The organism is uncultured Psychroserpens sp. (assembly GCF_947501425.1).
In the GTDB taxonomy this organism is placed as follows: Bacteria; Bacteroidota; Bacteroidia; order Flavobacteriales; family Flavobacteriaceae; genus Psychroserpens.
Map to the genome: position 1 here is coordinate 1 of NZ_CANMVN010000001.1, position 115,343 is coordinate 115,343.

A 115,343-nucleotide genomic window follows, 5' to 3' on the forward strand; every position below is an offset into this window, starting at 1 on the left:
ATCTGATGCTAGAGATGGTCCTGTATCAGCAGAAGGAGTAGAGTTTCCATCGCCTTCTTCTGCTTTATTGGTCCAGTCAAAATCGTCGCCTGTATCATTGGTCCAAAGACCGAAAGAACCTGCAGTTTCAAAGCTTTCAGAGTAAGGAAAAGAACTAATTGAGCTTCCAGTACAAGGCACACTACTTGGAGTTGTGAATGTTTGTGACGTAGAATATGCAGATGCTGTTGTACTACATCTTGTCGCAACTTGTACTTCGTAGTTAGTGTTTTCTGAAAGACCAATAATGTTATATGAGTTTGTTGCAATATCAGTAACTACAGTCCAGGATCCAGATCCAACTTCTCGATATCTTACATCATAAGTTGCAGAAGGTATATTATCCCATGATACAGATGCTGATGTAGGAGTTACAAGAGTTACTGCCAGATTTGAAGGAGGTGTACTATTATCGCATGGTAAAGTGACACCAATAATTTTAAAGTCATCAATAAAGAACCCATCGTTTGTAGTTGTATAATTCTCATTTACATTGAGTGCATCCGTTCTAAAGACAAATCTGATTCTCACGTCGTTAGAATTGAGTAAAGATGCATAGGTGTTATCAATGGTTATTTCTTCCATCACCCAATTGTCCATTCGATCACCATCGTATATCTGACCAGAACTATTGGCCTGAAAGTTTGCATAAGCACTACTTTTGTTATCGTGACTAGTAGTAGAACTTGTTGCATTTGGCTTTGTGTAATTTCCACAAAGTGAAATCCAACTAGAACCACCATCTGGAGATCCTAAAATTTCTACAAAGTCATAATTTCTTTCGATATCCCATTTAGAATAGAATTGAATAATGACCTCATTTGAGCCTGTAAAATCAAAACTATTGGTTGTTGTTAGAGTTTTGTTTGCATTATTAGAGTAGGTTCCTGTGCTAATAGCGTTACTTCCAGAATAGGCATCTGAAGTCGTATTGATCCATCCACCAGATTGTGTCCAACCTGTTAATCCAGAGGCATCTGGATCATGATCGAATAATAAGGTTGTAGCTGGAGTGGGTTGATAGTATTTTTCATAATTAGCTTCGTAGATAACACCATCATCATTAGATAATTGTACTTTATATTCTATTTTTTCATCAGGAGTAATTGCTGGATTTAAGTTTAATGTTGCTGTTACAGTTCTTTGTGAGAGAACAGCCATTCCAGTTTCAGTAGCAGGTGATGTGATGCTATTAATATTTGATGAAATAGGAGTTACAGTAACTGTAAAATCACTAGCGGTTTGACCGATACGTTCAATTCCGAAGTCTAAATCAGCTGTAGTACTTGTGATGTTACTTTGAGTTAAGTCGTGTAATTTTGCATACTTACCACCATAATAGGCTGTTGCAAGAGAAATACGCATAGATTGCTTAGCAATGGGTACAATGGTAGATGGTGTTGGCCAAAATCCTTGTCCGCCATGCTCAGGTGTAGTAGCAATGATACCTTGACCTGAACCAGTAGAGCCATTGTTATCAGGTGCTCCACCCATCATCCAGTCATCTGGAAGTCCATTAGATTCATAAAATATTGTAGCGCCATACAGATATCTGTTATATCTGGTCATTTCTTCATGCCATCTGTAGTACTCATCTTCACGACCAGTACTTGCTGTTGGGATACCACCATAAGGGTGAGGGACAGAGTTTGCAAATGAGTGATTCCAGACACCAGACTTGATATTTCTGGTTGTAATGAAATCGACCATGATTTGAGTTTCAGGCTCAGATTCAGGAGCTGGTCCTCTATAATTGCTAGCAGTTTGTGTTCCAGAGGAACCAATATTATTATAACCCCAGAAATAATCAAAATTTCTATTTAAGTCAACCCCTCTGTTGGTTCCAGTTCCACCTGTATTTGGTCTAAGATTTTTACGTTGTAATGCTCCACCACTTGGACTTAAAGTTTCATTCCAGCGTAAACCGTCAGGGTTCACAACTGGTACAAAATATAATTCATTGTTGTCTACAAGTTCTGTTATTGCAGGATCACTACCATAGTTCTCTATGATATACCACATAAAGTAGATGTTATTCATTAATGCACTTACTTCCCTTGAGTGAATCATTGAGGTAAATAGCATTTGAGGTTTTGAACCTTCAGCAGTTGTACTTTCATTACCTGTTATTCTTACATACCATATCGTTTCCGGATCCCAACGTGTTGATCCCACACCTGAATACGTAGCTGGTCCATTATTTTGTTGGTTAACGAAATTATTGGTTGGGTTTCCCCATGTTTTTTGTCCTGTTGAAGAGGCATTGGCTTTTTGAGAAACAATATCGAGTCCATTTGTTTGAGAAAAAGTATACATATCATCCAGCTCATCTTTCATTTCTTGAAATGTCAAACATCCAGCCATAGAACCCAGATTGAAATTTTGTGGCTCAACAAAATCTATTTCATCACATTCAGCATATTGAATGATATTGTCCATAATAACATTAGAAATAGAGGATCTTTGAGCAGCGCTTGCTTTTGCAGCTGCCAATTGAGCTCTTGCCATTGGCAGATCTCTTGCAGCTCTTTTAGAGTAAAACCGTGTAAGGTCATCTATCTCTACTGTAAACGAAACATTGTTTGCTATTAAGCTGTTGATTTCAGTTTCTGATAATTCGATGATAAGGTCTTCGCCCTCGTGTTTAGAACCACAGCTTAAATCAATACCTTGAGAGGCTATGGTATTAATGGTACTTTGATTAGGATTTGAAATTTTAATTCTTGAATGTTTGTCTTGTGCAAAAGTATGTTGCGCCGTAAATAATAAAAGCAACAGTAGATAAGTAATTCTTTTCATGAGCTAGGGATATCAGCAATTTTTGCTCAAATATATTATTTATTTTGCATTTTATCCACAAAATGCAAAAAAATCCGACTAAGCGCAATTTTGTGTGAGTAACCTTATAACATACACTAATGGTTAAAAACATAAAAATATGAGCTTTAGGACTCAAATTATAACTGACACTCATACATTACTAACTAAATAATTATCAAGTAGTTTTGAGATAAAATTTCATTTTCTACCTAAAAATAGCTTAAAAGAGTAGACTTATTTTTCGTAAGAATGCTAAATAAAAAAAGCCCAATTTTAGAATTGGGCTTTTTTTATTTAAAAGGAATTATTTATTGTTTGACAAATCGTTTAATTAGTGTTTCTCCTTCAGCCGTAAATCGTATTTGATAGACAGCTCCATCCAAACTACTAATATCAATGATATCATTCTTAACTTGTCCTTTAGCGACGAGTTGGCCTACTAAATTATAGATTTCATAAGATACTTTTGAGTAAGTAGAGTTTACATTCAAAATATCTCCTTTAACTGGGTTTGGATATAATACAATATCTTTTAAATCCATAGCTTCAGGTTTAGATGTTTCGCCTTTTGAAGTTCCGGTAGATAAGTTAATATTATCAATAGCAATATCGGCTTGCCAGGTTCCACCTGTCAATCTATTGAAACGTAACTGAACACTACCACCTGTATAAGATGATAAATCTACATTTGCAGATTGCCAAGAGTTTCCTAGGTTACCAGAACTATTCCAAATTGACACCCAACTTGAACCATCATCATTACTAGCTTCTAAATTTAAAGTCCCCATATTATTTGAGCCATACTGATGATAATTAAAACTAAAATTAGCAGACGTTTCGCTACTGAGATCAAAACAAGGCGAATTGATAATCGCACGTTTGTTAGGATAACCTGTATTATTCCCTGAAGCTTCAACATAAATATAGAACGATCCTTGAATTGCACTTGATGGTCCAGTTCCATTAGATGGTGTACCGTTAGCATCTCTTGTCCAGTTCAAATCGTCTCCAGAGGCTTGAGTCCATGCTCCAAAAGAGCTTTCAAAACCTTCAGAGTATGGGTATGACGTAATTCCTCCTGAACATCCATTGACAACAACTTCTCCTTCTATTAAACTAATATCATCAATAGCAATATCGGCTTGCCATGTGCTTCCGGTAATTCTATTGAATCGTAATTGAACACTTCCTCCAACATAGGCATCTAAATTTACATTTGCTGTTAACCATTGATTCCCTTGGTTACCTGTACTATTCCAGATAGAGGTCCAACTTGCGCCATCATCATCACTAATCTCTAAATCGATGCTTCCCATATTACTTGATCCAAACTGATGGTATTTGAAGCTAAATGTTGCTTCAGTTAATCCAGATAAGTTAAAGCAAGGAGAGTTTAAAATTGCTCGCTTATTAGGGTAGCCTGTTCCATTTCCAGAGGCTTCAACATAAACGTAGAATGAACCTTGAGCTGCACTTGATGGTCCTGTACCATTGGATGGAGTTCCATTTGCGTCTACTGTCCAATTGATATCATCAGCAGAGGATTGTGACCATCCGCCCAAAGTATTTTCAAAACCTTCTGAATATGGGAATGTAGAAATCCCACCAGAACATCCTGAAGAAGGGTCTAACACATTAACTGTTCTTGTGACTTCTGCAGCAGCATTTCCTGCTGAGTCACTAACATTGTAAAACCTTGTATAGCTCCCTGCTATTGATGTATTGACTGTTCCTGAAATAACAATACTAGATGTTAAATCCCCATCCTGGTTATCTGTTGCTGTTGCACCTTGTTCGTTGTAGGTATCTCCCACAGTCAGGTTAACGGTAGATGCTCCAATTAAGCTAATTACAGGAGGTGTTGTATCTGCAGTAACATTAACTGTTCTTGTGACTTGAATTGCACTATTCCCAGAAGAATCACTTACATTATAATTAACAGCATACGTTCCAGCTGATGATGTGTTAACTGTTCCTGAAATGACTATACTCGACGTTAAATTCCCATCATAATTATCGGTTGCAGTAGCACCTAATTCATTGTAAGTGTCTCCAACATTCAAATTAATTGTTGCGGCTCCTACTAAAGTAATTATTGGCGCAGTGGTATCGGCAACAATAACTGTTCTGGTCACTTGTACAGCAGCATTACCAGCAGCATCACTAACATTATAACTTACAACATAAGTACCAAGTACATTGGTATTGACAGTATCTCCAGCTATGACAATATTTCCAGAAATATCACCATCAACATTATCAGTTGCAGTTGCTCCAAGTTCAGTATAAGTATCTCCAGGATTTAAATTAACTGTTGAAGCACCATTTAATGTAATTACAGGAGCTTCAGTATCTGGCCCTGAACCTTGAATAATGACTGTATAATCTTCTACTTCACCATAAGTAAATGTTTCACATGGCGATGGCAGTGCATTATACTTCATGGATACTCGCATTCTGGTAGAATTTTCAACTGCACCTGCTGGAATAGTAAAACTGCCACTAACAGGAGTGGCTTGTGTATTTCCTTGAGTCCATACCTGCTCACCAGCATCGGTAAAATCACCATCTCTATTGTAATCAATCCAAACAGAATATGCTTCGTTATAAACCGTTCCTGTCCAGGTCGGAGTTACAGTTATGGTGTATTGGGCGCCTTTTGTTAACGTTGTAGAAATATTGGTAAAATCTGAATAAAATTGAGGCCCAGACGAATTGTCAATAGTATTTAATTGTACTCTGCTTATATATTCGTCATTTGTATTTGTACTGGCAGAATTGCAATAGTTCAATTGTACATCTGTAGTTGTAAATGTTACTGATGAACTAAATGCTGAGTTGCTTCCTCCAGAACACTTACTCCTTACCTGAGCTTCATATTGTGTTAGAGTTGATAGTCCTGTGATATTTGATGAGATTCCCGTAACTGCTGTAGTCGTCCAGGAAGAGGTTCCTGTTTGTCGGTATCTCAAATCGTAAGTAGCACCAGGAACGGCATCCCAAGATAATGTGGCAGTTGTTGCGGCAACATTAGACGCAGATAAACCTGTTGGTACGTTAGCATTACATACAACCTGACCAGCAATGGTAAAGTTCGAATTCGAAATATCAAAGAATATATTATTAGACCCTTTAACCATTATTCTGTTCTGATTCCCTTGATTATTTGGAACTACTATATCATGAGATCCATCGTTTGGCACACCAGATGCTAAAGCAATGGGATAAGTGTCACCTCCGTCTATCGATAGAAAAATATCTACGTTAGCCGCGTTCACTCCGTTTCCAGTAGTACCAGCAACATTCCATGTTACAGTTTGTGTAGTTCCTGCATTCCAAGTGACATTTGAATTAGGTGAATTAACTACAAATGGTCCTGCTGTTCCATTAACTGTGACCACCATATCATCACTATTATTTGTTGCTCCGCCAGCTCTATTATCTCTAACTGTCAATCTAAAATTCAAGGTTCGAGCTACATTAGGAACGGCTTCCCATTGCCAAGACGTTGCACCCGTTTTAACTGTTGATAATCTTGGAAAATATCTTTTGGTATCTGTAGTAGGGTTATATGATCGAAAAGCAACTCCTGATGTAGCATTTACATTAGGATTGGTAGTTGCTGCATTATTTTCATCATATTGTTCCCAGCAGTAGGTCAATACATCTCCAGAATCTGCATCTGTTGCAGAACCATCTAACACGAAAGCTGTACCTCTTGGTATGGTGTAGTTAGAACCTGCATTTACTGATGGCACTGCATTACCAGTACTTGTATTTGTTTGGCAGCTTCTTGTTTTTATGTAATTAGTGATTTGTTCAATAGATCTTGCATGGAAATACGGATCACTGTTTGACTGTACATCTGTTGCTCCGGTAATACCAGCATACCCCATGATTGTTGAACCACTTCCTGGCTCCATTTGAGCATTAGTCCCCTCGTTTCCGTTGAAGGTCCATGTGTGGTTTCCTCCAAATTGGTGTCCTAATTCGTGAGCGACATAATCGACATCAAATGGGTCTCCTTCAGGAGTTGTTCTGGATGTAAAAGCACTACCTTTTTGACCATTTACACAAACACAACCTATACATCCTGCATTACCATTATTTGATGCTCTGGCAAATAAATGTCCAACATCGTAATTCGATTCTCCAATCACACTAGTTAATGTAGATTGCAGTTGGCCATTATAACTTCCATTACTATATGGATCTGAATTTGCATTAGTATAAATGACATCATCGTTGTTAGCAATAAGAACCATCGTAACATTGAAATCATTCTCAAAAATTCCATTTACACGAGTCATTGTAGTATTAATTGCCGCTAATGCTAATGCCTTAGTACCTCCATGATAAGCTGTGTATTCACCTGTTGTAGATACTGCTAATCGGTAAGTTCTCAAAATACCATCATCAGCATTTCTTAGCATGATATCTCCATTATCCATTGCTTTATTCACCTTATCTGTAACAGAGCATTCAAAATCGTCTGTATAACCAATTCGGTCTGCACGTTTATAAACCGTATAAAGACTTAAATCTTCTGTAATAGGTTCCATAAATGTGGCTGGTCTGTTAGCCGACAAGCGCATACTTTGGAATCCTAAAGGCGACACACTAAATCTTATAATAGAAGACGGATCGTCTATACCTTGACCAACATAAGATCTGATGTCAGGATATCTTTCCTGAAGTTCAGGACTTAAGACTGAAGCCTCTGCTATTTTAAACCTTTCAAACTTGCCTTCATCATTTGGGAATGATAGTACAACTCCAGAAGACACATTATACAACTGTTGCCGTTGTGGCACGTTTGCCAATATTTCTTTAAGAGCATCTATATTTAATGCGTAGGTTTGTGTTTTTGGCAAGTCCTGTTTGCTTGCTTTAATTTGTTTTGAATTGTCAATGCTTTGTTTTTGCCAAAGCGATTTGCTTTGTGACATTGCAAGACTTACACTCATTATAAAAACGAGTAATAGTAATTTCTTTTTCATTTGTTGAAGGATTTAAATGGTTAACTAATAGCTAAAGAATTTCTATAAATTCAATTGAAGTTAAAAAGATTTATTTATAACAACCTCAGCATTTCTACTAAATTTTTAAACAACGTGCAATATTTGTGGTTTTTCCGTAATTAATTTTCAGATTAATCTTACGCTTATTAAATTTTATAAAAAAAGTCCAGATTTAAAATCTGGACTTTTATATATAAGCAAATGGTTAGTGTTTATTGCTTAATGAACTTCTTAGTCATTGTTTCTTCTCCATCATTGACTTCAAGGAAATACATTCCAGATTTCAGATTAGAAACATTGATCTCTTTTACTGAGTCTCCTTTCATCATTGTCTGACCTAGCATATTAATTATTCTGAATGATGCTTTGGTATTACCTGGCATTTTCACAAATAACGTATTACCTTTTACAGGGTTAGGGAAGATAGTGAAATCTTCTTCAGATTCTAAGACGTTTTCAGTTCTTGTTGTTCCTCCTAGTGCTCTAATGGTATCAACTCTTCCTGAGCCATTAATTCCTCTAATAGTCACCTGATCGATATAAACCTGATCTGCATTAGCTGATGCATCACACTGGAATCTAAACCTTGAGTTTGATGCAAAATTCACTTGTGATGAATTTAACGTTACAGTTGCAGTATAGAACGTGTTATTATTGAAATTAGTTCCGCTAGCGTATGATGCCACAGTACTGTACGATGACCCGTTGTAATAACGTAACCAGAAGTCTTCACCACTTTCCATACTATTAGCGTAGAAATAGAATTCTACTTCAACCTGATCAAATCCAGTTAAATCAAATGCTGGAGAAGTCATCGCTGATCTTGTACCAGAGTTATCTCTTAGTCTAATGGAGTAGTTTCCTTCATAAGAATTAGAACCATTATATCTGAAGCAGTCTCCACCACCATCAGACCAACCATCCCATCCTGTCTCGAAGTATCCTTCATTTAAGACAGTTGTTCCTGGTGTTGAACAAGGTGCGCAAGAAGAGCCTCCACAATCAACTCCTGTTTCATCTCCATTCTGAATGCCATCTGTACATGTTGGTGCCGGACTTCCTCCTAAACAGAAATCTGTAGCTTGAGAGCTTGTAAATGACCCTCCCGAGGCTAACACTCCTGATGCATCTGTAAGACTGTAAGATCCATTTCCATAAGAGCAGCAGATACCATCTCCATAAGCATCAGTGATTGTAAATGTGTAACATCCATCAGGTAAACATAAATCTTCAGTATATGTAGAACCATCAGCTTGATTTCCATAGGTTCCTCCAGAGGCAACAGTTTGTCCACCACTATTGGTAAGTGTCCATGCTGTTTCTTCAGGGTAATTATCAAATGTAATTGATAAGTTCACTTCGTTATCAGAGCAAGCTGTCTGGCAAGGTGCACATGATGAACCGCCACAATCAACGCCTGTTTCATCTCCATTCTGAATGCCATCAGAGCATGTTGGTGATGGTGGTGTTCCTCCTCCACATTTATCAGATAACGCTAAGCTTCTTCTTACGCCTCCAGCTTCTAAAACAGCACGCATTCTATCTTTTTGTCCTTGTGTAAATAAGTTCATACACGAGTCATTTGTGTAGTCCATATAATTTTGTACCATATCTGTAGAACCACAAGAGACTTGTCCAATTGGGCACCCACCATTGGACGTTTGGTGAGTTGGTGTATCTGCTACAAAATCATTTCCACAATTAGAATCACCCCAAATATGACGCAAGTTAAAAAAGTGTCCTACTTCGTGAGTTGTTGTTCTTCCTAAGTCGAAAGGCGCAGATAAATAAAAACCAGATCCTTTTGCTGAGCTACCAAAATACTGCGGCCCCATAACTACTCCATCTGTAGCTGCACTACCTCCAGGAAATTGAGCATAACCCAAAATTCCTCCACCAATATTACAAACCCACATATTCAAATATTGGCTGGTATCCCAAGGGTCTACACCACCTTGAGCACTACTCTTCATGGCATCATTAGTTCCCCAGCTAGTTCTTGTTGTAGATTTTCTTGTAATACCTGTTGTAGCATTACCATTCTCATCTACAGAAGCAAGACAAAACTCAATCTCCATATCTGCAGCTTGAGACCAAGCGTTATCAGCATCTGCATTAGTACGTCTGAAATCTTCATTTAAAACATCTATTTGAGATTGTATTTGTGCATCACTAATATTCTCCTGACTGGTTCTGTATATAACATGAACTACTACTGGAATAGTAATAATATTACCATCAACTCTATTCATTTGCATCTCTTGAATCTTATTTTGAGTAAAAGCTTCAATGCGTTGCATTCGTTTTTCTAAGTCTGGGTCTTGTTGTTTTCTAAATTCTAAATTCTCCATCACTCCACAATTTCGGTCAAGTTGGTCTTGAGCAAAAACGGAAATCACTGAAAGAAAGCACAATAGTGTTAATGTAATTGTTTTTTTCATGTTAATTGTTTAATAAATTAGTAATAGTTTTGAATTTTCGATCGTGAAAGTATTAAAATTTTGTTAATATCAAAATTTTACTCAAACGTTTTCGTTGAAGTGCATTCATAAAAAAAATGGTTACGGTTTTTCCGTAATTCAATCACAGAAAATGACTACATTTACTCATGCAGAAGTCTAAATTACTCAACGTAAAAAACCTATCGATCTCATTTTTTTCAGAAGGTGTTGAAAATGAAATTATTCATGATATTTCTTTTCATTTATACCCAAATGAAATATTAGGTGTTGTGGGTGAATCTGGTTCAGGAAAGTCTGTATCCTCTTTAGCGCTTTTAGGTTTACTTCCGAAGCACATTTCAAAAATAACTAAAGGCTCTATTCTTTTTAATGAACATGATCTAACGACACTTAATCCTAAAGCCTTCCAAAATATAAGAGGAAAGGATATTGCCATGATTTTTCAGGAACCAATGAGTTCTTTAAATCCTTCAATGACCTGTGGAAATCAAGTCCTCGAAATTTTGCTACAACATACAAGCCTATCCAAATCTGAGGCTAAAACGGAAACCTTATCCTTATTTGATAAAGTCAAGCTTCCTCAGCCAGAACGTATTTATAAAGCTTATCCTCATGAAATTTCTGGCGGACAAAAACAACGTGTCATGATTGCTATGGCTATAGCTTGCAAACCAAAAATTTTAATTGCAGACGAACCTACAACAGCTTTAGACGTCACTGTTCAAAAGGAGATCATTGTATTGCTCAAACAACTCCAAAAGGAAGAACAAATGAGCATTATTTTTATTTCACATGATTTGTCTTTGGTTTCTGAAATAGCCAATCGTATTATAGTAATGTATAAAGGCGCTATTGTAGAGCAAGGTGATGCTTCACAAATTTTTAAATCTCCTGAGGAATTGTATACAAAAGCTTTGATTAATTCGAGACCTTCAATGGATACCAGATTAAAACAATTGCCAACCATTGACGACTTTATTAACAATACAGCAAAAACAGAAGTTATCACGAAAGCTGAACGTGAAGAAAAACACAAAACTATTTATGCTCAGGAACCGCTTCTGGAAGTTATTGATTTGGAAAAAGAATACGTTTCAAAATCGGGATGGTTATCCAAGCCAGAATCTTTTAAAGCTGTTGATCAAGTGTCTTTCAAATTATATCAAGGCGAAACCCTAGGTTTAGTAGGTGAGTCTGGATGTGGTAAATCAACATTATCAAATGCTATTTTACAATTAGACAAAGCCACAGCTGGAGCAATTTTATATAAAGGAAATGATATTACAAAGCTCTCCAATTCTAAAATAAGACAACTTAGAAAAGACATACAAATCATATTTCAAGATCCATATGCATCTTTAAACCCTAGGCTTACAGTTGGTAACGCGATTATGGAACCTATGAAAGTTCATGGTATTGGATCTTCAGATGAAGATAGAGCTTCCAAAGTTGCTGACTTGTTACTAAAAGTAGGATTAGACGACACTTATTTTAATCGTTATCCTCATGAATTTTCTGGTGGACAACGTCAACGCATTGGTATTGCCAGAGCAATTGCTTTAGAACCTCAACTTATTATATGTGATGAATCGGTTTCGGCATTGGACATTTCGGTTCAGGCTCAGGTTTTAAATCTATTGAATGCATTAAAAGAAAATTATGGGTTTACCTACATATTCATTTCACACGATCTGGCCGTAGTTAAATATATGTCTGATCAATTAATTGTTATGAATAAAGGTAAGATTGAAGAACTAGATGATGCAGATCGTATCTATAACAGTCCGCAAAGAGAATACACTAAAAAACTTATTCATGCCATTCCAAAAGGATTATAGCATGAATATTTTTTTAGTTAGAGTTAAGATATTTTTGAGCAATCTTAATGTGTTTTGAAAACCAGCGATAAGCTTGTTTTCTGTAGGTGTAGGTTTTGGTAGATTTGGGGCAAAAAAGTTCATTCGGTTAAAATTTATGATAGATTTGGGGCAAATCATAAATGTTAGTAAATAATAAATTTGGTTATTTCGATTTGGTTTCACGAATATGAAACTTATTTTTAATTTATCAGTTTAAATACACAATAAATCGATGAAATGCATATAATTTTAACATTTTAAGGGCTTAAATTAGAATTTTCTTACAAAATATTACTTCTTTTAATGTCCAGAAATAAAAAAAGCCACTCGTTAAAGTGGCATTATTTTTATCTATTAATTGAATTATAAATTCATTTCTGGGATATCACCATCAACAATTAAAGTGCCTTCAGTGGCGTTTTGAATATCTTCAACCGAAACACCAGGAGCACGCTCTAATAATTTAAACCCCTTCTTAGTAACTTCCATAACAGCAAGATTAGTGACTACTTTCTTAACACAACCAACACCTGTTAATGGCAATGAGCATCTCTTTAATAATTTAGAAGCTCCAGCTCGATTAGTATGCATCATAGCTACGATAATATTTTCGGCACTGGCAACAAGATCCATAGCGCCACCCATACCTTTAACCATCTTTCCTGGTATTTTCCAATTGGCAATATCTCCATTTTCAGAAACTTCCATCGCACCAAGAATTGTCAAATCAACGTGCTGTCCTCGAATCATAGAAAAACTGGTGGCTGAGTCAAAGAAACTAGCGCCTGGCAATGTCGTTATGGTTTGTTTTCCTGCATTAATAATATCTGCATCTTCTTCCCCTTCAAAAGGAAATGGTCCCATTCCAAGCACGCCATTTTCACTTTGAAACTCTACCTCGATATCGTCTCGTACATAGTTAGCTACTAAAGTAGGTATTCCAATACCAAGATTTACGTAGTAACCATCTCGAACTTCCTTGGCAATGCGTTTTGCAATTCCGTTTTTATCTAACATAATTAATCTCTTTGTCTCACTGTTCGTTGTTCTATTCTTTTTTCGTAGCGTTCTCCTTGAAAGATCCGCTTTACAAATATCCCTGGAATATGGATTTGATTTGGATCTAATGTCCCAACAGGCACCAACTCTTCCACTTCAGCAACTGTAATTTTCGCAGCCCCACACATATTAGGATTGAAATTACGAGCTGTACCTTTAAATATTAAGTTACCTGCCTCATCACCTTTCCACGCTTTTACAAAGGCAAAATCTGCTTTGAATGCGTATTCTAATACATACATTTTACCATCAAATTCTCGCGTTTCTTTACCTTCTGCAACTTCGGTACCATATCCAGCAGGTGTGTAGATTGCAGGAAAACCAGCTTGTGCAGCTCGGCATCGTTCGGCAAGTGTTCCTTGTGGGATTAACTCTACATCCAACTCACCAGATAACATCTGACGTTCAAATTCGTCGTTTTCACCAACGTAGGAAGAGGTCATCTTATCAATTTGCTTTCCTTGTAATAGTAAACCCAAACCAAAATCGTCTACACCTGCATTATTAGAAATACATTTAAGACCTTTAACGCCAAGGCGTACTAATTCTGCAATAGAATTTTCTGGTATTCCTGAAAGACCAAAACCACCAAACATAAAGGTCATATTATCTTTTACACCTTCTAGTGCGTCTTGAACATTAGCTACTTTTTTACTAATCATTTGTATTTATTTTAGCATTGGAAATTTACGAAATAAAAAAGCCATTCAAAAGTGAATGGCTTGAGATTTTTATACCTTTAAAGCACAGGCATGAGATTCCTCGTGCCTCGGAATGACAAACTCTTAAAAGTCGATAACGTCATCTAGCACATCGCTAGGACCTGTACCATCATCTCCATTGCCTTTCCATTTATCACAATCCACTTCTATAGATAGATTATTAGGTTTTTCAAAATTACCTTTAGAAACCCCTAGTTCTTCATCGGCATAACAGGCTTTCATATACAAGCCCCAAATTGGCAAGGCCATAGAAGCTCCTTGTCCATAATCTATGGTTTTAAAATGTGCTGCTCTATCTTCTGCACCAACCCAAACACCTGTAACTAAATTTGGCACCATTCCCATAAACCATCCATCCGATTGGTTTTGAGTGGTTCCAGTTTTTCCAGCTATAGGATTATTTAGCTCGTAAGGATAACCCGTAATAATTTCTTTATACAAGGTTTGACTTGCTCTCCAACTCCCTCTTAGTCGACTACCAGACCCAGACTCTACAACACCTTGCATTAAATTTACAGTAGTATAGGCCACCTCAGCACTCAAAACGTCTTTAGTTTCTGGTGTAAACTGGTATAATACTGTTCCGTTCTTATCTTCTATACGTGTCACCATTACTGGTTTATTATACACTCCTTTATTAGCAAATGTTGCATAGGCTGCAACCATTTCATATACACTAATATCAGGTGTACCTAATGCAATTGCTGGAACTGGAGGAATTTCAGATTCGATCCCTAAATTTTTAGCCATGTCAACGACAGGCTCTGGACCTACTTTATCCATTAATCTTGCTGTAGCTGTATTTACTGAATTTCCTAGTGCAGCCTTTAAAGTTAAGAATCCATCATAACGACCGGAAGAGTTTTTAGCCGTCCATGGTTCTGGATTCCCATACTTTCCTGCTTCGATTGTAATTTGTTGTCTAGGAATAGTATCGCAAGGCGATAAGTGTAATTGATCAATTGCTGTGGCATATACAAAAGGCTTGAATGTAGAACCTACCTGACGCTTTCCTTGCTTAACATGATCATACTGAAAGTGTCTGTAATTCATACCACCAACCCAGGCTTTTACATGTCCAGTTTGTGGATCCATAGACATCATACCAGGTTGTAAGAACGACTTATAATAACGCATAGAATCAATAGGTTTCATAACCGTATCGATTTCACTTGGTTGTCCATCTTTCCAAGCAAAAATGCGCATTTGTACTGGGTTATTAAATGATGCTCTTATTTCTTTTTCAGACTTGCCTGCAGCTTTCATCTTTCGCCAACGTTCAGAACGCGGCATACTTTTTTGCATTAAATCCTCAATCTCATCTTTATCTAATTCTAAAAATGGTGCTGTTGGATTTCGCTTAGGCGTGTTCTGATTATCAAATTCTGCTTGAAGTCGAGGCATATGAAGTGCTACAGCGTCTTCAGCATATTTTTGCATTCTAGAATCTATAGTTGTGTAAATCTTGAGTCCGTCATTATACAAGTTATATTTTGAACCATCTGGTTTTGGGTTGTTTTTAATCCACTGTTTCATAAACTTATCAAGATAGGCTCTAAAATAGGTTGCTGTACCTTCACGATGAGACTCTGGTGAAAAGTTTAAATCTAATTCTGTGTCTTGAAGACTATCTTTAGTGACTTCTGAAATGTACTCGTATTTGTACATTTGAGCCAAAACAACATTTCGTCTATTCTTTACTCCAACAGGGTTTCGGGATGGAATTGGGTTGTACAAAGAAGAGTTTTTAAACATCCCAACCAGCATGGCAGATTCTTTCAGATTGAGATCTTTTGGTTCTTTTCCGAAGTAGATACGAGATGCACTTCTAATCCCATCGGCATTATTTCCGAAGTCATAAATATTGAAGTACATGGCAATGATTTCCTCTTTTGTGTACTGACGTTCCAAACGAATAGCAATCACCCATTCTCTTACCTTTTGAAACAAACGTTGAAATTTATTTGAAGAGACCTGCTTTGTAAATAATTGTTTTGCCAATTGCTGAGAGATTGTACTGGCTCCTCCTCCTCTTCCAAATTTTGAAATGGCTCTCATAGTACCTCTGAAATCGATACCTGAGTGATCGTAATATCGGATATCTTCAGTAGCTACTAAGGCGTCTACCAATTGTTTTGGTAACTCTTCATAATCTACAGGAGTTCTATTATCATCTAGATAAAACTTTCCTAGGGTTTTATTATCTGAAGAGATGATCTCTGTTGCTAAAAACGTTTTTGGGTTTTCTAAAATGGTATGGTCAGGCATATCGCCTAAAAGACCCCATGATGCTAAAAGGAACAAAGAAAAGAAAGCGATAACGCCTCCTGCGAAGATCATCCAAAATCGTCTGATATATTTTGAGAAATCCTGAACTGATTTCTTTGGAGCAGGTTTCTTTTTTGCTACTGTTTTTTTTGCCATAATCAATTTGTTTGCGAATGCTCTATTCTAAAACCGACATCTGTGATGCCTTCTAATTTATCAATGCCATCAACACTCCCGTTCTGTCTCATAGCATGTTGTATGTTAACGGTATACTCTCCAGATTCATCAAAAACGAAAGGTTCATCGTAACCTTTATACCATAATTTATTTTCTTTTACATCGGTAAACCCTGTACCTAGGAATGTGCCGTCAGGATTTGCCATTTTGTATTCTAATGTATCTTTTAATGTCTTTCCGTTAGGATAGTTAAGCTCTACGATTAGAAACAAATTACTGTACTTATAATCTTCTGTATTTCTTAAGTTAACAAACAAACCATAAGCGTTTGTTGTGTCTGGAGGTGTTATCTTAAACTCAACTTTACTGTCTTTGTCCCATTGACCTGGTACCGACTTATATTCATCAAATACACGATTAGAATCACAAGAGATCATTGTGATCAGAAAAAGTAAACAAATGAACCAATACTTATTTCTTTGCATTGTTATTATTTTGTTTATGACGTCGTCTTTGTTTCCCTCTATTATTTTTACGTTTGTTTTTTCGTTTTGGATTATCAAAGCGTGTTAAACTATCTTGACCAACAACGTTTTCAAATTCAGTTTTAGTATCTTCAATGAGCTGAGATGCATATTCTTCGAGACTGGCTACTTTTTCTTTTCGCTTATTTTTTTCTATAATCTCATTGGCTTGGTCAGTGGTAAGTTTATGCCAATTCATCCATTCGCCTTCATAGGCATACCACATATGTCCTTTGAAAATATCAGTCTTTTGACACACCGCTTTACCCTTTTCGGTATATAATCTAGTTTCGGTTTTTGGAAATGCTTTAAGCGCATCTAGATAAGCATCTAACTCGTAGTTAAGACAACATTTAAGTTTACCACATTGACCTGCTAATTTTAAAGGGTTTAACGATAGTTGCTGATAACGCGCTGCAGAAGTACTTACCGATCTAAAATCGGTTAACCATGTAGAACAGCATAATTCTCTTCCACAGGAACCAATACCTCCAAGTCGTGCAGCTTCCTGACGAAATCCAACTTGTTTCATTTCGATACGTGTTCTGAACTCACGAGCAAAAACCTTGATCAATTCTCTAAAATCAACACGCTCCTCTGCAGTGTAATAAAACGTGGCTTTACTAGCATCGCCTTGATACTCTATATCTGAGATCTTCATTTTAAGCTTTAGGTCAATAGCAAACTGTCGTGCTTTAACCTTCATCGGCTCTTCTTTATCTCTTGCAGCAGACCAAATATCGATATCTTTCTGACTTGCCTTCCGATAGATCTTCATGACGGTTTCTTCATCATCAATGTTGATCTTTTTTCGTTTCATTTGAACTCTTACCAATTCACCAGTAAGGGTAACCATACCAATATCATGACCAGATTTGGCTTGGGTAGCGACGATGTCTCCTATACTTAATGTAAGATTTTCGGTGTTCTTATAATATTGTTTACGTCCGTTTTTAAAACGAACTTCAACACCTTTAAATGGTTCTTGTCCTTGTGGTAACGACATATTGGCCAACCAATCAAAAACAGTAAGTTTATTGCAGCTATCTGTACCGCAAGTCCCATTGTTTTTGCATCCTTTTGGTTGTCCATCCTTTCCGGTTGAGCAACTGTTACAACTCATGTATTTTATATATAATCCGATAACTCAATCAGTTACCGAATGACGATTAATATTATTTTCAAACGTAAAGATAACATTAATATAATGACTTAGAAAGACATTAACTAATTAAACTCTATCTCGTAGTTCAATCTATTGGATAGGGTTTTTAATTCTTTTTTAGACTTGAATATATTACTGAATAATTGTTTGCTCCATCCTATTTCAGTTGAATATTCATTAAACGTTTGTTCTCTCCATTTGAAACCTTCTTTCCAAAATTTATTTGGCGAAATGTAACAGAATGTATAATCGAAAATTAAACTCGACTGATTGTCGTTAGTGAGTTCAGACAAACTGTTTGGTGCTAACAATACAATACTATTTTGCTTGCATGTTTCTCTTATGGAGTGTATGAGCTGAGGATAATCATCAGTTAATATTGAAATATCAAAATCATTATACTCGGTATTACCAATTTTCTGAATTGGTCGTATTTGGAGAATATCAAAACTTTCAGCATTGAAGTGATTAAAGAAGTCTTTTAATTCGTAAAAATTATCCTTGTTGAAGGTATAATTGATCCTGACTTTAAAATCGTAGTGTTTCTTTAGTTTGGCAAAAGCTTTGAAAGCATTATGAAATTTCTCATAACTGGCTTTTTTCATGAAGCTTTCATAACTCTCCTTAGTAACGCCATGCAGTGATATGGTAAACTCATTAAGCCCAGCTTTTAGTAAGGCTTCAATCTTATCTTCGGCAAGAAGGTTTGCATTAGTTGTGATTGAAATATAAGGCACTTTATATTGCTTTCCTAATTCCACAACTTTAACCAGATTTTTATACAACGTAGGTTCTGTGCCACAGCCTATCTGAAGTTTTAAAGCTCTTTTAAAAATAGACTTTGCCACCAATTCCAAATCCTCGTCATTAAATTGCCCTTTTAAGGTTTTAACATAATCTGCGTCTGTAAAATAACACATTTTACAGCGCAGATTACATGCCATGACAGGATCTAAATTGACTGCCAGATAGCGTTTATTAAACTTATGCAACAGGTAAAGTCCGAGAAATTTAATTCTATGGCTTTTAATTTTTCTGTTAAGCTGCAAAAGTTTATATATGTTCATTTAGACTGTTTTGTGTAACGTCTCAAAAATATTTCTCAAATCCTTTTTATACGGTAAGTGATCTGCTCGTCCTTTTTTAAATATGTCATTGCTATTCCCTTGTCCTTTACGCAGAGCTTTTTGTTCTTCGTAAGGCAGTCTATTGATTTCCATGCAATTGGTAGAACAACAGTTTTCCATTAGTTCTTTACACTCGTCACACTGAATAAACAATAAGTGACATGCCTCATTTGCGCAATTGGTATGCATATCAGCAGGTTTACCACATTGATGACAATTAGCAATGATATCATCGCTTATACGTTCTGAACGACGCTGGTCAAAAACAAAGTTTTTTCCTAAGAACTTGTTTTCAAGTCCGTTAGCTTCAATCTGTCTAACATAATTAATGATTCCACCTTCTAATTGAAACACATTTTTAAAACCTTTATGCTTATAGTATGCACTTGCTTTCTCACAACGAATTCCACCAGTACAATACATCACTAAATTTTTATCTTCTTTGTGTTCTTTCAGGTCTTCTTCAATTAAATCTAAAGATTCTCTAAAGGTGTCAACATCCGGTGTTACTGCATTTTTAAAATGACCAATTTCACTTTCGTAGTGATTTCTCATATCTACAAGAACCGTATTAGGGTCTTCAATAAGTTCATTGAATCTTTCGGCACCAACATGAACGCCTTTATTAGTCACATCAAAGGTGTCGTCATTTAAACCATCTGCCACAATCTTATGACGCACTTTAACCTTCAACTTTAAAAAGGCATAATTATCATGCTCTACAGCAATGTTGAGTCTCACATTCTCTAAAAATGTAATCGTGTCTAAATGATTTTTAAATGACTCAAAGTTATCTGCAGGCACAGAGAGTTGCGCATTAATTCCTTCTTTGGCTACATAGATTCGACCTAAGACCTCTAATTCATCCCATGCTAAAAACATGTGGTTTCTAAAAATTTCGGTGTTACCAATTTTGGCGTACTTGTAGAAAGAGATTGTTAAGCGTTCTTTTCCCGCTTTTTTAATAAGTTCTGCTCTTTCCTTAGCACTTAAGTTATTGTACAGTTGCATGCTATACTAATTTTAAGGTTAAAGAATATTTTTACATCTAGGCCAATAAGCTGATGTATCTAGGTGCAAAGGTATTCTTTTTGGCAGAATATCAAACTGTTGCAATAAAAAAGCCCTTTAGTTTGACTAAAGGGCTTTTTTGAGGACTAACTCGTTATTAATATTTTTAAAATGTTTGTCTTAAAAATACATAGCGAGTTATCCACCATCGGCTTTACAGTTGCTGTTTACGTTTACAGCTCCTGAAACACCTAATACTTTGTTAAAAATAATTTTTCTAAAAAAACGCATTCCTCTGTAAGAATTTGAATTTTGGATAAGCCAGTTAAGGCTTGGTTATCATAGCAAGATTTCCCAATCTCAATTAGTAGATGCAAAAAGTTTAAAAAGGTTGCGTCATACTCCAAAAAAAATTAAAAGATGTTGTATTTTAGCTATCCGCTTCAAACAAATATTCAATTAAAATTATTCAGATCGATGAGCAGTGAAAAAGACGCAAAATTAAAAGCACTTAAATTAACTTTAGATAAACTAGACAAGGCCTACGGTAAGGGAACTGTTATGAAAATGAGCGACCAAGCAGTCGTGGATGTAGATGCTATTTCTTCAGGATCTTTAGGACTAGATATTGCCTTAGGCGTAGGCGGTTATCCAAGAGGTAGAGTTATAGAAATATACGGACCAGAATCTTCTGGTAAGACCACATTAACGCTTCATGCCATTGCTGAGGCTCAAAAAGCAGGAGGTATTGCTGCATTTATTGATGCTGAGCATGCTTTTGATCGTTTTTATGCTGAAAAATTAGGAGTAGATATTGACAACCTTATTATCTCACAACCTGACAATGGAGAACAAGCTTTAGAAATTGCAGATAATTTAATCCGTTCTGGAGCTATTGATATCGTGGTCATAGATTCAGTTGCTGCTTTAACTCCGAAAAGCGAAATTGAAGGAGAAATGGGTGACTCAAAAATGGGATTACATGCCAGATTAATGTCACAAGCCTTAAGAAAATTAACAGGATCTATCAGTAAAACCAATTGTACTGTAATCTTCATTAACCAGTTACGTGAAAAAATTGGAGTGATGTTTGGTAATCCAGAAACAACTACAGGAGGAAATGCTCTTAAATTTTATGCTTCTGTTCGATTAGATATCAGACGTTCTACACAAATTAAAGAGACCGATGGTACAGTAGCTGGAAATAAAACCAGAGTCAAGGTGGTTAAGAACAAAGTAGCTCCTCCTTTCAAAACTTGCGAATTTGATATCATGTATGGAGAAGGGATCTCTAAAGTTGGAGAAATCTTAGATGTTGCTGTAGAACATGAGATCATTAAGAAGAGTGGTTCCTGGTTCAGCTATGGAGACACGAAACTGGGTCAAGGTAGAGACGCTGTAAAATCATTAATAAAAGACAATCCAGAATTAATGGACGAACTTGAAGAAAAAGTTCGCGCAATTATCAATTCGGAGGACTAAAAATCAACACTTTAACTAAAAAATCCCAAGTTTTGGGATTTTTTTTGTTTTTAGACGCAACCTTTTTATATGTTGTGCATCTATTAATTGAAATATCTTGTATTTCTTAATTAAACATGAATATGAAGAAGATACTATTATTATGTTTTGTAATGTGTTCATTGCTATCATGCAATATTAGTGATGACAACCCAAATTACATTGTTGAAGCACTACCAATTGATAGTGTAGACCTACCAGACACTTTTGTTTTTGGACAGACGCATGAAATTACCTTAACCTACACAAAACCATCTGGTTGTTATCTGTTTAACAATTTATTGTATGAAATAGATGAAAATCAGCGTGATGTTGCTGTAATTGCTGCTTTTTTCCCTGATGAAGTTTGCGATCAAACACCAATTGTGGAAGAGTTTACTTTCAATTTTAAAGTAACATCAACAGAAAGCTACACTTTTAGATTTTGGACAGGAGGAGATGAAAATGGAGTAGACACCTATCTTATTGTAGAAGTGCCAGTAGAAGATTAAAAACTAAACTAACTAAATTAAAATCATGTGAGTTTAGAACAACTCATAGAGCGATGTAAAAAAAATGATGCTCAAGCACAAAGTCAACTATATAAGCTATATGCGAGTAAACTGTTTTCGATTTGCTTGAAGTATTCGCGTAATTATGCAGAAGCAGAAGATAATTTGCAAGACGCATATATTACCATTTTTAAAAAGATTGAACAATTTAAAAGTCAGGGATCGTTTGAAGGTTGGATGAAACGAATTACCATCAACACAGCGTTACAACGCTACAGAAGTGCTGGTATTTTTGACATTATTAATGAAGATCAAATTGAAGATGTCACTGTAGAAGTAGATGACGATAATTTAAGTATTGATTATTTACTTGGCATCATTCAAGAATTACCAGACCGTTACAGGTTGGTATTTAATTTATATGCCTTAGACGATTATTCGCATAAGGAAATTGCAAGTCTGTTGGACATTTCAACAGGTACATCAAAATCAAATTTAGCACGTGCTAGAATGATTTTGAAAGATAAAATAGAACAATACAAAGCGAGACCCAACTCGCAAAGTTTATAATGAGTGAAAAAAAACATATAGACAAGCTTTTTAAAGAGCAACTTAAAGATTTTGAAGTTGCTCCTAAAGATCATGTCTGGGAACATATAGAGCGTAAGCTTCACCAAGACAAGCGTAAGAAACGTCGAGTAATTCCTATCTGGTGGCAAATTGCTGGTGTTGCTGCAGTATTAGCCTTGCTCTTTACTGTAGGAAATACATTTTTTAATAATAATACTCAGAATTCAACAGATACCGAGATTGTTGATACTGAAAAGTCTGACACTAAAACTTCTAAAGATTTAGATTCAACAACTAAAACAAACATTTCTGATACTCACACTTCCAAAAATAAAAAGTCGTCAGTTGCAGAGCAAAACACTTCAGAAGATTCTACAGATAGTGTTTCTGAAAACGATTTGACAACCACTGAATCCTCTAACAAAAACAATACAGTAGTATCCTCTGATAATTCTGATAATAAGGATGATAATGGTCATCATGACAACAAGGAAGACCAGAAAAAACAATCGATAATCAGAAACAAATCGCAACAAAAAAATGCTGTCGTAAACAACGAGTCTAGTTTTCCGAAAGATAAAAAAGACACTCCCAATACTAACACAGCACAAAACAACGCTGTTGCTACACAAACCAATAAGGATAAATCAAACACCAATGATATCCAAAATGACATCAATAAGGAACAATCCGAAATTGACAAACTCATAAAAGACACGAAACAAGGAAACAACACAAAAATAGCTACATCTAATACTTCAGAAAAAGATAATGCTACTTCAGTTATAGACTCAACAAAAGCTAACAATCTTATAAAGGATAAAAATGCTATTGATGAAGCCATTGCTGAAGCTGAAAAAAACAAGGATTCTACCACTGATGAATCATTGAAAAAACGTTGGAGTCTTGCTCCAAATGTAGCGCCTGTTTATTTTAATACGCTAGGAAAAGGATCGTCTTTGGATAATCAGTTCGTAGATAATGAAAAAGAAGGAAGTGTGAACGTGAGCTATGGTATTAGAGGTAGTTATGCAATCAATAAAAAATTAAAAATCAGAGCAGGTGTCAATAAAGTTGATCTCGGATATTCAACCAATAATATTTTTGTATTTGATGGTACCTCTGGTTCTGGAGCCAGAATGCCAATGCAAAACGTGAAATTGCATGACACGCTTAATACAAACTCTTATGTAAGTGCTGATAATTTTAGTTTTACTACTGGTCCGCAATTTTTATTTACCAAAGAACAAGGATCCATTGATCAGCAACTAGGCTTTATTGAAGTCCCAATAGAACTTGAATACAGCTTAATAGATAAGAAGTTTGGTTTAAACCTTATTGGTGGTTTCAGCACGCTGTTTTTAAGTAACAACGAAATTTATTCTGTTCAAAGCAATGGTGACAGAACATTTTTAGGAGAAGCAACAAATATTAAAGATATGAGTTACAGTGCCAACTTTGGAATTGGTGTTAACTACAACATATCAAAACAATTACGATTTAATCTTGAACCAACGTTCAAGTATCAAATTAACACCTTTAGTGATACGTCTGGTGATTTTCAACCATTCTTCATTGGTGTTTATACAGGACTTAGTTTTAAGTTTTAGGTTTTTTAGTTGGTTAGATAGTTATTGCAAACTTAATATGCAATGATGACGAAAAGCTGCTCTGTGCCAAGAGCAGCTTTTTTTGTTTAACCATTATAGGCTTGTAACTGATTCAATATTAAAACATGAGCTTGATGGTTAACCTGCTTGGTGTCCTCAATTGATAACCCTTCAGTTGAAATGAATTTGTGAATTTTAGCTCGCATACGTCCTGGACCACCACTGAAAAAAGTATATGAAAAGCGTTTTTTATTGTCCCCAAATGTAATAGGTACAATTGGAATTTTATGATTGATAGCCATTCTGAAAGCACCATCTTTAAAATCATCTAATTCAATACTTTCATCTGGAACGCCGCCTTCAGGGAAAATACAAATACTCATCCCTTGTTTTAGTCGTCGTTGTGCTCTTAAAAACACCGCTTGTCTACTTTTAGGACTACTTCTGTCGACCAGAATACTTGTACGCTTGTAGAAAAATCCGAATAACGGAATCTTGGCCAACTCCTTCTTCCCAACAAATACAAACGGGTTTTTTACGGCTACTAACATGAGCATAATATCAGCCATTGAGGTATGATTGGCAATAAACATATAGCTCTTCTCAGGATCAGGTATTTGTTCACGAATAATACTTATGTTAAAACCCATTCCAATTAAAATGAAATGTGCCCAGAAACGAGCCAGTTTAAAAAAGAAAGGATACCAGGACTCTTTCAAAATAGAGAGTACCAGTACAGGTAATAGAACCAGTATAGGTAATGCTACTAAAATATAGAACCAAATACGGTAAAATAACCAAAAAGGATACTTAAATATCTTCATATGGGTCAAAAGTACATAATTGTTTTGAGCTATTTAATTAAAAAAAATACCTTTGCTGACGATATAAGTTTAATTTAATAAAATGGATTTCCGCTTTCGCGGAAAGTGATCATGGCAAGAATTTTAACAGGAATACAAAGTACAGGAACACCTCATTTAGGTAATATCTTAGGTGCAATTTTACCAGCAATAGAAATGGCTAACGATACTTCTACAGAATCGTATTTATTTATTGCTAATATGCATACCCTAACTCAGATAAAGGATGCCGATTTATTACGTCATAATACCTATTCGGTTGCAGCCACATGGTTAGCTTTTGGTTTAGACATTAACAAAACTGTATTTTACAGACAGAGTGATATTCCACAAGTGACGGAATTAGCTTGGTATTTAGATTGTTTTTTTCCGTATCAACGTTTAAAATTAGCACATGGTTTTAAAGACAAAGCCGATCGTTTAGATGATGTCAACTCAGGATTATTTATGTACCCTATGCTCATGGCTGCCGATATTTTATTATATGATGCTCACATTATTCCAGTAGGAAAAGACCAATTACAACACATAGAAATGACGCGTGATGTGGCCACCCGTTTTCATACTAAAATGGGTGAAACTTTTGTTTTACCTGAAGGAAAAGTGCAAGAAAACACAAAACTTATTCCTGGAACCGATGGTGAAAAAATGAGTAAAAGCCGTAATAATTTTATCAATATTTTTCTTCCGGAGAAAAAACTACGCAAGCAAATCATGTCTATAGAAACCGATAGTACACCTCTTGAAGCTCCTAAAGATTGGGCTACCTGTAACTGTTTTGCACTTTATAAGTTATTAGCTTCAGACACTGAAATTTCAACGATGAAAACCAATTACGAAAAAGGAGGTTATGGTTATGGCCATGCTAAGCAAGCCTTATTTGAATTGATACTCGAAACATTTGCAACACAGCGTGAACGCTACAATCACTATATGGAAAACCTCAATGAGATTGATGCCGCATTAGCTGTTGGTGCCGAAAAGGCCAAACTTGTAGCCAATGACGTTTTAAAACGTGTTCGAGAAAAGGTTGGGTATTAAACCAACTCAAACAATTTTCCAGGTAATGGTCTTGTAATGCCTTTTAATTCCATTGTGAGCAAAATACTCGCCACCTTAAAAATGGGCATATTGCAGTTTAGTGCAATCACATCTAACAGTTGCTTGTCGTTGTCTTTAAGGAAGTTATAGATTACTTTTTCTTCGGAAGTCAATTCTACAAACAACTGCTTTTGGATAACAGGCTTTTTAGCATCTTCCAATTGCCAATTTAACATATAAGCTACATCCAGAGGATTGGTTAGCATATGTGCCTGTTGCGTCTTTATCAAGTTATTACATCCAATACTTTGAGTATCATTGATACGACCAGGTACAGCAAACACATCACGATTGTAAGAATTCGCAATATCTGCAGTAACAAGACTTCCTCCTTTTTCAGCAGATTCAATAACTATAGTAGCCTCACTCACACCTGCAATAATCCTATTTCGTTTTAAAAAATTATTACGATCAAAGGTGTCCGTACTCCAAAAATCAGTTAGAAATCCGCCATTTTTTTCTACATCAGCCATATACTTTTTGTGAATTTTTGGGTAAATCTGATTTAACCCATGCGCCAAACAACCAACAGTTTGTAAATTGTTTTTAATAGCCGATTTATGAGCAGTAATATCTGTACCATAAGCAAACCCAGAAATAATTACAGGATCAAAAGGTGCCAATTGCTCGATTAACCTCTCGCAAAAACTAACGCCATAGCTTGTAATCTTTCGTGTGCCAACGATACTAATCAATCGTTGTTGTTTTAGATTAACATGGCCTGCTTGGAATAATAGCAAAGGGCTGTCAATACAATGTTTTAATTTTTCTGGGTAATCAGTATCGGTAAAATATAAACTGACGATATCATTGGCCTTTATGAATTTCAATTCATGCTCTGCGGCTTTTAAATGCTCGCTATCCAACAAACCTTTAATTATTGTTTGTCCGATACCATCAATTTTAAGAAGAAGAGCTTTCTTTTCCTTTAATACAGCTTCGGCAGAACCACAATGACTGATTAATTTCTTTGCAGTGACATCTCCTATTTTGGGAACGTGCTGTAAGGCTAAAACATAAATTAATTCTTGATCAGTCATTTAATATAGTATATTTTCTATACGCAAGAAACAAAATTTTACTTGTTAATAAATACTTATTAGGATGTTTTATTCGCATTTAAAAATTTTTAACTTTGTTTTTATGCAATTAGAGACTTACATCAGCGATTTACTATATAGATACGATTGTGTTATTGTTCCTCAGTTTGGCGCCTTTTTAACACATCGCGTTTCGGCTAAAGTGCACGAAACTACTCATTCATTTTATCCACCAAAAAAAGTATTGTCTTTTAATGAGCAATTACAAAACAATGATGGTTTGTTGGCTAATTATATTGCTGAAATTGAAAAAGTTCCATATCAGGTTGCTGTAGAAAAAGTGGCCAAGCAGGTTAAAGCCATTAAATCATATTTGATTGAAGGTGAAACGATAGCCTTTAATAATATTGGTGATCTTATTTTAAACACTGAAGGAAAAATCAATTTTGAACCGTCGCACCATATCAACTATCTTACTGATGCGTTTGGGTTGTCTCAGTTCACGTCTGCTGATATTACTCGAGAAGCACACAAAGTTGTTGTTGAAGAGATTGAAGAAACAATTCCGCTTTCCATTACTCCAGAAAAACGTAAGAGTAGACCATACCTCAAATATGCAGCTATCGCAATAATTGCCTTAACACTAGGTAGTTTTACTGCTTCTAATTATTATGTAGGTCAAATAGAGCGTCATAACGAAATGGCTCAAGAAGAGGCCAATCAGCAATTGGATGCTAAAGTACAGGAAGCTACCTTTTTCGTTGATAATCCTTTGCCTGCTGCAACACTTACTGTTGAAAAACCTTCAGGTAATTATCATATTGTGGCTGGTGCATTTAGAGTTGAAGCTAACTCTGATAAAAAAGTAGCGCAACTCAGGGATCAAGGATTCCAAGCTCGTAAAATTGGTGTCAATCGTTATGGGCTACATGAAGTTGTATACTCTAGTCATACCGATAGAATAGAAGCTTTAAAAACCTTACGAACTATTAAGCGTACTCACAATCGTGATGCTTGGTTATTGGTTAAAGCCTTAGACTGATTTTTGATAGGATCTTCCAAGTGTTGATTACTTGAACTTACGAATCACTTATACATTTATTATTTCTTTATAATTTCTTAAATCCCTTAGTTAAGATTTAAAATCGGCTTACCTTTGCATGAAATTAAATCAAAATTTAATGGAACCAAGAACAGCTTTTCAATCCAAAACAATCATGACCGATTTGGTGCTTCCAAGTGAGACCAATCCCATAAACAACTTATTTGGTGGAGAATTATTAGCTCGTATGGATCGTTGCGCTAGTATTGCTGCACGTCGTCATAGCAGACGAATTGTAGTAACTGCATCTGTGAATCATGTGGCTTTTAACAGGTCTATTCCTCTAGGTAGTGTTGTTACTGTTGAGGCTAAAGTATCTCGTGCATTTACGAGTTCTATGGAAGTGTTTTTGGATGTGTGGATTGAAGACAGAGAGTCTGGTGAATGTATTAAAGCTAACGAAGCTATTTATACATTTGTGGCTGTTGATGAAACTGGTCGCCCTATAAAAGTACCTCAACTTATTGCTGAAACAAAGCTTGAAAAAGAGCGTTATGCTGCTGCATTGCGACGCAAGCAATTGAGTCTGGTTGTGGCAGGTAAAATGAAGCCTGCTGATGCTACCGAACTAAAAGCCTTATTCATAGATTAATTAAACCTTTTAGAACCGTCAAGGTCTTATAGTAGAATCAAATCTATACTACTATGAGAACCTTTATCCTTATTTTTTCTGTTTGCTGTATGATGAGTTTAAACTCTTGTGCAACTCGTGTAGCAACTAGACCTGCAACTGTAACTGTTATAAAAACACCTCCTAAACACTATAAAATTGTTAGAGTAAATGGGAAGCGCTACTACTTCTGGAATGGAAAACACTACAAGAAAACCAGAAAAGGGTATGTAGTTGTGAGAGTTTAAAAACGTGTTTCAAAATGCTATCACATTTTGTAAATCCAACTCGCTGGATTCTGTGGTTTAGAATCCTTAAAAATTCCAAATCCTAACATCGTCTCGCCTTGTCGGTTAGTAAAGACTTCGCCAATTACTTGTTTTGCTGTAATCTTATCCCCTTTTTTAACATACACAGTAGACAGGTTTCTGTAAGCTGTAATATAATTACCATGCTGGATTAGAACTGTTGGATTAGAATATTTTTGTCCAGTAACTGCTAAGACCTCTCCTTTGAAAACAGCTCTTACTTTAGCATTCTTCTCCGTTGCAATTCTTACTCCATTGCTTTTAATTTCTAATGTAGGGTCAATAGGTGATTTTTGGGTACCATAACGCACTTTCACTACGCCTTTTTCAACTGGCCAAGGCAAATTACCTTTATTGGATACAAAGTTCTTAGCAATAAGTTTAGCTTCTGGCGTTAAAGCAAACCCTTTTGATTTAGTTGATTTTCCTGCTTTTTTATTTGACTCTGCAATTGCCTCTCTAATTAATCGGTTGATCTCTCTATCAATAGCATCAATCTCCTGCTGTTTCTTTTTTATTTTAGAGGCATACGTATTTCCGCTTTTTCTAATTGAGGCAATGAGTTTCTCTTGCTCTCTAAGTTCTTTTTCGAGTTCTTTTTTTGCTAACCTATTTTCAGCAATGAGTTTATCTTTATCCTTTTTTTGACGAAGTAACTCGGTATTTAATTCCTGAAGTTTTTGCGTTTTAGCTTTAATAAGTTCGCCTTGTTCTTTTTGATAATCTGCATATTGCTTAATATACTGAAGTCGCTTGTAGGCTTGTTTAAAATCATCTGAAGATAAAAGAAACATAACTCTGCTTTGTTCCGATTTACTTTTGTATGACTTCACTATCATCTCAGAGTACTCCTTTTTTAGTGTGGTCAATTGATCTCTTAAGCTGGATATTTCATTTTGATTGGCATTAATCTCTCTCGTTAACAGATTAGCTTGGTCATTAGTAACTTTGATTAGATTTCGTCTAACACTAACTTTATAAGTTAGATCTTCAACTAATGAGATGGCAGATTTTTCCTCTTTTTTATTTGAAAATAATAAGGCATTTAATTGTTTTAACTCCTTTGCATATTTCTGACGTTTCGCCTCTAGTGCCTTTTGTTTTGGGCTCTGTGCATGTGCTGAAACACTATTCAGAATTAGAAAAAGAAAAAGGATGTAGGTGGCTCTATTTAGCATCATCTAAAATTATTTCATCAAAACCTGAAGGGATTCTAAAAGGAAACCTTACGTCTTCATTTACTGAAACCGATTTATATTCTAAAGACACATTAAGCTCTTCGCTATTTTCCACAGCAATAATCTTGATGTTTTGAGGTAAAATTTCTTTATCTACTTCTTGATATCCAGTGTAGTCAATTTGTAAAAACCGTTTTTTAAGAGGTTGAAGTAATTGTTGCGAATCCATTTTAAAATGCGATGGATTAAACAATAAGAATAACTCTAGTAATGCACTTTGATTTTTAGGCTGAAGAATATAGGAGGCTTCGTTGGTAGAAATCTCATAATTACTATCCTTGAGCTCATAAAGCGGCTCTCCTATTAATAAACTCTGAACCTTATTATAATTTAATTCGACACCTAGCAAATTACTTAGCAACTGATAGTCACCGTCAAAATATTGATTATTGATTTTATCGTAAAACCTTACTTTATCTGGAGTGATCATAGCTCGAGCTAATCCTAATGTAGCGCTAATCCAAATCGTTTTATCTTTCTCCATTCTTAGATTCACAGTATAAGAGGATTCTTTAAGATCCTGAATGATATCTATTTTCACTTTCGCCTGAAGTGTCTTAAACTTGGCATCTCGCTTTCCGTTCTCCTTGATCAATTGCTTTGAAGATAATCTTGAATCTACTTTCCCTGAAGCCACTACACTTCGTGCAGATTTACAGGAAATACCCAAAATGACAAATGCAAAAATTAAACTGATTTTTATAATCCTCATATCCTATTGATCTTTCAATAAAGCCGCAGCCTTTTTAGCAAACGTTTCAGATTGACTAATATTATTAACCTGCTTGTAAGCTTCACTCAATTGTTTGTAAAAATCTGCTTCCATTTTAGGATTATCTACAACATAATCTAATCCCATTTCCAAGCTTTCAATGGCCTTTTCAGGTTGTTTAATTTTATTATTTGCAACACCATTTATAAGATATAAAATAGCTTGAGCAGGAAATACTTCAAGCGCTTCCATACTTTGTTTTGCGGCTTGAGCATCTTTATTTAAATCAATCTGTAGCAACAGTACATCTCTAATGATCTTGAACTCGTTAGGTTCTTGTTTTAAAGCTTCCTCGTAATAATTTAATGCTTTTTCTTTGTCATCAGACTTTAGATAATACGCACCAAGTTCTAAAAGTGTTTTTACACTTTTATCTTCACTAACTAATGAGGTAAGTTCAACTAAAGTGGATTCGTATTCTGGATTCTTAGCTACAAACTTTACAAAATCGTTTAGCACTTTTGCTTTCGCGTCAGGTTTGATTAAAGAACTAGTTAACACAACCTTTACTGAGTTAATCGCATTGGTAGTATCACCTTCGTCTAAATAAAATTTATACAATGCCAAGTGAACTAATTGCGATTCTGGGTTAATACGTTGCAAACGTTTTGCTGTATCAAAGGCTTTTTTAGTTGCTCCTGTTTCACTGTATCTGTAGATGAGTCTAAGATAAGACGATTCGTCTTCAGGATTGTTTTTTACGCGTTCTTCTAGGTTTTCAATACGATCGTCATCATTCCCTGTAATATTATAGATCTGATTTCTCATATAGTCTCGATCTTGACTATACCCTAACTGTTCATCCATCTCATCCAACAACTTCAACGCATCTTTGTATTTTTTAAGTTCGATGTACAGTGAGGCTAAATCTTGTTTGTAATCTGGATGAAACTTGACCAACTGCTTTACGGTTTTTAAGGCTTTGTTCATTTCACCTTGCTGAATATAAACATCGTAGAGTTCGTCAAGAAACCATTCGTTCTCTGGCGACTTTGATACCGCTTTTTTAAGAGCGTCTTCTGCAGCACCATAGTTTTTTAGTGCTTTATAGTTCTTTCCTAATTCGAAATATAGAACAGGGTCACTATCATTGATCTCTATGCATTTTAAAAAGGCATCTGCAGATTTCTGATAGTTTTCAATACCTTTCTGCTTCAAGGCTTCAAAGAAGTATTCCTGAAATTGATCTTCTACATTTCCTAAATCATCATCTGGACGCTTATTGAAATCAACTTGCGCGTGAAGATGCTTCGGAAAGATGAGTATTCCGAAGATAAGCAGTAAGATATATAGTTTAGTTTTCATTTTATAAAATGGGTCGCCTCCACAATTACTGTGTCAACAATTATTCCAAAGCTGAGTAATCACCAATGCTAATAGCCTTAAAGTTGCCATTATACTTTACGTGATTACCAATCATGGCTTGGTCTAAATTAGCATTTTTAATATTAGTATAGGTTTGAATTAAGCTATTTTTAACGCTAGAGTTATCAATTACACAATTATTCCCAATAGAAACATTTGGTCCTATAGTTGAATTTTGTAAGACAACATTTTCACCAATAAAACAAGGTTCAATGACTGTTGAGTTTATACTTTGAACAGAATCTGAAATCATTTTCTCTTCTCCATCAGCTTTCAAGAATCCTAACATCTTTGCATTAGTTTCTAATGTGACGTTTTTATTTCCACAGTCCATCCATTCGTCAACAGTACCTGTTTTAAACACCTTTCCTTCTACCATCATACGCTTAATACCATCGTTGATTTGGTATTCTCCACCATTCATAACGTTCTCATCAAGAACTTCTTGTAATTTATCTTTTAAAACAGCTACATCTTTAAAATAATAAATTCCGATAACAGCCTGATTACTAACAAATGTTTCTGGTTTTTCAACCAATTCTACAATATCATCATTTGTATTGAGCTTAACTACACCGTAAGCTTCTGGGTTATCCACTTTTTTAGTCCAGATCACACTATCGGCAGTTGGATCAAGATCAAATTCGGCACGAATCAAGGTATCTGCATAAGCTACTACAGCAGGACCAGATAATGATGGTTTTGCACACATAATAGCATGACCTGTCCCTAGAGGTTGATCTTGGCGATAAATAGATGGTTTAGCTCCCAAACTAGTAGCTAAATCCTTTAAACTATTCACAACATCATCTCCAAACCAAGCTGGATCACCAAGTACAAATGCTATTTCATCAATAGGTTGTTTTAATACTTTTGCAATATCCTTTACTAAACGATGCACTATAGGTTGTCCTGCAACTGGAATTAACGGTTTCGGAACAGTTAAGCTATGTGGTCTTAATCGAGAACCACGTCCTGCCATTGGTACTATTATTTTCATTCTTTATGTTAATTCGTTTTTTATTTTACTCCTGTACTTCCAAAACCACCTTCGCCACGAGAGGTGTCAGATAATAATTCAACTTCGTTCCATTCTGCACGTTCATGCTTTGCAATGACCAACTGAGCAATGCGTTCTCCGTTATTAATTACAAAATCTTCATTTGAAAGATTAACAAGAATAACGCCTATTTCACCTCTATAATCTGCATCAATTGTTCCTGGAGCATTGAGCACAGTAATGCCTTTTTTTGCTGCCAAGCCGCTTCTTGGTCTTACCTGAGCCTCAAATCCCACTGGTAATTCTATAAACAAACCTGTTCCTACTATACTTCGTTCTAAAGGTTTGAGAGTTCTTGATTCAGATAAATTAGCTCTTAAATCCATTCCTGCTGAAGCAATTGTTTCATAATGAGGTAATGGATGAGATGATTTATTTATAATTTTAATTTGCATGATTTTTACAATTTTAGATTAAAAAATCTAACTTCTTTTCAGTAATAATTTCAATTCTTTTCGCTCTAAAAAAGTGATTACAGCTATAAAGAATAACAAAAATACAGTTCCTATTAAAATATCTCTATCAAATTGATAATAAGTTACAAAACTTAGTCCAGCACTAAGGAGCAAGTATAGTGCTATTCGAGGCACGTTATAAGGTACTGGATAGAATTTTCGCCCAATTGCATAGGAAATAAGCATCATTAACCCATATGCCATTAGTGTTGCATAAGCGGAAGCCATAAAACCTATTCTAGGAATAAAAATGAGGTTGATCGCTATAGTAATAGCAGCTCCAATAATTGAAATATACATCCCAAACCTTGTGCGATCAGTTAGCTTGTACCAGATAGACAGATTGTGATAAATCCCTAAGCAAAGGTTAGCTAATAATACAATAGGCACAATATCTAATGCTAGTAAATAGCTTTCTTTCTTTATAAAAATTGGTCTCAACACATCGATATAAACCACAACAATCATGAGTCCTAAAGCACCTACAATCGTGAAATATTTAAGAATAGTGGCATAGGTTTCTTTTGCATTCTCTTTATCTGAATGATTAAAAAAGAATGGTTCTGCTCCCATTCGAAACGCCTGAATAAAAAGCGTCATAAACACAGCTAATTTATAACATGCGCTATACGCTCCGTTTATAAATTCTCCCTCCATATCTGGAAGTAGCCATTTGTCTAAATTTTCATTAATTACAAATGCCAGGCCTGCAACCATAATAGGCCAGCCATAAGTAAGTAATTGTTTTAAGATTTTAGTGTCAAACTGAAGTTCCGATTTAAAAAAATAAGGTGAAACCAACAGGAGAACAACGACACTTGCTATAAGATTAGCAATAAAGATATACTCTACATTATTTTCTACATGAAACACTTGTCTTAAACTATCTAATCCATAAGTTTTAGATAACAGAAGGACGTTTAGCGCTACAATAATAAGTACATTGATTAACTTGATAAAGGCAAACCTTATTGGTCTTCCTGTAACTCTCAAATAGGCAAACGGAATAACAATTAAGGTATCAATAAGTGTAATTCCTACAAGCAAGGTATAGAACTCTGTGTTAATTCGTAAGGCTTCTGAAATTGGAGTTCTAAACAAAAGCAGTATGGTACCAAAAACCAATGTGCTTAAAACAATAGTCACTATTGCTGTAGACAAAACCGCGTTTTTATCTTTATTCTTACTGAAAAATCTAAAAAAAGACGTCTCCATTCCGTAGGTAAGAATGACATTAAAAAATGCTGCAACTACGTAAAACTCTGTGTTTTCAGAATAGCCCTCATTTGGCAGTACATCAGTGTGTAATCGTACTAATAAAAAGTTAATGAGCCTAGGCAGCACAATTGCCAATCCATAAATAATGGTGTCTTTGAAAAAAGTTTTAAGTACGCTCAAAAGTGGTGTTTTATGCTGCTAAAAATACGTTTTTAGCAAACGCTAACAAAGCTATGTTATTGCTTATTTGGTGGACCATTTTCGTAATATACACCTTCGTTTTCAACTAAATTCGATATTTTAAAGTATTTGGTTTCTCCATTTTCCCTGTAACTAACCACACATTCTCTATTGGTTATTTTGAACGGGAACTCTGCTATGGTCATTAAAGTATGACCTTCGGAAATAGGCTTACGCTTTACTAATTGTGATACATACTTGCCTTTTTCCGGAATTAATCTTCCCTTTAGGTTTCTAAAGAAAACACTATCAACAACCACATTGTTATCTGGAGTTAAGTTAGCAATATGAAAGTTTATACCAGAGCTTCCAATCTTTATTGCTGACGTCCAGTATTGAAAGTAGGCGCGTGAATATTGAAATGGAGCACTTTTTTGAAGTTTATACGCATTAGAACAACCTATGGTCATAAATATGATAAGGGTGCTGCAAAGTAATCTGAATTTTGAGATCTTCATGATGGTTAAGTTTTATTTGGTCGAGCAACAGGATAGTTTAGTGACTCTCTTTGTATGATATTAGTTAGTTTATAGTACAATGTCTTGCCATCTTTCTTATAGCTAATCACACATTCATCATCCTTCAGTTCAAAAGGAAATCGCATAGGGTTTTCGGGTAATTGATTTCCGTATTCTTCTTTAGGATCACTGCTTAACACCATATCTTTTGGTTGATTGAGAGCGGTTTTAAAACTAGCAATGTAAAGAAGATTATTATTAAATTTCTTCTCCAATTTAGCAACTTTTCCTCTAAAATATACGCTATCTAGATCAACTAAAGTATTTTCAACAGGAATAAACAAATTTATTCCAGAGCTACCTCCTTTAACTCCAGCAACCCAGTTTTGACAATACACCTCACCAAATTGAACAGGTGCTTTTTTTTGTAATTTCTGAGCTGAAGAACATTGAGAAAAGCTAACCATAACAATTACAATCACGAATAAAGACAATGTGCGTTTCAATAATTTCATTCTGTTTTCTTAGCGTTATAAAGATACAATTTCAAAATTAATGCCATAAAAAAAGCCTTACTCAATAGTAAGGCGTTATTAAAATATTTGATTAAACTTTAAATCTAATTCCTTTTAATATTGCTAATTCTGCAAGTATTTGTTTTCTAATAAAAACTATTAAAATCAATAAGATAACTATTGATGAAAACACAATGTAATTATAGAATCCTTCGGATAAGTACTTTTTGAAATATGGCAACAATAGTATAAAACCTAAACTATAGCATATAATTATAATTGGAGTTAAAATATAATGTGTTCTGATTCTGCTCTTATAATACACTTTCATGCTTTCAACAAAGCTAGAGGTGTTTTTAGTTACATCAATTTGTTTTAGTTTCTTTATACTTAAATACTCAAATAAAACTCTCGTTAATAGTGAGCCTATCATTAATAATAATGCAAAGGTTACTAACAGTTCGTTATGCGCTTTAACATATATAAAAAAGCCTATGAGAATAATTACTGTTAAAATCAGAACGATATTAGCGATTCTTTGTTTTGTTTTAAGAGTATTGACTTTCTTGGCTATTATTTCAAAGCCGTTATCAGGTATACTATCTTGTGGTTGTTCTTCCCATTGGGATTTTAGGTCTTCAAATGTTGTCATTTTTTAACGCATTTAGTTAATTCTTGCTTTATTCTATGAATTCTTACTCTTACAGCCTCATGAGATAATCCAACAATCTCAGCAATCTCTTTTTGTGGTATGCCCTCCAACTCTAATAGAATGATACTTTTATTACTGGTTTCTAAACGAGCAATGCATTTATAAAGTTGATGAAGTTTTTCCTCTTTATTCGCTGGATCATCTTCTGAATCTACCGGCTGATCTTGAACGTCTAAAAATCTTATCGATTTCTTTTTTCTCAATTCAAGCAAGCACGTATTGACAGCAATTCTATAGATCCAGGTTGATACATTTGATTGATTTTTAAAGGCACTAAGATTTTGCCATACTTTAATAAATATGTCTTGTGTCAAATCTTTTGAGAGCATTATATCTCCATGTGTGTAACCTAAACATAAACGATTGACTCGAGCGTAGTGAGACTTATAAATAAGATTAAACTGTTCCTCTGAAAAATTCATTAATTATAGTAATTCATTAGTTATAGCCTCTAATAGCCATTGTGGTTGATCAAACATAATGAAATGAGCCGATTCCTTAGCGTAATGAATAGTGTAGTCTTTTAAATTTTTATATTGCTCCTCATATGTTTTTTTAACCATGACTTCGCCATAAGGCTGTGTAGCTGCTAGAATAGTAACTGGAACCTTGATTTCTCCAATGGCTTTCCTTAAATCTAATTTAAGCAAATCTGTATAGCCATAGACATACGTTTTACGATCTGTATTTATAATCCAGCTTTTAATTTGATTATGTTTCTCTTTGTTTAGAGACATTCCTGCTGCCATTTGATCAGCCATTTTTTCAAAGTTTTCTGCATCCATATCTAACAATCTTTGATTGTATGGGCTGTCATATGCTAAGGTTGCACTATCAAAATTAGGAATCATTAAAGCTCCTGTGGAAGGTAAAGCGTCTACTACAATAATTTTGTTAAATTCTGAATTTTCATCAGCTGCTAACCACAATCCGATGGTTCCTCCCAAACTATGACCAATGATTGTGGCTTCTTGAAGATCATTATTGTTTATGTAATGCACCATTTCCGATTTAATTGTAGAGAGCCAAGGGGTTTCAATTGCAGGCACATCTCCAAAGCCTGCTAGAGTAAAAATATGGCATTCATTTGTTTTTGATAATTCGTCAACAACATCTTTCCATACCTCACCTGTACAGGTAAATCCAGGAATTAACAGGATGGGATCTCCACTTCCTTTTACTTCTACACTAAATGTTTTGTTTTGGGTATAAGCCGAAAAGCTAAATACAGAAATAGTTATTAAAATAATCCAATTTTTATAAGTTTTCATAATGTAAATATGTATTGATTTTTCTCTTTAGATACAAAATCAAAAAAATGTTACAGGACAAAACGAAAAAACCCAACTCTTGCGAGTTGGGCTCTTTATATATTTGAAAACTTAAGTTTAGTTATTCAGTGCTTCGGCACCACCAACAATCTCTAAAATCTCGTTAGTAATTGCTGCTTGACGTGCTTTGTTGTAAGTTAATTTCAATTGATCTCTTAACTCAGTAGCGTTGTCTGTTGCTTTATGCATAGCTGTCATACGCGCACCATGTTCAGAAGCAAAACTATCTCTTACAGATTTGTATAATTGTGTTTTTAATGACTTCGGAATTAACTGCTCAACGATTTCTTCTTTTGAAGGCTCAAAGATATAGTCAATATTCGCATTAGAATCACCTTCCATAGGAACGATAGGTAAAAACTGCTCTGTCATTACGATTTGCGTTGCTGCATTTTTGAATTTGTTATAAACAATCTCGATTTTATCAAAATCACCTTCAACAAATTTATCCATTAACATTTGTGCAACCTCAGCGACATTGTCAAAGGTCAAATCATCAAAAACATCACTTTTATTAGCTATAACATTATTCGTCTTCTTAAATGCATCATTAGCTTTTTTACCAATCGCCAAATAAGATACATCTTGGTTAGCATAGGTCTCATTAGTAAGACGAGTAACCTCTTTAATAATGTTAGAGTTAAAAGCACCTGCAAGACCTCTATTTGAAGTAATAGCTACTAATAGTACTGTCTTTACTTCTCGTTGGTTTGCAAATTTGCTGCCCGAATCTCCTTCTAAAGTTGAACTCAAGCTTTGTAAAAGCTCAGTCAACTTATCAGAATAAGGACGCATAGCAGTAATAGCATCTTGAGCTTTCTTCAATTTGGCAGCAGACACCATTTTCATGGCACTAGTAATCTGCATCGTTGAAGATACTGAAGATATTCTGTTACGTATTTCTTTAAGATTAGCCATATTTAAAATATGAAAATATTCCTGAACTCAAAATTAAGTTCAGGAATGTTAATTATGCTCTATACTTTCCTGAAAGGTCTTTGCAAACAGTTGTTAACGTGTCTATAACCTCATCAGTTAATTTTCCAGATTTAAGAGTGTCTAACACATCTCTGTGTTTAGCATTTAAGAACTCTATGTAATCACGTTCAAATTCTTTTACTTTTTCAACAGGCACATCTCTTAATAAGTTTTTAGAACCAGCGTAAATAATTGCTACCTGATCTTCCACTGTGTAAGGGTCGTTTTGTGCTTGTTTTAAGATCTCAACATTACGTTTACCTTTTTCAATTACATTTAAAGTGGCGGCATCTAGATCTGAACCAAATTTCGCAAATGCTTCTAATTCACGGAACTGAGCTTGGTCTAATTTTAATGTACCTGCAACTTTCTTCATTGATTTAATTTGAGCCGATCCACCAACACGAGATACAGAGATACCTACGTTAATTGCTGGACGAACACCAGAGTTAAATAAATCAGACTCTAGGAATATTTGTCCGTCAGTAATCGAAATCACGTTAGTTGGGATATATGCAGAAACGTCACCTGCCTGAGTTTCAATAATAGGTAATGCTGTTAAAGATCCTCCTCCTTTTACCATAGGCTTAAGGGAGTCTGGTAAATCATTCATTTCTTTAGCAATAGCATCATCATTAATAACTTTTGCAGAACGCTCTAATAATCTTGAGTGTAAGTAAAAAACGTCACCAGGATACGCCTCACGCCCTGGAGGACGACGTAATAATAAAGATACCTCACGGTAGGCAACAGCTTGCTTAGATAAATCATCATAGATAATTAAAGCTGGTCTTCCAGTATCTCTAAAATACTCACCTATCGATGCTCCTGTAAAAGGCGCATATACTTGCATTGCAGCAGGGTCTGAAGCGTTTGCAGCTACGATAGTTGTGTAAGCTAAAGCACCTTTTTCTTCAAGTACTTTGGCAATATTTGCTACAGTAGATGCTTTTTGACCTACAGCAACATATATACAATAAACAGGATTTCCTGCATCGTAAAATTCTTTCTGATTTAAGATGGTATCGATACAAACTGTAGTTTTACCTGTTTGACGGTCACCAATCACCAGCTCACGTTGACCTCTACCTACTGGAATCATTGCATCAATAGACTTGATACCTGTTTGTAATGGTTCACTTACTGGCTGACGGTAGATTACACCTGGTGCTTTACGCTCTAAAGGCATCTCATAAGTCTCTCCAGAAATTGGTCCTTTACCATCTATTGGGTTACCTAAAGTATCAACCACACGTCCAACAATACCTTCACCTACGTTAACAGATGCGATACGTCCTGTACGTTTAACAGTAGATCCTTCTTTTACTCCAACTGCGGCACCTAATAATACAATACCTACATTATCTTCTTCCAGGTTTAGTACAATACCTTCTAATCCGCCATCAAATTCAACAAGCTCACCATATTGAGCGTTTGCTAATCCGTAGGCACGTACAATTCCATCACCTGCAGTTAATACTGTTCCAACCTCATCTAATGAAGCTCCTGCTTCAAAACCTGAAAGTTGTTGTTTTAAGATTGCTGATATTTCAGCTGGTTTTACTTCTGCCATCTTATTGCTTATTTAATTTTAAGGATTGACTCCCTGTATTCTTAATTTGTTATTATTAATGTTGGTCTGTTACCTGAAACGTTGCGGTGATATTTTCTAGCAAACTTTTCAGCGTTTTCCTTATTAACAGTACCGTCTTTGTTAAACACTTTAGATTTATATAAAGCTTTAATTAATTTCTTTTTTGTGAGTTGAACCTCACACTCTAACTCAATATCTAAAAACCTTAATTCAGCATAACTTTCTGTTACCATTGATTGGTAAGGTGCTTTTGATTTTGGGTTTCTAGCCACAGGATTAGGCTTTTCAAAACTATGATATTGTAAAATGATTACGTCTTCATCATCGAGGTTCATTACTGTGCATGAAGCTGAAAAGGTACCGCAATCATCAAATTTTAAATATTCAACTTTATCTACATATGCAACATCCTTTTTAATTTTTACTTTTTGTGCCTGAGCATTAAAAGCAAACATAAAAGTAAGGATCACTACTATTGTTCTAATAGATTTCATATGCTTTAGTTTTGTATAAATTCTCTTTTAAGCTTATTCAATTGGTTGGCAATACTTGCATTGTACTGAATGTCACCAACACGTAGTATGAATCCACCTAAAATACTCTCATCAATGGTATTATTGATTTCAATCTTATCAGCACTTGTAAGCTCTTTAACTTTTGTAAGTACTTTGTTTTTTAAGTCATCTGTAAGAGGTACTGCTGTTGTGACATCTGCAATCTCAATATTTTGAGATTTTTCATATAACTCAACATATTTTGTAGCAATATCTCCTAAGATATTAACACGCCTGTTCTTAACTAGGACATCCATTAGTCCAGAAAACATTGCATTTGCATCTGGAAATGCTTTTAATAAGGCCTCTTTCTTATCGCTAGACTTAATAACAGCGCTTTGTAGCATATCATTTAAGTCTTGATTATCACTAATAGATTTAGCGACTAACATCATATCCTTATTTACTGCTGGAGCTGTATTTTGAGTCTGTGCTAGATCTAAAACTGCTTTCGCATAGCGAATTGCTGCTCTTGTTCCTGCCATAATCTTAGTTTAATTTAGCGTCGTCTAGCATAGACTCCACTAATTTTAATTGCTTGTCTTTATTAGATAGCTCGTCTTTTACAACTTTCTCTGCTATTTCGACAGATAAATTAGCTACCTGAGCTTTTAGATCTGAAATTGCTGCTTGTTTTTCACTAGCAATTGCTGCTTGTGCTTGTTCAATGATCTTGTTAGCTTGAGAAGAAGCTTCATCTTTCGCATCTTCGATCATTTTGTTCTTTAATTCACGTGCTTCTTTGAGCATTGCTTCACGTTCTAAACGCGCATCTTGTAATAACTTTTGGTTATCTGCCTGAAGATTCTCCATCTCTCTTTTTGCATTTTCAGCAGAGTCAAGTGCAGTTTTAATTCCAGTTTCACGGTCTTCAACTGCCTTTAGAATTGGCTTCCAAGCAAATTTACGTAGAAGTAATAAAAGCAGTAAAAACAATACAATCTGCCAGATAAAAAGTCCGAATGAAAAGTCGTTTATTAATTTTTCCATATTACTGTTGAGCGTAATGCTCTATTTTAATTGTACTTTTTGTTTAATCTAAAGCGTGTCCCTGTAACCAACCGTTACAGGGAAACACTTAATAGTTTTGATTATCCCGCGAAAATCGCAGCGAAACCAATACCTTCAATAAGCGCTGCTGCAATCAACATCGCTGTTTGAATCTTTCCGTAGGCTTCTGGCTGGCGAGCGATAGCTTCCATCGCTTTACCACCAATCATACCGATACCTATACCAGCACCGATTACGGCTAAACCTGCACCTACTACACTTGGAATTGTCATAATATATATATTTAAAAATTAAACAATCAATTTAATGAGCTTCTACGTGCTCGTGGTCGTGGTCGTGCTCCTCTGAAGCAAATCCAAAATACAATGCTGACAACATTGTAAAGATATATGCCTGTAAGAGCGCCACAAAAACTTCAATTAATGAGATGGCAAAAGAAAGACCAAAACTTAATGGACCTCCAACCCAACTCTTGAAAATAAATATCAAACCAATTAAACTCATTAATACTACGTGACCAGCTGTCATATTCGCATACAAACGAATCATAAGCGCAAATGGTTTAATGAATAATCCTAAGATTTCTATAGGAATAAGAATGATGTATATAATCGCTTTTCCGAACCAAGGCATTCCATCGCCTAATGGATCAAAAATATGTTTCCAGTAATCTTTTGTTCCCGTAAAGTTTGTCAACAAAAACACAATAACTGCCAATGCCGCTGTTACCGCAATATTACCTGTAACATTAACTCCTAGCGGTGTTAAACCAAACATGTTTAGAAACCATACAAAAAAGAATACAGTTAATAAAAACGGCATATATCTTTTGTATTTCTTTTCTCCAATATTTGCAATAGCAATATCATCACGTATGTAAAGAACAATTGGCTCAAAGAAACGGCCAATTCCTTTAGGAATACTCCCATTCTTAGCATAGCTCTTTGCGAGGCTTCGGAACAACCAGATCAACAGTAATCCTGTTACAAGCATCATAACCACACTTTTGGTGATTGACAAGTCTAAAGGTCTAACATTCGATGGGTGTTTCGGATGCTCAGGATCATAGGTTAATGTCCCCTCGGCATCGGTTTTGTATATTTTCCCGTGGTATAACTTGTAGTAATTCCCGTTAGATTCAGCAATAGTTTCTCCATGGTGAAATTTTGAAGACATGAATACTTGTAAACCATCGTCTACTAAAATTACAGGTAACGGAAATCCGTAATGATGAACTTCACCTGTTTCTTCATCTGTAGATGCCATTAAATTAAAGTCATGAGAATCCTGTAAGTGATGTTCAATGTATTCTTTAATTTCGGTTTTCATATCCCCTTTTCCTTCTCCTTCGCTTGCAAAAGCAGTAAAGGTTAATAGAAGCATTAATAGGGTAATTGTCTTAACAGTTATTTTTCTATGCATATCACTTCAATAATAGTGGCTTAAAAATCGCTGCAAAGGTAGGGTTTTATATCAAAAACAAAAACTATTTTAAATTTTATTTATAGGCATAAATATCTTTGGTCAAAATGCAGATTTTATTCTAATTTATTTAACCATTTTGCCAAACTCATAGTTTCAATAATTAAACACAAAAGATACGGAACAAAAAATGCTGTGAACTCTAATCTTGATATGTTACCATCTGCTTTATAGGACGCGTAGAATAGGATGAAAAAGACAACAAATTTCAGAAGACTTCCTCCTATAAATAGAAATCCGATTTGTCTCTCCAACTTATCCTTCATTTTAAATAAAAACGCATAAATAAGTATAGCTAAAACGCCATTTATAAGATAAGCCATCACAATTTTATTTTCAAAAAGTGGGTGTTCCAAATAATGTAAGGCCAACAAATGAATTCCGAATGCTAATGTGAGAACAAATATTAATTTAATTGAGAAATTGAGTACAGATGGGCTCATTTATTTGTGAATTCGATTAAGTTGTTTTACCACCACAAAAAGTGATACTGCTACTCCAAAAAGTGTACAAAAGATAATGTACAGTTTATCTCCATCGTTATACGTTTTGTCAAGCCATTTGCCTAACATTACAAAACCATAGATGATCACTCCCATTTCTATACCAATTCCGGAAAGTATCGCTAGATGTTTAAGCGGATTGTCCTTTTTCTGGGTTTGGTCTTTGCGGTCTTTGTGGGATTGTTGTTTGTTGTCCTGGTCCATTCTTCAGTTCTTTGAGCGATCCTGCACCTTTCATTAAGCATGTTGCATTGAACGTTGCTCCTGGTTCTACTGCTAGTTTGCCAACCTCAACTTCACCTTCTACATGAGCAGATGATTTTAATGATAAGGTATCGGATAACATTAGTTTACCCGAAAACTTACCTTCAATGTCAGCATTTGCGCTTTTTAAAGTTCCGTTAATGATTCCTGTTTTACCAATGACGACCTTTCCTGGGGTTTTAATATTTCCCTGGATTGATCCTTCAATTCTGAAGTCACCCTCGCTAATAATATCACCTGTAATTACGGTGCCTTTAGCAATTGTGTTTTGTTGTGAAATTGTTTCTGAAGCCATACGTCCTGTTTTTTTTTCTGAAAACATAGGTCTAAATTTATTGAGATTCTAGGTATTCGTTTAAGTTTTTATGTCGTTGAACAATTTCGTAGTTTGGCGAAGAAATTGAATGGTAGTTTCGATCTATTTTATGTTTAGTTTCTTTCAGTATTTCTGCAAATCCAGAAGCTCCTTGTGCACTTGTTAATCCATGAACAACTACAAAAGTAGTGTTGGCATCATAAAAATCAACTGAAGTTGATAAATCAAAGTAATTTACTTTTGAAATGGCTTCATCTAATTCTTTTATAAAATCTTCTATCTGGTCTTTTTCAATATTGTCAAATGGATACAGCACATTAAAATGCTTAGCTGTGTCATTACTCACAAATTCTTTTTTTGCGAGAATAGGAATTACCGAAGTTAAGATTTCTTGTGCTTTTTTACCTTCTTCAGAATTAGGGTAAGTAAGTGCAATGTAATTAACTCCTTTTTTATAAGCTTCAAAACCGTTTAGCCTTCCATTAGCAGATGCTTTTAAAATTTCAAACTTAGGAACCAAAGGATCACCTTCAAACTGGGTAATGTATTCATCTGCTTTAGTGACGACTTCTACATACTCTTGATCACCAAACTTCTTAAATAATTGTTCGTATAAACTTTCTGGACTGTTTTCGTCTTTCGCAAATTCAGATTTAGGATTTAACAAGATTTGAGCATATCGAGAATCTGGATAACCACTTATAATCTCATCCTTTATGGCATTTGCTTTACTAGTAAGTCCTAACTCTGTATAAATCTTGAATAGATTATATTTTGACGGTAATATAAGTCGGTCTTCAGGATCATTTTGTAATAAAGTTTCTAGTTTAGATTTCGCCAATTCGTATTCTTTAAATTTTTCCTTATAAATCACACCTAACTGGTAGTAGGCATAATTTCGGTCTTTAGCTAAACTATCGATAACCTTTTGATCTGTTGGTATTTTAGACATGTAAAACTCCGGATTAAAACGCTCTTCGTCTGAAGCTGTTTCGGCAAGATCATTACTTCCTGCTTTAGGTCCTGAATTTATTGTAGTACTTGACAATCGCCAATTATCCTTGAGTGATCGGCTTCCCCAAACTTTCACGAATTCATTTTTTCCGTAAGATACCGTTGTTTGATTATAAAAGTAAAACTGCTGTTCTTCATTATCCCCTTTTCCTCCTGGATTTACTCTGACAGATTTTCCTGTTTTATCAACAATAGCTTGTTTTTGTCCAGTATTGGAGTTTCGACGTTCTTCAGCTTCAGCTCTCTCTTTTTCTGCTTCAGCTTCGGCCTTAAGTTCCTCTGTGTAAGATTTGAAATAAGTTAATCTATCTTCGTCATCCATGTGAACAAGGCGAAGTATGCTATCATTAACTTGAGCTATATCTTCGTAATAAATCACATCTTCTAAGTTTTCACGTTTTCGTTTAACAATGCGATAAGGCTTAGAGTTGAGCTTCATGTTTTGCATCGTACTATCATAATAAGCACCTGCTTTTTTGTATTCCGCCTTATCAAAACTCATATCGCCAAGTGTAACATAATCTCTGGATATCAATTCTTTATCGCCAAGGTTTGTACGTAACGACTTGTTGTAATAGGCTATTGCTAGTGAATCGCCTTTATTGGCTCTGTGAAATTCTGCTATGCGGTAGTATATTTTATCTAAGAAAGGACGGTTTTCTCTGTCTTCTTCTAAATCTGTCAGGTACTCTAAGAATTCAACCTGATCTCCATTGTCCATGTCAAAATTATACGATTTTGCCAAGTGAGCATTGATATAGTAAGGTCTAGGAATTTTTCGATGCATATCAATGACCTGGTCAAATGCAATGTTGGCACTATCTTTTTTTCCAAATTCATTGTAAAGTTGTCCGATGATATAATTGAAACGTGCCTTTTCTTTATTTTTCTTTGTAAATTCTGCCGCTATGGCCAATTGCGTTAAAGCGCTGTCTTTAGCTTTAATATTGATATAGGCTTGAGCTAACATGGATGTGGCATCAGCCAAATCCTGATCTTCAAGTTGCTCTTGATCTAAAAGGCGTTTTAGATTTTTTATAGCCAACTCATTGTTTTCAAGACGAATATTTGTTTTCTCTCTCCACACTTTAGCTGTATTGATCTTGTCACTAGCAGGATATTTGTATAGAATATAATTGAATGCCTCTAAAGCTGGGATAAAGCGCTGATCAAAGTAACGCGCCTCTCCTAATAATAAATAAGCTTCATCAATTTGCGGGTTGTATTCTTTGCCTTTGATGTTCATTCCATGCTTTTGGACAGCTTTAATCGCTTTTTCTTCAGCACGTTCAAAGTCTTGGTTTTTTGCTTGACCAGGTAACAAAACCTCATCAGAGATTTGCATACGTTCTATGGGTAGTAATTCCCAATAATTATCTGTGGAGGCATCATCAACCGTTGCTCTTCCTTTTTCAAGCGCAATATAGCCGTTATATAACACGTTATATTTTGTCCCTAAAGCGTGAAAGTTTCTATTGATAAACGTGTTTTTTTTACGAGAACAACTTGAAATTAAAATTGCAACGCAAAAGAGTGATATAAAGACTTTAAAAGATGTATTCAAAAGGTTTAGTTTTTTGTAAATACTATAACTAAAATCGATTACATATATTATGTAATGCTGTAAAAATAAACATCTTTTTGAATTATCGCCCAAAAATGGTAGGTTTTTAGACGTATAGTAAGGTCTTAAATTACCTCAGAGCCTGAAAAATGAGCTTCCAATTCTTTCAGTGTAGCTTCGTTAGTTTCAAGATCTTTTACGATCTCTCCTTTTTCTAAAACAACAATACGCTCACACACATCGGTGACATGTAATAAATCATGACTAGATACCAGAACAGTAACGCCTTGTTTTTCTGCCAAATTCTTAATAATCCCTTTCAATCGTATTTGTGTAGTTGGGTCTAAGTTTGCAAACGGTTCATCTAAGATAATCACATCTGGATTACCGATAAGTGCAGCAACAATTCCAGCCTTTTTTTGATTTCCTTTACTTAGATCTCTCAAATATTTTTTCTGACCTAATATTTCACCGTGGAAAAAATCTTCAAATTGAGCAACCAGATTGTCAACATCGGCTTTATTTTGTCCACGTAGTTCTCCAATAAAATAGAAGTATTCTTCAGGAGTTAGATAGCCTATTAAAAAACTTTCGTCAATAAATGCTGATGTAAATGGCTTCCAGTCTTCACTTTGATGCACTAAAATTTCATTGCTCTTTATATGACCAGTAGATGGTTTTATGAGATCTAGAAGTAAACTGAAGTAAGTTGTTTTACCTGCTCCATTATTACCTACAAGTCCAAAACTTTGTCCTTTTGGAATGCTTAAACTATCTATTTTTAAAACGGTTTTACTTCCGTATGATTTTGAGAGATTACTTGTTTCTATCATGGCTTTAATTTTAAGAGTCTTGACTAAATGCGTCAATCATTTTATATTTTGAATCTAAATATTTCTGTGTTATGAATTTCATTAATTTTTGGTGAAGTACAATTCCAGCAATCCCTAGAACTGTTAATACAACGCATCCTATTTCAAAACCAGCAATAGCGTATGTTATACCGAAGATCGCCAATGGTAGTAGCATTAATGGAATTCCGATAATCCATTGTACAGCCCCTGTTCCTTGATAATTGAAAGCTGCTCGCTGATTGAGATCTATCTTCTTTCTGTTAAATGAACCTCCATATAAAATAACATGTGTATTCACACCTATGTTGTAAACAGCTGCAGCAAAATGTGCAAGAAGAATTTTCCATCCAAAATAAACGTAGGGAATACTTAAAACAAATAAAATCACGACACTCATGGTCATTAACATCCATTTGGATTTCAAATATTGTTGATACTTAATATTTTGACTCATCAGCATTTTGTAATAACCACTGTCCCATGCTGGAATAAATTGCCCAAAATTGATAAGAAAAATTCCAGTAACAAAAACACCTACAAAAGCAAAAAACCAAGGCATATTAGCATAGGCTGGATTTGGATAAAAGAACAATCCGTATAACAAACCAATAATCAATATCCAAACTGACGACTTAGACCGTTTGTTTCTCCAAATTAGTTTTAGATCCAACTGCATAAATGGCGCAATATCACCAAAGCGCTTGGTCCACTCCATATTAGAGGCATTAACCTCTGTAACTTTTGTCTTTAAAGAACTATCGAGGTATAATTTAGATTTAAGCTGCTTGAAATTCACCAAATATAGACCTGTTAAAACCAGAATCGGTATCAAAATCAAAATAGGATTGTTATAGATTGCTGTAAACCCTTGGCTCACCAATTCTGCAAACGATATGATATTAAAATGATTTAGTGCAAAAACACCACCAGCCAGAACAATAATAGGAAGAAAAGACAGCTCTGTTTCCGAAGAAAAACTCTCAATAACAAAGTTTAAAAAGTTAATAATTAAGGTTACTAGAATTATTGCAAACAACCATGCTAACACTGATCCTGTTGGATACCCTTCTATTAACAGCTTAATACTAAATGGAATAAAAGCGAATAAGGGTAAAAAGTTAAAAAATGAAAATGCCGACTTGCGTAATACATAGTGAACCACTTTATTTCGCTTGACAGGCAAAGGCAATAACGGTTTTACAGACATTACTGGTAATTTCTGTAAAAAAAAACGCATTAAAACATCCACCAAAATGTAAAAAAACAAGAAACTATTTAGTGTTGTAAATGGATCTTGATCAGGAAACACTTTTTTTAGTCCAGGATATAGGAAAATACCCATAACTAAAAATGAGACCATAAAATAGAGTGCGAAGAATATCATTAAAATATTAAGTGCTACACTTTTACCAAAACTTGCTGAACGGAAAAATTGTTTCCACTCTAAATTCAAAAAATGTTTAAGTCTCATAATTTTTGGATGGTTTGAGTCTGCTTATTTTTATTAAGTACGAAAGGTTAGTGTTCTAAAACCTTTTTTTGTTACAACTAAAATACAAATCCTAGTTGGATTCCTTATTTTTGCAAAAAATAAATCTATGTCACAATTTCATCAACTCCATATAAATAGTATTACAAGAGAAACCCAAAAAGCAGTTTCCGTTGGTTTTGAGATTCCAGCCCATTTACGTTCTGAATATAACTTCAAAGCAGGTCAATACATTACTCTTAGATTGATTATAAATGGTGATGAAGTTAGGAGAGATTACTCTATTTGTACCTCTCCAAAAAGTAATGAGCTTAAGGTTGCAATTAAAGAGGTTGAACATGGTACTTTTTCTAAGTATGCCAATCAATCCCTTAAGATTGGTGATGCTATAGATGTTGCACCACCTAACGGTCGTTTTGTTTTTGAACCCAACCCTGCTGCTAATAGAACAATTGCTGCGTTTGCCGCTGGTAGTGGTATTACTCCAATAATGAGTATTGCAAAAACACTTTTAGAAGAAGAGCCAAACAGTACGTTTATTTTAATCTACGGAAATAAAACACCGGAAGACACTATTTTCTTTGATGAAATTTTAAGACTGAGTTCAGAATATGGTGATCGTTTTAAGGTAAAATTTGTGTTTAGTCAAAGCCAGGAAGAAGGTGCACTATTTGGACGTATAGAAAAAAGTACAGTGAATTTTATTATTAAAAATCAATACAAAGATCGTGATATCGATAGCTTCTATATCTGTGGACCAGAGCAAATGATCTATACTGTAAAAGATGTCTTAATAGATCATGGAATCCAAAAGACGCAAATTCTTTTTGAGTTATTTACAGTACCTGTTGCAGAAGATTCGTCTCTAGATGATACTGTTGTTCTAGAGGGACAAACAAAAGTAACTGTGCTAATAGATGATGAAGAAGCGTCATTTGTTATGGATCAGAAAAAAACTGTTCTTGAAGCTGCTCTTGCTGAAGACTTAGATGCTCCTTATTCCTGTCAAGGCGGAATATGTAGTAGTTGTATCGCTAAAATCACAGAAGGTAAGGCAACAATGAGACAAAACAATATCTTAACAGATGGAGAACTAGCTGAGGGATTAATCCTAACGTGCCAAGCACACCCAACAACCCCTACTCTTTTTGTTGATTATGATGATGTCTAAAAAGCAACTCACCTAAGAATTACACTTTTAGTCTTTGAAAACTAACACTTTATCGAAAATAACGAAGATATTCTTACAAATACTTGACGGCTAATGTTAATCAAAATAACTTAGTTCCCGATTAGAATTTAATCATAGGGATTATCTAAATAATTCTAAATCTTGCCTCATTCTTCTGGAATGAGGCTTTTTTTTAGTTTAAAGTAGCTGTTATTTTTGAAATAATTCGTTCTGGAGTAATTGAACTTATTGCATTTTCGTAGCCTTCAGGTAGTTTATTACCATACACCGAAGTTGGGATTTTTGGGAATTTATGTCTATCGGCAAGAATTGCAGAATCTATAGTGTGATTAAAAGGTAAAAAACCAGCATAAGGATGTGTTACTCCCCAAATTGTTAGTGTTTTTACACCTAACATTGCTGCCAAATGCGCGTTGCCAGAATCCATAGCAATCATAAGGTCTAAATTAGATATGATATCCAACTCTTCATCTAACGAAAACCGACCTGCAAGATTTGTGACATTGTCGTATTGATTAGCCATTGTATTCAACGCTTGAGCTTCTTCATTTCCAGCTCCAAATAGTAAAACCTTATACTCTTGAGATAAATATTCAACAACCTTATTCATTGAATCCAAGGGATACATTTTACCTTTAAAAGCTGCAAAAGGTGCAATTCCAATCCATGGTCTCGAGTCTTTTCCGATGACTTGTAAATACTTAGATCTTAGGTTTTCTTTCTTAGGAAAAGTAGAATGGTCTAAATCCACAGCATAACCAAGCTTTTCAAAAACCTCAGCATAACGTTGATGTGTTGTTGCAAGCTGTTTAAAATTTTGACCACTGACTAAGGCTTTTTTCTCTTGGCGACCTTTGTCAATTTGAATAACTTTTTTTCCGAAGAAAAAATATTTTAAAATCTTACTGCGTAACACATTATGTAAATCGGCTACAACATCAAACTCTAAGCGCCTTAACTCTCGAGAAAGCTTCCATAAACCAATAACACCTTTATGTTTTCCTTTAATATCGGCTTCAAAAACCGAGACATTGTTTAGGGTTTTAAAAAGTGGTTTAAAAAAAGGCTTTGTTAGAACAGTAACCTTTACTGTGGGATATTGAGAACTTAGTGCCCTAAGCACAGGAACGGTCATTGCCACGTCTCCCATTGCTGAGAGGCGAATGACTAGAATGTGTTTAGGTTGTTTTGACATAAATAAAAAGTCATGTCATATCAAGCATCATAAAATCATCTTATGAGGATGATTCTTAATTTGCTGTGAATGACACCTATTATTTTTGTGAGCGTAATACTGGGTTCAACTCGTCATCATTATACATCTTCATCTGCTTGTAGACCTTCATGTATTTATCGCCTTTACTAATATCATCTAAAAGCGTATCAATAGCTGTTGATAGATCTACGCGTTGCTCTAATAAAATATCTAATTTCTTTTGACATGCATCACGATGAGTATCTGAAGCATCAGAACGTGTTGCCTCTTCATTCATATGATAGATTTTAAGAGCTAAAATAGATAGTCTATCAATTCCCCAAGCTGGACTTTCAGTATTAATAGTGGCATTTGTTTTAGGGGTTACATTTTTATACTTTTCAAGAAAGTAACTGTCTATATACTCCACCATATCTGTTCTGTCCTGATTAGAAGCATCAATTTGACGTTTCAGCTTTAACGCTGCAACAGGCTCTATTTGTGGATCACGAATAATGTCTTCATAGTGCCATTGTACTGTGTCTATCCAGCATTTTCTATATAGCAAATGCTCAATTAAGTTTGTGTTTTTATCATAAGCATTAGTAAATGGCTGATCAACCGTATTAATAACATGATATTTTTCAATTACAGCTTGAAATATTTTATTTGCATTCTCTGAGAACATAATGTGTGATTTTAAAGTGCAAATATATAGGTATTTATTAACTTTAGCATTCTTAAATTCAAGTTCAAAACATGCACATTCACAATCTATCTCAACAAAATTCTATTTTAAATTCGTTTATTTCTGAAATTAGAGATGTAGACATTCAAAAAGATCGAATGCGTTTTAGACGAAATATTGAACGCATTGGAGAAATTTTGTGTTATGAGATGAGTAAAACACTAGACTACAAGTCAGAAATAATCACGACACCTTTAGGTAAAAAAAACACAGAATTATTTAATGATGATATTGTATTGTGTTCTATTTTGAGAGCTGGTGTTCCTTTACATAGTGGATTACTTAATTATTTTGACGATGCTGAAAACGCATTTATTTCTGCCTACAGGCATCATAAAGATAATCCAGAAACTTTTGAAATTATTGTTGAGTATCTGGCTTGTCCATGTCTGGAAGGAAAGACACTTGTTTTGGCTGATCCTATGCTTGCAACCGGACAGTCTATGGTGGCAACTTTTGAAGCATTGAAACCTTTTGGTAAGCCAAAAAACATCCATTTAGTTAGTGTAATTGGTGCTCAGGATGGAGTGGATTATGTCAATGAGCACTTCGGAAAAGATACACACCTATGGATTGCTGCAATTGACGAAACCTTGAGTGATAAAGGCTATATTGTACCTGGTTTGGGTGATGCTGGAGATTTGGCCTTTGGAGAAAAATTACAACAATAATATTGCTACTGGAGTTAAAATAAACACCCAAAGTATGGTTTCTCTAAACCATTTTTCAGAAATAACTTCAAGATAATTTGTAATAATAATAGATAGAGGAGCAAAAAGGAAAATAAACTCACTTCCGTTCTTCGAAGGCGCAAAACCGATGATAAGAAGTCCCAGAAGCGCAGCTATCAATACCAAACTAAAAGATGGTCTGTAGCTTTTCATTTGAGATTTAATGTTTTTTATATAGTAGAACAAAGACCATAAGCCAAAGGACAATAATAGCGTAGATCCAATTATGATTTGTTTCGAATTTAAAACACTGAAATCTAAGCTAAAATCAATCAATTGGGAGGCATAATTGACAATGTCTTCATTCATGACGGTCAAATAGGAAATGCTAATTACGGCTACTGTTGCTATTCCTACTATAGGAATAATATAATTTTTTAAATCTGTAATTGCATATACCAGAAGCGCAGCAAAAACCAAAATAAAAAATACTGACGCCCAAAAATATAATAGTGTTGCTAGTGAGATCCAAAACGAGGCGTCAAACAATTTCTTTTTAATGTCTTTTTTTGATCTTAAACTAATTAAACGACGTAATGCTAAAAGTATAAATAGGTTAGCAAACAAAGCATTAGTATTGAGTAACACTTGTGGTAAAATAGCAATGAATAAGACAAACAATACAATGTTATAACTGTTTTTTTTGGTAAGGCTATTTCGGGAAACTAAAAAATCAAATACAAAAATAGAGAGCAGACACGTTAAGAACAGTCCTGTTTGTTTTGTGAAAATCATCACATCAAAATGCTTGGGTAAAAATTTAAATTTAGTCAGTACAAAAACCAACAATAGCATCACACTAACTACAATATAGTTAATGGGTTTAGATTTACTAAAAAAATTTGAAATCATTGCTGTGGTTTAAAATGAAAAAAATACGTAATTTTGCACTGTAAATATATGATTATACCCTTGAAGCTCGATAAGAGATTCTAAAAATATCAATATAATGAAAGACTTTTTTTACGCTATACAAGATTTATTCGTCAATGTCTTATTTGCTCCATTTGATGCATTAAGAGCCTTAGAGCTAGAAAACTGGTGGAGTGCAAACATCATCTCATGGATGTTTATCATCATTGGTATTGTTGCCATGGTGTATTGGATGTTACAACTAAAAAAATACAATGATAACAATGAAGAGGATAAAAGTATTACCTCTCATTCTTATCTATAAATCGAATCCAATATCTTTTCGATAATTCATCTTATCAAAGTGTAGTTTATCTATATTTTGATAAGATTTTTTTATGGCCTCCTGATAGGTATTACCATAGGATGTTATTGCCATTACACGACCTCCAGAAGTTACTACTTTTCCGTCTTTAATTGTTGCTCCAGCATGAAATGGAATAGAACCTTCTATGGCATCTAAACCTGTAATCTCTTTTCCTTTTTCGTAAGCTTCAGGATAACCTCCAGACACCAACATTACTGTTGTAGCAGCTCGCTCATCTATTTCAATATCAATCTCATTGAGACGCTCTTCAGAAATGGCTTTAAAAATTTCAACCAAATCAGTTTTAAGTCGAGGTAAAACAACTTCGGTTTCTGGGTCTCCCATTCTCACGTTGTACTCGATAACTTTTGGGTCGTCTCCTACTTTAATCAGACCAATAAACACAAAGCCCTTATAAGGTAGATTATCTTTAACCAATCCATTAATAGTTGGTTTAACTATACGCTCCTCTATCTTATTTAAAAACGCTTCCGTAGCAAAAGGAACTGGAGATATGGCTCCCATTCCACCTGTATTTAATCCAGTATCACCTTCTCCAATACGTTTGTAATCTTTAGCTGTTGGCAGAATCTTATAGTTTTTACCGTCAGTTAAGACAAAACAACTTAACTCTATACCATCTAAAAATTCTTCAATAACAACTTTAGAGCTCGCTTCTCCAAACTTAGCCTCAACAAGCATATTCTTAAGTTCGGTTTTGGCCTCATCTAAATTGTTTAAAATCAAAACACCCTTACCAGCCGCTAAACCGTCTGCTTTTAAAACATAAGGTGGGTTTAAAGTTTCTAAAAACCGACACCCTTCTTCTACTGTACTGGAATCAAAGCTTTGATAAGCCGCTGTTGGAATATGATGTCTAAACAAAAATTCTTTGGCAAATTCTTTACTTCCCTCAAGTTCTGCAGCCGCTTTCTGAGGTCCAATAACTGCAATGTTTTTGAGTTGATCATCATTTAAAAAGAAGTCATGCACACCTTGAACCAATGGATCTTCTGGTCCGACAACCACCATGTCAATATCGTGTTCTAAAACCAAAGCTTTAATCGCTTCAAAATCGGTTACTTTAATATTGACATTTGTAGCTATTTGCGCTGTACCAGAGTTTCCTGGAGCCACAAAAAGCTTATCGCACAAGGGACTTTGAGCTGTTTTCCAAGCAAATGTGTGTTCTCTACCTCCAGAACCAAGAATTAAGATTGTCATGTTTTCAATTTGTTTGTGTAAAAATAATCGTTTTTAGCTTTTAAGTAAACTTCGCAACAAGACTTTTTTTTCTTTACTTTACAACAAATACAAACACTCTGCTTTTTTGAACCTTTTCGATTTTTCTTTACAACTCAATGGTTTTCCTTTAAAAAAGGCTAAAGCTGAATTGGTTCAAATTCAAAATATAACAAATACAGACTTTAAGTCTTTTCTCGATCAGAAATTACAAGCTATTATTAATTATCATTTAGAGCATAATTCCTTTTATAGGTCAATGGCTGCCTCTATTGATCCTAAAGTCTGGCATACCGTTCCTGTAATGACCAAGCGAGATCTTCAAAAACCTCTTGAAGAACGGCTGTCAGACGGATTTACAACAAAACGTGTTTATGTTAATAAAACCTCTGGTTCATCTGGAGACCCTTTTGTGTTTGCTAAAGATAAATTCTGTCATGCATTGACTTGGGCAGTTATTCAAAATCGGTTTGGATGGTACGGCTTAGATTTCAATACGTCTAAACAAGCTAGGTTTTATGGTATTCCTTTAGATAAAAAAGGCTATTATAAAGAAAGAGTTAAGGATAGTTTAAGCAATCGTCATAGGTTCTCTGTTTTTGATCTTAGCGATGCTGCATTTGAAAAGCTCTTAAAAAAGTTCAAGTCCACAGCGTTTGATTATATCAATGGATATACAAGTCCTATTGTTCAATTTGCTAAGTTTTTAAATCGAAAAGAAATGAATTTAAAAACAATATGTCCAACATTAAAGGCTTGTGTAGTAACTTCGGAAATGTTATTTGAAGACGACAAGGTGCTTATGGAGGAACAATTTAGCGTGCCTGTAATTAACGAATATGGTGCTTCTGAATTAGATCTTATTGCGTTTCAGAATCCTAATAGCGATTGGCAAGTGAATAGTGAGACTCTTTATGTGGAAATATTGGATGATAATGACAATGTATTGCCATACGGAGAGGAAGGGCGAGTTGTTATCACATCCCTTTACAATAAAGCTCACCCGTTCATTAGATATGATATTGGTGATATAGGTGTGCTTTCTGAACAAAGTACCTTAAAACTGCCGATTCTAAAAACACTTATTGGTAGAACTAATGATATTGCTATTTTACCTAGCGGAAAAAAAGCTGCTGGATTAACATTTTATTACATTACCAAGAGTATCATTGAAGACGATGGAAATGTTAAAGAATTTATTATTGAACAATTAGACAAACACCTTTTCAATATCAAATATGTAAGTACTTTTGTGCTTTCTGAGGAGAAAACAAATATAATCACTGAGGAAATGGAGCGCTATCTTGAGAACGGATTGACCATTACTTTCGAGAGACATGAAGAATTAGAACGTTCTGTAAGCGGAAAATTAAAACAGTTTACATCCTTTGTAACCTCAACATCATGAGTAAAGATTTATTGATCATAACCAGTTATTTTCCACCAGAAATTGGTGCTGCATCCAATAGAATCTACCAAATGGCAAATGGATTGCAACAACATGATTTTAATGTAAAAGTTCTCACTCCCTTACCAAACTATCCAACAGGGAAAATATTTGAAGGGTATAAGGGCAAATTCAAACATACATCAGTTGAAAAAGACATGAAGATCTACAGATTGTGGATCTATGCAAGTAATTCTAAAAACAAACTACTTAGATTAGTTGCTATGCTCTCTTATAGTTTTAGTTTGGTTTGGTTTTTTATGTGGAATAAAATTCCTAAAACGGTCATTATCCAGTCTCCTCCTCTACTTGTCGCTTTTACATGTATGTTATTCTTAAAACGAAAAAATAGAAACCTAGTATTGAACGTGAGTGATCTTTGGCCAATAGCTGGTCTTGAACTGGGTGCGTTTAAAAAAAATTTCAGTTATCGGTTATTAGAAAAAATTGAACGGTTCAATTATAACAAAGCAAGTTTAGTTTTAGGACAAAGTGAGGAAATATTGACTCATGTAACTTCAATTTTAAAAGATAAGCCCACATTTTTATATCGAAATTTTCCAGATTTTGAAATCCCTTCATTACAACAAACCAAGACTCAAAACAAACTAAAGATTGTCTATGCTGGACTTTTAGGTATTGCTCAAGGTATTTATAAGCTTTGTAATGAATTAGACTATTCAAATATTGAATTTCATATCTATGGCTCTGGTGCCGAACAATCTAAAATTGAACACTTTATTTCTACACATCCAGAATTACCTATCAGTTTTCATGGTCGAGTTACAAGAGAGGAGCTTCATGTAATATTAATGCAGTATGATGTTGCTATTATTCCGTTATTGAATAGAATTTACGGTAGTGTTCCTTCAAAAATTTTTGAATACGCTCGCTTAGGCTTGCCGATGCTCTATTTTGGAGGAGGAGAAGGAGAAACAATTATTGAGCAAAACAATTTAGGATGGGTTGCTGAAGCTGGAGATTATGATAATCTAAACCATGTGATCTCTAAAATTGATGCTTCTCAAATTTCAGAAACATACAAAAAAAGTATTCAACATACAGCAGTCTCTAATTTTGATTTCACAGAGCAGTTGAAGCGGCTAAAAGGACTGCTTTAATAAGCCTTATCTTCTCCCTTAACAGCATTTACAAACGTTTGTGTAATTATTTTCAGGTCTAAAAGTATTGACCAGTTTTCGATGTAGAAAATATCATATTTTACTCGTCCGATGATGTCTTTATCTGTTTCTATTTCACCTCTAAAGCCACTAACTTGTGCTAAACCAGTAATTCCCGGTTTAACAAAATGGCGTACCATGAATTTATCTATTTTCTTTGCGTAAATGTTAGTATGACTTACCATATGAGGTCTAGGACCTACGACAGACATATCACCAAAAAGAACATTAAAGAACTGTGGTAATTCGTCAATACTGGTCTTCCTAATGAACTTCCCGATTTTGGTAATTCGTTGATCTCCACGAGTAGCCTGAAATAAATGAGCATCTTTATTAGGCGTCATAGACCTAAACTTATAACAGTCAAACTCTTTGTAATTAAATCCATTTCTGGACTGCTTAAAAAACACAGGACCTTTAGATTCAATTTTAATTAAAATAGCGATGATAGGTGTTAGCCATGACAAGATAAATATGATGACAAGACTAGAAAAAAAGATATCAAATATTCGTTTCACAACCATATTGAAAGAGTCCTCCAGAGGGATATCCCTTAATGATAAAATAGGAATATAATCATAGTACTCATACTTAAGTTTTTTAGAATAAATTTCTTTATTGTCAGGGAGAAACTTTAGTATTTTCAAATTGTTATCTGCAAAGTCTACAATTTCACTAATTTGTGAGTTGGTCAACTCAGAGATTGAGCAGTAAATTTCATCGATTTCAGCATCTTTAATATACTCAAAATACGTTTCAATATTGGTGTCCTTTTTATCCTTAAAACAGAACGTCTTTACATGTACGTATCCGTATTCTGGGTTCTTATTGAAAAAGTTTTCAAGTGCATGTGTTTTTTTATTATCTCCAAAAATGACCGTTTTTCTGAAGTTTCCGCCAAAGGATATTCTATATTTTTGTAACAAATAGTAGACTGTAAGCTTAAAGAACGATATGCATAAAAATACAGCAATAATGTATTTAAATATGGTGGGTGGATATATATTCAAATCAGGATAATACCCAGAGAAAGAGAACATTATCAATGTAAACAATACCATTTGCGTTAATGTTAAAGACAATATCTTTACTTCTCTAGTATACCTGTAAACCTCATAAAAATTTGAATACACAGATAAAGTTACCCATGATATTGTAGAAAAAGCCACAAAAACAAAAGGGTCAATATTTTTAAAAAAATACAATAAGGCAAACCCATTAATAATACTTAAATCGATTAAGTATGAAATGGGTCTTAAATAACCTGAATATCTTCCGTGTTTAAATAAGCTCAATTTATGTTTTTATGTGTTTTGAAAAATCTCTATGTTCTTTTTTAAATAAATCTTCTTGAGATAACCCTTGAAAATACTCATAGGTTTTTCTCATTCCCTCTTCTCGGGATACTATTGGCTCCCAATTTAGTAACTTTTTAGCTAATGAGATATCGGGTTGTCTTTGTAAAGGATCATCAACAGGTAATTCTTTATAAACCACTTTTTGCTTAGTATTAGTAAGCTTGATAATTTCTTCTGCAAAATCTCTAATAGAAATCTCATGTGGATTACCAATATTAACAGGATACGGATAATCACTAAAAAGCAATCTGTAAATTCCTTCAATTTGATCATCGATGTAACAAAACGATCGTGTTTGTAATCCATCACCAAAAACAGTCAAATCTTCACCTCTTAATGCTTGCCCCATAAATGCTGGGATTACTCTTCCATCATTAAGTCTCATCCTTGGTCCGTAGGTATTAAAAATTCTAACGATTCTAGTTTCTAAACCATGAAATCTATGATAGGCCATGGTAATAGATTCCTGAAAGCGTTTAGCCTCATCATACACTCCTCTTGGACCAATAGTATTTACATTACCATAATAATCTTCAGTTTGTGGGTGCACAAGAGGGTCGCCATATACCTCAGATGTAGATGCAATTAATAATCTCGCTTTTTTTGCTTTGGCCAGGCCTAATAAATTATGAGTGCCTAAAGATCCTACTTTAAGCGTCTGTATTGGTATTTTTAAATAGTCTATTGGACTAGCAGGTGATGCAAAATGCAATATGTAATCTATGTCTTTTTCAATGTTGATATGCTCAGTAACATCATGCTCTATGAATTCAAAATTTGGATTTGAATTTAAGTGCTCTAGGTTGCGTTTATCTCCTGTTATGAAGTTATCCATTCCAATAACATGAAACCCTTCCTTAATGAAGCGATCACATAAATGAGATCCTAAAAATCCAGCAGCTCCTGTTATGAGTACATTTTTCATTATGAAATATTATGTCTTCCTATCGATGTATATGAAAACCCTTCATTTTTTACGTCATTTACGTCATATAGATTTCTTCCGTCAAAAATCACATGACTTTTCATTTCAGATCTTAATTTTTGAAAGTCTGGTGTTCTAAATATACTCCATTCTGTACAGATAATCAAAGCATCGACATCTGTCAAAGCATCATACATATTGTCGGCATAATAGAGTTTGTCTTCAAATTTTTTCTGGACGTTTGACATTGCTTCAGGGTCAAAAACTCTCATTGAGGCTCCTTTATTTAGAAGATCTTGAATCATGTATAAAGATGGAGCTTCTCTTATATCATCAGTTTCTGGTTTAAATGCCAAGCCCCAGATTCCAAATGTTTTTCCTTTCAAGTCGTTGTTAAAATGAGACTCAATCTTAGGTATCAATATTCTCTTTTGAGTGTCATTGACCTTAATTACAGATTTCAATATGTCAAATTCGTAATTGTTGTCCTGACCTGATTTATATAGAGCTTTAACGTCTTTTGGAAAACAAGAGCCACCATATCCAATACCTGGAAATAAAAATCGTTTTCCTATTCTAGAGTCGGTTCCCATACCCACTCTCACTTTATCTACATCTGCACCAACTTTCTCGCAGAAGTTAGCGATTTCATTCATAAATGTAATCTTGGTTGCCAGGAATGAATTGGCAGCATATTTAGTGAGTTCAGCAGAACGTTCATCCATAACTAGTATTGGATTACCAGAGCGCACAAAAGGCTTGTATAATTTTTCCATGAGATTTGTTGCCCTCTCAGAACTCGAACCTACAACGATACGTTCTGGTTTCATAAAATCGTCAACTGCAAATCCTTCTCTTAAAAACTCAGGATTTGAAACAACATCAAAATCCACATTGGTTTCGTTAGCAATTACAGCTTTTACTTTATCTGAAGTACCAACAGGCACCGTGCTTTTGTCTACAATTACCTTATAATCTTTTATTTCTTTACCTATCTCCTTAGCTACTCCAAGCACATATGATAAATCTGCAGAACCATCTTCATCTTCTGGTGTTGGCAATGCGAGAAAAATAATCTCTCCATGATCTAAACCATCTACCAATGATGTAGAGAAATTAAGCCTGTTAGCTTTAATATTTCTTTCAAATAAAACATCTAGATGTGGTTCATAGATTGGAACAATACCTTGACGCATTTGGTCAATTTTGCTTTGATTGATGTCAATACAAAGAACATCGTTTCCTGTTTCTGCTAAACAAGTCCCTGTAACCAATCCAACATAACCTGTTCCTATTACTGATATTTTCATATATTATTGTTATTATTTTAGTTGACAAATGTAACAAACTATCGATTAATTAATCTAGTTGATTTTTTTTAGTCATTACTTTTTTAAAAAACTCTAAATATTGGTTATTAATTATATCCCAACTGTAAGTGTTTTCAATCTTTTTATTTAAGTTTTTCGACAAGCTTGAGTATTCTAATTTATGTAACGTATCAATATACTCACTTACCTGCTCTGAGTTTTCAAAATAGAAGGCATCTGTTTCTAAAATTGCCTTATTAAAAATGTTGTCATTAGCTACAATTAAAGAATTGGAGGCCATAGCTTCTAATAAAGATGGGTTTGTTCCTCCTACAGAATGACCATGGAAATATAAATTTGAAAAATATCTCAGGTTATTTAAGTGTTCTATATCATAAATACCTCCAAGAAACTTAATGTGGTCATCAGCCTTATATTTATCTTTTAAATATTCACCAAAACTATTGACATCGTGTTTACCAATTACAAGAAACTTGACTTTATTCTTTGCCTTTGAAGCACCATCTAGAATGGTTTCTAAATTATTCTCAGGCTCAAATCGGGCGATTAATATGTTATATTGTTCTCTTTCAACCTTATATAAATCAAGAATTTTTTCATTAGGACTTAGAAAGCAATCAGCTCCATAAGCGATATACTCTGATTCTTTATTGTAGGTTTTGAATAGGTACTCTTGTATTCCGATTGAGTCTGAAATCAAATAATCACTACTGTGTACTGCTAGTTTTTCTGCATACTTTAAAAACCGCCGTACATATTTATTGTATTTAGATCGTTTCCATTCCAGCCCGTCCATGTTGGTAATGATGATTGGTTTTTTAGGCATAAATTTATGCCATACAGAACTACTGGTATACCCTAATTGAAGAATGATATCAAAATCATGTTTTCTGGCGTTTATAATACAGTTATAATCGTAAAAAAACTGGCCTGCTGTGCCAATTTTATCTTCGTAATCTTTACAATAAATTAAATTAACACCGTTGTAATTAGATTCTTTATATGGATGTAATGTTGAGTTGTAGACATAAACTTGATGTCCTTGATTAACTAAAAATACTGAAAAAAATTCAGCAAATTGTTCAAATCCTCCATGATGATTTGGGATACCTCTAGTGCCTAGTATTGCTATTTTCAAGATTGAATGTGTTGAATAAAAAGAGTGAATTAAAGAAATAAAAGAAAATAATGCCTTTGTTTCTTACTAAAACCACTTCGAATATAAAAACAAAACATATCAATAGCAAAAAATAAAAATGAAGTTGATCTTTTTTTAAAATTGCAGTTTTAAAAGAGTAAAATAAATAGGCAACGAAAAATAGAAGCACAAAGACACCATACATAACAAATGTATGAATGTATTGGTTGTGCACATTAAAGTTTTCGTACCAATTAGGCCCTAGATTATAAGAAAAATAATAATAGTTAAAATAGCCTTTTGTATCTCCTTGTCCATAACCAAAAAGTACTTTTTTGTCTTTAACGGTATGGTATAAATTTATTTTTCCTAAAATATACCTTAACTCTAAATCACTAATGTCTGTTTTTTCTTCATAGGTGAAAAGTTTCTTTTTGGTAAAATCATTTGTAGGCTGAAAAGACGCAATATTGTCATTGAATCTTAAACCGTTTTCAAATCTTTCTTTGATAAATGAAATATTATAAATTAATACCGCCAGCACCGAAAATGTCAATATGAAACCTATTTTTCTCTTTTTGCTTTTCACTTTAAAAAAGAAAAAAACAATAAACGAAATAAAATTAAAGGCTAAGACCGCCTTTGAGGCACAAAGCACCAATCCTGAAATTAGGATGAGAATGGATCCGATATAAAGTGGTTTGTTTTTCAATACCTGTCGGATTTCTTTTGACGATATAAAAAACACATAAAACAGAGCAACAGATAAATACATTGAAAAGTATACAGGGTGCTGATCGTACAGTCTTGTAAACTCATGGAATGTGAGACCTTCTATAGAGTTATTACTAATGGCCTTAATAATGGCATAGGTTAATAATATTAGAGTGCTTAAAACTGAACTTAAATAAAAGACTCTAGCAACTTTTGATATGACTTGTTTAGTAATGTTTGTATTTATCATTACTACTGCAATTAACAGAATTAGCAGAGTTAAATCTAAGTGCTTAAACCCTAAGGCGCTGTTTTTACTGAAGAAAGCACTAACTACTGTAATGATAAAAAAAACGATTAAGTACCAGGCTTTGAAATTTTTTATTTTATGAATATTTTCCTTTTGAAAAAAAAGAACATTAAAAGATACTGCCAGAATAATTGCTAAGTTTCCCAAATTAACAGCAAAAGGAAGTGTTGCAGATATCAGGCATAGTAGAAATAACTTAATCTTATCCCTTCTCTTTAATGTAAGATTAACGAGTTTCATCTTAAGATAAAATTAGTTCAATTATTTGTTGAGTTTTAGTTTCCCAAGAATGTGTTTTTAGATCTATTTTGTTTTTGTGATTTTCACAGCTTTTAAGCGCATCTGAGAACTCAGAAGCATTATTAATGATATAAACATGATCTAAAAGGTTTTCCAAGCCATTTGATAGTGTTCCAACCACCTTTTTTTGCGTAGCCAAATACTCATACACTTTAATTGTGTTTGCTCCAGATTTCTTTTTTTCATCAATAACATAAGGCACAGTACAAATGTCGAAGTTCTTCACATAGTCTGGATAAACATCATAATGCTTATCACCTAGGTAGTGTACATTCTCTCGCTTTATGATCTCGTTGAAGATTGTTTTATCTAAAATCTGACCAACAAAAACAAATGAAACGTCTGGCGAGGCTTCTGTGGTCTTATTAATTAACTCAACATCTAATAAGTGAGAGATTTTACCTCCAAATCCTACAATTGGTTTTTTAATTTGAGACAAATCATCAGGTATGCTTTTACTTGCACCAACAAAACGAGATACATCTACACCATTTGCAATCAAATGAATATTTTCAACACCATATTGTGTTTTAAACTCGGATATATTATCCACAGAGTTGGTAATCCAAAAATCACATGTTTTAGAAAACTGCATATAATTCTCGATAATTTCCTCTTTGAGTTTACTGTAAACACTAAACTTCGCAAAATTGTCCCAGGCATCAAAAATAGATACTTTTGGTTTTAGTTTTGATGACAATCTAGATGCAAAAATATTTTGATTTAAAAGAGAGTAATTCTCTTTTATTCCTAAATGAGCTAATGACTGATTTATGAAATTTACATATTTATCACTACCGTATTCAGAAATAAACCAATTGTAATTTTTAAGCGCCTGACCAACAACATCAACAGATACGTAGTCGATTAAGTATGTGTTTTTTGAATATTCATATAATTTACAACCACCATTTGACAAGATAAGTTTTCCTTTTATAAGGCCTCTTTTTCTTTTCAATTGTATTTCTAATAATGTAGTAGGTCTATTAATTATTACACAAATATCTTCACGGGATTTGAAGGCCTCTATAAAATGGGCATCTCGAGTTCTGGAGCCTTCAAGTAAAATTTTTCTCCAATCATGAAATGGTACTATTACTATATTCATGTATTCTTAGTTCTTTTTTGTAGTAAGCTGATAAAAGTAATCATTAATGCTAAATCTGAAAAAATTGTGGTCATAAAAGCATAAATTAAAATCACTACAAATATCAAATTTGTTGTTCCCTTTGATAAGTTTAAGCTGGCTGCAAGTGCATACAAAAGCATCACAACCAAGATCAAACCAATTATCCCAAGGTCGGCATAGGCCCAAATAAGTTGAGAAAAATGTTTTGTGCTTGTAAATTTTCCTTTAAGTACATCAAAATATGAATATGGCCCTTCACCAATTATTCGTAAAGGCTGACTTGTAACATATGTGATTACTACCTGAGGTCTTTTTGCTATTCCTCTTTCGTAATTTCTTAATGACTTAGCTGGATTGTATTCCCTTTCAATAAAATAGACTTCTCTTTCAAAAGCTTTAATATTTCTTAATTGAAAAAAGCCTATTGGTAAAATTATGAGAGCCGCAAAAAAACCAACTATTTTAATACGCTTAGGAAAAGAGTTGTAAATCAAATAAATAATAAAAAAGGCTAACAGTAACTTTGTAACATTTGATTCTGCAACAAAAACCGTTATAATTAGATAGACAAGAACTAATCTTGGATATTTAGTGATTGCAAAGTTTTCGTTGTTTTTATAAACATTAATAATGTTAAACAATAAAAAGAATCCTAAAGAGTGATCTGCTTTCAAAAAGAATGTACCAAACATAAAATCAAAAGAAGCAATTTCCTGACTACTCCTATTAAAACCTATAAAAAAATCAAAGCCTACGTTTTGTATAAGTAATACAGGTAGCTGAATAATAGCAATTAATAAAAACAGCTTACTAATGGCTAGTTTAGCGACATAATACTCTTTGTTGTTTATTTTAAAAAACAAATAACAGCCAAGTGGTACTAAAACGAATATGAGGTAAATAAGGGTCTTAACAAGATTGGTTTTGTTAACGATTCCGCTTATAAGAATAACAGAGATTAGTAATACATGTAAAATGATAACTTTATTCAAAAACAGCTTTCGCTTAACCGCTATGTAGATGAAATAAGTAAGGAAGAATAATGATAATACACCATACGTAAATACAATGTTAGGAATTCCAATAAAAAACTGAAACACTCCGCCTATTAAAAAACAAAAAACAGTAATTAAAAAAAATGAATAGATGTATAATTTGTTGAACTTAATCATGTTTTCATTTTATTGGATGCGGATACAGCTTTGAATATCAATGGTAGCTTCCAAATATTTTTAGGTTTCAATAGTGTTAAAGTAGACAAAAGTATTAAATATAGATATTTATTTAGTGTATAAATCAGCTTATTAGTGACGAAATTTTTTTCAAAATAGATATTGTTCCTCACAGAATAAAATATAGCATTTTTTGATTCGGTAGCAAAAAAGCGTGTTTTAAAAAATGACTTCTCTTTTTTTAAATGAAATGATAGTTCTAAATCCTCAAGAATGCTATCTAAAACTAAAATAATTTTACCTCCATTTTTTGTTATTCGATAGGAAAACTCATGATCATCTGCATAAAGAAACATATCCTCATTTGGCAATCCAATAGTTTCAATTAGCTCTTTTTTAAAAAACATACCTCCATAAGGAGCCACAGCAACTACTCCTGATGAATGATTATTTGTAGTTATTATTTCTTTTGAAAAAAGAGTTCTAACTTTTTTAACAACATGAAATCCTAAAAAAGAGTTCTTAGGACCTAGCATTAAATACGGATTATTTCTTCGAATTGCATCTTTATAAATCCCTCTATCAGGACGATAAGATAACAAAGACACTAAAGGATTATCTCCCTTGACATTGGATTTCCAATAGTTTAATAAGTGATTTAATGCATCCTTTTGTGGTAAATTGTCATCATCAATTAACCATAGGTATTCAATATCTTCTAGAAGTATTCTTTTTATTCCTTCACTAAAACCCTTTGCAGAACCAGAGTTATAGCCCAAATCGTGAAGAATCAATTTTGGGTAATTTTGTTTTAAATCATTAAGTTTTATTAACGTATTTTTATCAACTCCATTAATGACAACTACCATCTTTTTAACAGAAGAAGATTTGAGCGTTTCATCTATTGTTTTAGAAATTAAATCAAACCTGTTTCCATACGTTAATGTTACAACTCCTACGTTTCCTTCAACCATCTACTAAGATTTAAATTAGTAATAGATTGAAGTTCTTTTATATCATCGGCAAAATAATTGTCAATGAATTCCCGCTTCATATCATTATCAACTTTATAGCGTATTTCCTTTCTGTTAATCATATCTATTTTGCTGATAATGGTCTTTCTCAATTGGCTTGACGGAATTAAATGCTTCCCAAATTTTCTGATTAAACCCGGTTTATCTACAAAATCCCTTATCATTTTACTTTTAGGAACCGATGCTTTATTACTATTTACAGCTATTTCGTATTCAAAATCATGTAATCCTAAAAAGGAATTGATTCTATGAATTGTGTTTGATTTATCATCTAGGAAATCGTCTTCAAAACGAAGGAATAAAAAATTAGACATGTCATAGAGCTCTAAATACCTCTTAATTTGTGTACTGTATAAACTCCGACTGCCATAGCTTAAGTAAAGTTGCCCAAATGTATCTTTTGCTCTTTCTTCTTCTTTAAGTATTGCTTCTTTAAATTCTAAAGTTTCAAACCCCCTCCTTTTTGACATCAGGTACTGAGAATATGCTCTATCAAAAGGATTTCTGAAAATCACTATGAATTTAACATCTGGCCCAATATCATTAAAAATTCGTTTTGGCGCATTTTGAGAACACAAGTATTCTGGGTCTATTTCTCCAACCACTTTTCTGTCTTCCAGATCTTTAGGAAACAGTTTAAAGTAATCTTTTAAGTTTCTCGTATATAATTCATCGTGAGAAAAATAATGGGTTTCTTTATTTAAAGGAAGTCCTATTTGCGGATTTTGGCTCAGAATATCATGTAGTGATGTTGTTCCTGATTTTTGCGCTCCAATACAAAAGAAGTCTACCTTATTATTATTTATCATCTCTTAATTTTAAAATTCTAGCAGGTACACCACCTACGATTGTATTTTTTTCTACGTCATTAGTAACTACTGCATTTGCAGCTACAATTGCTCCAGATTGTATGGTTACTCCCTTAGTGATTACAACACCATGCCCAATCCATACATTATCATGAATAGTGATAGGTTGGGTCGATTTTCCCTGCTCAATAATATTTTTATTTAAATCTGAAAAGTTGTGATCAGTATCTCTTATGGAAACACTATCTGCAATCATAACGTTTTTTCCTATAGTGACTCGGTCATTTACTCCAATAACACTAAAAGAACTTATATAAGAATTTTCACCTAAAGTCAATGTGCCAGAGCCTTGAATAATGACATTAGATTTTATCCTTGAGTTGGCTTCAAAAACTACTTTCAATTTCGTTTTCTCCCACCAAAACGGGATAAGTTTAACATGATAACCAATGGTAATTTTACCTTTCTTTTTGATTAGAATGAAATATTTCAACAAAAAAAAAGCAGTGCTTATTCTGTTGTTTATTTTGGAAGCAATTTTGTAAATAATCATATTAATTCTTATTTGAACTAAATGGCAAATAGTAAGTAGTTATACCTAACCTATTCTTTACAAAAATAACAGAAATTAAATTAAGCAAAATACTACTTGATGCTGTAGCAATAGCGGCTCCTAAAATACCATAAATAGGAATTAAAATTAAATTTAGTACAATGTTTAAAATTGCACTAATCAACGTAAAATTTCTTAAATTTTTATGGTGTCCAGTCATGTTCATTATTTGTCCAACACTACCTGACATAGCATTAAAAAACTGTGAAATCATAATGATGACCAAGGCTGTACCTCCAGCAATAAATTCGTCTCCAAAAATCGATAAAACAAACTTATTGGCTATGACTATGATCAACACAATTGGAGCTGTTAATAAAAAAATCAACTTGGTTGATTTGGCAATCATTTGCTTCATTTTATCAAATTGTGAACTGCTGTACAGTTCTGAAACTTTTGGTGCCAATACCAAATTAATGGATGTGATAGCAATAATAGCTATTCTAGCTATTCTAATAACCACATTGTATATCCCAACGTCTGCTTTATCGTTATAATACCCTAACATTAACGTATCGGTCCATCCCATAATAAAAATAAAAGAGCTTGTAGCAAGCATAGGCAAAGAATAGTGCATAAGTTGCTTTACAGGGTACTTTTTTAAATTTGATGTAGGTGAACTGTTTCTGGTCCAGAATAAGCTTAAAACTAAAGCAATTGCAACTCCTATGGCATAGGCTTTAATTATAATGGCGTCATCAACTGTGTGAAACCCATAAAAGGCGATCAAAACCACTAGAGACCCAATTAAAAACGGCGTTACGTGTGATAAAATACCAAACTTAACGATGTCTTTTTTTCCTCTTAAAGTTTCATAGTTCAAACGAAGTAAAACTAAAGGAGCTAAAGTAATAGCTGCGACTATAAAGAACCTGTTAAGGCTGTCATCTTTATAAAATTCAGAGAGAAATTCCGAAGAAAAATAAAGAATCAGAGCTCCAATAACTGAAGACAGTACTATTAAGCTTAAGGATGTTTTTCTAAAGTGATATTTACTTTTGATAGATTGATCTGAAACAATCTTAATGGTAGCATCTGGAATGCCTAAAGCAAACACTAAAGCGAATACATTTAGAACAGTAAAAGCTATTGAAAACCTACCGTAGGATTCGGCTCCAAAACATCTTGATACAATAAGAATAAAAGCATAGCTCAATGCTAGACCCAGTATCTTTAAAGCAAAAGAAAATATCGTTTTTTTGGCAAATTCTCCTTTAGATATATTTTTGATTTGTTGAAAGTAATTCACCTTATTTTCAAAATAGCATTGAGCTTGTCAATGGCACGCGTTTATCTTACTTCTAACTCAAGCTTCTTTCTTAATACTGCTCTGGCATTAAAGTATGGGTCATATTTTCCGTCTACTATTTTACGTTCAATAACACCTGTTTCTTTAATGTAGTTAATGTATTGATTAGGCATGAAGAAGGCATGGAATTCTTCAGCTGTAAGCACCATATTGAAATCTTCATAAGACATATCAACAGAGTTTAAAACAACATCTTCTTCGCTTTTATTAAGTCCGAAATCAATTCTCAAGCTATACGGAAAGATATCTTTAGGCAATAATACTTCTATATCCTGTGCTTTGGAACTCCCTGTAACTTTTTTAGTTACTTTAGTTTTATAGCTGTAAGTTGTGTCGTCATAATCTAAATAGAATACTTCTATGGTGTCATCGTTAGGTATGACCATATTCAAATTGATTTTAAAAACCGACTCTGATTTTGGTTCTTCTTTAATTTGATTATTTGATTCTACAGTAGTATTGGTTTCTTTTTTTTTCTCATCTCCACAACTGGTTAAGCAAATTGTAGAGCACAAGGCTAATAATGTAAATACAATTACTTTTTTCATAATATAAATTTTTGTTAGGTTAAACTATCATTCCGGCAGCCACTGTTTCGTTGGTAGCATCATCTATTAATATAATGCTTCCTGTAGTTCTGTTTTCTCTGTAAGAGTCAACCATTAACGGTTTTGTGGTCCTGATCTTTACTTTAGAGATATCATTCATGGTCAACTCTTTATCTTCAGTAACCCGATCAAGAGTTTCAATGTTTATTTTGTACACCACTTCTTTAATCATTGCTTTTTGCTCATTAGTAGTGTGACGAATACTGTATTTAGCTCTTGGTTTGGCTGGATTATTATGAAGCCAACATAACATCACCTCAATATCTTGAAGCGGTTCTGGTTTGTTATTAGATCTCACGATCATATCGCCTCTACTAATGTCTATATCATCTTCTAATGTAACCGATACAGACATAGGAGCATACGCTTCCTCTAAACTCTCCTCTAAGGTGTCTATGGTTTTTATTTTTGATGTAAAACCTGAGGGCATTACTGTAATATCATCACCAACTCTTAATATTCCACTAGCAACTCTACCTGCGTAGCCTCTATAATCTCTATGGGTTTCATTTTGAGGTCTTAAAACGGTTTGAACAGGAAATCTTGCATCTACTTTATTGATGTCACTACTAATGTGCATCGTTTCGAGTGTGTGCAATAATGGCGCTCCTTGATACCAATCCATATGTTGAGAACGATTTACCACATTGTCTCCATTAAGTGCACTAATTGGTATAAAGCGAATGTCATGAACTAATAATTTAGACGAAAACTCTTCAAATTGATTAATCACTTTATTGTAAGCCTCTTCAGAATAATCAACTAAATCCATTTTATTGATACACACTATAATGTGTGGAATCTGTAATAAAGATGCAATAAATGAATGTCTCTTGGTTTGCTCAATTACACCATGTCTGGCATCAACAAGAATGATTGCAGCATTAGCTGTAGAAGCTCCTGTAACCATATTTCTGGTGTATTGTATATGCCCTGGTGTATCTGCAATTATAAATTTACGTTTCGGTGTTGTAAAATACCTGTAAGCAACATCTATAGTGATACCTTGTTCTCGTTCATCTTTCAACCCATCAGTAAAAAGAGCTAAATCAACGCCATCATGACCTTTCTTTTTACTTGTATTTTCTATTGATTTTAATTGATCTTCAAAAATAGATTTAGAGTCGTATAACAAACGTCCTATTAACGTACTTTTTCCATCGTCAACACTTCCTGCAGTTGTAAAACGTAATAATTGATTATTGTCTAACATTGGTAAATTTTTGTTGTTTAAAAATAGCCTTGACGTTTTCTATCTTCCATTGCTGATTCAGAGCGCTTGTCATCACTTCTATTACCTCTTTCTGTTTGTCTCATTCCTGAGACCTCATCAGCAATTTTTTCTAAAGTATCGGCATCAGACTCAATACCTCCAGTAATGGTTATATCTCCTAAAGTTCTAAAGCGAACCTTCTTAACAACAATTTCTTCATGATCTTCAAGCACTAAAAATTCAGAATTTGGAATCCAACTATCTTGTCTCCAAACTACCTCTCTTTCATGGGCAAAATATAAAGACGGAATGGCAATATTCTCTCTTTTAATGTAGTTCCAAACATCCATTTCTGTCCAGTTACTTATTGGAAAAGCTCTAAAATGTTCGCCTTCAAAATGTTTACCGTTGAAAATATTCCAAAGTTCTGGTCTTTGATTTTTTGGATCCCATTGACCAAAATCATCTCTATGCGAAAAGAAACGTTCCTTAGCTCTGGCTTTTTCTTCATCTCGTCTCCCTCCACCAATAGCACAATCAATTCTATTGAATTCTATGGCGTCTAATAGGGTTGTAATTTGAAGTGCATTTCTGGTTGCATTCTTTCCTCTTTCCTCTGCAACCCGACCCTCATCAATAGATTCTTGAACTGATCCTACAATAAGTTTTACGCCCAGATCTTTAATAATATCATCTCTAAATTTAATAGTTTCAGGAAAATTATGACCTGTATCCACATGCATTAATGGAAAAGGTATTTTTGCTGGATAGAATGCTTTCTTTGCTAAATGTGTAACAAGAATAGAATCTTTACCTCCTGAAAATAAAATTACTGGATTATCAAATTGAGCCCAAACTTCGCGCAGAATAAATATGGCTTCACTTTCTAACTCGTCTAAATAATTTAAATAATATTTACTCATTGTTGAGTTGTAATTTTGGTGTTACAAAATCTATAATTCTTTTTACAGAATCTTCTATAGATTCATTTTCAGTTTTAATCTCAATATCAGGTCGTTCAGGAGCTTCATAAGGAGCAGAAATGCCTGTCATGTTTTTAATCTCTCCTGCTCTTGCCTTTTTATACAGTCCTTTAACATCCCTACGTTCACATTCTTCGATACTTGTATTGATGTAAACTTCGACAAAGTTAACATCTTTAACGATAGTTCTAATGTTCTCTCTATCTTTTTTATATGGAGAAACAAATGCTGCCAAAACAACCAACCCTGCGTCTATCATTAAATTAGAGACCTCAGCTATACGTCTTATGTTTTCAGTACGATCCTCAGGAGCAAAAGAGAGATCGCTATTAATTCCTTTTCTAATGTTATCTCCATCGAGAGAATAGGTTTTAATACCGCTTTCAAACAAGGCTTTTTCTACTAAATTAGCTATGGTAGACTTCCCTGATCCAGAAAGGCCTGTAAACCAAATTAAAAATGAATTGTGATGGTTTGAAGCTCTTCTATCTTTTCTAGAAACCTGATAGTCATGAGCAATAATGTGTTTTGACATATTATTTTTTTTTGCCAAAAAAGAAATGTCTAATTCTACCTAAAGGAAGTTTTAACCATAATCTTTCATGAACGTAATACAATGCGAATTTCGTAAATAATTCTGTAAGTGCAATATATAGTGCAATTTCATCAAAGGCATTAAGAACAGAACCTGAAATTATAAATGTCATTGTTGTTGCAATGATTCGCCATGAAATGGTTTTATGAAGTGTTTGCTTTTGAGTTACTTCTTTGTTTAATAACACTCTTTGCCAGACTCTTTCGTGTAAATAATAAACCACAAATTTTATTAAAAATTCAATAGAGCCTATTTTAATGGCGTCTTCTAAACTACAGTCACCATGTAAACAGGTAATAAGTAGAACAACAAGAATTGTGTCTGTTGTAGCTACAATTCGCCAAGAAATCCCTTTCAAAAGACTTCTGATATGCGACTCTTTTTTGTAGGTGACCATAAAGATTAATTCTTAGAAACTATAAACCATGGGTTTAATAGGTTTTCTTTATTATAAAGTAAAGATTGATTCGTTTCTTTAGAGATAACATCAACTCCAACAGCATTACATATGGCTTGGCCAGCAGCTGTATCCCACTCCATTGTTGGAGCAAATCTAGGATATACATCTGCACTTCCCTCAGCAACTAAACAAAATTTTAAAGAGCTTCCTTTAGAAACTATGTTGACGTCTTTGCCACTTTTCTTAACAGATTCTACGTAGTCCAATGTTTCCTGACTCATATGGGACCGACTTCCAACAACTCCAACGACATTTGTTTCATTTTTTTTAGGCTGAAGTAATGTCGATTTATCCAAAATATCTGACATTGAAGCATCGTGTGAAGATAGGTTTATTTTGTGTGCTACATTTAAGTTGTTGTTAGCATAATACAATGTTTTTGAGGCAGGTACATATATTACACCTAGTTGAGGTACGCCGTTTTTAACCAAGGCTATATTGACAGTAAACTCTCCATTTCTTTTTATAAACTCTTTTGTACCGTCAACTGGATCTACAATCCAACACATATCCCAGTTTTTCCTTGTGGAAAAATCAATTTGTTTATTCTCCTCACTTATTATAGGAATAGCTGTGGGTTTTAAAAAGGAATTGATAATATCATTGGCCCTCTTATCTGCTTCAGTGAGAGGTGATTTGTCATCTTTTATCTCAACATCGAAAGCTGTATCATAAACCTGCATGATTACTTCTCCTGCTTTTAATGATGCTCTAATAGCAATTTCTAGATTTTTGTCTATCATAAATTTGATATTGCAATTTTTAAGCTATCCTTCCAATACGGAATCTCTAGATTAAATGTTTTTTTAATTTTTGTTTTATCTAAAACACTAAAGTGTGGTCTTTGAGCAGGAGTTGGAAATGAAGACGAATCAATTGGATTTACTTTCATGTGATTTGCATTTATTTCAAAAATAGCTTTAGCAAAATCATACCAACTCGCAACACCTTCATTACTGTAATGATATATACCATATGCACTGCTATCTTGGCTTATAATCTGTAACAATGCATCTGCAAGATCTTTGGCATATGTTGGTGTTCCTATTTGATCACAAACAACATTTAACTCATCTCTGTCTTGAGACAACCTTAGCATGGTTCTCATGAAATTAGAATTAAATTCAGAATATAACCAAGACGTTCTAATGATAAAGTGCTTAGGATTAATAGTTGCTAGTTCTTTTTCTCCATCTAGTTTAGTTTGGCCATATACACCAAGAGGATTAGTTTCTGCATCTTCTTTGTAGGCTTTATTATGTTTCCCGTCAAACACAAAGTCGGTTGAAACATGAATCATCCTAACATTGTTTTCTAGTGTCGCTTCAGCTAAATTTCTAACAGCATTTATATTTACTTGCTTTGCATTTTCAATATCACTCTCAGCCCTATCTACTGCAGTATAAGCAGCGCAATTGACACACCAGTCTACCGTGTTTGATTTAAAAAAAAGATCGACTTCGTTTTTATTGGAAATATCCAATCTTTCACGACTTGCGTAGATAAAAGTTAAGTTTTGATAGTTGTCTTTTATAGCATCTATACATTGGCCCAACTGTCCACTTGCGCCTGTAACTAGGACCCTTTTCATAATCTTGCATCAATGAGTTTAGGGAGTGTTTTATCTTTTTCTGAAACAATAAATTCGGTTTCTTCTAATTGCCAGTCTATAGCTAATGTTGGGTCGTTATAAATAATTCCTCCTTCGGATTCTTTATTGTAATAATTATCGCATTTATATGAAAAAATAGCCACATCACTCAAAACTATAAATCCGTGGGCAAAACCTCTTGGAACAAATAATTGTCTTTTATTCTCCTCAGATAATTCTACACATACGTGTTGACCAAATGTTGCTGAACCGTCTCTTATATCTACTGCAACATCTAAAACTTTACCTTTGATTACTCTAACGAGTTTTGCTTGAGAAAACTCTCCTGTCTGATAATGTAATCCCCTTAAGACGCCTTTAGTAGAATAGGATTCATTGTCTTGAACAAATATTGTTTCTTTTCCAATAATTTGATCAAATGCTTTTTGATTGAAACTTTCAAAAAAATACCCTCTGCTATCATTAAAAATTCGGGGTTCAATTATAAAACAACCCTTAAGTTTTGTTTCCTCTGTATGCATTATTTGTTTTTAAGTAGTCCTAACAAGTTTTTCCCATAACCACTTTTCATTAGTGGTTTAGCCAAATCTTTAAATTGAGATTCATTGATGTAGCCCATTTCAAAAGCAGCAGCCTCAATAGATCCTATTTTTAACCCTTGACGCTCTTCTATAACCTCAACAAATTGTGAAGCTTGCATCAGCGACTGAAACGTTCCTGTATCTAGCCATGCTGTTCCTCTGTCTAGAATACTAACATTAAGCTTATTTCGTTTTAAATATTCTTTATTTACATCAGTAATCTCAAGTTCACCTCTGTCACTAGGACTTATATTTTTAGCTATATCAACAACTGAATTATCATAAAAATAAATACCTGGTACTGCAAAATTGGATTTGGGGTTTTCAGGCTTTTCTTCAATTGAAATCGCTTGTCCGTTATCATCAAATTCAACAACACCATAGCGTTCTGGGTCATGAACTCTATAAGCATAAATAATTCCTCCGTCAGGATCATTATTAGCCTGAAGAAGTTTAGATAGTCCTGATCCATAAAAGATATTATCTCCTAAAATAAGTGCTGCCTTTTCTTCACCAATAAAGTCGGCACCAATAATAAAGGCTTCAGCTAAACCTTTTGGAGCCTCCTGAACAGCATACTCAAACTGACATCCATATTTTTTTCCATCACCAAGCAACTCTTTGAACAGCGGTAGGTCTTTAGGTGTAGAAATAATTAATATTTCATTTATTCCTGCATACATTAATGTGGAAAGTGGATAATAAATCATTGGTTTGTCATAAACAGGCATTAGTTGCTTGCTCACAGACAATGTTAACGGATGCAACCTAGTGCCTGATCCTCCTGCTAAAATAATTCCTTTCATTCTTTAACTATATTGCTTTTCGTAGTATAATTTGTATTCGCCACTAGTGACATGATTTAGCCAAGTTTCATTTTCTAAATACCAATTAATGGTTTTTTCTAAACCTTGTTCAAACGTAACTGATGGTTGCCAGCCTAACTCATTTTTAATTTTTGAGGCGTCAATTGCATATCTTAAGTCATGACCTGGACGATCTTTAACATAAGTTATCAACTCTTCAGAAGAGCCTTTTTCGCGTCCAAGTTTTAAATCCATTTGTTGGCATAATAACCTCACTAAATCAATATTCTTCCATTCATTAAATCCTCCAATATTATAGGTTTCACCTAGTTTGCCTTCATGAAACACTAAGTCAATAGCTATTGCATGATCTTTAACATAAAGCCAATCTCTTGTGTAATTTCCGTCTCCGTAAACAGGTAGTGCTTTCTTGTTAATAATGTTATTTATAAATAAAGGAATAAGCTTCTCTGGAAACTGATTTTGACCATAGTTGTTTGAGCAGTTAGTTATGACGTAAGGCATATTGTAGGTTTCGCCATAAGCTCTTACGAAATGATCTGAACTTGCTTTTGATGCTGAATATGGCGAATTTGGATCATAGGGAGTGCTCTCAGTAAAAAGCCCAGTTTGTCCTAAAGATCCGTATACCTCATCTGTACTTATATGATAAAATAATTTATCCTCAAAATTATCTTTCCAACAGTTTTTAAACGCGTTCAATAAAGCTACTGTTCCAATAATATTAGTTCTAACAAATGCTAAGGGATCTTTAATTGATCGGTCTACATGAGATTCTGCAGCCAAATGAATTACACTATCAAATTTATGTTCTGAAAACAGATTATTGATAAAGTCTTCATCTGTAATATCTCCTTTTATAAATGTATAATTGGTTGCATGCTCAACGTCTGAGAGATTTTCTAAATTTCCGGCGTAAGTCAATGCATCTAAATTATAGATGTGGTAATTAGTGTATTTCTCAAGAAACCGTCTAACGACATGTGAACCAATAAATCCAGCGCCTCCTGTAATTAGTATTTTTTTATTCGTCATAATTTTTAACAAAGGTTACGGTTTTTCTAACCACAAAAATGAAACATAAAAAAATCAAAGACAAGGCTGGTAGAATAATTACATATTTATTTAGAATACTTCTAGATATACTTCCTATTTCTTGAAAACCTGAAACTGTATCGAAAAAGACATCTTCTTCAACTTTTCGCTCTTCTAAAACCCTTAATTCGCTTCTTAGTTGTAATTCCTTATTTAATAATTCAAATTCTCTTGTTTTTGCTTTTTCGGGTTCTATAGAGAATCCTTCTCCTAAGCTTATAGAGTTACTGCTTGATTTAGAATTTTCTTCCAAAACTCTAATATACACGTCTTGTAGAGAATCTACTGCTCTAATAGAAGCTAGAATACTTTGCTTTTGTAAGTAGATTAACGAATCTCTTTTCTTCATTTTCTTCTCAGAGTACGTGTTCTCAAATGATGAGTTTAATCCTTCCTCTAAGCTTTTAAAAATATCCTTTTTTTCAGCCTGAACAGTTATTTCATAGAAATCTGAAGAATAGATGTCTCTGTTTTCAATAAAATCATCATAGCTGATATCTTGAGCTCTGATACTATCTAATGATTTTAAATAAGAATCATACTGTTTTATCTTATCATTCTCACTTTCTGGTCCAATATGAATTTCAAATTCTCTAATTTTTTTAGCATCCTCTACCGGAATTTTAAAAACGTCAGATAGGGTTTTATGGTTTCGATTTGAAATTAAGGCATTAAAGTAATTAATGTTATTTACCAATTGATATTTGGAATCAAAATAAGGCTTTACATACATCGATGACCTATAGACTTCTGCAGTAGTCTTTTCTAATCCGTAACCTGCAATTGCAGAGATAATTAAAACTATAGAAATTAGCTTAATATTATCAATAAGTGCTTTTAACAAGAAAACGAAAAAAGATAATATGGATTTTAAAATCGAAGAGAAAAAATTATAAATTCTGGAGAATAGTTTCCCTATTAGACTAAAAAAAATAACTAGGTCTATCTCGTCTGAGGTCTGTTTATCTTTAGTATTTTCACTCATACTTCTAAATTATGTATTAAATATTTGTTGCAATATTTTTCTTGTGATCAAATATGTTGGCTTAACTCCAGAAGTGCCTAAACCTCCAGAAGCTAACGTGCTTCCGGTCTCTAAAGGATTATCACTTGCGTAGTAAGCATATCTTACTTTTACATTAGGGTTGATGCTTCCTCTTACCTTAGAGGCAGCTTGAATTGCCTTTTGATAATGTGCTCCTTCCATTTCAAGACCAATTACATTCCATGTCGAATTGTAAAAGAATTTCAAAATTTCTTTATTTTGAAGTGATGTTCCTAAAACAGTAATCATTGAACCCTCATATACATCTACACCTTGTCCTTCCAGGTCTGATTTAGATAATTCATTTTCAAAAGGGTAGTTGTCTGCTGTCCCCTCAAAAATATGAGCCGAAGGAATCATAATATCTCCTTTTCCTCCTTCAAGAATTCCAGCCTTCCCCATGATAGAAACAGATTCAACATTTAAATGTACTTTCTCACCATTTACCTTTATTGGCTTTAAAAGCTCATCTATAGTCTCATATGCCTGTTCGCCAAATGCGTAATCCATTACGAATATGACAGGTTTTTCGGCCTTTTTAAATGCATCACTAACCTTAATATCTGTTTTTGAAAAATCTATTTTTTCAGTGTCAAAAATTTGAACATCTATGTTGGTTCCAGAAGAGTCTTTAATATAGGTCATTCCAAACTGCAACGCTTCTTTGGTTATTTTATTGCGTAAAGCCTCATTTTCTTTTTTGCTTACAGATTCATAAACCTCAAAAACATCTTTTTTTGAAGTCAATGTTTTAAGTGCCATTGGTACAAAAATAGAGTTCATTACACTATGCATATTGGCACTAATGACATGTATAGGACGATCAAGAAGATTGTTTTTATGTAATATCTCTTTAATGTTATCTGCCCAAATCTCTCCATGAATGTGGTGTCCTAAGCGCTCTCGAAGCACAGGACTAAAGGTCACAGTTCGTTTTTTATTGTTAATTACTTCCTCTATAGCAAGCTTTCCTAACCAATAAATGATGTGAAGTAAGCGCTCTGGCTTTACTTTTGTAGAAAACTGGGCATGAGCTCCTGTGAGCTCTTCAAAAGTTCTTCCAAGAATATTAGCTGTATGAGTAATTGCTATTTCTCGTTCTTTTTGTGTTAATTTCTTCTTAGAAAGCACTGCCTTTTCCAACTTGATCCAATCGCGAATTGTAGCACCTTGATCATCTATTAAAACACGCTTACTTATTTTGTGAGACTCTACAAATAAAAACGTAAGGTGCGTTAGTATATCATAAATCTCTGAGCGACCTCTTGTGATTTCAATATTCATTTGCTCGTCATCGATGCGGTAACAATTACGTCGTCTTTTTGGAGGAATAATAGGTTTAAAATGAGAGTTGCCATACCCTTCATCACTAGTAAGGTTAATAAATGTACATTCTTCTATACCTTCCGGAAGACGTTCAATTACATATAATAACCCTTCTAACTCTGCTTTTTCTTCAGCAATAGACCCATATATTTCAGGTCTTAATAACAGTAAAGATTCCCTGAGTGTCTCTCCTGAAACTCCCATAGGTTTATAAAAACCACGATTAAAAAGGTGCCTCATCGTGATATACATTCTTTCAATAGCATTTGAGCTCTCTTGAGCTCTCGTTCTTTCATGATGTTTCTTTTTACTCATACGCTTTGGTTTGCGGACAAATATAGTATTATTTAGTCAATTTTTGAGCGTGTAGAGCGTCAGCAATTGTTCTGTCATTAGAAAGCCTTGGAATCTTGTTTTGACCACCTAATTTTCCAATAGATTTCATATAGTCTTGAAACCCGTTTTTCTTGATTGGAGTGATTTTCAATGGCTGTAGTACTTTTCCAACTATAAGATCATAATAATAACTGTTTTGTTGCTGAAGCGATCTGTCTATTGCTTTAGCTAAAACTGAAAGATTATCAGGTTCATTCTCAAACTCAATAAACCACTCGTGGTATGGAAGCCCTGAGTCTGGATTTATCTGTGGTGCAACTGTAAATTCTGAAATACTTGTAGAATTGTCCTGTACAGACTCCTGAAGGGCTTGTTCTACCTCTTTGCCTATGACATGTTCGCCAAAAGCAGAAATAAAATGTTTAATTCTTCCTGAAACAATAACTCTATATGGTTTTACAGAAGTAAACTCAACAGTATCTCCAATGTTATAAGCCCATAAACCAGCGTTAGTAGAAATGATCATTACATAATTTACTCCAACCTCAACGTCTGCAATAGTGATTCGTTTTGGGTTGTCATCAAAGAATTTATCAGCCTCTATAAACTCATAAAATATTCCTGAGTTAAGCTGTAGTAGCATCCCTTTTTCATTTTGTCGATCTTGATATGCAAAAAAACCCTCACTCGCTGGATACAATTCAATACTATCCACTTTTCGACCAATGAGGTTTTCAAACTTCGATCTGTAAGGTTCATAATTAACACCTCCGAAAATGAATAGGTTAAAGTTTTTAAATACCTCACCAACCTTTTTTCCTGTTGTCTCATGAATTTTTTCAAAATACATCTGAACCCATGAAGGAATTCCCGAGATTACAGTCATGTTTTGTGGTAAAGTTTCCTCTACAATCGCTTCTACTTTAGTTTCCCAATCGTCAATACAATTGGTTTCCCAAGAAGGCATTCTATTTTTTTGAAGATACTTAGGAACATAATGTGCTACTATACCAGATAGCCTTCCTAATTGAACTCCATTTTTTTCTTCTAAAACAGGACTTCCCTGTAGAAAGATCATTTTTCCATCTACAAACTTACTGTTACCTGTTTCTGCTATATACATCAAAATAGCATTTCGTGCGGCTTCTACATGTGTTGGCATACTTTCCTTAGTGAGAGGTATGTATTTAGCTCCAGATGTAGTTCCTGATGTTTTTGCAAAATATAAGGGTTTACCTTTCCAGAGAATGTTTTCTTCTCCAGCAACTACCCTGTCTACGTAAGGTTTGAGTGATTCATAATCTCTTACAGGAACACGCTCAATAAAGTCGGCATGAGTTTTAATAGAGTTAAAATCATGATCTTGGCCAAATACCGTTTGGCTTGCATCTTTTATTAGTTTTTGAAAGACTTTCTCTTGAGTTTCAACAGGTTTTCTGGACCATTTTAAAATGGATCTTTTTACGTTTTTTGCAAACAGCTTTGCTAGCGAAGATTTTATGGATAGCATTAATTGAAGTCTATAAATTTGGTAGGATCTACAGCATATCCTCTACTCCAGAGTTCAAAATGCAAGTGTGGTCCTGTGGTTAATTCTCCTGTGTTTCCTGCCAAAGCAATTACTTCTCCAGATTTAACCAAATCTCCTTGTTGTTTAGTTAATGAAGCGTTGTGTTTGTAAACTGATATCATGTCGTAACTGTGTTCTATAATTACAACATAGCCCGTTTCGGCAGTCCATTCAGCAAAGATTACTGTTCCGTCTGCTGTTGCTTTTACCGGAGTGTCTTTTGCAACGACTATATCTACTGCAAAATGTTTTTCTTTGATATCATACCCTTCAGATATTGTTCCATTTACAGGTGGAAACAACACAAAATTGGAAGATGATATAGTAGATTCAAAGACATTATACTTGTCTTCTTTATCTACCAGTTCTCTAAGTAACGAATCTTCTTTAGTGGGTTTAAGGTCGATGTCTCCAGCATCAATACTTGCAGCATCAATTATCGAATCCCGATTAAAATCAACAGAACTTACATCTCCTGTCAACACTTTTTTTATTGAGGCGTAATATTGTTCATTTAAATTGATCACATTTTGCAAAGAGTCTGTCTTATAGTTTAAGACTGTGGCTTGTTTTTTTAATGCTGTGGAAGAGTAACCAGGAATGTACTCTTTAAGTGATGTGAATGCAATCAAAAAGATAGTTCCTGCAATTAATAAAATAGTCCCTAAAGACACAATCACAAAAACATTAAGTCGTGTTAATTTTATAGCAAAGCGTTCCTCAAAAGTATCTTCATTTAAGACAACTAATCGATACTTGTGAAGTAGCTTTTTTTTGAATTTTTTTTCTTTCGTTTTTTTTGCCATTATCCCACAAAATTAAATAAAATAAGTCCAAGTTACTGAGATGACTCTTAAAGTTTGGGTTTAAACGTTTATTTTGAAGTTTAATTATTAAATTTGTAGCTCAAAATAATACATTATGATAGCGTCAAGCATTTTTTTAGCTTTAGGAGGATGGCAAATAGCCTTAATAGTAGTCGTTGTTTTACTATTGTTTGGAGGTAAGAAAATACCAGAACTCATGAGGGGTCTTGGTAGTGGTATTAAGGAATTTAAAGATGCCAGTAAAGAAGAAGATACGTCTTCACCTACAGATAAAAAAGAATAGTTACAACCATATCCTAAAAAAAGCCAACGATTACGTTGGCTTTTTTTTATTTTATTTTTAGCGATTTAATTATTGATTCGAGCTCAAATATATAGTTTCGCTTAGCAACTGATGGAGCAAAAACATAGCCCTCAGCGATAATGTATCTATCATTTATTTTGTCTTCAATGGCATAATTGATAAATGGTCCTGACATAAAAGCATTTTTTACATCCCATAGGCCTTTTGTTTCAATCGTAGGTTTATTATCAATTATAGCATCAAAAATAAATGGAGAAAATTTATCTTCTGACCCCATATATGACCCTTCAAGCGGGCCTTCGATATGAATCTTTCCTACAGAATCTCTCAATCTTAATATATCTAATACGGTACTATCTCCTTTTCTTATAGCAGATAAAGGCACTTCATAAAGTACAATATCCACAGTTCCTGTCTCTATATCACGTCTTAACCAAAAGAAATCATCCTCATGCTTCGCTATTCTATAAGCTGTGGGAAACTTCATTGAAAGACCTAACTGTTTTTTTAAAGGTTCGTCATTAAATAACGATTTTGATATACGTCGCTGTTTTTCTTTGATCTCTTCTTTGTTAAAAGCATCAATGATTTTAGCCGCATTTTTTTTGATCTCTTGTACAATTTCTTCATTAGTTTGCCCTGAAATTACAACCATGGTTTGAGGTCTTGCATAAGCGTCTTTTGCAATACTTGTTCCTGCATCTGTTCCCTTCTCAATTTTTAAAACTGTCCTGTTTTTCTTTGCAAAGCCAGAAAACACTGAAGGCGGCATCTGATTCATTGAAAAATAAGGCTCTTCTTTAGATAAGCCTTCAACTGGAGCCGCAAGAACATCTCTAATGGCTTCTCCAACACTGTCTTCCCATAATTGATTATCGGCAACGACAACAAGATTGTTTATGTTTCCTGAAGATTTTGATACATATCGTTGTTGTTCTTTATCATTACATGAATTAAATAAAATTACAACTAATAATATGCTTAATACGTTCTTTATCATATGTATGATTTTTAATTTGCCTACTTTGATACTATAAGCGTCATTCCTATTTTTAGTTTATTGCTACTAATATCGTTCCAATCTTTAATATTTTGAATAGAAACTCCAGGAAATTTTTGAGAAATACTCCAAAGGGAATCTCCTTTCTTTACTCTGTAAGTGGATTTGCCCTCGGTGTTAATGGTTTTCTTAGGCTTACTAATACTAACTTTTTTACCAGATGTTGTTGAAGGTTTTCTAGGATAAATCGTTAGCCTTTGTCCTATTCTTAAATTATTACTTCTAAGTCCGTTCCATTTTTTGATTTGGCTTACTCTAACTCCGTATTTTCTGGCAATCTTTCCAAGGTAATCTCCAGATCTAACTCGATATCTAATCTTGCTATCTGCTTCAAAAAACTGTGGTAGTGGCTTTTCACGTTTCTTTAATTCTTCTTCAACAAAAGCATAGATTTGGCTTTCATTTGTTACAAATTTACCAACTGCTTCTCTAGGTAACCTCAAGGTATAATCTTCACCTTTTATAAAAGGAATAATATCTAATTTGTAAGATGGATTTAAAAACTGTAGTTCTTCTATTGGAACGCCAACCAGTTCCGAAACCTGATCTAAAGAAATCATTTTTTTAACATGGATAGTATCTGTCTCAACATAATGGTATTTAGGTCTGTCTTTTTTAAAACCGTGTTCTTCTGCGAATTCAAAAATATACATTGTTGCTAAAAATGCTGGAAGATATCCTGCTGTTTCACGTGGAAGATGTGGTCTTATATTCCAATAGTTTTCATAACCTCCAGAACGACGTATAGCTTTTGTTACATTTCCAGGACCAGAGTTGTAAGCGGCTAAGGCTAAATCCCAATCACCAAAAATTTTATATAACTTGGCTAAATATTTGCTCGCCGCTTCTGTAGATTTTATTGGGTCACTACGCTCATCAACATAACTACTTACATTAAGACCGTACTCCTTTCCTGTTCCAAACATGAACTGCCACAGACCAGTAGCGCCTACTCTTGACTTAGCTCTAGGCTTTAAAGCCGATTCTACAATCGCCAGATATTTTATCTCTAAAGGGATATTGTAATTATCTAATGACTCTTCAAACAACGGAAAGTAATAATCGCTTAATGCCATTAAACGAGACATAGATGTTCGGCGGTTTTTTAGATATCCTTTTATAACACTCTCTAAAGATGGGTTATATTCAATATTAAATGGCGTTCTCGCATTGAGTCGTTTTAATCGGGCTTTTAAAGTATCAGTGGTTAATTCCGGATAATCGACAGGCTCATATTTCAATTCTGAAACCGACTTGTAAATAGTGTCGTAAAGGTTATTGCTATATAGTTCTTCTAACCATTTTTTATCAATCTCAGCAGCTAGTTTGTGATCTTCAAGTGTTTTAACATTAGAAGAATCATTTACTGGTTTTATATTAAGATGTTGTTTAAAATAGGTTTTACCGTCTATAATGGTATCTACAACGTAGGTTTCGCCTTCAACAAAATCAGATTCTGTTAGCCTTTTATTTTGAGTTGCCTTCGGAATAGAATCCTGACCAAAACTAAATAAACTACACAACAGAAAGCTAAATGTTAGGGTTATCAGCTTATGGTTCATTGGTTTAGTATTTATCTATCGTAACGATAGGTCAGCTAAAATCGTATTTTATTTGTTAAAATGAAAGTTTAATAAGACAATTTAACATGAATTGTAAGATTCTTCCGAAGTAAGATCGCTATTTAGTATGTGCAACTATTCTAAAATAGCAGCAATTCCTGGTAGGGTTTTACCTTCCAGACTCTCCAACATAGCGCCTCCTCCTGTACTTACATAACTCACCTTATTTTCAAAACCAAATTGTTTTACTGCAGCAACAGAATCTCCTCCTCCTACAAGAGAGAAAGCTCCATTTTTTGTAGCTTCTGCAATTGAGTTCCCTAGAGCTATTGTCCCATTTGCAAAAGTTTCCATTTCAAAAACTCCTAATGGTCCATTCCACAATATGGTTTTGCATTGTAAAACTACATCGTGAAAATGTGCTTTAGACCTTGGACCTGCATCTAGACCTTGCCAACCTTGGGGAATTTTATCAACATCCATAATTTGGGTGTCAGCATCATTACTAAATGCGTTTGCTGCAAGAACATCAACAGGTAAATGTATCTGTACATTTTTTTCTTTAGCTTGTTTTAAAATATCTATTGCAAGCTCCATTTTGTCGTCCTCGCAAATGGAGTCACCAACATTTCCGCCTTGAGCTTTAATAAACGTAAAAGTCATTCCGCCTCCAATAATCAAATGATCAACCTTGTCCAAGATGTTTTCAATAATAGTGATTTTTGAAGATACTTTAGCGCCTCCAAGCACAGCTAAGACTGGTTTTTCACCTGTTTTCATGACTTTATTAATACTGTCTATTTCTTGTGCGAGCAAATTTCCGAAGCATTTTCTTTGATCAAAAAATTGTGCAATAATTGTAGTTGAAGCGTGTGCTCTATGAGCTGTTCCAAAAGCATCGTTGACAAAAATATCACCTAATTTTGAAAGTGCTTCAGCAAAATTCTTATCACCTTGCTTTTCTTCATCGTGGAAACGCAAATTTTCCAATAATAAAATCTCTCCTGGATTTAAATTTTGAGCAGCTTCTTCTGCCGTAGGCCCTACACAGTCTTCGATGAATTTTACCTCAACACCTAAAATATCCTCAACTTTATTGACAATATGTTTTAGAGAAAACTCTTCTTGAACTCCTTTAGGTCGTCCTAAATGAGACATTAAAATGCAGCTTCCGCCATCTTCCAGAATTTTGATAATTGTTGGTTTGGCCGACACAATACGTGTTGCATCAGTTACTTCAAATTTATCGTTTAAGGGTACATTAAAATCAACACGAATCAATGCTTTTTTGTTGTTGAAATTGAAGTCGTTCAAAGTTTTCATTTGCTAGGATTTAATAAAATAGAAACACAAATGTAACCAATAAAACCAACCGATAAAAGTTGTTTATTAACGAAAACGATTGCATAGATTATATCTCTAAACATTTAAAAAAAATATGTAGGTTTGCTTTATGTTATTCTCAGAAATTTTTGGTCAAGACCACATCAAAAATCACCTTACAAAAAGTGCTGATTTTGGACGTGTTCCACATGCGCAGTTATTTGTGGGACCTGAGGGTTCTGGCACCTTACCAATGGCAATTGCTTATGCTCAATATGTATTGTGTAACAATACAAATGGAGAAAATACTGAAGGGAATGAAGCTTGCAATTTAAAGTTCAAAAACTTGTCGCATCCTGATCTTCATTTTGCATTTCCTGTAGCAACCAACGACAAGGTTAAAAGTCACCCTGTCTCTAATCACTTCATGGAGGAATGGCGACAACTTATTAATAATCAGCCTTATGGAAACTTGTTTGATTGGTATCGCATTCTAGGAATTGATAACAAACAAGGTCAGATTGGTGTTGACGAAGCACAAGATATAGTAAAAGCATTATCATTAAAGTCTTATGAAGGTGGCTATAAGGTCATGATTATCTGGATGGCAGAAAAGATGAACACATCGGCTGCTAATAAACTTTTAAAGCTTATCGAAGAGCCACCAAATAAAACGATTTTTATCCTCATTGCTGAAGATGATGAACAGATTATTAACACGATTAGATCGCGTTGCCAGATCTTACATTTTCCGCCTTTAGCTGAAGACGTAATTAAAGGCGCATTGATGAAAAATTATCAAATTCCAGAGACAGATGCTATTAAAATTGCACACCAAGCTAATGGAAATTATAATAAAGCCTGTGATTTAGTGTACAGCGATAGTGAAGACACTCAGTTTGAAGAATGGTTTGTGTTTTGGATTCGATCTGCCTTTAAAGCAAAAGGTAATAAAAGTGCCATTCATGATTTAATATCCTGGAGCGAAACTATAGCGAAAACAGGTCGAGAAACTCAAAAGCAGTTCTTAAGCTTTTGTCTCGATTTTTTTAGACAAGCTCTAATGCTTAATTATAAAGCAAATGACTTGGTTTTTATGGAGCCAAAAACATCATTTAAGATCGAAAAATTCGCGCCTTTTGTCCATGGTAATAATATAATGGAGATCTCCAACGAACTTCAAGAAGCCATATACCATATTGAACGAAATGGAAACTCTAAAATTATTCTTACCGATCTGTCAATTAAACTGACAAGATTATTGCACAAAAAAGCCGATTGATAACAACCGGCTGATATTGATGTTTTAATAGAATTCTGTTTAGTCTTCTTTTTTGTACTTAGAATTTAGTGCCTCTATAACAGATTGAGTGATATCATTAGCTTCTGAACCGTAAAGCACACTACCAGCATCATTAGCTCCTAAAATATAAGTGTAAGCGTTTTTCTTTCCGTAGTCTTTCACAAAAGCTCTAACTTCCTTAACCAAAGTATCTATTTGTTTTTGTCCCTCTGCTTTCAAGTTTTGCTCCTCTACGCTAATTTGGTAATCTTGCATTTGCTTCTTCTGAATTAATAACTGATATTCAGCTTCAGCTTTCTTTTTTGACATTGTAGCCGATTTTGTTTGAAACAATTGAGCTTCCATCTGAATTGCCTTATCTAAGCTATCTGCTTTTTTACTGAAGTTATCAATTTTTACCTGAAATCTTTTTTCGAAGTCTTTTTTCTTTTGAAATTCAGTAACAACTTTATTGTTATCTACAAACGCAATTTTTTGCTGTTCTTGGCAAGAAGTTAAAACGAGCACAACAGATAATACACTTAATATTTTTTTCATTTTAGGCTTTGTTTAATTTTTTGCAAATGTATGAAAGTGAATGAGTATTTTATCAAAAAACTCAACTATAAAATATATTTATGGATTTTGAAATCCATATTTTCAAAAACTATTGAAAACCAACAACAGAAATGCGGTTTTAAAACACAAAAAGAGCTAATCAATCTCATTATGTTACTTATCAGCTCAAACTCGCTTAAATCGCCTTAAAATTGTTTTTTGTGCTTTTTGATCACATAAATTAGAGAGGAGTACTCTCCAGATTGTCTTGCCTTGATATTTGACCTCCATCCAGTCCAAATAGCCTTAATTGGATTCATTTTTCCTGTTTTATACTTTTCAGAAAGTAATGACACATAATAGGAATCAAAAACCATAGGAACTGTTTTCTCAACTTCCATGTCTTTTTTAGCAATGAGTTTAGAAATTGCTGTTTGAGAAAAATGCCACAAATGTCTGGGCACATCGTAAGCTGCCCAGAACTGATTATAATGTATAGCATCGTAACTTTTATAATTTGGTACTGCTATAACCAATCTTCCATTTGGTTTCAAAAGAGATTCAAAAATTGAAATGTGCTCGTCTAATTTTGGCAGATGTTCTAGAACATGCCAAAGCGTAATAACGTCAAAAGATTCTAATTCGAACTTCAATAAGTGCTCAATATTAAAAACCGAATCTCTGGTTTTAGTATTTGCAATTGTTCTTGCATTTTGATTGGGTTCAATTCCATGAACATTCCAGTTATCATCTAATGCAACTTTTAAAAAGTCACCAGTACCACACCCAACATCCAGAAGATTTTTTTCTAAAGTATTAAAAGAGTTTATAAGTTTTAGTTTCCGTTTCAAAGCAATTGACTTAACAAAATGATATACTTTTTCAAGAACATTTCGTTTTGCGTCTGTGTGAGAAATATAATCTTCGCTCTCGTAATAATCTCCTAGTTTATGTTCTGGAGGCTGCGGATAGGTTTCTAACATATCCATAGATTGATTATGAATTAACTGAAACTCTTCTCCAGAAACAGAATAATCTTTTACGGTCAAATACGTTTTGTTTTTAGGTGTACTCAAGGTATGGTTGTTTTGGAAGATGCTATCTTAATCTTAAACACCTCAAATATATTAATAAGCTTTAAATCCCATTCTCAGATCGTCCAAATATTTAATAACAATATTTCTATAAAACGATTTGGTTTCTAAGGCATCAACACCATTAATATCTGTTATTGTAATACTGATAAAACGCTTAAGCTCTCCGTTTTTAACTAGCTTAGGATCTTTCTTTTTAAAAATGAAATCTGTGAGATCTAAATATGAACTAGAATCTTCTTCGCTTAAGACAGAGACATAAAATGTTTCGTCTTTAATAATTGCCGTAAAGTTTTCGGGAGTAAAGCCTTTAAGATGATTGTACCTGTCTCTAAGATAATTTAAAAAATAGCTTCTGTCTTTATGAATCTGAAATGTAAATACGTGCGAAGGTTTGTGTGTATTGTTCTTTTGTTTTACCTCCACTATGTGATATCTATTAATGTCATCAACAGATTTTATAGACACACATGACAAACATACTGAAAAGAAAACAACACATATGATATGGTTTTTCATAAGAGTTTTTAGATGTTTAATAATCAAAAATCATTCCGCAGGAACAACTGTTCCACGTGGAACACTTAGTTATTTATCGACCTAAATAAACAAGTAACACCGAGACATCTGCTGGAGAAACACCTGAGATTCTAGAAGCTTGAGATATGGTCACAGGTTGTATCTTGGTTAGTTTTTGAATCGCTTCAGTACTCATTGACTTGAGTTTAGTATAGTCAAAATTTGCAGGGATTTTGACATCCTCCAGCCTATTTAATTTATCAGCGTTGTTCTTTTCCTTTTCTATATATCCAGAATACTTAATCTGAATTTCGGTTTGCTCAATAACTTCACGATCTAAATCATGTTCCTGAATATAGTTTTCTACAGCAGCAAAACGTCGCATATCTTCAGTAGTTATATTAGGCCTAGAAAACAACTTAAACATTTTATCAGATTGCTTTACAGGCGACGAATTTTTAGCCTCTAAGACAGGGTTGGCCTCTTCGGGTTTTACACTGGTTTGTCTAAAAAAGTTAACAAAATTATCAGATTGCTTCTGCTTCTCTTCCATTCGTCTTAACCTTTGTTCTCCAGCTAATCCTAAATCATATCCTTTTGGAGTTAACCTAAAGTCTGCATTATCTTGACGTAATAGGGTACGGTATTCTGCTCTTGATGTAAACATTCGATATGGCTCCTCAGTACCTTTTGTAATAAGATCATCAACTAATACACCTATATAAGCTTCATTTCGTTTTAATATAAATTCATCCTTCTCCTGGACTTTTAAAGCCGCATTTATACCTGCCATTAATCCTTGAGAAGCCGCTTCTTCATATCCTGTAGTTCCATTAATTTGCCCTGCAAAAAATAAACCTTCAACCAACTTTGTCTCTAAAGTATGTTTTAACTGTGTTGGAGGAAAATAATCATATTCGATAGCATAACCTGGTCGGAAAAATTTCACGTTCTCAAAACCAACTACAGATTTCAACGCTTTGTATTGGACATCTTCTGGTAAGGACGTAGAGAATCCGTTAACATAAACCTCAACAGTATTCCACCCTTCTGGCTCAACAAAAAGTTGGTGCCTGTCTTTATCAGCAAAGCGATTTATTTTATCTTCTATTGACGGACAATATCTTGGACCTGTACTTTGAATTCGTCCATTAAACATTGGGGAGCGATCAAATCCTTCTCGAAGCAGATCATGAACTTCAGGACTTGTGTATGTCATGTAACAAGAACGCTGTTCAGTTAGTGGTTTTATATCTTCTAAATACGAAAATTTCTCGGGTTGCTCATCTCCAGGTTGTTCGATCATTTTAGAATAATCTAATGAACGTCCGTCAACTCTTGGTGGTGTTCCAGTTTTCATTCTACCAGAATCAAAACCAAGATCAATAAGCTGTTCTGTTATTCCTGTTGCTGCTCTTTCACCTGCTCGCCCTCCTCCAAAATTTTTATCACCTATATGAATTAATCCATTCAAAAAAGTGCCATTAGTCAACACAACAGTTTTTGCTTTTACTTCGATACCGAGTGATGTTTTTACACCTACCACTTTATGGTTCTCAACAAGTAAACCTGAAACCATTTCCTGATAGAAGTCTAAATTTTTTGTTTGTTCTAGCAGAAGTCTCCAGTCTTCAGCAAATCGCATTCTGTCACTTTGAACTCTCGGACTCCACATGGCAGGACCTTTTGATTTATTCAACATTTTAAATTGAATTGCAGAGGTATCACTTACAATTCCGCTGTAACCACCAAGTGCATCAATCTCTCTTACAATTTGACCTTTGGCAATTCCTCCCATAGCAGGATTACAAGACATTTGAGCAATGTTTTGCAAATTCATTGTAATGAGCAGTGTTTTACTTCCCATATTAGCAGCAGCAGCAGCAGCTTCACTTCCTGCGTGACCAGCACCTACAACAATGACATCATATAATTCGTTGAACATAACAGATCTTATTGTTCCACGTGGAACATTAATGAATAAATTTTTTTCAGTTTGCAAATATACGTCGAAATACTAATATATTAATTTCGTTCGGCTAAGTAGTGATTTTCTTTTTCTCTCATGAGTTTAGCTTCTGCTTTGGTTTTATCTTTGTAACCGCAGTAATGAAGTATCCCATGAATTATAACTCGGCTCAACTCATCGTAAAACTCGACATTGAAATCTATAGCATTCTCTTCAACTCTTTGAACGGAAATATAGATATCTCCATGTAGCTCTTTTCCTACGGAATAATCGAAACTTATAATATCAGTTAGCGTGTCGTGATCAAGGTATTCAACATTAAGTTTGTGTAAATAATCGTCATCACAAAATATATAATTAATCTCTCCTACTTTGCAGTTTTCGCTATCTATTGTGTTTGAAATCCAACTGATAAACTTAATTTCGTCTTCCAGTTTAAAATTGGTTTCGTAGTTAAAACTAATCATTGGCCTTCTTAAAATACTCTTGCACTTTCTTTTTATAAATCTGCTGCAAAGGTAGGGCTTGTCGATTTAAAATTTCAGTAGTATTGAAGTATTCTTTAGCCTTAGGAATTTTATTAGGAACGACATTGTCGTAAGTTTTATTATTGGTTTCAGATTTACGCTTATTATCCTGGCCTTGCATAAAGGTTGCATTTTCTAGCTTTAACAATTGGTGTTGAAGATCCATCATTTTTTGAAGTGTTTGATTGGTAAATCCTTTATTGATTAGATCTAGTTCAATCTCTTCCATTTTTTTGATAAGCTGTCCTCCAAGTCCTTTTTTACCTTCCTTTCCTAATTTATTTTCGAGGGCTTGTCTTAATTGTTGTTGACGCTGATAGATTTCATAAAGTTCGCCGTTTTGCATTTCACTATCACCTTCTCCTTCTCCTTGTTGCTTTCCTTCTTTACCTTCCTTGCCATCCTTTCCTTCTTTACCTTCTTTAGACTCACCTTCTTCACCTTCCTTTTGCTGCTGACCTTCACCACTTTCTCCGTTCTCACCATCTTTTGGCTTCTTACCTTTCTCTCCTTTCTTCATACCTTCCTCCATCTTTTTGTTGAGTTCTTCTTGACTCATAATAATGTCTGGCAACTGTTCTCCTTGACCTTGACCTTGTCCCATGGATGGATTCATCTGCATGTTCATATTATCTAACACATCGCTCAAAAAACTAGCCAACTCATTTGTTGATGTTATTGTATATTGTTGGGCGGATATCCCTTGATAAATCATGTTTTCAGACAACTGACCAAGCGACTTATCAATATTATAAAACACATCGGTGATTTGAGCGTTGACGCGCTCAGAAATTGCTGGTTGTCTTAACGATAATGCGAACAGACTATCATCAATATGCTCAAAATGTTCTCTTAGGTTGCTTTGCTTTCGTAAAAATTTCCCATACTCATTATGGTTTACCTCAATACTTTTGAACTGATTCATTAAATTCTCCTGATCGAAAGAAAAGAGCACCAAATTATCAAGAATCTGTCTCAACACATCAATATCCTCTTGCATTTGCTCGCCTCCTCCCATTTGCATTCCTTGAGCCATTTGTTGACTCATCTCCTTCATTTTTTTGGCTGCTTGTTTTTGTTTTTTCTTAGCTTTTTGTTGGGCATCCTGAGGTGCCATAGGAGGTTGCTCACCTTCTTGTTTGTCTTTTGGTTTATCTTGCTCTTTTTGAGGTTCACCACCTTCATCGCCTTCTTTTTGGTCTTTCTTTTCTTGTTCTTCTAGAGCCTCAGTAGCTTCTTTTTGATCTTGCTTTATGGATTCCTCAGTTGGTTTATCTTGAGGTAAATCCATTGGTTTTTTTAGCTCCTTATTCTCTTTGTTGAGGTCTTCCATTTGTTTTTGAAAGTCTTCAAACTTATCGTTTAACTTTTCTTGTGCTTCTTTAGTGTTTTTTTCTTTTGACTCTTCAGAAAGTTTCTCTTGCTCATCAGCTAACTGCTCCAGCTCCTTCATAAGCTTTTCTGCTTTCTTAGCCACATAAAAGCGCTTGGTTAACTCTAAGAGTTGCTTTAAGCTTTTCTCTTTGTTCTTGTTCTGCTTTGCTAGTTGTTCAAGTTTTTGAGTGAATTCTTCTTTATTAATCTTGTCTTTCATTTTCTCCAGCTCCTCTAAAAGCTTTTCATCTTTCTTAAGCTGTTGTTCGTTTTCTTCAAGACGTTTCTGTAGATCTTCTTTAAATTGATCTTGTTCTTTGTCTTCATTCTGAAATTCCTCAATATTCTCCTTTAATTTTTTATTGAAGTTCTTCATCAATTGCTCCTGTTCCTTTTGTCTTTTAATGAAGTTCTCAAACTTTTTCTTGTCGTTGAAATTAAGCTCTTTTTTCTCTTTTTGAGTTTTAGAAAGCTCCTTAAGCTCTTTATCTTGTTCCTTAAGTTTGTCGAATGTTTTACTAATGTCTTTTATAGTTTCATTCTGCTCCTGGAGCTGTTTTTGTTCTTCTTCATCTTTGGTAAGTTTTCTATAACTGAAAACCGAACTCTTTGAGCTTTTGTAGCTATGTAAAGCATCATTATCAAAGACCTGAAAATATAACTCATAGTCTACACCTTCTTCTAAGTTTAGTTGATTGGGAAAAGCGCTTATAAACTCATCAAAATTTGATTTAGACACACGCATTGCTTCATAGGATTTGTCTTCTGGATGATTAGTTGGGTAGTATACCAACTGAAGCTTGCTCAATCCGTAATCATCGCTAACTTGTCCGTAAAAATATAAGGTTTGATTATCCAGAGAGTCTTTTTCCATTTTAACAGTCATCTCTGGATAATTATCTTTTATCACATTGATTGAAAATGCTAAGTTCTCATAATCTTTAAGTTGTTTATTACTGGTACTTATACTGTAATCTGTGTTGTTGTAAATACGCTTAGCGGCTTCAAATTTTCCTTCGGAAACCGGCTCAAATGCAAGGGTGTCTTTAGAGTAGAAAACAACCTCATTTGTTGATTTAGTATTGACTTTCCATGTCACTTTAGTTCCTTCTGGAATAGTAGAATTACCAGTGCTTTTAAGAACTTCATCCTGCTTTCGCGTATAGGCTGGGTAATCTAAAGCCATCTCAAAACTTACAAGAGTAGGCACCTTAATAATATCTATGGTATAGTTTTTAGATAACACATCGTTAGCCGACAAACTAAAGGTTAGGCTCTCTTTTGGTTGTGCGAACACAAACTCAAACTGACCAGGAGCTGTTTGTTGCATAAAGAATGATTGCTCATTAAAATGTATTTGAGCGTTTTCGGGTAAAATATCTCCCGCAGTATTTACTAATACTTTAAAGTCTTTATTCTCGATAGCTTTGAGTTCATCATTAACAACAAAAAACTGAAAAGGTGCTGGTGGCTCATATGCTGTATTATAATTTACTACACGTTCATAACTATCGCTAAACCAATTGATCTTGCCTGTTAAAAACGACAACAATAATATGGCAACTGGAATAGCAGCATACTTCAAATATTTTGCGTTTTTAGAGAAGTTAATAGCTAATTTAAAAGGTATTGGGCTTAACTCTGCAGATTTTTGTTCGATACTTGCTTCTAATAGTTCAGATTGCTGATTGTTTTGATTGAGTTGAAGCACATTGAGCAACTTATCGTTTACCTCAGGGAAGTGATTTCCTATAATTTTTGAAGCTTCCTCATAATTAATACCTTTTTGAAGCTTGAATAATTTTGCCAGAGGAAATGCAATAAACTTGGCAAACAGTGACACCTCAACAGCAATAAACACCCAAAACAAAACTGTTCTTGCTATTGGACTGAGCCACAAAAAATATTCAATAAGCAAGGTTGCAATGAGATACAAAAGGCCGATTGAAAAAAACAAAATAGTACCTTTAAGCAATTCATTGGTGTAAAATCGCCTTATAAATTGCTCTAGCTTACCTTGTATGTGTTTAAAATTACTTGCCATAGATATAATTAACTCACTAATCTACAATTTTATTTTAAACAGCAAATACCTAAATTTGGTAAGATTCTGTTAATTTCGAGGAGTTGTGTTAAAATAAAGACTAAGTTAAAACCTTATTTACATGAAAGACCTTAAATACCTAGCTGCCTTTTCAATTCCTGTTGTTGCTTTTATTGGCTTGTACACTAAGGGTTACTTTTCATTTCTCACTCCTTTCTACGCCTTTGTAATGATTCCTGTATTAGAACTCATATTTCCTGTGGATACTAAAAATTTAACTTCTGAAGAAGCAGATCATAAACTAAAGCGACAGATCTTCGATTGGTTATTATACTTGAACCTTCCTATAGTTTATGGCTTGGTATTCTTCGGAATATATGAGGCTACAACCACAGCAATGGAAACTTACGAATTGGTTGGTGTGATCATTTCCGTAGGTATCGTGTTAGGTGTTAATGGTATTAATGTAGCTCATGAATTAGGACACCGACAACAAACAAATGAGCGTTTTATAGGTAAGGCCTTACTCCTACCCGCTCAATACATGCATTTTTACATCGAGCATAATTTTGGGCATCACTTGCATGCAGCCACACCTGAAGATCCCGCAACAGCAAGGTATAATCAAACCGTATATTCCTTTTGGCTGACCTCAATTTTCAGACAATACATAAGTGCCTGGAACATTCAGAAAAAACTCTTAGACAACAATGATCAACACTTTTTTTCGGTTAAGAACGATATGTTATGGTATGTTGTTTTTCAAGCCGCTTATTTGATTCTGGTTTTTATGTTTTTTGGTGCATTAGGGTTACTATTTGCGTTGACTTCGGCAATTATAGGGTTTGTTTTGTTAGAAACCGTAAACTACATCGAACATTATGGATTACTCAGAATAAAAACAAAATCTGGCCGCTATGAGCGCGTCAAAGAAATGCATTCCTGGAATTCTAACCATGTTATTGGCAGGATTGTACTTTATGAACTCACCAGACATAGTGATCATCACTTTAAATCTTCAAAAAAATACCAAATATTAGACTGCCATGATGAGAGTCCGCAAATGCCATATGGTTATCCTACGTCTATGGTATTAGCCATGGTTCCTCCGCTTTGGTTCAAGATTATGAATAAGCGTGTACCTAAGGAAATGATCCTAACCTAATTTAATATTTTACTCCACCAGTAATTTCATTGTTGTATTCATTAGCTTTGAATTAATATGAACCAAATATAAACCAGCTGGTAAATCATTAACGTTCATTTTAAAGCTTTGGTGTTGATTCGCATCTAATTGTTTAACTCGTTTTCCTAACACATCAAATATTTGAATATTGTAGGTTTCAGAACCTACAGGGAAATCTATTGTAACAAAATCATGACTCGGATTCGGATACAATTTAAACCTTTCAAAATTCTGACTTTCTAACAATAAAGTAGATTCATTATACAGTCTTACATGTCCAGATTTATTGCCATTGCCATCATTCCACATTGCACCAATCGCGATGATGTTTCCTGTTTCATTTATGCTCACGGCATTACCTGAGAGATCTTGAAAAGCCTCGCCATCAATATCTTCCCCAAGTTGTGACCACGAACCATTTATCTCTCTGTATACCGATGAGCTACCAAAATTAGCGCCACTATTTCCATTACCTGCATCATTATTACTTGCTCCAACAACAACTAACGACCCATCTCCATTCATATCTAATGCTAAACCAAAAAAACCTACTAATTGTTCTCCATTAATTCTTAAGCCTACTTGATTCCAATCTCCATTCATAAACTCGTAAATCTCTACATATTCTGCTGAAGACCCTGTAATAAATCTTGATCCGTCACTATTAAAGCAAACTTGAGACCCTAAACCGTCAAATTCGGCGCCACCATTTATATCAGAACCCATTTGTATCCATGAACCTTCAATAAATTCATAAACTCTTACCTGGCCAGAATTATTTGCTATATCATCATTTTGATTTGCACCAACAATAATCCGATCTCCACTATTATTAATATCGACCGAAATCATGTTCTCGTCTGGTGATTCTGGCAAAATATCTGTTCCTATTTGCGTCCATGTTCCTCCCATGTTTTCGTAAACCCTAACTTGATCAATTGCTGAAGCAACAAAACGCGTTCCAGATGCATTCATTCTAACGCTAGTCCCGAATAAATCAAATGAGCCGATCCCCTCAATATTTGAACCTATTTGTGTCCAAGTACCATTTAATTCTTCGTAAACTGCCACCATTCCTACAAAATTATTTGCAAAATAGGAGCTTGTTGCAAAAATAGTTCCGGCATCATTAAAACTCACCTGCCAGCCAATATTAACAGAAATGGCTGTAGCATCAATTGTGTTACCTACTTGAGTCCAGGCACTTCCATCGTTTTCATAAACCTTAACGTGTCCTGCAGAACCTAAACCTACTACACTAGCATATTGAGCGCCTACCACCACTCTGTCTCCAACAGCATTTAAGCTTACAGAAGTTCCAAATTCATCATCAGGTCCTTCACCGTCAATATCATCTCCAGATTGTAGCCATTGTGCTTGTAACATAACAGGAACAAACAGTAATACAAGTAATAATCGTTTCATAATCTTTTCTTTATTGATTTATAAACATCAAAATTAGAGTTTCATCGAATACGAAAACATACGGCAACTTACGTATTTTTAATACCTTTGCAGTTCTTAAATTGTAACCATGACAAAACCCGTTCGTGTGCGATTTGCACCCAGCCCAACAGGACCATTACATATTGGAGGTGTTAGAACAGCACTTTTCAACTATTTATTTGCAAAAAAACACAATGGTACATTTGTGCTTCGTATAGAAGATACAGATCAAAACCGTTATGTTGAAGGCGCTGAGGATTATATTGTCGAATCATTAAATTGGTGCGGAATCCCATTTGATGAAGGCGTTGGAAAGAATGAAAAATTTGGACCATACAGACAAAGTGAACGTAAGCATTTGTACAAGCAATACGCAGACGAATTAATAGCTAAAGGTCATGCTTATTATGCATTTGACACTGCTGAAACTCTAGATTTTCATAGAAAGGACCATGAAGCTAAGGGAAAAACATTTATTTACAATTGGCACAATCGTCTAAAGTTGAGCAATTCTTTATCGCTTTCCGAAGAAGAGGTAAAAGCCAAACTCAATGCAGGTGACGATTATGTGATTAGGTTTAAATCGCCACAAGACGAAACATTATATTTAAAAGATATCATTCGTGGTGATATTAAAATTGACACCAATGTTTTAGACGACAAAGTATTATTTAAAAGTGATGGAATGCCAACCTATCACTTAGCCAATATTGTAGATGATCACCTGATGGAGATTTCACATGTGATACGTGGTGAAGAGTGGTTGCCCTCTTTGGCCTTGCACTTTCAGTTATATGCTGCTTTTGGATGGGATGCACCTGAGTTTGCCCATTTACCATTAATATTGAAACCAACAGGAAAAGGGAAATTAAGTAAACGTGATGGTGATAAATTAGGATTTCCAGTGTTTCCGTTAGAATGGAACGATCCAAAATCTGGTGATGTGTCTAGAGGTTATAAAGAAGATGGATATTTCGCAGAGGCGATGGTTAATTTCTTAGCTTTTTTAGGGTGGAATCCAGGAACTGAACAGGAAATATTCAGTTTAGAAGAATTGATAAATGCTTTTGAATTGGAACGTGTAAACAAGGCAGGAGCTCGATTTGATCCAGATAAGATCAAATGGTTTAATCATCATTACATGCAAGAACAAGACAATTATTCACTAGCAGTTGCTTTTCAGAATTCGAGAGAAGAATTATCAGAAATTGATACACAGTATATAGAAATGGTCATTGCCTTAATCAAAGAACGTGCAACCTTTGTAAATGAGTTTTGGAGCCTGAGCCATTTCTTCTTTACAGCACCTGATTCTTATGATGAAAAAGCCTTTAAAAAGGCTATTAAAGATGATACTACAGATATTTTAACCAAACTAATAGCCATCATTGAAAGTGTAGATGATTTCACGGTTGAACATCTTCAAAATACGGTTAAGGGATGGATTACATCCAGTGAAATTGGCTTTGGAAAAGTGATGATGCCATTGCGTTTAGCGCTTGTTGGTGCTTTGCAAGGTCCCGACGTGTTTGATATCATCTATTTGATAGGAAAAGCTGAAACCGTAAAACGTATTCAAGCTTTGATCTCTAAGAGTTAAAACGTGATCATCAGAGCAAAGGACAACATGTTCTGATTACCTTCGAAACGATCGGTATTTCCTCCAACGTTAAGGTTTTGATCATTCAGCCTATTGAGAATATTAGTAAACCCATAACTGTACATAGCTCTAAGTTTGAAGCTTCCTATTCCTGCCGAAGCGCCAATAACGCCATTGACATTGAATGGAGAAATTGTAGTAATATCCTCAGCGAGTAAAGCATCATAACCACTAATGATATAGTTGCTTTGGGAGTCATCTTCAAGCTTTAAGTCGCCATTGTATTGTAATTGCGGACCAATATCAATTGTTAGATTATCACTCAACAGTTTGGCATGAAACATAAAAGCTAATTGTACAGCCAGAAGATTGTATTCAATTTGTTCCACTGTTGAAGACATGAGTGATGGCGTTCCGGATACTTCAAGTGTGTTTTGAGAGAACTGTAGCCCATAACTTACTGTATACCATTTATGTGGAATATCAACTGTAGCTACCATTCCTCCTGTGAAACCATTTCCGCTTTTAGTAATAAAGTTATCTGTTTTGATATCGTATTGGGTTAATCCGCCAATGATTCCAATTCCATTTTTGATAGCATATCGCTTATGTTGTGCCATTGACATTGTAACAAATCCAATACAAACAACTACTAATAAAATAAACTGCTTTTTTTGCATGTGATTACTGTGTGATTTGAGCAAATATAACTTAATTTAGTAACTGATTATTTTATCTAACCATTAAAAACGTGATATGGAACAATTTATTTACATACCAATTATCTTTTTCATCTTAATCATATTGATTTCGGCTTTCTTTATAGTTAAACAACAAACTGCTGCTATTATAGAGCGTTTTGGACGCTATCAAAGTATAAGACATTCAGGACTCCAAATGAAAATTCCCTTAGTAGATCGTATAGCGGGAAAATTAAGTTTGAAAATTCAACAATTAGACGTGATTATCGAAACCAAAACCTTAGATGATGTTTTTGTTCGATTAAAAGTATCTGTGCAGTATAAGGTTATAAGAGACAAGGTTTATGATGCCTTTTACAAACTGGATTACCCACATGATCAAATTACATCATATGTCTTTGATGTAGTGCGTGCTGAAGTCCCTAAAATGAAACTTGATGACGTATTTGTGCGCAAGGATGATATTGCTATTGCTGTAAAAGCTGAGCTAAATGACGCTATGATGGATTATGGTTATGATATCATTAAAACTCTTGTTACTGATATCGACCCTGATGCTCAGGTAAAAGAAGCTATGAATAGAATTAATGCTTCTGAACGTGAAAAAATCGCCGCTCAGTTTGAAGGCGATGCTGCGCGTATCTTAATTGTTGAAAAAGCAAAGGCTGAAGCCGAAAGCAAACGCTTACAAGGTCAGGGTATCGCAGACCAGCGTCGTGAAATTGCAAGAGGTTTAGAAGAGTCTGTTGAGGTGCTTAACAAGGTTGGTATTAACTCTCAAGAAGCATCAGCACTTATCGTTGTTACACAGCATTATGATACATTACAGGCTATAGGTGGAGAAACAAACAGTAATTTAATACTATTGCCTAACTCACCTCAGGCTGGAAGCAACATGCTAAACGATATGGTTGCAAGCTTTACGGCAAGTAACCAGATTGGAGAAGCCATGAAAAATGCACAAAAGAAAACAGATGACTAAAGTTTAACTTCGTTAGATCTAAAGATAATGCCTTGAAACCTTAGTTTCAGGGCTTTTTTATTTAAATGGATGCCGTTCTTCCCAGTCTCTTACTGGATTAGCATACTTAACTACCATTTTCAAAATAGTGTTGGCTATGACATTATTAGTGTGTTTTAAGTAAATATACATGCTGTGTGGTTGTGCACCAATAGAGCTTTTTATTTCCATAGCTGTTCTAGCAAAAACAACCTGACTGTATTGCTGTTCAATCCCAAATATTGCCATATCAAATAACATGTTTAAATACATTTGGTGCTGATGTTGTAAGTCTTGATTATATCCTAAAAAATAGGTTTCCAGTGTATCATAGTTCTTAATAAACGTATAGAAACCAATAAGTTTTTCATTTAAAAAATAACCATAGATCTTGAAACCATCTTTCAATTGAAGCTTCAAATTGTAGAAGTGATCTTTGTGTAACTTAAAAGAATTCACTCCGGCATTATCTGACACGTTCTCATACAGTTGATATAGTCTATCTGACAGCTTTTCAACCTCATCTAAATTTAACTCAGAGCATTCTATACTACTGCTTTTTTTTCTTGCTGTTCTATAACGTCTTCGGTATTTTTTGTTGAATGCTGAAATATAGTCATCGGCAGAATTCCAATTATTTTCAACTTCAAAAATCATATTTGGCTGTGCCTGAGCTTTATAAAGTGCTTCTCTTCGGAAAAAGGAAGCGCTATTATTAATTGGATCGTACTCAAAGTAATCTTTATAGCCTACTATTCTTATGTTCTTACCAAATTGATCTTTAATGGTTTTTGATAGGGTTTTCAAACCTTTAGACACTGTGTTTAAAAAGTCGTCTTGAGATATTTTTTCAGCATTGAAATACAATCCGTGCTGTCCAGTATGCATTAAGTTTCCAACGATTAGAGCATTTCCTTTAACAATCATGGATATTAACCACTTCCCTATTCGTTTGAAGAATGTATTAGATGTCTTTCTGAATACATCATCAAGGTACATTTCAACACGTTGAATAATGGCTATACCCACTAAAGTTTCCGAAGAAAAAACAGCTAAGAAATAAGACGAGATATTATCAGGGGACGACTCTTCCAAAGCTTTTAAAAAAGGGGTTTTTAAAAATATATCATCAATTGGCAGGCCATCCCATGAATCGGGTAAATCTGCAACTGAATTGTGTAGTGTATAGTGTATCAAGAGAAAAACAAAGGCCGAAAATTACAATTTCCAGCCTCTAATTGTGTTAAATATTTATAAAATTAAGCGGTCCATCCACAAACGATAGCTCCCATTATGGTTAAAGCGACAGTCCAGTATAAACCGTTTATCATAATATATTTCCAGCTTTTACGCTCAAACATACCATTAATTGCTATAACAGGAATAAACATAAATATACCTGCAATAGCACCATGTAAAGCACCGTGCTTAAACGTTCTAAATGCTGTACCGTAATCAGCCATGAAGGCCTCATAAGATGGTTTTGCTAGTTCTGGATCGCCTCCCATTAAGCTAAAGGCTCCCATTTGATGATTGGTAAGTGCCTGAATAAAAAAGGCTAATAAAAACGACAATACTAATGACACTAAGAAAATAACTGGCATATTACCTTTTTTCATTTTCTCTTCTGTCATTTCAGCTTCACGCATCCAGGCGATTCCGAATACTTTTGGATTGTACCAAATAAAACCTAAAATAATAGGCACTATGGCAGCAACAAGAATTGCTAAAAAATTAAACTCCATCATGATGTAAATTGATTATAGTTAGTATCATAAATGTACAAAAAAACCTCAAAGTGGTGTACTTTGAGGTTCATATACTTATTATATTGAGCTATTATAAAGCCTTAGCTTCTGCTACTAATAGCTCGTTTTTATCTTCTAGCGCCTTATCAATAAATGCATTAATATCTGCATTTCGTTCTTGTCCGTTTTTAAGCAAGACACTAAGTGTTAGCATGGTTGCTATCCGTGTTCCTACCTTTTTTGCAGCTGTATTAAACAAAGGTTGCAAATCTTCATAACTCACTTCTTCAGCAAGTTTTAAAATTTCAGCTTTTGATTTTTCCTGTTTGGCTTCAGGTACATTAGTGTATTTTTTACCTAGCTGTTTGATGACTTCAATTGCCGGGCGTTTTTGTTGCTGTGGTTTCGGCTTATTGTTTTGATTCTGTTGAGGTTTCGGTTTTTGTTTCGCCCATGAATCTCTTAATCCAACGGTTTTATTAAAAACTAAATGCTCTGCAGTTGAGTCATCATCCACATTAAAATAGCCAATACGTTGAAATTGAAAACGATCACCAATCTTAACCTCAGCAAGACTTGGTTCTACAAAAGCTTCGATTACTTTTAAAGAGTTTGGATTAATAAACTCCATAAAATCTTTGTCTTGATGACTATCGGGAGCTTCATCCATAAATAATCGGTCGTACTCTCTAACTTCAGCTTTTATAGCGTGTTGGATAGATACCCAATGTAGGGTTCCTTTGACTTTCTTTTCGGTATCTGTAGTGTAAGTACAATGAATTTCAGTAATGTTTCCTTTGTCATCCTTAACCACACGCTCACCTTTGATGATATAGGCATTTTTTAATCGTACCTCGCTACCTAATTTCAGTCTAAAAAATTTATTACTAGCTTCTTCTTTAAAATCGGCACGCTCAATATATAATTCTCTGGAAAACGGTACTTTTCTTGAACCAGCGTTGTCATCTTCAGGATTATTTTCAGCATCTAACCACTCTACCTTATCTTCAGGGTAATTAGTAATAACTAGTTTTACAGGATCTAATACAGCCATCACTCTTGGAGCTTTCTGATTAAGATCTTCTCTTACACAGAATTCTAAAAGAGAGACATCAATAATATTTTCTCGCTTAGCTACACCAACTTTTTCTATGAATTGACGGATAGATTCTGGTGTGTAACCTCGTCGTCGTAATCCAGAAATGGTTGGCATTCTAGGGTCATCCCATCCAGAAACAATACCTTGCTCTACAAGTTTGAGTAATTTACGTTTACTCATAATGGTATAGCTTAGGTTTAAACGTGCAAATTCACGCTGTTTTGGAAGCATTGGAAGCTCATTGGATGCATAACCATATACATGCTCTTTAAACCAATCGTAAAGCTCTCTATGAGGCTTAAATTCTAGAGAACATAACGAGTGTGAAATCTGTTCGATATAGTCGCTTTCACCGTGTGTCCAATCGTACATTGGATAAATGCACCATTCATCACCTGTTCTGTGGTGATGTTTTTTCAAAATTCGGTACATGATAGGGTCACGCATCAACATATTGGGATGTTGCATGTCTATTTTAGCCCGTAAGATGTGTTCTCCTTCATCAAACTCTCCATTTTTCATACGTTCAAACAAATCGAGGTTTTCCTCTACGCTTCTATTACGATAAGGACCATCAACACCAGGTTGCGTAGGTGTTCCTTTTTGTTCGGCCATAGCTTCACTAGATTGAGAATCTACATAAGCTTTTCCATCTTTAATAAGTTGAACAGCCCAGTCGTAAAGTGTATGGAAATAGTCTGAAGAATACAGCTCATTAGCCCAATCGTATCCTAACCAAGCAATATCACGTTTGATGGCATCGACATATTCCTGTTCTTCTTTAGCTGGATTGGTATCGTCAAAACGAAGGTTAACAGGTGCGTTATATTTTTGGCCCAGACCAAAACTAATACCGATGGCTTTAGTGTGTCCGATATGAAGATATCCGTTGGGTTCAGGTGGAAAACGGAAACGAAGTTTGTTTTTTGAAAGTCCGTTTGTAAGGTCTTCCTCAATGATATGCTCTATAAAATTGAGCGATTTTGTTTCTTCTGACATAAATTTATCTAATTTATTTTGTCAATTATATTGATATCAAAGCCTTTTAGCCTTGTATTAATATTTTCTGATATATAATATATTTTGTGATTCTAAATTGTGATAATCAACGTAAATTCAGGCTGTAAAATTAACTATTTTTTAGCTGAAATAGATTCAAGTATCATTTAAAAACGATGTCCATTACATTTTTAGGTATTTTTGAAAAATAAATACTGAATATGGGAATAATAAAGGTTAAAAACATACGTGTTTTTGCATATCATGGATGCCTAAAAGAAGAAACTAAAATTGGAAGTGATTATCGCGTAGATCTTGAGGTGAAGGCAAATTTAAAAACCTCAGCTAAAACAGATGAACTTACTGATACAGTAGATTATGTGCTTCTTAACAAGATTGTAAAAGAGGAAATGCAACACGCTTCCAAATTATTAGAAACTGTTGCTCAGCGTATATTAGATCGGATTTTTAAAGAAGATCACTTGGTAAATAAAGCCACGGTGAGTGTAAGTAAACTTAACCCTCCAATAGGTGGTGATGTGGAAAGCGTAACGATAAAAATGACCGAAAGACGAAAAAACTAGGGGTTTATGGTGTAAAATGGTAATTTTTTATACATTTGCCTTCCTTGTTTATCACAACTAAACGAGATTCCTGTTTTTACAGGACGTTATGGCATCTTGGCCGAGTGGCTAGGCAGAGGTCTGCAAAACCTTGTACAGCGGTTCGAATCCGCTAGATGCCTCTAAAACCTTCAACTGTTGTTGAGGGTTTTTTTTGTATCCTAATTTTTATGAAAAATTATATTTAAAATACTAGCAAAACCTTGTACAGCGGTTCGAATCCGCTAGATGCCTCTAAAACCTTCAACTGTTGTTGAGGGTTTTTTTTATGTACTAATTTTTATGAAAAATTATATTTAAAATACTAGCAAAACCTTGTGCAGCGTTTCAAATTCGCTAGATGCCTCTAAAACCTTCAACTTTTGTTGAGGGTTTTTTTGTATCCTAATTTTTATAAAAAATTATATTTAAAATACTAGTAAAACCTTGTACAGCGGTTCGAATCCGCTAGATGCCTCTTAATGCTTCAATAAAAGTTGAAGAGTGTAATCATGATTTTTTAATCACAAAATAGTCTACAATGAGCATGATACTTAGTAATAAAAATCCAATAGTAAGAATCAATGCTCCAAAAGGCCAATGTTGAATTTTAAAGAGAGCACCAATTATGATTAATGCTACAGCCATTATTGAGAATCCGTAATAAAAGAATTTTATAAAGCCATTGTCTTTTAATTTTCGTCTGGTAAAATAAGTAAGTCCTTCTTCTATGAACCACCAAACAAATAATATCAGCAATAGAAGTTCTAGAATATAAGGTATTTGTAATACATGAAAAGTTTTTACAGAATAACTAAATGTCCATAGCACTACCAAACCTAGTTTAACGTAATCGAGTGTTGCTTTTTCTTTTTTGTAAATAAATCGAATCAGATACAAAATCGTAATTGCTATGCTTCCAATGAGAACTAATTGTTGTGCATAGGGCCAGTGCATGATTTTAAAAAGCAAACCATACAATAGGATAATAACAGCGAGTCGTATTGGAAGTGTCAGGATTTTTTTTGGTGTTGTCTGCAAACGTTAAAGCGTATTAAGTTTAATTACTTATAGGGTTTACCTTTTCGATTTGCTCCTTACTTTTTTCATAAAGTTCAGGAAATAAGCCTTGTGTTAATAGTAAGATTCCAAAACCAAGTATCACCAATGCAATAATTTTTTTAGTCTTAAAGATTAATCGAGGTGTTAATTTATTCCTTAATCGTTTAGCTAAAGCTATTTTTAGTAGATCTGTTAAGAAGTAAACAGCTAGCATAGTGATGATGAAAATTAAAACACCATTTTTAGATTCTGTAATAGAACTTCCAATTACAATAAAACCAAGCCATCCAAGCAGGACACCAATATTAATAAAGTTGAGTAAGAAACCTTTAACGAATAGTCTTCCGTAGTCGTTCTTGGGAATTTCAACACGATGGTATTCTTTAACAATAGATCGAAATGATCTTGAGGTTTTAATGAAAGAAATAAATCCATAAGCAGCTAATAGCACACCACCAAAAATCAAGAAATTTGGATCATCTTTTATTTTATCAATCAGATTATTAGTACTGTAAAAAGCAACAAAAATAAAGACAATATCAGCAAAAATAACACCTAAATCGAAGATCAAAGCACTTCTAAATCCTTTGGTTGCACTCGTTTCAAGCAGTACAAAAAATACTGGCCCAATTGTGAATGCAAGGATAATTCCAAAGGGAATAGCTGCTAAAATATCATCTAACATAATAGGAAATAGCTTTCCTACAAAACTAATAAAAAAGAGGCGTTACTCAAGTAGTTTAGGTAACTGATTAGTTCATTCGCTTGATTCGACCACCAAGAGTTGTTCTCTCTTTAACATTATCTGGGTTTCCGTAGATAAAAATATCTCCTCCTGCAGTAACTCTGGCATCCACTGTTTTTGAAGCATTAACATCGGCCTCACCAGCTGCTTTTATAGTAACAGATGTGTTTTTTGTTTCAAAAGATTTGCCTTCGTAAATACCTCCAGTATTTAGTGTTATATCTTGAGAAATCGCTTTACCTCTGGTTTCAACAATACCTCCTGAGACTGCTTTAATGTCTACTTGGTCCACATCTAAACCTATTTTTAAGTGTGCACCTTCTTGGGCTCTGAGTTCAATTTGACTTTGCTCAATAAGTTCGTTAGATGTGATATAAGCACCTTCGTTACCATCTATGATATCTAAATCTGTGTAATACACAGAAACAAAAGTACGGTCACCATTAAAGATTTTATCTGTATTCATTCTTATTTTTAACTTTCCATCTTTATTAACTACCACTACGTCTTCTACATCGTCTCCTGTGATTTCCACTCTAGGCTCGTCAGATTTGATAAGGTTAACAACTATAAGGTCATAAACTTTCACTTCATTGAAATCGCCAACACCTTTTTCTTTAGGATTTTGAGCTGTTAATACTGAAGTTACGACTAGTAATGCGAGGGTTAAAAAAGTTTTCATCTTGATGTCTGTTTTTAATATTTACGTATGGTTTCAGTATTAAAGATGGTGCTGTAACTCATTTGTTACAGTTTTTATTCATTTTAATCCATACCAAGGTCATTGGTAAACGCGTGGTGCATCTTTATTTTATGTTTTGGTATTCCAGTAACCTTCTCAATAATTTCACGTATAACGACTTCAATTTCAAATATTTCTATTGGGTTTTTATTGGAATCGTGTTTAATTGTATCAAATACAAAATCAACTAAATGTTGAACTGTGGCTAAGTTTGCGGCTTCATTATCTGGAATTTCAATATCGTAATGATTTTCAACCATCATTATTAATTCAACAGTATCTAAACCCATTTTTAAAACATTAGGATACGCTTACAGCAGTGCCAGTTACAGATACCATAGCGTAATTACTTGTCATTAATTCTATTTCAACTTTAATACCTACAATTGCGTTAGCACCAAGTTCTTTAGCATTTTCTTTAAGTGTTTGAAAAGCGACCTCTTTAGTTTGATCAACACTTTTCTTAAAGTTTTTATAGTATTTAGAGACGCTAAAACCCATAGCTAATTTTTTTTCATTAATAGCTACACCTGTTACAATACCTTTATAATCTGTGATTTTAAATCCTTCTATTGAATTTGTTGTTGTTAGAATCATAGTCGTGTTTTATTGGTTCTAATGTATTCTAAAATGTGATTACTACAAAATTATGAGTTGAAGAATTAATGATCTTCATGTTTACCAATTAGTGTAAAATCTAAGTGTTTTTTAACAAGATCTGTGTTTTTAACTTTAACAACAACTTCATCACCAAGTTGATACATAGTTTTAGAATTTTTCCCAATCATAGCATAATGGTCTTCATCAAATGCATAATGATCATCTTTCATATCTCTAACACTAACCATACCTTCACATTTATTAGAGATGATCTCTACATAAATTCCCCAATCAGTCACGCCAGAAATCACACCAACAAATGCTTCATCTTTATGATCTTCCATAAAACGAATTTGCATGTATTTAATAGAATCACGTTCGGCTTTAGTAGCTAAATTCTCCATGTTACTGGAATGATTACATTTATCTTCATAAACGTCTTCACTAACCGATTTTCCACCATCTAAATAATGCTGTAATAAACGATGTGCCATGACATCTGGATAACGTCTGATAGGTGACGTAAAATGACTGTAATAATCAAAAGCTAATCCGTAATGTCCAATGTTATGTGTGGAATATTCGGCTTTACTCATGGTTCGAATTGTTAAGGTATCTACCAAGTTTTGTTCTTTTTTTCCAACCACCTCTTTAAGTAGATTATTTAATGAACTCGACACACTTTTTCTATCCTTAAAATTAAGTTTATACCCAAAACGACCTACTACATTTTGTAGAGCTGCTAATTTACTATCGTCTGGTTCGTCATGTATACGATACACGAATGTTTTCTTTTGTTTACCAATGAATTCGCCAACTTTCCTGTTCGCTAACAACATAAACTCTTCAATGAGTTTATTTGCATCTTTACTGGTTTTAAAGTAAACTCCAACTGGATTTGCTTCCTTATCTAAATCGAATTTCACTTCAACTTTATCGAATGAAATAGCTCCATGACTCATACGTTTGCGACGCATGATCTTAGCAAGTCTATCTAATACCATGATAGATTCGGCAATATCTTTTTTAGTCTCGTAGGACTTTCCGGTTAAAGACACTTCTTTAGGGATCTCTGTATTAATAACATCTCTCGACTGCGCTCGAGATGACAACTGATACTTTGGATTAGTATCAATAATAGCTTGAGCTTCTTCATAAGCAAAACGCGCATCAGAATAGGTTACTGTTCTTCCAAACCATTGATCTTTAATTTCGGCTTTATCATTCATATGAAACACTGCAGAAAAGGTATATTTCTCTTCGTGTGGTCGTAAAGAACAAGCGCCATTAGACAATACTTCTGGAAGCATTGGTACCACACGATCTACTAAATATACTGAGGTTGCGCGTTCAAAAGCTTCATCATCCAAAACCGTTCCTTCTTTCAGGTAATGAGATACATCTGCAATATGGATTCCTATTTCGAATAATCCATTATCAAGTACTTTGAACGACAGGGCATCATCAAAATCTTTAGCATCTTTTGGGTCAATGGTAAACGTGAGATCTTGACGCATATCACGACGTTTAGCAATTTCTTCTTTTGTAATTGAAGTATCTAATGAGTTCGCATAGTCTTCCACCTCATGCGGAAATTCATTAGGTAATCCATATTCTGCAAGAATAGAATGGATCTCTGTATTGTGTTCACCAGGTTTTCCAAGGACTTTTAAAACTCGACCGTAAGGTGAATCGGCTTTCTCTGGCCAGTCTTCAAGAGATACCAATACTTTATCACCTTCTTCGGCTTTATTGATCTTATTGATTGGAACAAAAATATCGGTGTGCATTTTGTTGCCATCCGGAACTACAAAAGCGTAATTTTTATGGATTTGAATCACACCAACATATTCGCTCTTAGCACGTTTAATGATGTTAGTTACTTCACCTTCTAGTTTACCTCGTTTTCTACGTTTATACGCATAAAATTCAACCTCATCACCATGAAGTGCTTTATTCATATTATTTGAAGCAATATAAACATCGTCTTCAAAATCGTCACTGATAATATATCCAGATCCTCTTGAGGCCATATCCACAATACCAATATGATATTCGGTATTGATAATAGCTTTAAATTTCCCACGATCTACTTGTTCAATTTCCTGCTTAGCTGCAAGTTTAGCTAAGGTTTTTATAATTTGATTTCTACTACTAGCATCATTAACGCCAAGCTTAGCAGCAATTTGTTTATAGTTAAAGGATTGGTTTCTATCTTTTTTTAAAATACTTAGAATTGTATTTGTAAGATTTGAAATCCCTTTTTTGGATTTCCTTTTTTTCTTTTTTGTCATTATAATTTGTAATCATTTTCGTTTCCTAAAAGTGTTAGGAATTCTTTCTAAAACAACTTAATTCAAAGCGAAGAGAAACAATTAAGTTTCTGCAAATCTACGGTTTAATTATTTAATGATGTATTCTTTGTGTTAAATTAATGAAAAAGACCTGTAAACTTTACAGGTCTTTTGGATATATTTTATTTGATATTTGATTAGTCTATAATTAATTGTTTCGTTGATTTTCCTTGGTTAGTTATCACCTCAACCACATAAGAACCACTGGATAATTTTGACGTATTTACGGTGTATTCTTTAGAAGTTAATACCTCTTGTCCTAACAGATTATACACAGTGACTTTTTCTAATTGTACTGAAGTATCTAACTGAATGGTGAATTGTATTTTTGCAGGGTTTGGGTAGAGTTGTAAAGTTTGTAACACCAGATCATTTGTAGATAGAACTGTTGTTAAATCATAAACTCGTACGTGACCTGTAAAACTAAAGCTTCCTAAACTGCCATTATTAAAAGGTGCTCCTGTAGCAACTATAGTTCCATTGAAATTTAAACTTACAGATTGTCCTGTTTGATCACCTGCAACTTCCCCATCTATGTCAATACCTATTTGCGTCCAGGTTCCTCCCTGATTCTCATAAATACGTACATGTCCGGAATTGTTGCCATTTCCATCATTTCCTGATGCTCCTATTGCTACAATAGTTCCATTAGAACTTAACGCTACTGATGCTCCTGAGTTATCATTAGAAGCTTCCCCATCTATGTCAACACCTATTTGCGTCCAGGTTCCTCCCTGATTTTCATAAATACGTACATGCCCGGAATTGCTACCATTACCATCATTCCCTGATGCTCCTATTGCTACAATAGTTCCATTGGAATTTAAACTTACAGATTGTCCTGTTCGATCACCTGCAACTTCTCCATCTATATCTGACCCTATTTGTATCCAAGCTCCTCCCTGATTCTCATAAATACGTACATGCCCGGAATTGCTGCCATTACCATCATTCCCTGTTGCTCCAATTGCCACAATAGTTCCATTGGAGTTTATACTCACAGAACCTCCAGATAAATCACTTGGATTTTCACCATTAATATCTTGACCTATCTGAATCCATATTCCTCCTTGATTTTCATAAATACGTACATGTCCTGAATTATTGCCATTTCCATCATTTCCTGATGCTCCTATTGCTACAATAGTTCCATTAGAAGACATTGATATACTACTCCCAAAATTATCATCATTAGCGTCTCCATCTATATC

At 34.2% G+C, this 115,343-nt stretch carries 106 protein-coding genes and 1 tRNA gene (1 of these 107 running past the window's edge); 21 read left to right on the forward strand and 86 right to left on the reverse strand.

Annotation, left to right across the window (positions count from 1 at the left end; genetic code table 11):
• The 3 genes from Q0951_RS00005 to Q0951_RS00015 all read right to left on the reverse strand — a co-directional run.
• Nucleotides 1–2,838: M14 family zinc carboxypeptidase (locus Q0951_RS00005; RefSeq protein WP_299332597.1), on the reverse strand; the 2,838-nt coding region annotated here is incomplete at its 3' end.
• Between the two features lie 329 nt (nt 2,839–3,167).
• Complete coding sequence (locus Q0951_RS00010; RefSeq protein ID WP_299332600.1) at nt 3,168–7,859, reverse strand: immunoglobulin-like domain-containing protein; 4,692 nt, start codon at nt 7,857–7,859, stop codon at nt 3,168–3,170.
• 233 nt (nt 7,860–8,092) lie between these two features.
• The gene (locus Q0951_RS00015) at nt 8,093–10,321 is read right to left on the reverse strand and encodes a T9SS type A sorting domain-containing protein (protein WP_299332602.1); all 2,229 of its coding nucleotides are present in this window, start codon (nt 10,319–10,321) and stop codon (nt 8,093–8,095) included.
• A 167-nt stretch (nt 10,322–10,488) separates the two neighbouring features.
• On the opposite strand from Q0951_RS00015, the gene Q0951_RS00020 reads away from it, so the two are divergent.
• Complete coding sequence (locus Q0951_RS00020; RefSeq protein ID WP_299332604.1) at nt 10,489–12,180, forward strand: ABC transporter ATP-binding protein; 1,692 nt, start codon at nt 10,489–10,491, stop codon at nt 12,178–12,180.
• A gap of 384 nt (nt 12,181–12,564) precedes the next feature.
• On the opposite strand, the gene Q0951_RS00025 is transcribed toward Q0951_RS00020, so the two are convergent.
• From Q0951_RS00025 to Q0951_RS00055, 7 genes are all read right to left on the reverse strand, one after another.
• The gene (locus tag Q0951_RS00025; RefSeq protein ID WP_299332606.1) at nt 12,565–13,218 is read right to left on the reverse strand and encodes a CoA transferase subunit B; all 654 of its coding nucleotides are present in this window, start codon (nt 13,216–13,218) and stop codon (nt 12,565–12,567) included.
• A gap of 2 nt (nt 13,219–13,220) precedes the next feature.
• Nucleotides 13,221–13,922: a CoA transferase subunit A gene (locus tag Q0951_RS00030; RefSeq protein WP_299332608.1), complete on the reverse strand. Its 702-nt coding sequence runs from the start codon at nt 13,920–13,922 to the stop codon at nt 13,221–13,223.
• A 123-nt stretch (nt 13,923–14,045) separates the two neighbouring features.
• Entirely contained in the window at nt 14,046–16,406 is a 2,361-nt protein-coding gene (locus Q0951_RS00035; protein ID WP_299332610.1) for a transglycosylase domain-containing protein, read from the reverse strand.
• A gap of 2 nt (nt 16,407–16,408) precedes the next feature.
• A complete protein-coding gene (locus Q0951_RS00040; RefSeq protein ID WP_299332612.1) occupies nt 16,409–16,912 on the reverse strand; it encodes a gliding motility lipoprotein GldH in 504 nt (167 codons plus the stop codon).
• Nucleotides 16,899–18,074 (reverse strand): regulatory iron-sulfur-containing complex subunit RicT, encoded by a 1,176-nt coding sequence (locus tag Q0951_RS00045; RefSeq protein ID WP_299332614.1) that lies wholly within the window; start codon nt 18,072–18,074, stop codon nt 16,899–16,901. The genes Q0951_RS00040 and Q0951_RS00045 overlap by 14 nt, the downstream gene beginning before the upstream one ends.
• A gap of 104 nt (nt 18,075–18,178) precedes the next feature.
• On the reverse strand, nt 18,179–19,183 hold the full coding sequence (locus Q0951_RS00050; RefSeq protein WP_299332617.1) for a radical SAM protein: 1,005 nt from the start codon (nt 19,181–19,183) through the stop codon (nt 18,179–18,181).
• A complete protein-coding gene (locus tag Q0951_RS00055) occupies nt 19,184–20,254 on the reverse strand; it encodes a rhodanese-related sulfurtransferase (protein WP_299332620.1) in 1,071 nt (356 codons plus the stop codon).
• A gap of 477 nt (nt 20,255–20,731) precedes the next feature.
• Between Q0951_RS00055 and recA the strand changes: the two genes are divergently transcribed.
• The 4 genes from recA to Q0951_RS00075 all read left to right on the forward strand — a co-directional run bounded on the left by recA (nt 20,732) and on the right by Q0951_RS00075 (nt 24,446).
• The gene (gene recA / locus Q0951_RS00060; protein WP_299332623.1) at nt 20,732–21,736 is read left to right on the forward strand and encodes a recombinase RecA; all 1,005 of its coding nucleotides are present in this window, start codon (nt 20,732–20,734) and stop codon (nt 21,734–21,736) included.
• Nucleotides 21,737–21,858: 122 nt separating this feature from the next.
• Entirely contained in the window at nt 21,859–22,266 is a 408-nt protein-coding gene (locus Q0951_RS00065; protein ID WP_299332626.1) for a hypothetical protein, read from the forward strand.
• Between the two features lie 27 nt (nt 22,267–22,293).
• Nucleotides 22,294–22,836, forward strand: a complete 543-nt coding sequence (locus Q0951_RS00070; protein ID WP_299332628.1) for an RNA polymerase sigma factor — start codon at nt 22,294–22,296, stop codon at nt 22,834–22,836.
• Nucleotides 22,836–24,446, forward strand: coding sequence for a hypothetical protein (locus Q0951_RS00075; RefSeq protein ID WP_299332631.1), 1,611 nt, complete (start codon nt 22,836–22,838; stop codon nt 24,444–24,446). The genes Q0951_RS00070 and Q0951_RS00075 overlap by 1 nt, the downstream gene beginning before the upstream one ends.
• Before the next feature lie 86 nt (nt 24,447–24,532).
• On the opposite strand, the gene Q0951_RS00080 is transcribed toward Q0951_RS00075, so the two are convergent.
• Nucleotides 24,533–25,270: a 1-acyl-sn-glycerol-3-phosphate acyltransferase gene (locus Q0951_RS00080; protein WP_299332633.1), complete on the reverse strand. Its 738-nt coding sequence runs from the start codon at nt 25,268–25,270 to the stop codon at nt 24,533–24,535.
• Nucleotides 25,271–25,381: 111 nt separating this feature from the next.
• On the opposite strand from Q0951_RS00080, the gene trpS reads away from it, so the two are divergent.
• Nucleotides 25,382–26,350: a tryptophan--tRNA ligase gene (gene trpS / locus Q0951_RS00085; protein WP_299332636.1), complete on the forward strand. Its 969-nt coding sequence runs from the start codon at nt 25,382–25,384 to the stop codon at nt 26,348–26,350.
• Here the strand turns inward: trpS and dprA are convergent.
• Complete coding sequence (dprA, locus tag Q0951_RS00090; RefSeq protein ID WP_299332639.1) at nt 26,347–27,450, reverse strand: DNA-processing protein DprA; 1,104 nt, start codon at nt 27,448–27,450, stop codon at nt 26,347–26,349. The two genes, trpS and dprA, sit on opposite strands and share 4 nt — an antisense overlap.
• Before the next feature lie 103 nt (nt 27,451–27,553).
• Here dprA and Q0951_RS00095 point away from each other — a divergent pair, with 103 nt between their 5' ends.
• The 3 genes from Q0951_RS00095 to Q0951_RS00105 all read left to right on the forward strand — a co-directional run bounded on the left by Q0951_RS00095 (nt 27,554) and on the right by Q0951_RS00105 (nt 29,410).
• Nucleotides 27,554–28,492, forward strand: coding sequence for an SPOR domain-containing protein (locus Q0951_RS00095; protein ID WP_299332642.1), 939 nt, complete (start codon nt 27,554–27,556; stop codon nt 28,490–28,492).
• 139 nt (nt 28,493–28,631) lie between these two features.
• The gene (locus Q0951_RS00100; protein ID WP_299333830.1) at nt 28,632–29,144 is read left to right on the forward strand and encodes an acyl-CoA thioesterase; all 513 of its coding nucleotides are present in this window, start codon (nt 28,632–28,634) and stop codon (nt 29,142–29,144) included.
• 53 nt (nt 29,145–29,197) lie between these two features.
• Complete coding sequence (locus tag Q0951_RS00105; protein WP_299332645.1) at nt 29,198–29,410, forward strand: DUF6515 family protein; 213 nt, start codon at nt 29,198–29,200, stop codon at nt 29,408–29,410.
• A 20-nt stretch (nt 29,411–29,430) separates the two neighbouring features.
• Here Q0951_RS00105 and Q0951_RS00110 read toward each other — a convergent pair whose 3' ends face one another.
• The 24 genes from Q0951_RS00110 to Q0951_RS00225 form a co-directional block, all read right to left on the reverse strand.
• Complete coding sequence (locus Q0951_RS00110) at nt 29,431–30,651, reverse strand: peptidoglycan DD-metalloendopeptidase family protein (RefSeq protein WP_299332648.1); 1,221 nt, start codon at nt 30,649–30,651, stop codon at nt 29,431–29,433.
• Nucleotides 30,638–31,420 (reverse strand): DUF4292 domain-containing protein, encoded by a 783-nt coding sequence (locus tag Q0951_RS00115; protein WP_299332651.1) that lies wholly within the window; start codon nt 31,418–31,420, stop codon nt 30,638–30,640. Before Q0951_RS00115 ends, Q0951_RS00110 begins: the two co-directional genes overlap by 14 nt.
• 3 nt (nt 31,421–31,423) lie before the next feature.
• The gene (locus Q0951_RS00120; protein WP_299332653.1) at nt 31,424–32,785 is read right to left on the reverse strand and encodes a tetratricopeptide repeat protein; all 1,362 of its coding nucleotides are present in this window, start codon (nt 32,783–32,785) and stop codon (nt 31,424–31,426) included.
• 40 nt (nt 32,786–32,825) lie between these two features.
• Nucleotides 32,826–33,845: a sugar phosphate nucleotidyltransferase gene (locus Q0951_RS00125; RefSeq protein ID WP_299332655.1), complete on the reverse strand. Its 1,020-nt coding sequence runs from the start codon at nt 33,843–33,845 to the stop codon at nt 32,826–32,828.
• Between the two features lie 20 nt (nt 33,846–33,865).
• Complete coding sequence (gene dut, locus Q0951_RS00130; protein ID WP_299332657.1) at nt 33,866–34,300, reverse strand: dUTP diphosphatase; 435 nt, start codon at nt 34,298–34,300, stop codon at nt 33,866–33,868.
• A 27-nt stretch (nt 34,301–34,327) separates the two neighbouring features.
• Nucleotides 34,328–35,758 carry an oligosaccharide flippase family protein gene (locus tag Q0951_RS00135; protein WP_299332659.1) on the reverse strand — a complete coding sequence of 477 codons (1,431 nt, stop codon included), beginning with the start codon at nt 35,756–35,758 and terminating at the stop codon, nt 34,328–34,330.
• A 56-nt stretch (nt 35,759–35,814) separates the two neighbouring features.
• Nucleotides 35,815–36,276 carry a hypothetical protein gene (locus Q0951_RS00140; RefSeq protein ID WP_299332661.1) on the reverse strand — a complete coding sequence of 154 codons (462 nt, stop codon included), beginning with the start codon at nt 36,274–36,276 and terminating at the stop codon, nt 35,815–35,817.
• Nucleotides 36,277–36,281: 5 nt separating this feature from the next.
• Nucleotides 36,282–36,791, reverse strand: a complete 510-nt coding sequence (locus Q0951_RS00145; protein ID WP_299332664.1) for a hypothetical protein — start codon at nt 36,789–36,791, stop codon at nt 36,282–36,284.
• Between the two features lie 91 nt (nt 36,792–36,882).
• On the reverse strand, nt 36,883–37,443 hold the full coding sequence (locus Q0951_RS00150; protein ID WP_299332666.1) for a hypothetical protein: 561 nt from the start codon (nt 37,441–37,443) through the stop codon (nt 36,883–36,885).
• Complete coding sequence (locus Q0951_RS00155; RefSeq protein ID WP_299332669.1) at nt 37,440–37,925, reverse strand: RNA polymerase sigma factor; 486 nt, start codon at nt 37,923–37,925, stop codon at nt 37,440–37,442. Before Q0951_RS00155 ends, Q0951_RS00150 begins: the two co-directional genes overlap by 4 nt.
• A 3-nt stretch (nt 37,926–37,928) precedes the next feature.
• On the reverse strand, nt 37,929–38,774 hold the full coding sequence (locus tag Q0951_RS00160) for an alpha/beta hydrolase (RefSeq protein ID WP_299332671.1): 846 nt from the start codon (nt 38,772–38,774) through the stop codon (nt 37,929–37,931).
• Nucleotides 38,775–38,891: 117 nt separating this feature from the next.
• Complete coding sequence (gene atpG / locus Q0951_RS00165; RefSeq protein WP_299332674.1) at nt 38,892–39,752, reverse strand: ATP synthase F1 subunit gamma; 861 nt, start codon at nt 39,750–39,752, stop codon at nt 38,892–38,894.
• A 52-nt stretch (nt 39,753–39,804) separates the two neighbouring features.
• Nucleotides 39,805–41,385, reverse strand: coding sequence for a F0F1 ATP synthase subunit alpha (gene atpA / locus Q0951_RS00170; RefSeq protein ID WP_299332676.1), 1,581 nt, complete (start codon nt 41,383–41,385; stop codon nt 39,805–39,807).
• A 41-nt stretch (nt 41,386–41,426) separates the two neighbouring features.
• Entirely contained in the window at nt 41,427–41,900 is a 474-nt protein-coding gene (locus tag Q0951_RS00175) for a hypothetical protein (RefSeq protein WP_299332679.1), read from the reverse strand.
• Nucleotides 41,901–41,905: 5 nt separating this feature from the next.
• Nucleotides 41,906–42,445 (reverse strand): ATP synthase F1 subunit delta, encoded by a 540-nt coding sequence (gene atpH / locus Q0951_RS00180; protein ID WP_299332681.1) that lies wholly within the window; start codon nt 42,443–42,445, stop codon nt 41,906–41,908.
• Between the two features lie 4 nt (nt 42,446–42,449).
• Nucleotides 42,450–42,950: a F0F1 ATP synthase subunit B gene (locus Q0951_RS00185; RefSeq protein ID WP_299332684.1), complete on the reverse strand. Its 501-nt coding sequence runs from the start codon at nt 42,948–42,950 to the stop codon at nt 42,450–42,452.
• Nucleotides 42,951–43,051: 101 nt separating this feature from the next.
• A complete protein-coding gene (gene atpE / locus Q0951_RS00190; RefSeq protein WP_299332686.1) occupies nt 43,052–43,243 on the reverse strand; it encodes an ATP synthase F0 subunit C in 192 nt (63 codons plus the stop codon).
• A 31-nt stretch (nt 43,244–43,274) separates the two neighbouring features.
• Complete coding sequence (atpB, locus tag Q0951_RS00195) at nt 43,275–44,354, reverse strand: F0F1 ATP synthase subunit A (protein ID WP_299332688.1); 1,080 nt, start codon at nt 44,352–44,354, stop codon at nt 43,275–43,277.
• 155 nt (nt 44,355–44,509) lie between these two features.
• Nucleotides 44,510–44,896, reverse strand: a complete 387-nt coding sequence (locus Q0951_RS00200) for a DUF6168 family protein (RefSeq protein ID WP_299332689.1) — start codon at nt 44,894–44,896, stop codon at nt 44,510–44,512.
• Nucleotides 44,897–45,160: an AtpZ/AtpI family protein gene (locus Q0951_RS00205; RefSeq protein ID WP_299332691.1), complete on the reverse strand. Its 264-nt coding sequence runs from the start codon at nt 45,158–45,160 to the stop codon at nt 44,897–44,899.
• Entirely contained in the window at nt 45,087–45,542 is a 456-nt protein-coding gene (locus Q0951_RS00210; protein ID WP_299332693.1) for a polymer-forming cytoskeletal protein, read from the reverse strand. The genes Q0951_RS00205 and Q0951_RS00210 overlap by 74 nt, the downstream gene beginning before the upstream one ends.
• Nucleotides 45,543–45,552: 10 nt before the next feature.
• Nucleotides 45,553–48,114, reverse strand: coding sequence for a tetratricopeptide repeat protein (locus Q0951_RS00215; protein ID WP_299332695.1), 2,562 nt, complete (start codon nt 48,112–48,114; stop codon nt 45,553–45,555).
• Between the two features lie 125 nt (nt 48,115–48,239).
• Nucleotides 48,240–48,947: an ABC transporter ATP-binding protein gene (locus tag Q0951_RS00220; RefSeq protein ID WP_299332698.1), complete on the reverse strand. Its 708-nt coding sequence runs from the start codon at nt 48,945–48,947 to the stop codon at nt 48,240–48,242.
• Between the two features lie 10 nt (nt 48,948–48,957).
• Entirely contained in the window at nt 48,958–50,439 is a 1,482-nt protein-coding gene (locus Q0951_RS00225; RefSeq protein WP_299332700.1) for a DUF5687 family protein, read from the reverse strand.
• 127 nt (nt 50,440–50,566) lie between these two features.
• Between Q0951_RS00225 and Q0951_RS00230 the strand changes: the two genes are divergently transcribed.
• A complete protein-coding gene (locus Q0951_RS00230) occupies nt 50,567–51,628 on the forward strand; it encodes a ferredoxin--NADP reductase (RefSeq protein ID WP_299332702.1) in 1,062 nt (353 codons plus the stop codon).
• Between the two features lie 193 nt (nt 51,629–51,821).
• On the opposite strand, the gene Q0951_RS00235 is transcribed toward Q0951_RS00230, so the two are convergent.
• The gene (locus tag Q0951_RS00235) at nt 51,822–52,844 is read right to left on the reverse strand and encodes a glycosyltransferase family 9 protein (RefSeq protein WP_299332705.1); all 1,023 of its coding nucleotides are present in this window, start codon (nt 52,842–52,844) and stop codon (nt 51,822–51,824) included.
• Between the two features lie 79 nt (nt 52,845–52,923).
• On the reverse strand, nt 52,924–53,532 hold the full coding sequence (locus Q0951_RS00240) for a DUF4254 domain-containing protein (RefSeq protein ID WP_299332708.1): 609 nt from the start codon (nt 53,530–53,532) through the stop codon (nt 52,924–52,926).
• Between the two features lie 71 nt (nt 53,533–53,603).
• On the opposite strand from Q0951_RS00240, the gene upp reads away from it, so the two are divergent.
• A complete protein-coding gene (gene upp / locus Q0951_RS00245) occupies nt 53,604–54,263 on the forward strand; it encodes a uracil phosphoribosyltransferase (protein ID WP_299332711.1) in 660 nt (219 codons plus the stop codon).
• On the opposite strand, the gene Q0951_RS00250 is transcribed toward upp, so the two are convergent.
• On the reverse strand, nt 54,252–55,175 hold the full coding sequence (locus Q0951_RS00250; protein ID WP_299332714.1) for a DUF6427 family protein: 924 nt from the start codon (nt 55,173–55,175) through the stop codon (nt 54,252–54,254). The two genes, upp and Q0951_RS00250, sit on opposite strands and share 12 nt — an antisense overlap.
• 97 nt (nt 55,176–55,272) lie before the next feature.
• Between Q0951_RS00250 and Q0951_RS00255 the strand changes: the two genes are divergently transcribed.
• Nucleotides 55,273–55,500 carry a uracil phosphoribosyltransferase gene (locus tag Q0951_RS00255; protein WP_299332716.1) on the forward strand — a complete coding sequence of 76 codons (228 nt, stop codon included), beginning with the start codon at nt 55,273–55,275 and terminating at the stop codon, nt 55,498–55,500.
• Here the strand turns inward: Q0951_RS00255 and purD are convergent.
• Nucleotides 55,495–56,766 carry a phosphoribosylamine--glycine ligase gene (gene purD, locus Q0951_RS00260; protein WP_299332719.1) on the reverse strand — a complete coding sequence of 424 codons (1,272 nt, stop codon included), beginning with the start codon at nt 56,764–56,766 and terminating at the stop codon, nt 55,495–55,497. The two genes, Q0951_RS00255 and purD, sit on opposite strands and share 6 nt — an antisense overlap.
• Before the next feature lie 106 nt (nt 56,767–56,872).
• Between purD and Q0951_RS00265 the strand changes: the two genes are divergently transcribed.
• Nucleotides 56,873–58,192 (forward strand): phenylacetate--CoA ligase family protein, encoded by a 1,320-nt coding sequence (locus Q0951_RS00265; RefSeq protein ID WP_299332721.1) that lies wholly within the window; start codon nt 56,873–56,875, stop codon nt 58,190–58,192.
• Entirely contained in the window at nt 58,189–59,352 is a 1,164-nt protein-coding gene (locus Q0951_RS00270; protein WP_299332724.1) for a glycosyltransferase family 4 protein, read from the forward strand. Before Q0951_RS00265 ends, Q0951_RS00270 begins: the two co-directional genes overlap by 4 nt.
• Here the strand turns inward: Q0951_RS00270 and Q0951_RS00275 are convergent.
• From Q0951_RS00275 to Q0951_RS00395, 25 genes are read right to left on the reverse strand one after another with little or no spacing between them, the layout of a single operon-like run.
• The gene (locus Q0951_RS00275; protein ID WP_299332727.1) at nt 59,349–60,707 is read right to left on the reverse strand and encodes an undecaprenyl-phosphate glucose phosphotransferase; all 1,359 of its coding nucleotides are present in this window, start codon (nt 60,705–60,707) and stop codon (nt 59,349–59,351) included. The genes Q0951_RS00270 and Q0951_RS00275 overlap by 4 nt on opposite strands.
• Before the next feature lies 1 nt (nt 60,708).
• On the reverse strand, nt 60,709–61,695 hold the full coding sequence (locus Q0951_RS00280; protein ID WP_299332730.1) for a UDP-glucuronic acid decarboxylase family protein: 987 nt from the start codon (nt 61,693–61,695) through the stop codon (nt 60,709–60,711).
• A complete protein-coding gene (locus Q0951_RS00285) occupies nt 61,695–63,005 on the reverse strand; it encodes a UDP-glucose/GDP-mannose dehydrogenase family protein (protein WP_299332733.1) in 1,311 nt (436 codons plus the stop codon). The genes Q0951_RS00280 and Q0951_RS00285 overlap by 1 nt, the downstream gene beginning before the upstream one ends.
• A gap of 49 nt (nt 63,006–63,054) precedes the next feature.
• Nucleotides 63,055–64,164, reverse strand: coding sequence for a DUF1972 domain-containing protein (locus Q0951_RS00290; RefSeq protein WP_299332734.1), 1,110 nt, complete (start codon nt 64,162–64,164; stop codon nt 63,055–63,057).
• Nucleotides 64,139–65,428 carry an O-antigen ligase family protein gene (locus Q0951_RS00295; RefSeq protein ID WP_299332736.1) on the reverse strand — a complete coding sequence of 430 codons (1,290 nt, stop codon included), beginning with the start codon at nt 65,426–65,428 and terminating at the stop codon, nt 64,139–64,141. Before Q0951_RS00295 ends, Q0951_RS00290 begins: the two co-directional genes overlap by 26 nt.
• A gap of 1 nt (nt 65,429) precedes the next feature.
• Complete coding sequence (locus tag Q0951_RS00300; RefSeq protein ID WP_299332739.1) at nt 65,430–66,596, reverse strand: hypothetical protein; 1,167 nt, start codon at nt 66,594–66,596, stop codon at nt 65,430–65,432.
• Entirely contained in the window at nt 66,593–67,789 is a 1,197-nt protein-coding gene (locus Q0951_RS00305; RefSeq protein WP_299332743.1) for a hypothetical protein, read from the reverse strand. Before Q0951_RS00305 ends, Q0951_RS00300 begins: the two co-directional genes overlap by 4 nt.
• The gene (locus tag Q0951_RS00310; RefSeq protein WP_299332745.1) at nt 67,786–68,763 is read right to left on the reverse strand and encodes a glycosyltransferase; all 978 of its coding nucleotides are present in this window, start codon (nt 68,761–68,763) and stop codon (nt 67,786–67,788) included. Before Q0951_RS00310 ends, Q0951_RS00305 begins: the two co-directional genes overlap by 4 nt.
• Entirely contained in the window at nt 68,745–69,632 is an 888-nt protein-coding gene (locus Q0951_RS00315) for a sulfotransferase (protein WP_299332746.1), read from the reverse strand. Before Q0951_RS00315 ends, Q0951_RS00310 begins: the two co-directional genes overlap by 19 nt.
• Nucleotides 69,622–70,185: a DapH/DapD/GlmU-related protein gene (locus Q0951_RS00320; protein WP_299332748.1), complete on the reverse strand. Its 564-nt coding sequence runs from the start codon at nt 70,183–70,185 to the stop codon at nt 69,622–69,624. Before Q0951_RS00320 ends, Q0951_RS00315 begins: the two co-directional genes overlap by 11 nt.
• A 1-nt stretch (nt 70,186) precedes the next feature.
• On the reverse strand, nt 70,187–71,494 hold the full coding sequence (locus Q0951_RS00325; RefSeq protein WP_299332750.1) for a flippase: 1,308 nt from the start codon (nt 71,492–71,494) through the stop codon (nt 70,187–70,189).
• A gap of 41 nt (nt 71,495–71,535) precedes the next feature.
• On the reverse strand, nt 71,536–72,102 hold the full coding sequence (locus Q0951_RS00330) for a hypothetical protein (RefSeq protein ID WP_299332751.1): 567 nt from the start codon (nt 72,100–72,102) through the stop codon (nt 71,536–71,538).
• 19 nt (nt 72,103–72,121) lie between these two features.
• On the reverse strand, nt 72,122–73,375 hold the full coding sequence (cysN, locus tag Q0951_RS00335; protein ID WP_299332754.1) for a sulfate adenylyltransferase subunit CysN: 1,254 nt from the start codon (nt 73,373–73,375) through the stop codon (nt 72,122–72,124).
• Between the two features lie 17 nt (nt 73,376–73,392).
• Nucleotides 73,393–74,298, reverse strand: coding sequence for a sulfate adenylyltransferase subunit CysD (cysD, locus tag Q0951_RS00340; protein ID WP_299332757.1), 906 nt, complete (start codon nt 74,296–74,298; stop codon nt 73,393–73,395).
• Nucleotides 74,291–74,893 (reverse strand): adenylyl-sulfate kinase, encoded by a 603-nt coding sequence (gene cysC / locus Q0951_RS00345; protein ID WP_299332759.1) that lies wholly within the window; start codon nt 74,891–74,893, stop codon nt 74,291–74,293. Before cysC ends, cysD begins: the two co-directional genes overlap by 8 nt.
• Before the next feature lies 1 nt (nt 74,894).
• On the reverse strand, nt 74,895–75,350 hold the full coding sequence (locus Q0951_RS00350; RefSeq protein ID WP_299332762.1) for a DUF2061 domain-containing protein: 456 nt from the start codon (nt 75,348–75,350) through the stop codon (nt 74,895–74,897).
• A 5-nt stretch (nt 75,351–75,355) separates the two neighbouring features.
• Nucleotides 75,356–76,156, reverse strand: a complete 801-nt coding sequence (gene cysQ, locus Q0951_RS00355; protein ID WP_299332766.1) for a 3'(2'),5'-bisphosphate nucleotidase CysQ — start codon at nt 76,154–76,156, stop codon at nt 75,356–75,358.
• Complete coding sequence (gene rfbD / locus Q0951_RS00360) at nt 76,153–77,004, reverse strand: dTDP-4-dehydrorhamnose reductase (protein WP_299332768.1); 852 nt, start codon at nt 77,002–77,004, stop codon at nt 76,153–76,155. Before rfbD ends, cysQ begins: the two co-directional genes overlap by 4 nt.
• On the reverse strand, nt 77,001–77,546 hold the full coding sequence (gene rfbC, locus Q0951_RS00365; RefSeq protein ID WP_299332771.1) for a dTDP-4-dehydrorhamnose 3,5-epimerase: 546 nt from the start codon (nt 77,544–77,546) through the stop codon (nt 77,001–77,003). Before rfbC ends, rfbD begins: the two co-directional genes overlap by 4 nt.
• Complete coding sequence (gene rfbA, locus Q0951_RS00370; protein WP_299332773.1) at nt 77,546–78,412, reverse strand: glucose-1-phosphate thymidylyltransferase RfbA; 867 nt, start codon at nt 78,410–78,412, stop codon at nt 77,546–77,548. The genes rfbC and rfbA overlap by 1 nt, the downstream gene beginning before the upstream one ends.
• A gap of 3 nt (nt 78,413–78,415) precedes the next feature.
• A complete protein-coding gene (rfbB, locus tag Q0951_RS00375) occupies nt 78,416–79,468 on the reverse strand; it encodes a dTDP-glucose 4,6-dehydratase (protein WP_299332775.1) in 1,053 nt (350 codons plus the stop codon).
• Nucleotides 79,458–80,513, reverse strand: coding sequence for a hypothetical protein (locus tag Q0951_RS00380; protein WP_299332778.1), 1,056 nt, complete (start codon nt 80,511–80,513; stop codon nt 79,458–79,460). The genes rfbB and Q0951_RS00380 overlap by 11 nt, the downstream gene beginning before the upstream one ends.
• A 9-nt stretch (nt 80,514–80,522) precedes the next feature.
• Nucleotides 80,523–82,214, reverse strand: a complete 1,692-nt coding sequence (locus Q0951_RS00385; RefSeq protein WP_299332780.1) for a hypothetical protein — start codon at nt 82,212–82,214, stop codon at nt 80,523–80,525.
• 28 nt (nt 82,215–82,242) lie between these two features.
• The gene (locus tag Q0951_RS00390) at nt 82,243–83,745 is read right to left on the reverse strand and encodes a GH3 auxin-responsive promoter family protein (RefSeq protein WP_299332783.1); all 1,503 of its coding nucleotides are present in this window, start codon (nt 83,743–83,745) and stop codon (nt 82,243–82,245) included.
• Nucleotides 83,745–84,611 carry a M23 family metallopeptidase gene (locus Q0951_RS00395; RefSeq protein WP_299332785.1) on the reverse strand — a complete coding sequence of 289 codons (867 nt, stop codon included), beginning with the start codon at nt 84,609–84,611 and terminating at the stop codon, nt 83,745–83,747. Before Q0951_RS00395 ends, Q0951_RS00390 begins: the two co-directional genes overlap by 1 nt.
• 115 nt (nt 84,612–84,726) lie before the next feature.
• Here Q0951_RS00395 and tatA point away from each other — a divergent pair, with 115 nt between their 5' ends.
• On the forward strand, nt 84,727–84,915 hold the full coding sequence (gene tatA, locus Q0951_RS00400) for a twin-arginine translocase TatA/TatE family subunit (RefSeq protein ID WP_299332788.1): 189 nt from the start codon (nt 84,727–84,729) through the stop codon (nt 84,913–84,915).
• A gap of 46 nt (nt 84,916–84,961) precedes the next feature.
• Here tatA and Q0951_RS00405 read toward each other — a convergent pair whose 3' ends face one another.
• From Q0951_RS00405 to pgk, 3 genes are all read right to left on the reverse strand, one after another.
• A complete protein-coding gene (locus Q0951_RS00405; RefSeq protein ID WP_299332790.1) occupies nt 84,962–85,936 on the reverse strand; it encodes a DUF4837 family protein in 975 nt (324 codons plus the stop codon).
• A gap of 20 nt (nt 85,937–85,956) precedes the next feature.
• Complete coding sequence (locus tag Q0951_RS00410) at nt 85,957–87,558, reverse strand: LysM peptidoglycan-binding domain-containing protein (protein WP_299332793.1); 1,602 nt, start codon at nt 87,556–87,558, stop codon at nt 85,957–85,959.
• Nucleotides 87,559–87,693: 135 nt separating this feature from the next.
• A complete protein-coding gene (gene pgk, locus Q0951_RS00415) occupies nt 87,694–88,881 on the reverse strand; it encodes a phosphoglycerate kinase (RefSeq protein WP_299332795.1) in 1,188 nt (395 codons plus the stop codon).
• A 130-nt stretch (nt 88,882–89,011) separates the two neighbouring features.
• Between pgk and Q0951_RS00420 the strand changes: the two genes are divergently transcribed.
• The gene (locus Q0951_RS00420) at nt 89,012–90,163 is read left to right on the forward strand and encodes a DNA polymerase III subunit delta' (RefSeq protein WP_299332797.1); all 1,152 of its coding nucleotides are present in this window, start codon (nt 89,012–89,014) and stop codon (nt 90,161–90,163) included.
• 39 nt (nt 90,164–90,202) lie between these two features.
• Here Q0951_RS00420 and Q0951_RS00425 read toward each other — a convergent pair whose 3' ends face one another.
• The 6 genes from Q0951_RS00425 to Q0951_RS00450 form a co-directional block, all read right to left on the reverse strand.
• Nucleotides 90,203–90,721, reverse strand: a complete 519-nt coding sequence (locus Q0951_RS00425; protein WP_299332800.1) for an OmpH family outer membrane protein — start codon at nt 90,719–90,721, stop codon at nt 90,203–90,205.
• Between the two features lie 206 nt (nt 90,722–90,927).
• Nucleotides 90,928–91,797 (reverse strand): class I SAM-dependent methyltransferase, encoded by an 870-nt coding sequence (locus Q0951_RS00430; RefSeq protein WP_299332802.1) that lies wholly within the window; start codon nt 91,795–91,797, stop codon nt 90,928–90,930.
• A gap of 51 nt (nt 91,798–91,848) precedes the next feature.
• Nucleotides 91,849–92,334, reverse strand: coding sequence for a hypothetical protein (locus Q0951_RS00435; RefSeq protein ID WP_299332805.1), 486 nt, complete (start codon nt 92,332–92,334; stop codon nt 91,849–91,851).
• Between the two features lie 73 nt (nt 92,335–92,407).
• Complete coding sequence (gene mnmG, locus Q0951_RS00440) at nt 92,408–94,279, reverse strand: tRNA uridine-5-carboxymethylaminomethyl(34) synthesis enzyme MnmG (RefSeq protein ID WP_299332807.1); 1,872 nt, start codon at nt 94,277–94,279, stop codon at nt 92,408–92,410.
• An 80-nt stretch (nt 94,280–94,359) separates the two neighbouring features.
• Nucleotides 94,360–94,770, reverse strand: coding sequence for an rRNA maturation RNase YbeY (gene ybeY / locus Q0951_RS00445; RefSeq protein ID WP_299332811.1), 411 nt, complete (start codon nt 94,768–94,770; stop codon nt 94,360–94,362).
• Complete coding sequence (locus tag Q0951_RS00450; protein ID WP_299332814.1) at nt 94,763–98,248, reverse strand: DUF4175 family protein; 3,486 nt, start codon at nt 98,246–98,248, stop codon at nt 94,763–94,765. Before Q0951_RS00450 ends, ybeY begins: the two co-directional genes overlap by 8 nt.
• 121 nt (nt 98,249–98,369) lie before the next feature.
• Here Q0951_RS00450 and Q0951_RS00455 point away from each other — a divergent pair, with 121 nt between their 5' ends.
• Nucleotides 98,370–99,413: an alkane 1-monooxygenase gene (locus Q0951_RS00455; protein ID WP_299332817.1), complete on the forward strand. Its 1,044-nt coding sequence runs from the start codon at nt 98,370–98,372 to the stop codon at nt 99,411–99,413.
• A 9-nt stretch (nt 99,414–99,422) separates the two neighbouring features.
• On the opposite strand, the gene Q0951_RS00460 is transcribed toward Q0951_RS00455, so the two are convergent.
• A complete protein-coding gene (locus Q0951_RS00460; RefSeq protein ID WP_299332820.1) occupies nt 99,423–100,859 on the reverse strand; it encodes a T9SS type A sorting domain-containing protein in 1,437 nt (478 codons plus the stop codon).
• Nucleotides 100,860–100,968: 109 nt separating this feature from the next.
• On the opposite strand from Q0951_RS00460, the gene gltX reads away from it, so the two are divergent.
• A complete protein-coding gene (gene gltX, locus Q0951_RS00465; protein ID WP_299332823.1) occupies nt 100,969–102,480 on the forward strand; it encodes a glutamate--tRNA ligase in 1,512 nt (503 codons plus the stop codon).
• Here gltX and Q0951_RS00470 read toward each other — a convergent pair.
• On the reverse strand, nt 102,477–103,160 hold the full coding sequence (locus Q0951_RS00470; RefSeq protein WP_299332826.1) for a hypothetical protein: 684 nt from the start codon (nt 103,158–103,160) through the stop codon (nt 102,477–102,479). The two genes, gltX and Q0951_RS00470, sit on opposite strands and share 4 nt — an antisense overlap.
• A gap of 76 nt (nt 103,161–103,236) precedes the next feature.
• Between Q0951_RS00470 and Q0951_RS00475 the strand changes: the two genes are divergently transcribed.
• Nucleotides 103,237–104,163: an SPFH domain-containing protein gene (locus tag Q0951_RS00475; RefSeq protein ID WP_299332829.1), complete on the forward strand. Its 927-nt coding sequence runs from the start codon at nt 103,237–103,239 to the stop codon at nt 104,161–104,163.
• 57 nt (nt 104,164–104,220) lie between these two features.
• Here the strand turns inward: Q0951_RS00475 and Q0951_RS00480 are convergent, their stop codons facing one another.
• The 3 genes from Q0951_RS00480 to Q0951_RS00490 all read right to left on the reverse strand — a co-directional run bounded on the left by Q0951_RS00480 (nt 104,221) and on the right by Q0951_RS00490 (nt 108,027).
• Nucleotides 104,221–105,378, reverse strand: a complete 1,158-nt coding sequence (locus Q0951_RS00480) for a GNAT family N-acetyltransferase (protein WP_299332832.1) — start codon at nt 105,376–105,378, stop codon at nt 104,221–104,223.
• Nucleotides 105,379–105,440: 62 nt separating this feature from the next.
• Nucleotides 105,441–105,929 carry a DUF1761 domain-containing protein gene (locus Q0951_RS00485; RefSeq protein WP_367179728.1) on the reverse strand — a complete coding sequence of 163 codons (489 nt, stop codon included), beginning with the start codon at nt 105,927–105,929 and terminating at the stop codon, nt 105,441–105,443.
• 91 nt (nt 105,930–106,020) lie between these two features.
• Nucleotides 106,021–108,027 carry a glutamine--tRNA ligase/YqeY domain fusion protein gene (locus tag Q0951_RS00490; protein WP_299332835.1) on the reverse strand — a complete coding sequence of 669 codons (2,007 nt, stop codon included), beginning with the start codon at nt 108,025–108,027 and terminating at the stop codon, nt 106,021–106,023.
• A gap of 221 nt (nt 108,028–108,248) precedes the next feature.
• Between Q0951_RS00490 and folB the strand changes: the two genes are divergently transcribed.
• Together folB and Q0951_RS00500 are read left to right on the forward strand one after the other, a co-directional pair.
• A complete protein-coding gene (gene folB, locus Q0951_RS00495; protein ID WP_299332838.1) occupies nt 108,249–108,611 on the forward strand; it encodes a dihydroneopterin aldolase in 363 nt (120 codons plus the stop codon).
• A gap of 90 nt (nt 108,612–108,701) precedes the next feature.
• Nucleotides 108,702–108,772: transfer RNA gene (locus tag Q0951_RS00500), tRNA-Cys, on the forward strand.
• A 367-nt stretch (nt 108,773–109,139) separates the two neighbouring features.
• Here the strand turns inward: Q0951_RS00500 and Q0951_RS00505 are convergent.
• The 7 genes from Q0951_RS00505 to Q0951_RS00535 form a co-directional block, all read right to left on the reverse strand.
• Nucleotides 109,140–109,670: a hypothetical protein gene (locus Q0951_RS00505; protein ID WP_299332841.1), complete on the reverse strand. Its 531-nt coding sequence runs from the start codon at nt 109,668–109,670 to the stop codon at nt 109,140–109,142.
• A 19-nt stretch (nt 109,671–109,689) separates the two neighbouring features.
• Nucleotides 109,690–110,376: a LysE family transporter gene (locus tag Q0951_RS00510; RefSeq protein ID WP_299332843.1), complete on the reverse strand. Its 687-nt coding sequence runs from the start codon at nt 110,374–110,376 to the stop codon at nt 109,690–109,692.
• A gap of 67 nt (nt 110,377–110,443) precedes the next feature.
• Complete coding sequence (locus Q0951_RS00515; RefSeq protein ID WP_299332846.1) at nt 110,444–111,118, reverse strand: head GIN domain-containing protein; 675 nt, start codon at nt 111,116–111,118, stop codon at nt 110,444–110,446.
• 83 nt (nt 111,119–111,201) lie between these two features.
• Nucleotides 111,202–111,468, reverse strand: coding sequence for a hypothetical protein (locus Q0951_RS00520; RefSeq protein WP_299332849.1), 267 nt, complete (start codon nt 111,466–111,468; stop codon nt 111,202–111,204).
• Nucleotides 111,469–111,478: 10 nt separating this feature from the next.
• A complete protein-coding gene (locus tag Q0951_RS00525; RefSeq protein WP_299332852.1) occupies nt 111,479–111,775 on the reverse strand; it encodes a heavy metal-binding domain-containing protein in 297 nt (98 codons plus the stop codon).
• A 65-nt stretch (nt 111,776–111,840) separates the two neighbouring features.
• Nucleotides 111,841–114,072, reverse strand: a complete 2,232-nt coding sequence (locus tag Q0951_RS00530) for an RNB domain-containing ribonuclease (protein WP_299332855.1) — start codon at nt 114,070–114,072, stop codon at nt 111,841–111,843.
• Nucleotides 114,073–114,269: 197 nt separating this feature from the next.
• Nucleotides 114,270–115,343, reverse strand: the 3' portion of a protein-coding gene (locus tag Q0951_RS00535; protein ID WP_299332856.1) for a T9SS type A sorting domain-containing protein. It continues 402 nt past the right edge of the window; only the last 1,074 of its 1,476 coding nucleotides appear in the window; its start codon lies off the right edge, out of view — the gene reads right to left on this strand; it ends in the stop codon at nt 114,270–114,272.

What these genes read in the sequence shown, in the direction of transcription:
- Q0951_RS00050 (WP_299332617.1), bottom strand. Translation starts at nt 19,183, where the DNA reads ATGAACATATATAAACTTTTGCAGCTTAACAGAAAAATTAAAAGCCAT.
- Q0951_RS00520 (WP_299332849.1), bottom strand. Translation starts at nt 111,468, where the DNA reads ATGGGTTTAGATACTGTTGAATTAATAATGATGGTTGAAAATCATTAC.
- Q0951_RS00200 (WP_299332689.1), bottom strand. Translation starts at nt 44,896, where the DNA reads ATGAGCCCATCTGTACTCAATTTCTCAATTAAATTAATATTTGTTCTC.
- Q0951_RS00125 (WP_299332655.1), bottom strand. Translation starts at nt 33,845, where the DNA reads ATGAAAATAATAGTACCAATGGCAGGACGTGGTTCTCGATTAAGACCA.
- dprA (WP_299332639.1), bottom strand. Translation starts at nt 27,450, where the DNA reads ATGACTGATCAAGAATTAATTTATGTTTTAGCCTTACAGCACGTTCCC.
- Q0951_RS00140 (WP_299332661.1), bottom strand. Translation starts at nt 36,276, where the DNA reads ATGAAGATCTCAAAATTCAGATTACTTTGCAGCACCCTTATCATATTT.
- Q0951_RS00040 (WP_299332612.1), bottom strand. Translation starts at nt 16,912, where the DNA reads ATGCAAAGAAATAAGTATTGGTTCATTTGTTTACTTTTTCTGATCACA.
- Q0951_RS00080 (WP_299332633.1), bottom strand. Translation starts at nt 25,270, where the DNA reads ATGAAGATATTTAAGTATCCTTTTTGGTTATTTTACCGTATTTGGTTC.
- Q0951_RS00525 (WP_299332852.1), bottom strand. Translation starts at nt 111,775, where the DNA reads ATGATTCTAACAACAACAAATTCAATAGAAGGATTTAAAATCACAGAT.
- Q0951_RS00185 (WP_299332684.1), bottom strand. Translation starts at nt 42,950, where the DNA reads ATGGAAAAATTAATAAACGACTTTTCATTCGGACTTTTTATCTGGCAG.
- Q0951_RS00010 (WP_299332600.1), bottom strand. Translation starts at nt 7,859, where the DNA reads ATGAAAAAGAAATTACTATTACTCGTTTTTATAATGAGTGTAAGTCTT.
- cysQ (WP_299332766.1), bottom strand. Translation starts at nt 76,156, where the DNA reads ATGATAGACAAAAATCTAGAAATTGCTATTAGAGCATCATTAAAAGCA.
- Q0951_RS00380 (WP_299332778.1), bottom strand. Translation starts at nt 80,513, where the DNA reads ATGAGTGAAAATACTAAAGATAAACAGACCTCAGACGAGATAGACCTA.
- Q0951_RS00330 (WP_299332751.1), bottom strand. Translation starts at nt 72,102, where the DNA reads ATGAAAAAAGTAATTGTATTTACATTATTAGCCTTGTGCTCTACAATT.
- Q0951_RS00280 (WP_299332730.1), bottom strand. Translation starts at nt 61,695, where the DNA reads ATGAAAAATGTACTCATAACAGGAGCTGCTGGATTTTTAGGATCTCAT.
- Q0951_RS00310 (WP_299332745.1), bottom strand. Translation starts at nt 68,763, where the DNA reads ATGGTTGAAGGAAACGTAGGAGTTGTAACATTAACGTATGGAAACAGG.
- Q0951_RS00455 (WP_299332817.1), top strand. Translation starts at nt 98,370, where the DNA reads ATGAAAGACCTTAAATACCTAGCTGCCTTTTCAATTCCTGTTGTTGCT.
- Q0951_RS00410 (WP_299332793.1), bottom strand. Translation starts at nt 87,558, where the DNA reads ATGAACCATAAGCTGATAACCCTAACATTTAGCTTTCTGTTGTGTAGT.
- Q0951_RS00530 (WP_299332855.1), bottom strand. Translation starts at nt 114,072, where the DNA reads ATGACAAAAAAGAAAAAAAGGAAATCCAAAAAAGGGATTTCAAATCTT.
- cysC (WP_299332759.1), bottom strand. Translation starts at nt 74,893, where the DNA reads ATGTCAAAACACATTATTGCTCATGACTATCAGGTTTCTAGAAAAGAT.
- Q0951_RS00120 (WP_299332653.1), bottom strand. Translation starts at nt 32,785, where the DNA reads ATGAAAACTAAACTATATATCTTACTGCTTATCTTCGGAATACTCATC.
- Q0951_RS00095 (WP_299332642.1), top strand. Translation starts at nt 27,554, where the DNA reads ATGCAATTAGAGACTTACATCAGCGATTTACTATATAGATACGATTGT.
- atpE (WP_299332686.1), bottom strand. Translation starts at nt 43,243, where the DNA reads ATGACAATTCCAAGTGTAGTAGGTGCAGGTTTAGCCGTAATCGGTGCT.
- Q0951_RS00055 (WP_299332620.1), bottom strand. Translation starts at nt 20,254, where the DNA reads ATGCAACTGTACAATAACTTAAGTGCTAAGGAAAGAGCAGAACTTATT.
- Q0951_RS00385 (WP_299332780.1), bottom strand. Translation starts at nt 82,214, where the DNA reads ATGAGTAAAAAGAAACATCATGAAAGAACGAGAGCTCAAGAGAGCTCA.
- folB (WP_299332838.1), top strand. Translation starts at nt 108,249, where the DNA reads ATGGGAATAATAAAGGTTAAAAACATACGTGTTTTTGCATATCATGGA.
- Q0951_RS00305 (WP_299332743.1), bottom strand. Translation starts at nt 67,789, where the DNA reads ATGATTAAGTTCAACAAATTATACATCTATTCATTTTTTTTAATTACT.
- Q0951_RS00045 (WP_299332614.1), bottom strand. Translation starts at nt 18,074, where the DNA reads ATGAGTTGTAACAGTTGCTCAACCGGAAAGGATGGACAACCAAAAGGA.
- Q0951_RS00485 (WP_367179728.1), bottom strand. Translation starts at nt 105,929, where the DNA reads ATGATGGAGTTTAATTTTTTAGCAATTCTTGTTGCTGCCATAGTGCCT.
- Q0951_RS00405 (WP_299332790.1), bottom strand. Translation starts at nt 85,936, where the DNA reads ATGATAAAGAACGTATTAAGCATATTATTAGTTGTAATTTTATTTAAT.
- Q0951_RS00490 (WP_299332835.1), bottom strand. Translation starts at nt 108,027, where the DNA reads ATGTCAGAAGAAACAAAATCGCTCAATTTTATAGAGCATATCATTGAG.
- Q0951_RS00225 (WP_299332700.1), bottom strand. Translation starts at nt 50,439, where the DNA reads ATGAGACTTAAACATTTTTTGAATTTAGAGTGGAAACAATTTTTCCGT.
- trpS (WP_299332636.1), top strand. Translation starts at nt 25,382, where the DNA reads ATGGCAAGAATTTTAACAGGAATACAAAGTACAGGAACACCTCATTTA.
- Q0951_RS00420 (WP_299332797.1), top strand. Translation starts at nt 89,012, where the DNA reads ATGTTATTCTCAGAAATTTTTGGTCAAGACCACATCAAAAATCACCTT.
- Q0951_RS00425 (WP_299332800.1), bottom strand. Translation starts at nt 90,721, where the DNA reads ATGAAAAAAATATTAAGTGTATTATCTGTTGTGCTCGTTTTAACTTCT.
- Q0951_RS00020 (WP_299332604.1), top strand. Translation starts at nt 10,489, where the DNA reads ATGCAGAAGTCTAAATTACTCAACGTAAAAAACCTATCGATCTCATTT.
- rfbB (WP_299332775.1), bottom strand. Translation starts at nt 79,468, where the DNA reads ATGACGAATAAAAAAATACTAATTACAGGAGGCGCTGGATTTATTGGT.
- Q0951_RS00075 (WP_299332631.1), top strand. Translation starts at nt 22,836, where the DNA reads ATGAGTGAAAAAAAACATATAGACAAGCTTTTTAAAGAGCAACTTAAA.
- Q0951_RS00460 (WP_299332820.1), bottom strand. Translation starts at nt 100,859, where the DNA reads ATGAAACGATTATTACTTGTATTACTGTTTGTTCCTGTTATGTTACAA.
- Q0951_RS00145 (WP_299332664.1), bottom strand. Translation starts at nt 36,791, where the DNA reads ATGAAATTATTGAAACGCACATTGTCTTTATTCGTGATTGTAATTGTT.
- Q0951_RS00515 (WP_299332846.1), bottom strand. Translation starts at nt 111,118, where the DNA reads ATGAAAACTTTTTTAACCCTCGCATTACTAGTCGTAACTTCAGTATTA.
- dut (WP_299332657.1), bottom strand. Translation starts at nt 34,300, where the DNA reads ATGCAAATTAAAATTATAAATAAATCATCTCATCCATTACCTCATTAT.
- Q0951_RS00220 (WP_299332698.1), bottom strand. Translation starts at nt 48,947, where the DNA reads ATGATAGAAACAAGTAATCTCTCAAAATCATACGGAAGTAAAACCGTT.
- Q0951_RS00315 (WP_299332746.1), bottom strand. Translation starts at nt 69,632, where the DNA reads ATGATAAATAATAATAAGGTAGACTTCTTTTGTATTGGAGCGCAAAAA.
- Q0951_RS00105 (WP_299332645.1), top strand. Translation starts at nt 29,198, where the DNA reads ATGAGAACCTTTATCCTTATTTTTTCTGTTTGCTGTATGATGAGTTTA.
- recA (WP_299332623.1), top strand. Translation starts at nt 20,732, where the DNA reads ATGAGCAGTGAAAAAGACGCAAAATTAAAAGCACTTAAATTAACTTTA.
- tatA (WP_299332788.1), top strand. Translation starts at nt 84,727, where the DNA reads ATGATAGCGTCAAGCATTTTTTTAGCTTTAGGAGGATGGCAAATAGCC.
- Q0951_RS00100 (WP_299333830.1), top strand. Translation starts at nt 28,632, where the DNA reads ATGGAACCAAGAACAGCTTTTCAATCCAAAACAATCATGACCGATTTG.
- gltX (WP_299332823.1), top strand. Translation starts at nt 100,969, where the DNA reads ATGACAAAACCCGTTCGTGTGCGATTTGCACCCAGCCCAACAGGACCA.
- Q0951_RS00205 (WP_299332691.1), bottom strand. Translation starts at nt 45,160, where the DNA reads ATGGACCAGGACAACAAACAACAATCCCACAAAGACCGCAAAGACCAA.
- Q0951_RS00230 (WP_299332702.1), top strand. Translation starts at nt 50,567, where the DNA reads ATGTCACAATTTCATCAACTCCATATAAATAGTATTACAAGAGAAACC.
- atpH (WP_299332681.1), bottom strand. Translation starts at nt 42,445, where the DNA reads ATGGCAGGAACAAGAGCAGCAATTCGCTATGCGAAAGCAGTTTTAGAT.
- atpG (WP_299332674.1), bottom strand. Translation starts at nt 39,752, where the DNA reads ATGGCTAATCTTAAAGAAATACGTAACAGAATATCTTCAGTATCTTCA.
- rfbA (WP_299332773.1), bottom strand. Translation starts at nt 78,412, where the DNA reads ATGAAAGGAATTATTTTAGCAGGAGGATCAGGCACTAGGTTGCATCCG.
- Q0951_RS00115 (WP_299332651.1), bottom strand. Translation starts at nt 31,420, where the DNA reads ATGAGGATTATAAAAATCAGTTTAATTTTTGCATTTGTCATTTTGGGT.
- Q0951_RS00270 (WP_299332724.1), top strand. Translation starts at nt 58,189, where the DNA reads ATGAGTAAAGATTTATTGATCATAACCAGTTATTTTCCACCAGAAATT.
- Q0951_RS00250 (WP_299332714.1), bottom strand. Translation starts at nt 55,175, where the DNA reads ATGATTTCAAATTTTTTTAGTAAATCTAAACCCATTAACTATATTGTA.
- purD (WP_299332719.1), bottom strand. Translation starts at nt 56,766, where the DNA reads ATGACAATCTTAATTCTTGGTTCTGGAGGTAGAGAACACACATTTGCT.
- Q0951_RS00160 (WP_299332671.1), bottom strand. Translation starts at nt 38,774, where the DNA reads ATGAAAACTTATAAAAATTGGATTATTTTAATAACTATTTCTGTATTT.
- Q0951_RS00510 (WP_299332843.1), bottom strand. Translation starts at nt 110,376, where the DNA reads ATGTTAGATGATATTTTAGCAGCTATTCCCTTTGGAATTATCCTTGCA.
- Q0951_RS00300 (WP_299332739.1), bottom strand. Translation starts at nt 66,596, where the DNA reads ATGAATATAGTAATAGTACCATTTCATGATTGGAGAAAAATTTTACTT.
- Q0951_RS00015 (WP_299332602.1), bottom strand. Translation starts at nt 10,321, where the DNA reads ATGAAAAAAACAATTACATTAACACTATTGTGCTTTCTTTCAGTGATT.
- Q0951_RS00110 (WP_299332648.1), bottom strand. Translation starts at nt 30,651, where the DNA reads ATGATGCTAAATAGAGCCACCTACATCCTTTTTCTTTTTCTAATTCTG.
- Q0951_RS00295 (WP_299332736.1), bottom strand. Translation starts at nt 65,428, where the DNA reads ATGAAACTCGTTAATCTTACATTAAAGAGAAGGGATAAGATTAAGTTA.
- Q0951_RS00350 (WP_299332762.1), bottom strand. Translation starts at nt 75,350, where the DNA reads ATGGTCACCTACAAAAAAGAGTCGCATATCAGAAGTCTTTTGAAAGGG.
- Q0951_RS00255 (WP_299332716.1), top strand. Translation starts at nt 55,273, where the DNA reads ATGAAAGACTTTTTTTACGCTATACAAGATTTATTCGTCAATGTCTTA.
- Q0951_RS00030 (WP_299332608.1), bottom strand. Translation starts at nt 13,922, where the DNA reads ATGATTAGTAAAAAAGTAGCTAATGTTCAAGACGCACTAGAAGGTGTA.
- ybeY (WP_299332811.1), bottom strand. Translation starts at nt 94,770, where the DNA reads ATGATTAGTTTTAACTACGAAACCAATTTTAAACTGGAAGACGAAATT.
- Q0951_RS00175 (WP_299332679.1), bottom strand. Translation starts at nt 41,900, where the DNA reads ATGAAATCTATTAGAACAATAGTAGTGATCCTTACTTTTATGTTTGCT.
- Q0951_RS00150 (WP_299332666.1), bottom strand. Translation starts at nt 37,443, where the DNA reads ATGACAACATTTGAAGACCTAAAATCCCAATGGGAAGAACAACCACAA.
- Q0951_RS00210 (WP_299332693.1), bottom strand. Translation starts at nt 45,542, where the DNA reads ATGTTTTCAGAAAAAAAAACAGGACGTATGGCTTCAGAAACAATTTCA.
- Q0951_RS00435 (WP_299332805.1), bottom strand. Translation starts at nt 92,334, where the DNA reads ATGAAAAACCATATCATATGTGTTGTTTTCTTTTCAGTATGTTTGTCA.
- Q0951_RS00450 (WP_299332814.1), bottom strand. Translation starts at nt 98,248, where the DNA reads ATGGCAAGTAATTTTAAACACATACAAGGTAAGCTAGAGCAATTTATA.
- Q0951_RS00395 (WP_299332785.1), bottom strand. Translation starts at nt 84,611, where the DNA reads ATGGCAAAAAAAACGAAAGAAAAAAAATTCAAAAAAAAGCTACTTCAC.
- Q0951_RS00285 (WP_299332733.1), bottom strand. Translation starts at nt 63,005, where the DNA reads ATGAAAATATCAGTAATAGGAACAGGTTATGTTGGATTGGTTACAGGG.
- Q0951_RS00390 (WP_299332783.1), bottom strand. Translation starts at nt 83,745, where the DNA reads ATGCTATCCATAAAATCTTCGCTAGCAAAGCTGTTTGCAAAAAACGTA.
- Q0951_RS00240 (WP_299332708.1), bottom strand. Translation starts at nt 53,532, where the DNA reads ATGTTCTCAGAGAATGCAAATAAAATATTTCAAGCTGTAATTGAAAAA.
- pgk (WP_299332795.1), bottom strand. Translation starts at nt 88,881, where the DNA reads ATGAAAACTTTGAACGACTTCAATTTCAACAACAAAAAAGCATTGATT.
- Q0951_RS00155 (WP_299332669.1), bottom strand. Translation starts at nt 37,925, where the DNA reads ATGAATTTTTCAGAGGAACAGTTTAATCTTATTTATAAGTCTCACTAC.
- rfbD (WP_299332768.1), bottom strand. Translation starts at nt 77,004, where the DNA reads ATGAAAAGGGTCCTAGTTACAGGCGCAAGTGGACAGTTGGGCCAATGT.
- atpA (WP_299332676.1), bottom strand. Translation starts at nt 41,385, where the DNA reads ATGGCAGAAGTAAAACCAGCTGAAATATCAGCAATCTTAAAACAACAA.
- mnmG (WP_299332807.1), bottom strand. Translation starts at nt 94,279, where the DNA reads ATGTTCAACGAATTATATGATGTCATTGTTGTAGGTGCTGGTCACGCA.
- Q0951_RS00320 (WP_299332748.1), bottom strand. Translation starts at nt 70,185, where the DNA reads ATGATTATTTACAAAATTGCTTCCAAAATAAACAACAGAATAAGCACT.
- Q0951_RS00470 (WP_299332826.1), bottom strand. Translation starts at nt 103,160, where the DNA reads ATGCAAAAAAAGCAGTTTATTTTATTAGTAGTTGTTTGTATTGGATTT.
- Q0951_RS00025 (WP_299332606.1), bottom strand. Translation starts at nt 13,218, where the DNA reads ATGTTAGATAAAAACGGAATTGCAAAACGCATTGCCAAGGAAGTTCGA.
- Q0951_RS00035 (WP_299332610.1), bottom strand. Translation starts at nt 16,406, where the DNA reads ATGGCAAAAAAAACAGTAGCAAAAAAGAAACCTGCTCCAAAGAAATCA.
- rfbC (WP_299332771.1), bottom strand. Translation starts at nt 77,546, where the DNA reads ATGCATACAGAGGAAACAAAACTTAAGGGTTGTTTTATAATTGAACCC.
- Q0951_RS00235 (WP_299332705.1), bottom strand. Translation starts at nt 52,844, where the DNA reads ATGTCAAAACAACCTAAACACATTCTAGTCATTCGCCTCTCAGCAATG.
- upp (WP_299332711.1), top strand. Translation starts at nt 53,604, where the DNA reads ATGCACATTCACAATCTATCTCAACAAAATTCTATTTTAAATTCGTTT.
- atpB (WP_299332688.1), bottom strand. Translation starts at nt 44,354, where the DNA reads ATGCTTCTATTAACCTTTACTGCTTTTGCAAGCGAAGGAGAAGGAAAA.
- cysD (WP_299332757.1), bottom strand. Translation starts at nt 74,298, where the DNA reads ATGAGTAAATATTATTTAAATTATTTAGACGAGTTAGAAAGTGAAGCC.
- Q0951_RS00475 (WP_299332829.1), top strand. Translation starts at nt 103,237, where the DNA reads ATGGAACAATTTATTTACATACCAATTATCTTTTTCATCTTAATCATA.
- cysN (WP_299332754.1), bottom strand. Translation starts at nt 73,375, where the DNA reads ATGTTAGACAATAATCAATTATTACGTTTTACAACTGCAGGAAGTGTT.
- Q0951_RS00065 (WP_299332626.1), top strand. Translation starts at nt 21,859, where the DNA reads ATGAAGAAGATACTATTATTATGTTTTGTAATGTGTTCATTGCTATCA.